The sequence below is a fragment of the Halomonas profundus genome (genome assembly GCF_020865425.1).
Taxonomy (GTDB): domain Bacteria; phylum Pseudomonadota; class Gammaproteobacteria; order Pseudomonadales; family Halomonadaceae; genus Vreelandella; species Vreelandella titanicae.
Genome location: NZ_CP086344.1, coordinates 2701979 through 2816175, shown reverse-complemented (window position 1 = coordinate 2816175; position 114197 = coordinate 2701979). Strand labels below are relative to the sequence as shown.

Genomic DNA, 114197 nt, shown 5'->3' with positions numbered 1-114197 from the left:
TTTTTACTGCCAGTGGGTCTGCGAAACCGATGGAAAGTTCGCCATAAGCGTTAGGCTTCACATAGGGGGCTAGTGGTGGGTGGCTCTTTACGAGCACTGGGAAGTCATAGCCTTGGTTGTGTAGATTCTTCGGGTGCAGGCCTTTACGAACAGGCTTGGCTGGGCTTTTTTCACTTCCATGGTGGTTGTTCACAGTAATAGGCCCGAGGCTTGGCGTTCAATTGTTGAGTGGGTTTGGCTTAGTCCGTGATTATAATCTTAATAGCTGTGTTGAGCATACTCGGCAGTTCGAGGGTGGTGCGAGAGCTCCAGCTATCCGTGTTTTGCCTAACAAAATCACGGAAGGCGGACGCGTGAGATGCGCTGCTTTGTTTTAACGTTATGAGAGCTCAAAGAGGTTCGGATTTTGATTCATGATTGCTCTTCATGTTCACTCGCTGAGGTATGGTTTGAAGAAGATGATTCCGATGTTTATTTCAACCTGAGTAGGGGGGCGACAGAGGAAGACCTTGAGGCGAACCATTATCTTGAGTACGAGGGACAGACAATTGAGGCTGTAAGAATCAGCGTGGTTTTCTGTCCATTCTGCGGTCAAAAGCTCGCAAACGGTGAAAAAATAGTCGTGCCTGAGTTTCAGTACCATAATTTTGGTGGCAGGAAATGAGCGCTCATAATCAAGCGTATTACTACGCGGCCGTCGGGTGCTCGCACCGGTGTGCGTGGTGTTAAATTTTTCAATCGGGTTTTAGTGATGAATATTGAAATTGTTGAAAAAGCAGATCACCTTAAGCTGATAGAAATTTGGGAAGCATCGGTCAGAGCAACCCACGATTTTTTGGCTGAAGATGATCTACAGGAGCTAAAGCCGTTAATTCTGGAACAGTACTTTGATGCCGTTAATTTAAGGTGCGCTAAAAACGGTAATGGCGAAATACTGGGCTTCTGCGGCGTACATGACGGCAATATTGAAATGTTGTTCATCTCACCTGCTGCGCGCGGAAAAGGTATTGGTACCATGTTAGCGATCCACGCTATCAAAGAGCAGGGAGCGACAAAAGTCGACGTTAATGAACAGAATGAGCAGGCGCTAGGTTTTTACCAGCATATTGGCCTTAAAGTGACGGGGCGCTCTCCGGTTGATGGGCAGGGTAAAGCCTATCCGCTGCTGCATATGGTGCTATAAAGATTTATTAAGGCCAGGCACGGCGACGGCTTTTCCGTTGCGGCTTCGCCTTTACTACAACGCCACGCGTGTTGGCGGCGTTGGGTGTCATAGGGGAAGAATTTAATGCCAACGATGTATGACAAACCCGTTCGCATGTTGATGCAGGACATGATCCCCGCACTTGGCATATCTCCTGGCGGTACGTTCACACGGGAGCAAGCTGTTCATTGGTTCGCTGAAAACTATCCAAAGATCAAACAAGGTACCGTCGCCGCGCATTTGATCCGCCTCTCTACAAACGTGCCGACGAGGTTGCAGTATAGCGTGCGATCCGATGGATCGGATGATCACTTCTACAAGATCGATAGCAGCACTTTTCGACTGTACGAACCAGGAAGAGATCCCACTCCGATCTCGGAATCCACCCCTGCTCCTGAAGAGCCACCTGAATCACCCTCTGACGGAACTGGCGAGTTTGCCTATGAGCATGACCTTCGAGATTTCCTAGCGAGAAACCTTCAACTTCTTGAGCCGGGTCTTACCTTGTACACCGATGAGGGCATCACTGGTGTAGAGTTTCCCGTCGGCGGTCGATTCATCGATCTATTGGCAGTTGATTCATCTGGAAATTACATCGTAATCGAACTAAAGGTGTCTAAGGGCTATGATCGAGTAGTCGGCCAGCTCCTTCGGTACATGAACTGGATTAAGATAAACCAAGCTGACGAAGACCAGCGTGTTAGAGGTGTAATCGTCGCGAAAAGCATTAGTGAAGATCTTAGTCTGGCTTGTGCTGGGTTGCCAGATGTCGCATTAGCTGAATATGAGCTGGCTGTGTCGATTAGGCCAATTGCTGGGCTGAAGGCATGACGCCCAACAAATCGCTATAGGCGATGTTTGACCCGCCGCCCACTTTGCCAAAGCTAAAAGAATTGCCTTCAGCGTATGTTGATATCTATGAACAATTCTGTTGTGCCAACATATATGGCTACTGGCATAGATAGTGAAACGTCTCTGTACATGATTGCATCGGATGCAGCCTAGTAAAGCACATCTACGAAGAGATATAGCTGAAGGTTAGGTGGTTTCCTAAACTGGACACTGGGATGTAGCTCGGACGAGGGTGACACCGTGGAAATCGATGAAAACAAGGTCGACGATACTGTTTTGGCTCTACTCTACCTGACATTGCATGACGGTGCTCGCGCGTGGAAGACTTTTGATTGGGAGTCGCTAAATAGACTTCACGCAAAGGGGTTCATTGCTGATCCTGTCAATAAAGCGAAGTCAGTCGTTTTGACAGAGGAGGGGCTTCAGGCATCAGAGCGACTGTTCAATCAGCTTTTCTCCAAGAAGCAGTAACATTGGCAGGCGTTCAGGCGGATATCGCTAACGACACACGAGTTAATGCATAACTAGTGGCTGTTATCGGCCCTTCGGGGCTGGCCCATTCTCTCGGGGAGAGAAATGTTAGCCGCGATGCTTCTCGTTATTAATTGCGGCGGTGTTGTCGATTTTGATCAGTGGCGAACGACTACTCTATGCAAAACGCATTATTGCGGTGCTGCAACCCGGAACAATGCTGAATCCACGCGAGGAAGTCCGTCATGAGCCAGATTAAATCACCGAGAGTTGTCTCCAAAGAGGAATGGTTACAGGCACGCAAAGCCCACCTAAAGAACGAGAAGGCGCTCACCCGCATGCGCGATCTGGTCGCCCGTGAACGGCGTGAGCTGCCATGGGTCAAGATGGAGAAGGAATACGTCTTCGACACGCTGGAAGGGAAGAAGACGCTTGCCGAGCTATTCGGCACAAACAGTCAACTGGTCATTCACCATTTCATGTTCGGCCCTGACTGGAAGGCGGGCTGCCCGAGCTGCTCGCTGGAGGCGGATCATGCCGAAGGCGCTATTGTCCACCTCGCCAATCACGATGTCAGTTACGTTCGTGTATCCCGCGCGCCGCTGGAAAAGCTGGAAGCCTACCGGAGGCGCATGGGCTGGACAGCCCAGTGGGTGTCCTCCCAGGGCAGCGATTTCAATTTTGACTTTCAGGTCTCTTTCGCACGGGAGGATCTTGAGGCTGGTCGGCTCTACTACAATTACCAAGCTATCGAGGATCCGAAATACTTCAGCGAAGAATTGCCCGGTCTTAGCGTTTTCTACAGGGATGAAAGTGGCGCTGTGTTCCACACCTACTCCAGCTACGCCCGTGGCAATGAAGAGGTTATTGGCGCCTTCGTTTATCTCGATATCACGCCGAAGGGCCGCAACGAGAAGGAAATCATGGACTGGGTTCGGCGCCGAGATGAGTATGACGCGAGCCCCGCAAACGTGAGTTGTCACTCCTGCTGATGATCTCAGCCTGTCGCATGCCGACCGCCTAGCACTCGATCACAACACTCCGATTTAGCTGACAAAGTTGAGGCTGCAGCCGGTGAAGATCTGCCTATCTCGCTTGGTTATGGCGACTCGCATCTGACAAATCTCAGTACCTGCGGCCCCAGTTTTCGAACCTTTGTTGCCGGGCAAACTGATAGCTTTTGGATGCATGTTGATTTCGATGTGCGATGTGGTTGATTCTAATGAAATGCCCGCGGCAGACTGTCCAGAAAATAAATTAAGACAGTAGGAAATATGAGGTAGATCGAAATTTGGTTTTACTAGAGCCTTGTTACTTATCCTGTACTGGCTTGTGGCCAAGTCTCAGGCTAAGGAACGGATAAAGCTCTAAAATATTAAACTCGGAGATAGAATACGGTGAACAGTGCGTCTCATAATATTAAAGGTCGGTGTCGTTGTGGCCAGGTTGAATTTGAGGTTAGCTCAAAGCCCATGATCACAATGGCTTGTCACTGCACAGGCTGTCAGCAAATGACTTCAAGCGCGTTTAGCCTTAGTTCGCTATTTTCTAGCGCTGCCTTTTTGATTACATCTGGAGAGCCCGTTATCGGAGGGCTGCACGGTCATACACACCACTTTTTCTGTGAGCATTGCATGAGCTGGCTATTCACACGTCCTGAAGGTATGGATGACTTTGTTAATGTGCGCTCAACGTTGCTAGAGAATTCTCGAACCTATAAGCCATTCATTGAAACTTACACGGATGAAAAGCTGGAGTGGGCGATTACTGGTGCAGAGCATAGTTTCGTTAAGTTTCCACCACAGGAGAAATTCCCAGAATTACTCCAGGAGTATGCGCAAAAACAAGGATAAATGCAGTATTGAAGAATGTGGTTCAGCACACATCAATCGGCTGCAGCGGAGCAATTCACGCTGCACTTCAATCACCTATGAGCACAAGCACCTGGAATTGGGTGGCGGAATATACGCAGACCTAACAGGCGAGGAGTATGTCGCGGATTTCTTGCTGCCCAACTTCTACTTTCACCTTGTCACGACTTACTCGATATTGCGCAGTGTCGGAGTGCCGATCGGTAAAAAAGATTATATGCTTCACCTGATGCCAAAAGTGAAACAAAGTGCAATCTAACCAGCGCTTCGAACTGATTACTGCGCGCTTCTGCGCAGCTCAAGCTCCGGTATGTGCTGATGGAGAAGTAATTTGAACATTACAGATTTATCTTTCGGGGTCACGGATTGGTCTGAAGTTGAGAGGACTGAGCACTCCGGAGAATACGGTGTTGCTTATTGGAAGACTCGAAATTTCGGGGATATCCGGGTTCGTATGGTTGAGTACAGTCCTGGCTATCTGGCGGATCATTGGTGTGCTAAAGGGCACATATTGCTCTGCCTCGAAGGTGAGCTTCATACTGAGCTAGACGATGGTCGTTGTTTTGTTCTCACGCCTGGTTCGAGCTATCAAGTTGCCGACAATGCAGAACTTCATCGTTCTTCGACGGAGCAGGGAGCTACGTTGTTCGTCGTCGATTAGCATCGCATAATCACTGTTATGGATAGGGAGTAAACGTATGGTCTTCGACTTACCTGCACCAGAGCAGCAAGACTCCAAGTCATTGGTTGGCAGTATTGCGGCTCGGCGCAGCGTGAGGGAGTACACGAATGCACCACTCCCTATCGGTGTTTTGTCTCAATTGCTTTGGTCGGCCCAGGGCGTAACAGGGCCGGATACAAAAAGAGCAACGCCATCGGCAGGTGGATTATACCCGCTGCACCTAAAAATATTGGTGCAGCGGGTATCGGAACTTGAGCCTGGTATCTATGAGTATCAGGCTGACAACCATTCGTTAAAGTTAACTGGGAACCGTGCCCCGGAAGGGGCAGTGCAAGCGCTAGGGATTGGCGATCAACCATGGTTGAAAGAAGCGGCTCTCGTCATCGGAGTTGCCGCGAAACTGGGAGAGGCAGTTCGGCACTTTGAAACTCAGCCACCCCAGGGAGAGCGCGGCGCTCGCTATGTATATATGGAAACTGGTGCTCTAGCACAAAATGTCCATCTTCAGAGCACTGCTCTCGGAGTTGGTTGTGTTCTAGTGGCAGGTTTCGACGATCCAAGGGTGAAAGAAGTATTGAGATTGCCTGCGGACTTGGACCCTACTGCGCTGCTTTGCATTGGGCAGCGGCGTGCCTGATAGAGGAGCCGTCATTCATGTTCTCTGCTGAATTCTTGCTTACCTCGTTGGTTGTCGTACTTATTCCAGGCACAGGTGTTATCTTTACCGTTTCCATTGGCTTAATGCATGGGCGTCTGGCAAGTCTCTATGCTTCTCTCGGCTGTACACTTGGTATTGTGCCGCATCTGCTGGCTACTGTTCTGGGCCTGGCGGCCATCATGCATACGAGCGCGATAGCATTTCAGGTGCTCAAGTATGCGGGTGTCGCGTATCTTCTTTACCTTGCCGTTGTTACTTGGCGTGATCGAAGCGCTTTCTCTGTTCATGAGGTGAGGCGAAAGGGTGATACCGTTTCGCTTATGAGCAAGGCGTTTCTGCTGAATATCCTCAACCCCAAGCTGACCATTTTCTTCTTGGCCTTCTTGCCGCAGTTCGTTGCAACTGACGCCCTGTCATCATTAGGACAATTGTTCGGACTGAGTGCTATTTTCATGGCGATGACCTTTGTTGTCTTCGTCATCTACGGGCAGCTTGCCCATGTGTTTAGGGCAGCCGTTATTGAGTCACCGAAGATTCAGAGTTGGTTGCGCAGAAGCTTCTCAGCAGCGTTCGCGGGATTAGGCTTACAGCTCGCTCTGACTGAGCGGTAAGGCTTAACAATTCATTTAAACCGACACCGCAAAGCGGTGCGGCTTAATTCAGCGCTAGGTACAAAGAGAGAAGGGATGAGCGCGACACGAATAATGATCTTCGGAGGCCCTGGCGCAGGTAAATCCAGGTTGGCTCTTAGACTGTCGAGAGTTCTTGACATAGCCGTTTATTGTGTTGATGGGGCCGTTCATGATGAGAAGGGGAAGCTTCGGCCAAACTCCGAAATTGATTGCACAGTAAGATCCTGGGCATCAAAACATCAATGGATCATTGAAGGAGGAAACTCCAGAACCTATTCGGATAGAGCATCTAGAGCTACCGTTCTTGTATGTATGAAGCCGCCACGTTGGCTAAGAGTCTATCGAGTAGCTATTCGAGATAAGCTTAATTTTTCATCGCTTTATTGGTCTTTTAAGTATGATGAGGTGTTTGGGTTTAAAGATGATCTAACCTTGAGCTCAGTAGGAAGAGATATTGCCACCTATAAGATTAGAACAAATAAAGATGCAGGTGAATTATTAAAAATACTGGCGCGGAATAATTGTTCTTCATCGCTATGAATGAATAATGCGCTGTGATCATGGGTATAAAATATTCAGTGTGCGAAATTAAGGAGCACCAAATTGGCCAGCATGTTAGAAGAAGGGAAAGAAATTCTATCCCAGCAGCCCTTCAGCTTGCTGTTGGGTGCAAACTTGGAAGTATTTGAAACTGGCTTTGCTGAAATAAGCCTTAAAATGAGAGAAGAGTTTAAGCAAAACAATGGTTTTGCGCATGGTGGTATCGTTAGCTATTTGGCTGATAACTGCATCACCTTTGCTGGCGCGTCAGTACTAGGAAGCTGCGTTACCTCAGAATATAAAGTAAATTATGTTCGGCCTGCTGTTGGAGATCGGTTGGTTGCTAGATCTACAGTTTTATACTCAGGTAAGCACCAGTCTACTTGTGAGTGTAAAGTAGACTCGCAAGGAAATGGCGAGGAGAAGCTGGTTGCGGTTTCTCTTGGAACCATAAGCAAGACCGGCGCGTTGTAATCTAACCATTCATTCCGAAGGCCAGCTTACAACATGCACATTTTTTGTGTGGCCGCTGCACTCCTGGCTGTGCACAAAAAACTGCACATTGCAGGCTGTCCTTACACTCAGCTTTAGCTATTAAAAGGAGGAATTGAGATGTGCGAGACTCTAGAGAAAAGCGTTTCGTTTCGCGTGGCCACCCACCACGATCTGCAAGCTATCGTTCAGATGCTCGCCGATGATAGCCTTGGTCTAAAGCGTGAAGATCCTTCAAGTCCTCTGTCTCGTTCCTATCATATGGCCTTCGAAGCTATCGATGCTGATCCTAACAATGAGTTGGTAGTTGCAGTTACAGGTCATCATATTGTGGGCGTGCTTCAAATCACCTTCATTCCATATCTAACCTACCAGGGGGGATGGCGAGCACTGATAGAGGGCGTTCGCGTATCCAAGGAAATCCGGTCATCTGGAATTGGTCGCGCTATGTTTGAGTGGGCCATAAATCGCGCTAAAGAAAGAGGGTGTGTTCTGGTTCAGCTCACAACTGACAAGCTGAGGCCGGATGCATTACGCTTTTATGAGGGCTTCGGCTTCGTCGCATCTCACGAAGGAATGAAACTCAAGCTGTAATCCTGCAAGCAGGCGAGGATTCTTTAAGGCCTCCCAATGTTTGGCCTCTTTGGCTAATAAAAACGTCAATGCGACCTGGCTGCTTTAAATCCAGCTGTTTACGCTCATCGTTAAGCTTCTCCCTTGACCACCTACAGAAGATATTTGAGTACACATATGGCCTTTATTGAACCCGTCACCCTCTCTGCGCGCGGCGTAAAAATCGTGCCGCTTACACTCAACCACGAAGCCGGTCTGCGCGCTGCCGCAGCGGACGGGGAGCTATGGAACCTGCGCATTACATCGGTACCAGCGCCTGACGAGACGCACCGCTATATTGATACTGCTTTGAAAGCCCGAGAGGAAGGCCACCGCTTTGCCTTTACCGTCATTGAAGAGGCCAGTGGTACGGTGCTTGGCTCTACGAGTTACCATGATATTTTGCCTGACGTAAAAAGAGTGGAAATTGGCTACACGTGGTACGCCAAGCGAGTGCAGCACACGCATGTCAACACCACTTGCAAGCTGCTGCTATTGACACACGCTTTCGAGACGTTGGGCTGTAATGTGGTCGGCTGGCGTACTGACAACTTCAATTTTGCCAGCCAGCGTGCAATTGAGCGCCTAGGCGCGAAAAAGGACGGCGTGATCCGTGGCAACGTGTTGCGCCGAGACGGTACTATTCGCGATACGGTGATGTATAGCCTGCACAAGGGCGAATGGTCAGAGGTGCGTGCGCATCTCGACTATCTGTTGAGCCGACCCCGTGCGTAGTGAGGAAAGCGTCGTGGCTTAGTCGATCAAGGCTTTGTAGTGTCGCTATATGCATGCTTAAACGCCATACAAGCATGACTGGATCCGTTTATTCAGGTGTTATGGTACGTGTTGAGGAGGTGGTATGTCGTTCGAAGAGTTACGGTCTGAAGTGCATAAAACTTACATGGAATACTATGTTGCTGGGTTTAAGAGCAACGACGTAACGCTGATCGATAAAATGGTCAAATATCCAATCGCATATATTAAAAATGGCTCGGTGACAATGTGTGATTCCTATCCGATAGATCCCAAAAGCCTTAAAAAAGAAAAGGGTTGGGATCATTCTGTCGACTGGAAGTTTGAGGTGACAGCTGTCAATGATAGTGAGGCTCATGCAGTTGCCTCTGCTGTCAGATGCAGAAAAGATGGTTCAAAAATTGAGAGTGTTCATGGGTTCTATGCTTTCACCAAGACGGCCGATGGATGGAAAATGTATGCCGTTGCGGATACTACCTTTTGATCATAACAATGCGCAGCAGTGCGCGGCTTGCATCCAATGTGCGTCTTTGACAGAGCATCGCTTTGCTTCAAATTAAGTTTCTAGAGTCACAGTTTTCAGGTAATAAGGATCGTTAATGAAGAAAATGTTTCTAACTTCATCGTTTGCGGATGTGGCGGATCTATTTTTAAAATTTACCGGGGGGAAATGCGCTGGCAAAACGGCTACCTTCATTCCTACTGCGAGCCTCGTGGAAGAGGTGAGGTTTTATGTGTCCGCTGGCAAGGAAGCCCTCGAAAAGCTGGGTGTTATCGTTGATGAGCTTGAAATTTCAACGGCGTCTAAAGATGAAATAGAGAGCAAGCTTCAAAAAAATGATTATATCTATATCACTGGTGGAAATACTTTCTTTTTACTTCAAGAGCTAAAAAGAACAGGTGCAGATAAAGCCATAATAGAACAAATAAATTCAGGGAAGATGTATGTAGGTGAATCAGCCGGTTCTATTGTTGTGTCGCGCGATATTGAGTATGTGAAGGACATGGATGATTTTACGGCAGCACCTAACGTAGGCTCTTTTTCCTCGCTAGGTCTCGTTGATTTTTATCCAGTCCCACACCATACCAACTTTCCATTCAAAGAATCCGTTGAGAGCATCATCTCCAGTTATAAAGAGAAAATAGGCCTTTGTCCAATTAGTAATGCACAAGCAATTATCGTAAATGATAATAAGTTTGAAGTATGGCCTGACGAGGCTTAACAAATCTTAATAAAGCGAAACAGCACGTGGCTTACAGCCTCCGAACGCTTCTAAACTGCGCGCCGCAGTGCTTGGCATTATAAGTATCCATATGGGTAAAAGGAGTCGTAAGTGTTTGAGGTAAAAGCAACCCAACATGTGCTGGCGGTTAACGATCTTGAGAAGACCGAGAGTTACTTGCTCGACAAACGTTCGACGCAGCGGGCCGATATCCCCTCTACCAAGCCCTGGCTCAACATTTAACCATCGGTCCAACAGACTAGCTGCCGCACCCATGCCTTAAATGGAGAGTCTAATTTTGAGCTATCTTGGTGGGTGTTGCTGAGAAACCTCGTAGCTATTTTGGCTTTTGACGGTTAAACACGATCAGAACTGAAGGAGAGACACATGGTAACCAACACAGAGCTTCATGGGGCTTGTCTTTGCGGGATTGTCAGCGTCACCGTTACCACCAAAAGCAACCACGTCGGCGTTTGTCACTGCTCGATGTGCAGAAAGTGGGGGGGGGGGCCGCTGTTTGCGGTGGAGTTTGCCGGTGATGTGGATTTTAACGGCTCGGAGTATATAACTACCTTCAGTTCCTCAGAATGGGCTGAGCGTGGTTTCTGCCAACAGTGTGGCACCCACCTCTTCTATCGCTTAAAGCAGGGTGGGCATTACGCGCTTCCCGTTGGCCTTCTTGATAGCGCGGATGATTGGAAAATAACCGAACAGATATTTATCGACCAAAAGCCCCCTTACTATTCACTAGCAGAAAAAACCAAGCAACTGACGGGGGAAGAAGTGTTTGCTCAATTTGGGGAGCAGTAGAGGCTCAGTTCATGGTGCACCAATTCCACTCTCTTACTAATGCTGGCTTGAACCGGAGCTTGGGTTTGCCAAAATGAGGGTTATAACCGGCATCACTTGACTTGGCAAGGAGAGAGCCTTCATCAGCGGGCGCTACGTAATGTGTGGTAATCGACGGGGGAGCTTATGAGCGACAAGAGCAGAATCAGCTTGCAGTGCGTGGTGGGCGATATCGCTCGACAGTCCGATGTAGATGCCGTGGTTAATGCCGCCAATGCACAATTGAGAACCGGTGGGGGCGTTGCCGGGGCACTTCATCGCGCTGCTGGGTCCGGCTTGGCCGAAGAGGGGCAGTCAATGGCGCCCATCAACCCGGGCCAAGCGGTACTCACCGGCGGTCATAATCTGCCCAACCGCTGGGTGATTCACTGCCTGGGCCCGGTATACGGCGTCGACAAGCCGGAGGATCAACTGCTGGCGGACTGTTACCGCAATGCGCTGAAACTGGCCGACGAGCACGGTATTGAACGGCTTGCTTTCCCGGCACTGTCTACCGGTGCTTTCGGCTACCCGGCGGAAGAAGCCGCTCAGGTGTGTGCGGCTACCCTCGAAGCCATACTGCCCAGCTTGCATAAAGTGCGCCTGATCCGCTTTGTGCTGTTCGACGAAGCAGCCCGGCATACCCTCCACCAAGCTCTGGCTCAACGCTTAACCATTGATCCAGTAGACTAGCTGTAGCGCCAATTGTTTAGCTGACGCATGCATGAGAGCTGAGTGGAGGCTGCTGCTTCTGCTTAGTAGGGGGCAGCTTTAGCACCGCTGCGCTGCCGCGGGTGCACTTGAGCTTATTTTATAGCACTATCACGCCGCGTATTCTCCAGCTCCTCAATCATTCGGCGCGCTGCATTAGAAAGCGTTCGATTGGTATGCACCAAATAGCCCAGCGGTCGGTAAATAGGCGGGGTGTCTACCTTTAGCTCTACCAGTTCGCTGTCGATCATCTTTTCCGGCAGCAGGCTCCAGCCTAATCCTACGCTGCACATCATTTTTAGCGTTTCTAAATAGTTGGTCGCCATGCTTACAGGCAATTGAAGACCAGCTTCGTTAAAACGTTTCGCAATAAGTGACCCTGTAAAGGTCTTCGCCCCCGGCATTACGCAGTTGAATTCACACAGGTCGGCCAATGACCGGAGGCTTTGAGGTGCCGGGTCTTGGTTGGCAAGTGGGTGGTCAATCGCACAGGTAAAACAGAGCCGATCACGCCAGAGCTCTACGACCTGCAGTTGTTCATGAGGGTGGGGGGCGAGAGTCACCACCGCCATTTCCAGAGTGCCATCCAGCACCCCCAGGTAAGCCTGCTCAGAATCCAGAAAGTGCAGGTCGAGTTCGACTTCCGGATGGCGCTGGGTGTACCGCTTTAATAGTGGTGGTAAGCGGTGCAGGCCAATATGGTGGCTGGTGGCCAGGGTAAGCTTGCCACCCACTTGGCCAGACAGGTTGGCTAGTGCCCGGCGGCTGTCCTCAACGGTAAACAGGATGCGCCTCGCTTGGGGCAGTAAGACATTACCGGCTTCGGTTAGCGCAATACGCCGACCAATGCGGTCAAACAGCCGTGCACCTACCTGAGACTCCAAGGTAGCGATGCGTTTGCTAACGGCGGGCTGGGTAAGATAAAGCTGCTCCGCTGCGCGAGAGAAACTTTGCGTATCGGCGACAGCCAGAAAGGCTTGTAGGCTTTGGGTATCCACTTACGAATCCTTGATTAAGCATTCCTGTTTGGAATCTAATCTATGAATAACATGAATTGCTTTTATGCGCGAGTCGCGTAACACTCGTGCTATCGCCATATAAGCAGCACGAAGAGGCTGCCATACCGAACTAGCAGGGCACCGCCCAGGAGAGCCATATGTCAGGTCAAACCCTTTACGACAAACTCTGGAATCAGCACTTGGTAAAGCAGCGCGATGACGGCACTGCGTTGATCTACATCGACCGCCAGCTGCTTCACGAAGTGACCTCGCCTCAAGCGTTTGAAGGCCTGCGTTTAGCTAATCGTAAGCCGTGGCGTTTAGATGCCAACTTGGCCACGCCTGACCATAACGTGCCGACGACCATTAAAGAGCGCGCCGAGGGCAACAGCGGTATTAAAGACCCGGTGTCGCTGATTCAGGTGCAAACCCTGGACGACAACTGCCTTGAGTACGGCATCGAAGAGTTCAAAATCAACGACCCGCGCCAGGGCATCGTGCACGTAGTTGGCCCCGAACAGGGCGCAACGCTGCCAGGAATGACCGTGGTGTGTGGCGACTCCCACACCGCGACCCACGGTGCCTTTGGCGCTTTGGCCCACGGTATTGGTACCTCGGAAGTCGAGCATGTAATGGCGACCCAGTGCTTGCTGGCGCAAAAAATGAAGAATATGCAGGTGCGCGTGGAAGGTGAGCTTGGCCTGGGCGTAACAGCAAAAGATGTGGTGCTGGCGATTATCGGCAAGATTGGCACCGCTGGCGGCACCGGCTATGCCATTGAATTTGCCGGTAGCGCGATCGCTTCGCTTTCTATGGAAGGGCGCATGACCGTATGTAACATGGCTATTGAGGCGGGCGCACGAGTAGGTTTGATCGCCGTGGACGACACCACGATTGATTACCTTGCCAAGCGTCCTTTCGCGCCCACGGCAGAGCAGTGGGAAGCCGCCGTGGCGGACTGGCGCAATCTGGTGTCTGACGACGATGCGCAGTTCGATAAAGTGGTTACTTTGCAGGCTAAAGAGATCGAGCCACAGGTGAGCTGGGGCACCAGCCCGGAAATGGTCACCGGTATTTCCGGCCAAGTGCCCGATCCCAGCGCTGCGCTGGATGAAACCGTTCAGCGCAGCCACACTCGTGCCTTAGAGTACATGGGCCTTCACGCCAATCAGAAAATCACTGATATCAAGCTGGATAAAATCTTTATCGGCTCCTGCACCAACTCGCGTATTGAAGATTTACGTGAAGCCGCCAAAGTCGCCAAGGGCAAAAAGGTAGCTGATTCCATCAAGCTGGCCATGGTGGTGCCGGGTTCTGGCTTGGTGAAGCGCCAAGCTGAAGCGGAAGGTTTGGATAAGATCTTTATTGAAGCAGGCTTTGAGTGGCGCGAGCCGGGCTGCTCCATGTGTTTGGCCATGAACGCGGATAAGCTGGGTGCCGGTGAACACTGCGCCTCTACTTCTAACCGAAACTTTGAAGGGCGCCAGGGTTACGGTGGCCGCACGCACTTGGTCAGTCCAGCCATGGCAGCGGCAGCGGCGATTGCCGGTCACTTTGTTGATGTTCGCAGCTTGCCCGCTAACGACGCCACTCACGCTCAGGAGGCCTAAACCATGAAAAAATTTGAACGTTTTGAAGGCGTGGTAGCACCCCTTGACCGCGCCAACGTCGACACCGACTTGATTATCCCGAAGCAGTTTTTGAAGTCGATCAAGCGCACCGGCTTTGGCGTTAACCTGTTTGACGAACTGCGTTACTTGGATGAAGGCCAGCCGGGGCAGGACTGCTCACAGCGCCCGCTGAACCCTGATTTCGTCTTGAACCAGCCGCGTTTCAAAGGCGCGGAAGTGCTACTTGCTCGGCGCAATTTTGGCTGCGGCAGCTCTCGTGAACACGCGCCTTGGGCGCTGGAAGATTTCGGTTTCAAGGTAGTGATTGCGCCTAGCTTTGCCGATATCTTCTACAACAACTCGTTCAAGAACGGCATTTTGCTGATTACCTTCCCAGAAGACGTAATAGATCGCCTGTTTGCCGAGGTGGATGCCAATGAAGGCTACCAGTTGGATGTGGACTTGGAGAACCAGCGGGTCATTACCCCGAGCGGTGAGATTTTAGAGTTTGAAGTGGATGAGTTCCGCAAACACTGCCTGCTGGAAGGGCTGGACGATATTGGTCTGACGCTAAAAGACGAAGACGCCATTCGTGCTTTTGAGCAGAAGCATAAAGCTGCGCGCCCCTGGTTGTTCCGGCAGTCTGCCTAAACGCTTTCCAGTTTTCACAGTAAGTTTGATAGCGCGTTGCAACCCCATTGCAATGCGCAAAGCGGCCAAAGTCGCTCGATAACATGTTAAGGAATCAGCATGACTCATAAGGTATTACTGCTGCCGGGTGACGGTATTGGCCCCGAGATTGCCGCCCAGGCGGCACGTTTGTTGAAGGCGTGCCAGGAAGCGGGCTTGGATATTGAAGTAGAAGAGGGCTTGGTGGGCGGCTCTGCCTATGATGTCCACGGCGAGCCTCTGCCCGCAGAAACCCTGGAAAAAGCTAAAGCAGCCAGTGCGATTTTGTTGGGCGCAGTAGGTGGCCCCAAGTGGGACAAAATTGAAGATCTCTCCAAGCGTCCGGAAAAAGGCCTGCTGGGGCTGCGTAAAAACCTTGGATTGTTCGGCAATCTGCGCCCGGCAATGCTCTACCCGCAGTTGGCCAGCGCCTCTAGCCTGAAGCCAGAACTGGTGGCCGGGCTGGATATTATGATCGTTCGCGAACTCACCGGCGGCATTTACTTCGGCCAGCCCCGTGGCATTGAAGTACGAAATGGCGAGCGGGTCGGTTTTAACACCTATATTTATTCTGAAAGCGAAATTGAGCGCATTGGCCGCGTCGCCTTTGAAATGGCCCAGAAGCGTGGCAAGAAACTTTGCTCAGTAGATAAAGCTAACGTGCTGGAAGTGACCATCTTGTGGCGTGAAGTGATGGAGCGTTTAGCGCCGGAATACCCGGACGTTGAGCTTTCCCATATGTACGTCGATAACGCCGCCATGCAGCTGGTGCGCGCACCCAAGCAGTTTGACGTGGTGGTGACTGGCAATATGTTTGGCGACATTCTTTCCGACGCTGCCGCTATGCTGACCGGCTCCATCGGTATGCTGCCTTCTGCTTCGCTAAACGAAAGCGGGCAGGGCATGTACGAGCCATGCCACGGTAGCGCGCCGGATATTGCCGGCCAGAATGTAGCTAACCCACTGGCCATGATGCTTTCGGTAGCCATGATGCTGCGTTATTCGTTGGGTGAAAATGCCATGGCGGAGCGTATTGAAGCCGCCGTCGGCAGCGTGCTGGATGACGGTCTGCGCACTGCGGATATTGCCTCTGAAGGTATGCAGACCATTGGTACCGATGCCATGGGCGATGCGGTGTTAGCGGCGTTTGCTAAGCAGTAAGTTAAGTCGGTGGGTTACCCCGGCGCCCTTATTTACTCAGCCATTATCATTGAGCCGTTGTTCAGCGCGGCTTCAAAATCACCGTAAAGAAGTGTGTATAATGTGAGTACTCATTCTTTGCAGGAGGACTTCATATGTTGAAAGTCGGTTTCGTGGGATGGCGTGGCATGGTGGGCTCAGTGCTGATGCAGCGCATGCAGGAAGATGGTGATTTCAACGGCATCGAGCCGGTGTTCTTCACCACCTCCCAGGTAGGCCAGCCCGGCCCCGACATCGGTGTCGACGTACCTCCGCTGAAAGATGCCTTTGATATTGAAGCGCTCAAAGCGTTGGATGTTGTTGTCACCTGCCAGGGCGGTGACTACACCAAGCCAGTTTATAAAGATCTTCGCAGCGCAGGTTGGAAGGGCTACTGGATTGACGCCGCCAGTACCCTGCGCATGGAAGATGAAGCGACGATCGTGCTGGATCCAGTCAACCGCAAGGTTATCGACGACCAGCTAGCCAAGGGCGCTAAAACCTTTGTGGGCGGCAACTGTACCGTGAGCCTAATGCTGATGGGCTTGGGTGGTCTGTTTGAAGCCGATATGGTCGAGTGGATGACCTCCATGACCTACCAGGCGGCTTCTGGTTCGGGCGCTAAGCACATGCGCGAGCTGCTCAACCAAATGGGTCAACTGCGTGACAGCGTCGGCGAAGAGCTAAAAGATCCGTCAAGCGCGATTCTGGATATCGACCGCAAAGTAACGGCTGCCATGCGCAGCGGTGACTTCCCGACCGATAACTTTGCCGCGCCGCTGGCAGGTAGCTTGCTGCCATGGATCGATACCAAGCTAGACAACGGCCAGAGCCGCGAAGAGTGGAAGGGCAGCGTTGAGACCAATAAGATTCTCGGGCTCGACAACAACCCGATCCCCATCGATGGCCTGTGTGTGCGTATCGGCGCGATGCGCTCGCACAGCCAGGCGTTCACTATCAAGCTGAAGCACGATGTGCCGCTTGATGAGATCGAAGATCGCATCGCCAAGCACAATGAGTGGGTCAAGCTGATTCCTAATGACAAAGACGCCACCATTGCTGGTCTAACGCCTGCGGCTGCCACTGGCACGCTGCAAGTGCCGGTTGGGCGACTGCGTAAACTGCAAATGGGCGGCGAATACCTCTCAGCATTTAGCGTGGGTGACCAGTTGCTGTGGGGCGCCGCAGAGCCGCTGAAGCGTATGTTGAAGATTCTTCGCGAACAGTAATTGTTTATTGTTGTACGCCAGTCGAAAACGGGAAGCTGTTCGCAGCTTCCCGTTTTTTTCGGCTAGTCATCTTGATAGTGGGAATAACACCGTTATTTCGTTAAGTTATGACAAAAAAGACTTAGTAAAATTATTTGGTATCAGTCGTTAAAAGTAAGTAGGTGATCAGGGAACATTCATGAAAAAATCACTGACATGGATTGCATGGCTCTCGTTGAGTGCAGTAAGTCCGATTGCGCTGGCCGTTGGTTTTGGACAGGCGAGTGTCAGCTCATATCTGGATGCGCCTTTAGATGCTTCGATCCCTCTGCTCGAAAGCAGTGATTACGCCCTCGACGAGATTCATATCAGCGTTGCCGAGCCTCCAGCCTTTGCCTCAGCAGGCCTTGAATGGACGCCATTAGCGGCCAGCGTGCGCGTCCAGATTCAAGAGCAGCAGGGGCGCCGACAGGTACGCTTAAGCTCTGATAAAACGATGCAGGAGCCCTGGCTTGATTTGCTGTTAACGGTGGAGTTGCCAGACGGGCAGCAGTTTCGCGACATAACACTACTGTTTGATCCCCAAGGCTATGCTCAGAATCAAGCGCTTGCTCAAAATGCTGCCCCCAGCTCGTCAGCAGTAAGCAGTGCCGTCACGTCTCCGCTTGCTCAGCCCAGTTCGACGCCGCCATCGAGTGCCTATGTGGGGAGCGGCGATACCCTATGGAGCGTTGCCGAGCGTATTAAACCTGACGAGGTGAGCGTACAGCAGATGATGCTGGCGCTGCTGGAGGCCAACTCTGAGGTCTTTCCATCGGGCAATATAAATGACATGCGTGCAGAGCAAACACTTCGGGTGCCTAATTCTGAACGCATTCTGGCGCGCTCTCACGGTGATGCCGATGCTGCTATCAAAGCGATGAATGAAGCCTGGCAGCAACGCCGCCCTGGCTCATTGCAAACAGTGGCGCTACCGAAGGTTGAAGCCGCCACGTCTGTTTCTGCTACCTCCATAGCCGCCGACCAAGCTGGGGTTGAAGAGGAAGTCGACGAGCCTGAAGCAATAACGCGTTCGGAGCTGACCGAGCAACTGCACCTAAGCCAAGCGACATTACAGCAGGTTCGTGAAGAGCGTGAGTTGATGCGCGCTGAGCTTGATGAGCTGCGTGGTGAGGTTGCCTCCCTAACGCAGGCGCTAAGCGATACGTTGGCTGCTCAAGAGCCACCTTCAGCGCCACTCATTGCTAGCATGGATGAGACGAAGAGCCCGGGTGTGGCTGGCTTAATTGAGCGCTACCAGTGGACGTTGGCTTTGGCCGCCATCACACTGCTGCTAGCGCTGTTGGCATGGTTACGTAAGCGCCGAGAGGAGACCTGGGAAGACATTCCGCTGGCTGAACCCGTGGTTAAGCCAGCGGCTTCGCCTCGCGTAGACCCCAAGGCTGAGAACGATGCTCTTGCCACTAACGCCGCGCCGACATTAGATACTGATCAGTGGCTGGTCGACGATCAAGGGCAGACGCCATCGCAAGACGACCCCCTTCGCTATGAAAAAAGTCAGGCATCGGGACTCGCTGAGCAGGGGCGTCAGCGGAGGCTGAAGCTACACGCTGTTTCCGCTGACCGTTCTCAAAATGTCTCTTTAGCACCGCCGCCGAGTCCTATGCCCATGAGCCAACTGCTAGCTTCTATCCGTGCCGGTATACCTGCCTCTGCGGCTGCTAATGCTCATGTGCAGCAAACCGACAAGCCTTCTGAAACAGCTGAGGATCTAGACCATCGCTTTATCGATTACCACCCGCCGATCTTAAACAGCGCTTCACCCACCCATGATGGTCAGCGCACCGAGACCCCAATGCAGCCCACGGTGGAGTTCTTCAGTGAGTCGCATGCCGAACCGGTGCCTCCCGCGAAACAGCCACGTAGGCCAGTTGAAGAGGAATGGGAAATTGAAGAGGTAGCATTCAAGCCTCGAGGCCTGGATAATAGCGATCCTTCAAAATCTTCAAAATGATGTGGCTTGATGACGCTGTTCTATCACTTCGATGAGAAAATTCCGCTTACCGGCCGCTTGGCAATGGGTATCGAGTACGACGGTACCCGCTACTGCGGTTTTCAGCGCTTAAACCATGCTGCATCGGTTCAGGCATCGTTAGAGGATGCGCTGTCCAAGGTGGCCAATGAGCCTGTCCGGGTGAATGCCAGTGGGCGCACCGATTCGGGGGTGCATGCGACCCGTCAGATCGTCCATTTTGACCCGCCGGTAGGGCGCTCCGAAAAAGCCTGGATCTTTGGCGCTAATACCCATTTGCCCCGCGACGTTGCTGTACGCTGGGTGAAACCAGTGGGCGATGACTTTCATTCACGCCTATGCGCCCTGGGGCGCCGCTACCGCTACGTGCTGTTGAACCAGATCAGCCGCCCTGTATTGGAGCGGGCCAATGTGACCTGGTGCCGTGACCCGTTAGACGCCGATGCCATGCACCGGGCCGCCCAGGCGCTGGTAGGCGAGCACGATTTTTCCAGCTTCCGTGCCGCTGGGTGTCAGTCCAAAACCCCCTGGCGACATATGCACTTTGTGGACGTAAAGCGCTACGGCCAGTTGGTGATGATCGATATTCAAGGCAACGCGTTCTTACACCACATGATTCGCAACATTGCCGGGGCGCTGGTAAGCGTCGGACGCGGTGCCCAGGATGAAGCTTATATTGGTGAACTTTTAGCGCTTAAAAACCGTCGCAAAGGGGATGTGACGGCACCCGCCTGTGGGCTGCATTTTGTCGATTCGGTCTACGATGAGCGCTTTGATTTGCCTAAAGAGCCGTTGGGGCCGCATCTGCTCTCATTTACTGGCGAGTGGACGGGAGAGCGCGAGCTTCCTGATACGCCACGGGTGGCCTATCGACGCAATCGCTCGTTGTGTAACCCGGCAGCTACCCCGAAACAGGAGGCGTCGCCATGAGTGCTTCTCCGCAAACCCGCACTCGAATCAAGTTCTGTGGTTTTACGCGTGGTGAGGATATTGGCCTCGCCGTGGCGCTGGGCGTGGATGCCTTGGGTTTTGTGATGTGGCCAAAAAGTGCGCGCAGCGTGAATGTCGAACAACTGGCGGCGCTCTCTGCCCGCGTGCCTGCCTTTGTGACCCGTGTGGGGCTGTTTGTCGACCAGCCTGCTGAGCTCATTGAGCAGTGCTTGCCCTATCTCGATATGCTTCAGTTTCATGGCAATGAAACGCCCGATGAGTGCCAGCGCTTTTCGCTACCCTGGATGAAAGCGCTGCGCATGCGCGATGAGATAGATCTTACCCATGAGGCAGAGCGCTATCATCATGCTCAGGCGCTGCTGCTAGACGCGTATCGACCGGGGACGCCGGGGGGCACGGGGGAGACCTTTGATTGGTCTAGAATTCCCGCAAATCTTGCAAAACCTGTTATCCTCGCCGGTGGGCTGAGTGCTGATAACATTGCTGACGCTGTGCGTCAGGTAGCGCCTTATGCAGTGGATGTGTCCGGTGGTATTGAAGCCTCTCACGGCTGTAAAGATGCTGACAAAATGGCGTCTTTCGTGCGTCATGTGGCGTTAGCCGACACCCACTAGCGTTCCCCGCATAAGTTTATGTAAGCCTAGTTTTTGTGTAATTTATGCGTATTGCTTATGGGTATTTTATCGAGCTACGTGTTTACGTCGATTCATTTATTGTTTGCCTGCTCTGGCGATCTTGTGAGGTATCCCTGTGACTGTTTCTGCGACGCCTACACCAAAAACCAAGTTCAGCGATCTGACCCGAATGCCGGATGCCCGTGGTCATTTTGGCCCTTACGGCGGTCGGTTTGTGTCAGAAACCCTGAGCTTTGCGTTGGAAGAGTTGGAGAAGACGTACTTAAGCCTGCGTGATGACCCTGACTTTCAGGCCGAGTTTGACTACGATCTTGCCCACTATGTGGGACGTCCATCGCCGCTCTACCACGCCAAACGCTGGTCGGCGAGTCTTGGGGGCGCACAGATTTGGTTGAAACGGGAAGATCTGAATCATACCGGCGCTCACAAGGTAAACAACACCATTGGTCAGGCACTGCTGGCCAAAAAAACCGGCAAACCACGCATTATCGCTGAAACCGGGGCGGGCCAGCATGGCGTTGCCTCGGCGACCGTTGCTGCTCGCCTAGGGCTTGAGTGCGACGTGTATATGGGGGCTGAAGACGTACAGCGCCAAAAGCTTAACGTTTACCGTATGCGCCTACTGGGCGCTCGGGTCATTCCGGTAGAGTCCGGTACCCGCACCCTCAAAGACGCCATGAACGAAGCGCTGCGTGACTGGGTCACCAACGTTGACAACACCTTCTATATCATCGGTACCGTGGCGGGCCCGCACCCTTATCCGCTGCTGGTGCGCGATTTCAACGCGGTGGTGGGGCGTGAAGCGCGCCGCCAGTCGCTGGAGCAGATCGGCCGTCTTCCCGATGCGCTGATTGCCTGCGTGGGCGGTGGCTCTAATGCTTTGGGTCTGTTCTACCCCTTTGTGGAAGATGACGACGTGGCCATGTATGGCGTGGAGGCCGGTGGCGATGGCGTCGAAACCGGCCGCCACGCGGCGCCGCTGTCATCCAATGCGCCGCGCGGCGTGCTCCACGGTAATCGCACCTACTTAATGTCAGATGAAGCCGGGCAGGTGTCGGATACGCACTCTATTTCAGCTGGCCTGGATTATCCTGGCGTAGGCCCCGAACACGCGCTTTGGAAAGACGTGGGTCGGGTCTCCTATGTGGCCGCTAACGATAAAGAAGTGCTCGAAGCGTTTCGCGAGCTGACCCACATGGAAGGCATTATGCCGGCCCTTGAGTCGGCCCATGCGCTGGCCCATGCCAAGGTATTGGCGCCTACCATGCGTCCTGACCAGCATATTGTGGTCAACCTCTCCGGGCGTGGCGACAAAGACATCATGACCGTTGCTAAGATTGATGGCATCGAATTTTAAGGTCAGCTTTTTTTAAGGGCGAGCATGAACCGTATTGATCAGCGTTTCAGTGAACTTAAGCAGCAGGGCCGCAAGGCCCTGATTCCTTACATCACCGCAGGTGATCCAGCACCTCAGTACACCGTTGGTTTTATGCATGCTTTGGTGGAAGCAGGCGCCGATGTGATTGAGCTAGGCGTGCCTTTTTCCGACCCCATGGCGGATGGCCCGGTGATTCAAAAAGCCTGTGAGCGTGCGTTAAAGCAGGGCACACGGCTGGTCGACCTTATGCAGATGGTCAAAGAGTTCCGCCAAACCGATACCACCACACCGGTTGTGTTGATGGGCTACTTGAATCCGATTGAGCGAATTGGCTACGAAAACTTTGCCGATCAAGCTGCCAGCGTGGGCGTTGATGGTGTGCTGATAGTGGATATGCCGCCTGAAGAGGCCGAAGAGATTGGGCCACTGCTGAAATCGCGAGATTTAGCGGCGATTTTTTTGGTTGCGCCTACCACTTCTAACCAGCGTGCCGCTACAATATGCGCCCATGGCGAGGGCTACCTCTACTACGTTTCGCTGAAAGGCGTGACCGGTGCCGCCACCCTGAACGCAGACGATGTGGCCGAGCACTTGGCGCCGCTGCGGGGGATGACCGATTTACCGCTATGTGTTGGTTTCGGTATCCGCGATGGCGTGACGGCCGCTGAAGTAGCTAAAGTCGCCGATGGTGTGATTGTAGGTAGCGCTTTGGTTAACCGCATCGCTGAAAGTGTCGATGCGCCGGAAACCATTGCGGGCCAGTTGAAAAGTGTATTAGCAGAGATGCGTACGGCGATGGATGCCTAAAGCGAATTGCTTTATCGCCTATACTGAATAGATTCACGACACTCATCGAGCCTGGTTCTGCCAGGCGTTGACGTATAACGGAAGCCTTTTTGATATGAGCTGGTTAGACAAGATCGTACCCTCCATGGGTCGCATCCAGCGTAAAGACCGTCGCGCTAGCGTGCCCGACGGCCTCTGGCGTAAATGTCCCAAGTGCGAAGCGGTTCTCTACCTCCCTGAGCTAGAGAAACATAACAGCGTCTGTCCCAAGTGCGATCACCATCTGCGCTTGACGGCACGCAAACGCTTGGACTGGTTCTTGGATAAAGCAGAACGCGAAGAGATCGCGGCGGAAATCGAACCCAATGATCGGTTGAAGTTTCGCGACTCTAAAAAATACAAAGACCGCCTGACTGCGGCGCAAAAAGATACTGGCGAGAAAGATGCGCTGGTCGCTATGCGCGGTGAGTTGGATGGTCTTCCGGTCGTTGCCGTTGCCTTTGAGTTCACCTTTATGGGCGGCTCAATGGGGGCAGTGGTCGGCGAGAAATTTGTTCGCGCCGCTACCGTGGCGCTGGAAGAGAACATCCCGCTAGTGTGCTTTGCCGCCTCCGGTGGGGCACGTATGCAGGAAGCGCTCTTCTCGTTGATGCAGATGGCTAAAACATCCGCCGCGCTTGAAAAGCTCAAACAAGCGGGTGTGCCGTATATTTCTGTGCTTACGGATCCGGTCTTTGGCGGTGTTTCAGCCTCACTAGCCATGTTGGGTGACTTGAATATTGCCGAACCCAATGCCTTGATTGGTTTTGCAGGCCCCAGGGTCATCGAGCAAACGGTGCGTGAAACCTTGCCAGAAGGGTTCCAGCGCAGCGAGTTTCTGCTTGAGCACGGTACCGTCGACATGATCGTTCATCGTCATGAAATGCGTGCCCGCGTGGGTAGTGTGCTGCGTAAGTTAACCCACCACGACGCAACGCCGGTGAGTTCGACCAATCCTGATGATGCTGAGGTCGTTGAGCCTATCGTTGAGGAAGATAGCTTGGCGGAAACCGCTGACGTAACGTTCGAGAAAGTTGAGGCGCCTAAGAAGGACACCGCTTTCGTTAAGAGTGATGACCATTCGCGCAATGCCTGACTCTCTGCAGACACCTTCTTTGCCGCTCTACTCTTTGCAACAGTGGCTCCAGCATTTGGAAACGCTGCATCCGGTAGGGATTGATATGGGCCTGGAGCGGGTCTCGCAGGTGGCTAAACGGATGGGGCTGCTTTCAAGCCCCATCGCCCCCCGCGTTATTACGGTAGCAGGCACCAACGGCAAGGGCTCAACCCTTGCCATGATTGATAGCGTTGCCCGTGCCCATGGTTGGCGAGTGGGTACCTACACTTCTCCCCATTTATTGCGCTACAACGAGCGCGTTAAAATCGATGATCAGGAAGCCGACGACCAACTGCTGGTGCAAGGCTTTGAGCGGGTTGAGCAGGCACGATTGCAGGGCAGTGAAATCAGCCTGACCTATTTTGAAGCGGGGACACTGTGCGGACTGTGGTGCTTGGCCAATGCAAAGCTTGATCTTGCGGTGCTAGAAGTGGGGCTGGGTGGTCGCCTTGATGCAGTCAATATTATTGATGCGGATGTGGCCATTGTTACCACTATTGCTCAGGATCACGCTAACTTTTTAGGCACCGATTTAGCCCAGATTGGGCGTGAAAAAGCCGGTATTTTTCGTGCCAATCGTCCCGCCGTGCTAGGTAGCCAAACGTTACCTTCCAGTGTCGCTGAATGTGCTCAGGTGCTGGCGGCGCCTATGTTTTGTTTGGGCCAGCAATTTGCCCATCAGACGATGGCTTCTGAGCCTTCGCAATGGCGCTGGCAGGGGCAGCATCCGGATGGTCAACGCATTGTTATTGACGAGCTTCCCGAGCCGGGGCTGCCTATCGATAACGCCGCCACTGCTTTGCAGGCGCTTGTGCTTGCAGGGCTTGGGTTGGAAGCGGCGCGCGTGCAAGCTGCGTTGAGTTCTGTGCAGTTGCCGGGGCGGCTGCAATGGATTGGGCCTTGGTGCCTGGATGTAGGTCATAATCCTCATGCTGCCGAGTATGTCGTTCGCCATTTGCCGCAACCTCCGGAAGGTGGTCGGCAGTGGGGCCTTATTGGCATGTTGAATGATAAGGATATTGACGGTGTCATACAGACGTTAGCGTCTCGCATTAGTGATTGGGTGTGCGTGTCGTTGAGCGGAGAGCGAGGTTGCCAGGCAAGCGAGTTGTCGCAACGTATTATAGCTCAGGGAGGGCGGGTGCATTTTAGTGCTGATTCGCCGCAAGCAGGCGTCGATTGGCTCGCTAACATGTTAACGCCCAATGATCGTGTCTTGGCCACCGGATCGTTCTTTACAGTAGCGGCACTGTTAGCTCGGCCACTGCCAACAGGCGCTGCGTCGCTTGATGGAGACGGAAATGAAATACGGTAAAACGGAACGCATTAGCGGTATTGTGATTCTGCTCGCGCTACTGGCGATCTTTGTGCCGTGGCTAATGAGCGACCCCGCACCAAGGGAAGAACGTCCCCAGCCGAACTTTGTGATCGAGCAGCCCGTTGAAGTGGAGCGCCGTGACGTTCCTGCACCGGAAAGGCCTTCAACCATCGGCGAGCCGTCTCTATCGTCAGCGGCCCGTAATGAAGAGGGCGATATGCCTATTGACGTCGATCCGAGGTTGCCGGAAACCGATCAAATTACTGCTGCTAATCAGTCGCCCTCGAGTCCCGAGGCGGCGGGATCCAGTGAACCGAATGAAGAGCCGGAGACCTCCGATAGCGACCCTATTGCTGACCTGATTGCCAGCAATAGTGGCAGCGGTCAAAACAGCAGTGAAGGTTCTTCACAGGGCTCTTCACAACGTTCATCGCAAAGCTCCTCATCTAGCTCATCCACCCCCTCAGCAAGTGCTCAGGGAGAGTGGGCGGTGCAAGTCGGCAGCTTTGGTGAGCCCGGTAATGCGCAGCGCCTTAGCGAGCAGCTTTCGGGTGAAGGGTTTACTGTTTATCAGCGTGAGCGCGATAACAATATGACCACCGTCTTTGTGGGCCCTTATGCCACTTCTGAGGAGGGGGAGTCTGCCATGTCCTCGATTAAAGAGCGGGCCAATGTGCAGGGCCTGCTTGTTCGGGTAAGAGACTAAACGATGGCATTAACCTGGATTGATGCGGTGTTCTTGGCCGTGCTGGCGCTATCAATGCTAGCCGGATTCGTCCGGGGATTTGTTCGCGAGGCATTGGGGTTGGCCGCCTGGGTCGTTGCCTTAATGGTTGCCCGAGTCCTCGCCGAACCGGTGGCCGAACTGATGAGCGGGTTTATCGATAGCTTTGATGCCCGCCTAGTGCTCGCTTTTATACTGGTGATCTTTGCCGTTATTTTGCTTTGCGGCATAGTCATTCGCTTGGTGCATGCGGCGATTGAGTGGGTAGGCATGGGGCTTTTGAACCGTGTGGCGGGGGCCGCTTTTGGTGTTGCTCGTGGGGCGGTTATTTTGCTTATTGCTACCGTGCTGATTACCCTCACACCGCTGGCGGAACTGCAGGCGTGGCAACAAGCCGAGCTGCGACCGACCTTTATTCAACTGCGCGATTGGGCGGTGAGCCAGTTAGATCAGTGGGATCGTGAGCTGCCTGAGGCGCCATCGTCGCTGCGCGACATCTCTCTACCTGAACTGCGTCTGCCTAGTGCGACGGAGCGTGAGGTTATCCCGGCAGGTGATTGACCTGCTACTGAAGTCGATTCTACGAACGTTCGGGCTTTCTTAGGTATGTGACTTAGGTAAGCCATGGCATTAAGCGAGGTAACGTGAATGTGCGGTATAGTGGGCCTTCTGGGCAAGCAGGCGGTAAATCAGGGAATCTACGATGCCCTGACCGTACTTCAGCATCGTGGCCAGGACGCTGCCGGCATGATGACATGGAGCGAGGGACGCTTCCTACTGCGCAAGAGTAACGGCTTGGTACGTGATGTATTTCACACCCGTCATATGGCCCGCCTAAAAGGTAACCTAGGCATTGGTCACGTGCGTTACCCGACGGCAGGCTCTTCAAGTGAAGCTGAGTCACAGCCGTTCTATGTTAACTCTCCTTACGGCATTGCGCTGGCGCATAACGGTAACCTGACCAACTCTGAGCAGTTGAAGCAGGAGCTGTTCTCTACCGATCTGCGTCACATCAACACCAGCTCCGATTCTGAAGTGCTGCTTAACGTCTTCGCTCACGAGCTGGGCAAGCAGGGTTTGCACCTGGAAGCGGAAGATATCTTCGACGCCGTGCGTCGTGTTCACCGTCGCTGCAAGGGTGGTTATGCCGCTGTCGCGATTATTAATGGCTTTGGCATGGTGGCATTTCGTGACCCCTTCGGTATTCGCCCCGTGGTGTTTGGTACCCGCGAAGAGGAGAACGGGCAGGCGGTGATGATCGCCTCCGAATCCGTCGCCTTGGATGTGGGCGGTTTTGAACTGGAGCGTGACCTATCGCCTGGTGAAGCCATCTTTGTCGACATCGAAGGCAATATTCACACCCAGGTATGTGCTGACCGCCCCGAGCTACGTTCGTGTATCTTTGAGCACGTTTATCTAGCGCGTCCCGATTCACTGTTGGACGGCGCCTATGTTTACGGCACCCGTATGCAGATGGGTCGCAAGCTGGGGGATCGCATTCTCAACGAGTGGCCGGATCACGATATCGACGTGGTCATCCCGATCCCTGATACGTCGCGTACCTCCGCCCTTGAAATGGCGCAGCACCTCGGGGTGACCTACCGCGAAGGGTTCATGAAGAACCGCTATATTGGCCGTACCTTTATTATGCCGGGGCAAACTCAGCGTAAAAAATCGGTACGCCAAAAGCTCAATGCGATAGACGTTGAGTTTAAAGGCAAAAACGTTTTGTTGGTGGACGACTCCATTGTGCGCGGCACGACCTGTAAGCAGATCATTCAAATGGCCCGCGATGCCGGGGCACGCAAGGTCTATTTTGCCTCGGCGGCGCCCCCGGTACGTTTCCCCAACGTGTATGGCATCGATATGCCTGCAGCGTCTGAGCTGATTGCTCATGGCCGCAGCGAAGAGGAAGTAGGGGATTTGATTGGCGCTGACCGTATCTTCTATCAAAACCTAGAGGATCTAAAAGCGGCCTGCCGCGAAGTGAACCCGGAAATGGAAGAGTTTGATTGCTCGGTGTTTGACGGCAATTACGTGACTGGTGATATCGACGACGCCTACCTGGCCGCCTTGGAAGCTAGCCGTAATGATTCCGCCAAGGATCAAAGTGCCGGTGATCATGCCCTGGTCGATATGCACAATCAGGACGATGACCTGGACGATTAGGAGAGAAGTCTTATGCATGATGATAATCATCAGGAAGACGGTCACCAGGATGAGTGGTCATTAGAGACGCTGGCTATCCGTGCGGGCCATCAGCGCACCTTCGAGCAAGAACACTCGGAGCCTATTTTTCCGACCTCAAGCTTTGTCTACGAAAGCGCTGCAGAAGCGGCGCGTAAATTTGGTGGGCAGGAGCCGGGCAACGTCTACTCGCGCTTTACCAACCCGACAGTGCATACCTTTGAGCGCCGCCTGGCGGCCCTTGAAGGTGGCGAGCGTTGTGTGGCCACCAGCTCGGGTATGTCCGCTATTCTCTCCACTGCGCTGGCACTGCTTTCCGCAGGGGACGAGATTGTGGCCTCCCGGTCGCTATTTGGCTCGACGGTTAGTCTGTTCGATAAGTATCTAGGTAAGCTGGGTATTACCACGCGCTATGTGGAACTTTCCAGCGTTGCTGCCTGGGAAGCGGCGATTACTCCCAAAACGCGGCTACTGTTTGCCGAAACGCCCTCAAATCCACTGTCAGAAATTGCCGATATTTCGGCCCTGTCTGCGTTGGCAAAACGTCACGATGCGCTACTGGCGATAGATAACTGCTTCCTTACCCCGGCACTTCAGCAGCCCTTGGCGTTAGGTGCTGACTTGGTTATTCACTCAGCGACCAAGTATTTGGACGGCCAAGGCCGTGCAGTTGGTGGTGCCGTGGTAGGTAGTCATGCGCTGCTTGAGGAAGTGTTCGGCGTGGTGCGCACCTGCGGGCCTTGCTTGAGCCCCTTCAACGCGTGGATTTTTACCAAGGGCCTGGAAACCCTGTCGCTGCGTATGAAAGCTCACTGTGAAAACGCCTTGACCCTGGCGCGTTGGCTGGATGCCCACTCGGCGGTTAAGCATGTGTTTTATAGCGGCCTGGAGAATCATCCTCAGCACGATTTGGCTAAACAGCAGCAGAAAGGGTTTGGCGCGGTGCTGGGTTTTGAAGTGAAAGGAGGACAAGAGGGTGCGTGGCAGGTGATCGATGCAACCCGAATGCTTTCGATAACAGGGAATTTGGGTGACGTTAAATCCACTATTACTCATCCGGCCACCACTACCCATGGGCGTTTGTCTGATGCTCAGAAAGAAGCGGCGGGTATTGCGCCAGGGCTGATCCGCGTGGCGGTAGGGCTTGAGAGTCAGCAGGATATCCAGCGCGATCTTGCTCGTGGCTTGGATGTTCTGGCTGGCTAATTGATGTTAAGCAATCCTACACAGTCACGAAAACCCACCTTTGAAGGTGGGTTTTTCGTACTTTTGAAACCTAATGGGTCATATGCTGTGCAAACAAAGCCCCCTTATTTGTTTCAAGAAGCGTTGCGGTGAGGCAGGTCTGACAGCGCAACCTGATCTTCATTGCTGGAAGAGTGATTGATGTGAGAGCTCGGAGCAACAACGGTGTTGTTCTTTGCATCGCCGTTGACCAAAGGCAAATCAGCTGGTGTCAGGTGCACGCTGTCAGTGCTGTAATTCGCTGAAGAGCTAGGCTGAATAATCTGGTTAAGCTCGCCAGATCCCTGTTCAGCTAGAACGGCAGTAGAAGTCAACGTCATGGCAATAGCGGTGATAAGGGTCATTTTTTTCATGATTGGCGCTCTCTAATAGAAAGTTTATGTACCGTTTTTCGGTCATTGCTGGATGTCCTTTAGGACATGCATTAATAGTAAGCGTGCAAACAAAATTATAAAATTGGTTATATTTGCTTTTTTTGTTCGATTTTATAGAATGGATTGGCTTTGTCTTTTTAGAAAGACGAACTGCGTAAAAATTGTTACCTGGTTATTCAATGGTTTTTACGAATGAAATATCCTGCTTTTTTCAGCGGTTTTTATTAGCTTCTAGCGGTAAGGTTCTGGGCGTGGACGAATAGCGTAATCCAAGATCTGATAAGCGCGTTGGCTAAGTTGAAGCAGCCATAGATAAAATGAGGAATAGCACAATGTGGCGTAACAGTCGCAACGGTTGGGGATTGATTAGTATTCTGTTTCATTGGCTAAGCGCGCTGGCCATTATTGGTCTGTTTGCACTGGGCTGGTGGATGACTGACCTGGGCTATTATGACCCTTGGTATAATCAGGGGCCGTGGGTACACCGCTCGATTGGCATCTTGCTATTGTTTGCTACCTTTGCGCGTTTGGTATGGCGCTTCGTACAGCCGACGCCCTACGCCGAGGGGAGTCGATTAGAAACTATTGCTGCCCATCTCGGTCATATTGCGCTCTATGTGCTTCTAATAGTCGTTATGGTGAGCGGTTATTTAATTTCTACTGCTGATGGACGTGGTATTAGTGTGTTTGGTTGGTTTGAGGTGCCGGCGTTGCTATATGACTTGCCCAATCAGGCAAGCCAGGCGGGCACCGTACACTGGTACAGCGCCCTGGCGTTGATGATCCTGGCAGCGGGCCACGCCCTTGCTGCTGTTAAGCACCATTGGTTAGGTCGGCATAAAACCTTGGTACGCATGTTAAACCCAGCGCATAGCCAAGCTGGCAATTAAAACGCACCAAGTTAATGACGTTGTCTGTATACACGTTTTTCTAAACACTGCGGGTAAGATAATTGACTGCCCGCGGTGCCTATTAAGTAAAGCAAGGAGCAATTCAATATGTTCAAGAAGACAGCATTTGCATCCGCGATCGCCGCTGTAGCGCTGGTACCTTTGAGCCAAGCGCAGGCAGCTGATTATCAGATTGATACCGAAGGTCAGCACGCTTTTGTCCAGTTTAAAATTTCACATCTGGGCTTCTCCTACATTCTCGGCAGCTTTGAAGAGTTCGATGGTCAGTTTGCCTATGATCCTGAAGATCTCGACGCGTCTTCTGCTGAAATCGAAGTGCAGGTTGATAGCCTGACCAGCAATCACGCCGAGCGTGATCGCCATATCTTGAGCGAAGATTTCCTTAATGCCGGTGAGTTCCCTACCGCCACATTTAGCTCCACAGGCTTTGAATCAACGGGTGAAAATGAAGGCGTCTTGACTGGTGATCTGACCCTGCATGGCGAAACCCAAGAGATTGAAATGCCGGTTACACTGATGGGTGAGGGTGATGACCCTTGGGGTAACTACCGCGCTGGTTTCGAAGGCAGCACTACGCTGACGTTGAGTGATTACGGAATCGACATGAGCGATTTTCCAGAATCCATGCATGAGCTTGAGCTGTACGTCACGTTTGAAGGTATTCGTCAGTAAAGAGTACTTTTAGTTAAGCGCCATCACTCCGCTAGGGGTGGTGGCGTTTTTGCGTTTAAGGCGAATAAAAGGAGAGTTGGCTTGGCAATTGTGATGCAGCAACGCGAGTTGGCGATAACCCTATGGCGGCAAACCTGGCCAATGGCCATCGGGGTGTTGGCGCTATTGGGTTTTCAACTTGTTGATAGCGCCTTTATTGCCCGTTTGGGTACCGCACAGCTAGCGGCGCAGTCGTTCACCTTTCCGCTGTCATTTCTGATTATCGGCATTCAAGTGGGTATGGGTATCGCCATTGCGGCACTTATTTCCCGGGCGCTCGGCGCAGGGGAAGGGGAGCGAGCGAGGCGCTTGAGCAGCCTGGTATTAATGGCAGGTGGCGGAGTGATTGGTCTGTTGGCGTTTGCCTTGTGGGTGTTCCATGTGCCCGTTTTTCAGCTCCTTGGCGCCGATGAAGCGACGCTTTCCTATATCCATATTTACTGGGGGCCGCAACTGTTGTCCGCCTGGCTGGGAGCACTGCTCTATTTCAGCTACAGCATTTTCCGTGCCCATGGCGATACCCGTTTACCAGGTAAAATGATGGTTCTCAGTAGTGTTGTGAACCTGGTGCTCGATCCACTACTGATTTTTGGTGTCGGCGATTGGGAGGGTTGGGGATTGCCCGGTGCTGCCTGGGCAACTGCAATTGCTTTCTCAGTGGGTCTGTTGGTCACTACACGTAAACTGCTCAAACGCCAGTGGGCATCGCAGCAAGGCCTATGGCTAGAGGCGAGGCAGTCGTGGCGACCGTTTACTGGCATTGCCGCCCCTGCGATGGTCAGCCAACTGATGCCGCCCTTGGCTGCGATGCTGGCAATCTCAGTGGTGGCGGGTCTGGGTGAAAGTGAAGTAGCGGCCTGGGGGTTGGCGAGCCGTTTGGAAACGCTTTCCCTGATGGTTATTCTGGCTATGACCATGTCGCTACCGCCGTGGTTAGGACGCTGCTATGGTGCCGGAGATTGGGGGCAAATTCAGCAGCTTATGCGTTTGGCGGTAAAGGTCGCGCTGGTTTGGCAGCTTAGTCTGGGCGTGCTACTGGCTCTGGGGGCTCCCTGGCTAGCCATGGCCTTAGCAGGCAATCCAGAGGTACAAAACGAGCTGACCCTGCTGATTCGCTTTCTGCTGCCAAGCTACGCAGCGCTGGGCGTTTGTATGTTAGTGGTTTCGGCGGGCAATGCTCTAGGTTGGCCGCTGCGAGCGATGCTGCTATCCAGCGCACGGCTGTTTATCTGCTATTTACCCTGCCTGTGGTTAGGTTCACAGCTCTTCGGTTGGTGGGGGCTGGCGGCGGGCGCCGCCGTAGGCAACCTGCTGGCAGGCTTGATGGCGTGGCAAGTCATGCGGCGCATTCTTTCCCGCCCGCATCGGCAGGCGGGATTCGTTAATTAACGCAGGCGCCCAGCTTCCTGAAAGGAGAAGTAGATAAACAGCAGCGCCATCCCTAAGTAGCCCATCACGAACTCTGGGGCAGCATTGAATGACAGTTCGGGGGCGTGCATCAGCCCAACGAAGGAAAAGCCCGCGGCAATGGCAGCGAAGGCGGCCGCGCGTCGGAACTGGTGATCAATCACCGATACCGTCATAGCGCCCAACAGAATGGCCATAAACATAGCCCCTTGGCCCATCACCACAATGGCACTGGATATATCGGTGACGACCTCACCAGCCCCGCGGTTAAAGCGCGTCATCACGTAGTTGGCGAAGTAGGGTAGCATGGCCAACGCTACGGCAGGATAGTAGCGTGTGTCGTTGGACTGAAACGCGGTGGCAATCATCGACATACCGACAAAGACCAAAATCGGTGCGACCACTGAAACGGGAATGATTGCGGCTAGGGCAGCGATTAAGCCGAACATGGTAGCCAGCGCATATACCGCGCCGTTGAGAAGGCTGTAGCCCCGGCCTGCGCCCATCCACTTGGCCCCTACGGTGGCAATATAGACCGTGGTAGGAAAGACGCCGCCAAACAGCGCGCCAATCATGGTGCCTGCGCCATCAACCGCCTGACACTCCCGCACATCGTACTTATCGCCTGCGGCCTCCATCGCCTCGACGTTGTTCATCGTCTCAATGGCGTTATAGAGCGTAATCGGCAGCACCACGGTGAGTACCGCCAGCATACTGGTCAGCAGTAATCCCAGCCCTTCAAACCAGGCTAGGTTGGGAAGTAATGGATAAAAGCCCAAGTGCGTGAACGCATCGCTAAAGCGCTCGGTGCCGGCGTCGCCAATCAAATAGGCCATGGTGGTGCCGACGATAATGGCGAATAGTGAGGTGGGGAGTTTAAACGGCATACTCACTCGTGCGACCAGCCCAACAATAATGATCGCTAGCACCAGTAGACCAATAATCGGCATTTCCAGCGTTTTGAACAGCATTTCACCGGCGATAAACGTCAGTGCGACACCCGCAACGGCGCCCAGCATGGCAGCGCGCGGTAGGTGGTACTGCACCCAGCGGCCAATTATGCTGATTGCGGCTTCGATGGCGCCGCTGATAAAGCAGGCGGCGACGGCTACTTTCCAGGCCATTTCTGCATCACCGGTGAGCTGTTTGGCGGGTAGCAGTACGCCGAATAGAAACACAAACATAACCGGCGTTGAGATACCGTAAGAGAGCGCCGTTACATCGGCACGGTTCTCCTTGCGGGCCAGTCTTGCCGCGCTCCAGGCATAGTAGAAATTACCGACCATTACCGCTACTGCCGCGCCTGGCAGCACCTGCCCATAGACAATGGAAGAGGGGAATCCCATGCCCAGCATGGTGATGGCAATAATGACAAAGTTGGCAATATTGTTTTGGAACAGGGCGAAGAACGCGTCGGTGTCTTCTTTTTTGTACCAGGGGTAGTGGGTGCTGGCAGCCGCCATGTTAGGCCTCTTGATTATGGTGTGTTGTATACAAGGCAACGCTGAGTGTGCCGAAGTGTTGACTAATCGGTCAAGTGTTCAGCACACAAAAACGCCCAGGTAGGCCTGGGCGTTTGTAGTGCGGCAATGCTTGCTAGCTAGTCGTTGACAGCGGCAATCGCTTTGGCCAGGTAGGGCAGGTTCTCATGGGAGAAGCCCGCTACGTTAGCGCGACCCGAGCGTACCATGTAGATGCCAAACTCATCGCGCAACCGATCTACCTGTTCCGGCGTTAAGCCTGTGTAGGAGAACATACCGCGCTGTTCAGCTACGCAGGCGTACTTCTCGTCCAGGCCATAGGGTTTCAGTGCTTCAACGAAATCGCGACGCAGAGTATTGATACGGTCACGCATTTCGGTGAGCTCTTCACGCCATAGCGCAGTCAGCTCTGGATCGTGGAGGATCTCACTGACGATAGCGCCGCCGTGTGCAGGCGGGTTTGAGTAGTTTTCCCGTGCCACGATCGCGACCTGTGAGCGAATGTTGCCCATCTGCTCGCTGTCTTTTGCCACCATGATCAAGCAGCCGGTACGCTCACAATAAATACCGAAGTTCTTGGAGCAGGAGCTGGTGATGATCGCTTCGTCGAGGTTTTCCGCCAGTAAGCGAACGCCGTAAGCATCCTCGTCCAGCCCTTCGCCAAAGCCCTGATAGGCAAAGTCGATCAGCGGCAGCAGCTTGCGCTCACGGACGATCTCTAATACTTCCTGCCACTGGTCGTGGGAAAGGTCAAACCCGGTCGGGTTATGGCAGCAGGCGTGGAGTACGACTACATCGCCTTCTGGAATGCTTTTTAGCGCTGCACGCATACCGTCGAAGTCGAGACGGTTGTCGGGGTCAACGTAGGGGTACTTGTGCAGCTCAATACCCGCGGCGGTAAAAATACCGTGGTGGTTGGGCCATGTTGGGTCGCTTACCCAGATACCTTTGCCCGGCAACTGAGTGGAAATGAAGTCGGCTGCCAGGCGCAGGGCGCCGGTGCCGCCAGGCGACTGGGTAGCGCTGGCACGGTTGGCTTTGAGTACCGGTGACTCAGCACCGAAAACCATGGGAAGTACTACTTCACCATAGCTGGGCGCGCCGTGAGAACCGATATAGGTTTTCGTCGTTTCATTCTTGAGCAGGCGAGCTTCTGCTTCCTTAACGGCGCGCATTACCGGCGTATTGCCTTGGGTATCGCGGTAAACACCAACACCTAAATCCACCTTTTGCGGATTGGTATCTTTCTTGAAAGCTTCGATCAGCCCGAGAATGGCATCTCCTGGGACTCGCTCAATATGCTCAAACATTTATTCGGCTACCTCGTCGGTTCTGGCGGCAAGAATGAAGTCATTAAGATGCAGGCCTTTAATAGCGTGAGACCACCACGTGACGGTGGCTTTGCCCCACTCGGTCACGATAACGGGGTGATGGCCAGCCTGCTCTGCAATATCGCCAACGCCTTGGGTAAATGCCAATGCGCTGGCAAAGTCACGGAATTTAAAACTTCGCGACAGCTTCATGATGCCATCGTGCTCGACAATCTGCCACTGGCTGAGGCTTTTTAGCCGCTCTTGGGCTTCATCTTTACTTAAAGGTTGAGCATCTTTGCTGCACGGTTCACAAATGGCGTCGGCTAGCCTTGTCATTGTTTGGCTCCTGCAATTGAGTATGCCTTATCAGCGTAGATGGCAAACGCAGTCACGACCAACGTCTTTGGCGCTATACAGCGCCTGGTCGGCCCGCTCGATCAGACTCGTGAGGGGTTCGCCACAGCGATATTCGGCAACCCCAATACTCAGCGTCACTTGGCCTGGCCCCATACCGAAGTCGCGTACACTGATAGCCTGGCGTAAGCGGTCGGCAAGTGCATGGCATTGCTGCAGCGGAGTAAGCGGCAGCACGACCATAAACTCTTCTCCTCCCAACCGAGCCACCATGTCTTCGCAACGCAGCAGCGACTGGGCGTAGGTTGCCAACTGTTTAAGCACATCATCCCCGTGCAGATGTCCCCAACGATCATTAAGCCGCTTAAAGTGATCAATATCGATCATCATGATGGAGAGCGGTGTGCCGTGGCGGGCGCTAAGCGATGCAACATGGGTTAAGTGCATCATGAGCTTGCGCCGATTGGGGAGTTGAGTCAGGGGGTCTGTATCGCATAGTTTGCGCAGCCGCTGCTCTTCGCTGACTTGATCGCTAATATCCATCATTATGCCGTTCCACTGCACGCCATCGACGACGGGCTTTGGTTTGGCGCTAACCGCAATCCAGTGTGGTTTGTCTTGTGGAAACGGTAGCCTAAAGCGTGTGGTTAGAGGCAACATCCAGCGGGCTGAGCGTTCGATAGCGGACATTATCTTGGGGTGGTCGTTGCCGGTCAGTTGCTCAACTAGCTGCCCTGCATTTTCGGCGAGCAGTTCCCGGTCAATATGTTTGAGAGCCACGCCGCCGCCCTCCAAGTAGGGGAACCGCATATGGCCATTGCGCGCGCGATGAAACTGAAAGATAACGCCGGGTATGTGGGGTACGAGGTGGTCTGCACTGACTCGCTCTGGTGCGTCTATATCATTCACGGGCATGCGTGAATCTCCAAACATATGCCAATTTAAATTCGATCGTGAAGATTAGCCCTAAATACGTAATCAGGATGTAAGCCATTGCAGACAAAATGGCTATTATCTATATTTTTTTAGAATATATATGTTCTATTTATATATATTCGATTGCATTATAAGCAATAGACAAGGTGTTATTGGCATTTAGTGGTAAAATTAATTACTTTTTTGCATATTAAAAAAATTTTTTATTCCTGGGGTGGATTCTTGGAAGCAGGACGAGAGCAAACGGCTCAGCCATACGGCCTGGTAAGTCTAGTGGGCGCGGGCCCTGGCGACCCGGAGTTATTGACGCTAAAAGCGTATAAGCGACTGCAGTCCGCTGAAGTGGTGCTGTACGACCGCTTGGTTAGCGGTGAAATAGTCGCCTTTATACCGCCACAGGCGCAGCGATTTTATGTGGGTAAAGCACGCTCTCTGCACAGCGTCCCTCAAGAGGGGATTAATCAAGCGCTTGTAAAGTGGGCTCAGCAGGGTAAGCGTGTCGTGCGCCTTAAAGGTGGTGATCCGTTTATTTTTGGCCGGGGCGGAGAGGAGCTTGAGGCGCTGGTGGCAGCACAAGTGAGCGTGGAAGTCATCCCAGGGGTGACGGCGGCATCAGGCTGCGCGGCGTATGCGGGCATTCCTTTGACCCATCGCGACCATGCCCAGTCGGTGCGTTTCATCACCGGGCATTTACAGCAGGGGGAGTGTGAGCTTGATTGGGATGCGTTAGCGCGGCCTGGGCAAACCTTGGTGTTTTATATGGGGCTGGGCACCGTAAAGGTGATCAGCCAGGCGCTGGTTAAGCATGGTTTAGCGCCAGACACACCGCTGGCGCTGATTGAACAGGGCACGACCCGCCGACAGCGTACCCACGTGGGTACGTTATCTGGATTACCAGATACTTTCTTGGCGGGCCACATTAAACCGCCTACGCTGCTAATAGTGGGCAGCGTAGTGTCACTGCATACCACACTGGATTGGTTTGATGCGCTGAGCGGAGAGGCCTCTGGTTTTCATGAGGGAAAGCATCCTCCTTCTGGCTAAAATAATAATCGTTCCTGCTTGTCTTGTAACGCAGTAGCAACATTTGTACACGATTTTGCAAACAGACTGGCTAGATACAGTGAGCTGTGTATGCTGAAGGGGGAGAGCATTCACGGTTAGCGCATTACCTATGTACTTGATCATCGCGCAACTGATTGTTGTTAGCTTGGACAAACGTTAGCTAAGACCATAGAGGAACGCATAATGTCGGAAGCAAACCACTCGGATCACCAGTCGCCTGCCAACAAGCCAGAACCGGCTAAAAAGTCGGACATGAAAACCCTCTTTCAAGATAACCGGGTAAAAGCGATTGCTGGTATCGCCGCCATTGCCGTTATCTGGGCCATTATGGCGCAGTCTAATGCAGGTTCTCGCCAGGATCGTGTCAATAGCTTAGAAGAGCAGCTCGCCAGCGCTGAGCAGGAAAATAGCCAAATGAGCCAGCGCATTAGCGAAATTGAGGAAGCTGAAACCAATTTAGCCGCGCTGCAAGAGGAGATGGCGTCCCTTGAGGCTCAACAGCAAGAGGCCAGCTCGTCGCTTGAGAGTGCCCAAGGCAATGTCAGCGATGTGCAGTCGCGTTTAGAAGAGCTTGAGTCCGAGCGCGATGCGCTGGAAGAAGAAATTGCCTCTCTTAATGAGCAGGTAGAGAGCGCTGAAAGCGAGATGACTGCGTTGCGCGAAGAGCGTGATCAAATCACCAGCACTCGGGATGAGGCGGAAAGTGCCCTCCAGCAAGTAGAAGAAGCGCGTTCTAGTGCTGAAGAAGCCCGCCAGGAGGCTGAGGCTGCCCGTCAGGAAGCGGAGCAGCAGCGTCAGCAAGCGATCGAAGAGCTGGGCAATACCGAAGATGAGTTGTCCTCGCTGGAAGATCAGATTAGCCAGTCAAATGAACAGCTAAGTGGCTTAGAAGAGGAAATTTCGAGTGTCCAGAGCGAGCTTGGTGAGCTAAAAAATGAGCGTGACTCACTCACCAGCGAACGCGATGAGCTGCAAAGTGATGTTGATTCGCTAACGGCGCTGCGCGAAGAAGAAGAGCAGAGCTTGAGTCAGGTGCGCAGTGAGCTGGATGACGTCATGGTTGCCCTGGATATTGGGCGTGAAGAAGTGGCCAGCGTTGAGAGTGATATCGAAAAGCGTGAAAGCCAGCTAGAGCGTTTAGAGAGCCAGTTAAGTGAATGGCGCGATGAGCTGTCGACGTTAGACAGCCGTTTGGCCGATGCAGAAGAGTCAGCGGGTGAGGCTGCATCATCTTCCCCGAGCAGCTCTTCTGATAGCTCGTCGAATGGGGGCTCGTCAGATGGGAACTCTTCAAGTGAGAGTGCCAATGACAGTGATGGTGGCAGTGAAGAGTCGCAGCAAAACGCTGGCTAATAAGTGGCGGGATAGTAATGCTGTAACGCACCTTTCGCGTTAGAAAAGTAAGGGCGGATGTCGGGGAACCGGCATCCGCCCACTTGTTGTTGGTTTATGATTTTGGCTGTGAGGCGTATCATTCACTCAACGTTAATTCAGTTATTAAGAGCTTAAAACGAGGAGTGCCATTGAATGGATGGGGTTAAACATATTATTGCAGTGGCATCGGGCAAGGGAGGCGTGGGAAAATCCACCGTCACCGTGAATTTGGCATTAGCGCTGGCAGCACAGGGCTATCGCGTGGGTGTCCTGGATGCGGATATCTATGGACCCAGCCAGGCACAAATGCTCGGTGTTAAAGAGGGTACGCGCCCCCAGGCGGCAAGTAATGACAAATTCCTTCCGCTCCAGGCCCATGGCATTCAGGCCATGTCGATGGCATTTATGGTCAATACCCGTGAGCCAATGGTGTGGCGCGGGCCGATGGTAGTGGGCGCGTTTCAGCAGATGCTGACGCAAACCCAATGGGATAATCTCGATTTTCTATTGATCGACATGCCCCCAGGTACTGGCGATATCCAACTGACCCTGGCCCAGAAAGTGCCGGTGGCAGGGGCGGTGATTGTGACCACCCCACAGGATATTGCGCTGTTAGATGCCCGTAAAGGGATCGAAATGTTCCGCAAGGTCAACGTGCCGGTGCTTGGCGTGGTGGAAAATATGAGCCTCTACCACTGCGAAAAGTGCGGCCATGAAGCGGCTATTTTCGGCACAGGTGGTGGCGATAATATCGCCCAGGAGTACGATACCCAAGTACTTGGACGCCTGCCGCTGACGCTCTCCATCCGAGAGCTGACAGATTCGGGACGCCCGAGTGTGGTATCCGAACCTGACGGGGCGGTGAGTCAAACCTTTGCGACTATTGCCCAAAAAGTCGCTGAAGCGGTTAGCGCGAATCAAGGCGACGGCCCAACTATTTCCTTTAGTGAGTGATAACGACATAAATGAGTATCAAATCTGATAATTGGATTCGTCGCATGGCCAAAAGCGACGCGATGATTGAGCCGTTTGAAGCCGAGCAAGTGCGCTACGTGAACGAACAGCGCGTGATTTCCTACGGCACCTCAAGCTACGGTTACGATGTGCGCTGCTCAGACGAATTCAAAGTCTTCACCAATATTCACTCAGCGATTGTTGATCCCAAAGCGTTTGACGCGAACAGCTTCGTCGATATTAAAGGCGATGTCTGTATTATTCCGCCGAACTCTTTTGCGCTGGCGCGCACGGTGGAGTATTTCCGTATTCCCCGTAACGTGCTGACTATTTGCCTGGGGAAATCCACCTACGCGCGCTGCGGCATTATTGTCAACGTGACGCCGCTGGAGCCCGAGTGGGAGGGCCACGTTACGCTGGAATTCTCTAACACCACCAACCTGCCGGCAAAAATCTACGCTCATGAGGGCGTCGCCCAGATGTTGTTCTTAGAGTCCGACGAAGTATGCGAAACCTCGTATAAAGACCGGGGCGGAAAGTATATGGGGCAGCGTGGGGTAACCTTGCCGCGTACCTAGTTATACGAAGTACATTGCTACAAAAAAGCGCCTTACGGCAAAAACGTAAGGCGCTTTTCAATGCTTATGATGACGTTTTCATGCTAATCCTGCGACTCTTCGTCGAGCTCCTCATCAAGCTCTTCTGCAGCATCAGCGTGGGAAAGCCGCATACCGTGTTCCGGTAGCAGATGACCGTCCATTTTGGCGCCTTCGGCACTGAACTGCAGCCTGCCTTCCAAAAACCACTGCACTGCAATCGGGTAGATTAGGTGTTCTCGGGAGCGAACCTTCTCTTGCAGTGTTTCAGCCGTGTCGTCCGCGTTGACCAGCAGCTCCGCTTGCAGTACCACTGGGCCACCGTCTAGCTCTTCGGTGACGAAGTGAACGCTACAGCCGTGGCTGGCAACACCGTCTGCCAGGGCGCGGGCGTGAGTGTTGAGCCCTTGGTAGTCTGGCAGCAATGAAGGATGGATATTCAGCATACGGCCCAGGAAGCGCTGCACAAAGCGAGGCGTCAAAATGCGCATAAAGCCCGCCAGTACAATCAGATCCGGCTCGTGACGCTCAATGACTTTGATCAAGGCGCCGTCGTAGGCTTCGCGACTATCATACTCCCTGTGGGGGAGGGCAACCGCTTCAATGCCCGCTTCGTGTGCGCGTTTCAAACCATAGGCGTCAGCAATATTGGAAATCACTGCGACAATCTCACCGCCGCCTAAGCGGTCGTGGGACTGAGCATCAATCAGCGCCTGAAGATTGCTACCGCTGCCAGAGATAAGCACGACAATGCGGCGTGCACCGAGAGGCTCTGGTGTTACGTCTTTAATGGTATCGCTCTGGTAGTCCGTATTGGTCATGCCGAGAGGTTCTCCAAAATAACGGCGTCCCCTTGGCGTTCAACGATCTGCCCTAGACGATAAACGGATTCGCCTTCGGCTTCCAGGTGAGCCATTGCCTGTTTTGCTTGATGCTGCGGCACCACAACGACCATCCCAATACCGCAATTGAGCACGCGGTGCATTTCAGTTTCATTCACGTTTCCATTGGCCTGTAGCCAATCAAACACGGCTGGTCGCTGCCAACTGGCAATATCAATATGCGCAGCGAGGTTGTCCGGCAGTACGCGAGGAATGTTTTCAAGCAAACCGCCACCGGTGATGTGTGATAACGCATGCACGGCAATCTCGCTACCGCGCATCAAGGAGAGCAGTGATTTGACATAGATACGGGTGGGGGCCATCAGCGCATCGCCAAGGGTTTTACCGTCGATGTCGGTCTCTAGCGAAGCGTCGCTAACCTCAAGGATTTTACGAATCAATGAGTAGCCGTTGGAGTGTGGCCCGGATGAGGCAAGTCCCAATATGACATCGCCTTCGGCCACTTTGCTGCCATCTAAAATATTTGCTTTTTCAACCACGCCCACGCAAAAGCCCGCTAAATCGTAGTCGCTGCCTTCGTACATGCCCGGCATTTCGGCGGTTTCGCCGCCTACCAGGGCGCAGCCAGCCAATTCGCAACCAGCGCCAATGCCGGTGACAACGTCAGCAGCAATATCCACATCGAGCTTACCCGTGGCATAGTAGTCAAGAAATAGCAGCGGTTCGGCGCCAGCCACGATAAGGTCGTTGACACACATGGCGACCAAATCAATACCAATGGTGTCGTGCTTGCCAAGATCCATTGCCAGGCGCAGCTTGGTGCCGACGCCATCGGTACCTGAGACGAGCACGGGCTGCCGATAGCCCGCGGGGATCTCGCATAGCGCGCCAAAGCCGCCAAGCCCGCCCATGACTTCGGGGCGAGTCGTGCGTTTGGCAACGTGTTTAATGCGGTCAACAAGGGCGTTACCGGCATCGATATCGACGCCTGCATCCTTATAGCTGAGGGAAGGAGTAGCCGAAGAAGAAGAGGTCTCGGTCATGACAGATCCTGTGAAGCAAATAGCGGTGCTGGTAGTGCTGGCGAATTGGCCAGTGCTGGGCTTAACTTTGGCGGATTGTAACACTCAGCGACGCTGGCCGCACCGCTGTCGCGCAGGATGAAAAGCAGACGCGCGACTTTCGTTCATTTGCGGCATAGTAGTGGCGAGTGAAAGTTAGTAGTGATAAGTAAAGTGTGTCGTGATCAGTGCCATAGTAACGATAAGTGATATTTAGCGGATTAAATCCACGTTTGAGAGGGAACTATGCGGAATTCTTGGTGGGGCGTCCTATTTTTGGTGGTAATAGGCGGTTTAATTTATTTGTTAGACGCGGCGCTGATGCCTTTTATTGCTGGGATGATTCTCGCTTACTTAGCTGACCCGCTGGCTAACCGTTTCCAGCGCTGGGGCATGAATCGGCCGTTCGCGGTGAGTAGTGTGTTTTTAGTACTGTTGGTCGTCCTCGTGGCGAGCCTGTTGATATTGATCCCGCTGCTTGTTCAGCAGCTTAAACAGCTGGGCGAAGCTATTCCGGGTATCTTCAATTGGGTAGAAAATACGCTTGCTCCTCAGGTACAAGAGTGGACAGGTTATGACTTGACCGCGGAGTTAACCAACGCGCGCGAGACGCTGGTCGAAAACTGGCGCGATGCTGGTGGCTACCTAGCCCAGGCGCTAGGCCAAATTGGCCGCTCCGGTATGGCGTTTGCCTCTTGGATCACCTATGTGGCACTTATTCCTGTGGTGACCTTCTATTTGCTTTTGGACTGGAACCGCCTGCTGACCAATATTGCCAATCTCGTGCCACGCCAGTGGGCGGATGATACCTTCCGGTTGGCGCGTCGCTGTGATGAAGTGTTGTCATCGTTTCTACGCGGCCAGCTGCTGGTAATGCTCTGTTTAGGGATTATTTATGCGGTGGGCTTAACGTTGATGGGGCTCAACTTTGGCCTATTGATCGGCTTTGTGTCCGGACTGGTGAGCATTGTCCCGTTCCTGGGTTTTATTGTCGGCTTGGTGATTGCCCTTGTTGTGGCGCTGTTCCAGTACGCCACCTGGTGGGCGGTGTTAGGCGTTATCCTGGTGTTTAGTATTGGCCAAATGGCCGAGAGTGTGATTCTCCAGCCTAAATTGTTGGGCGATAAGATTGGCCTGCATCCGGTCGCGGTTATCTTCGCCGTGCTGGCGGGGGGGAATCTGTTTGGCCTAACAGGGGTGTTGTTGGCTCTACCTGTTGCCGCGGTGATTCTAGTGCTGCTAAAAGAAGTAAAAGTTCGCTATCAGCATAGCGAGTTATACGACGAACAAAATACTGATAAACATACGCCAATCATTGAGGTCAGCTCTTCACATAACGATGAGCTGGGCCATCATGATGGACGGGAGTCACCATGAGCCGAGCACCGGCACAGCTTCCCTTGGGAATTGGTCTGCGTGATGACGCGACCTTTGATAATTATTATGTGGCGCGTGCAAATACGCCGCTGGTAGAACACCTTACCCAGCAGCTTACCCCGGAGGGGGAGCAGTTCCTCTATCTGTGGGGCGCGCCAGGGGTAGGGCGTAGCCATCTTTTACAGGCGGCGTGTCATGCGGCGTCCGATGCAGATAAACGAGCACTGTATCTCCCCCTGGATGACTTGGGCCACTTTCCGCCATTAATGCTGGAAGACATCGAGCGCCTGGATCTGGTCGCCATTGATGACCTGGAGTGTGTGATTGGTCGCAAGCGCTGGGAGGAAGCGCTGTTCCATGCTTTTAACCGGCTAAGAGATGCTGGCAAGAAATTAGTGATTGCCGCCAGTGCTTCACCGCGTCAATTAAACGTGGTGCTACCGGATTTGGCTTCGCGCCTGACCTGGGGGGTAACGTTTCATGTTCACCCTTTGGAGGATGACGAAGAGCGTTTGGCAGCGCTAAAGCTGCGCGCCAGTGTGAGAGGGATGCAGCTCCCCGATGATGTTGGGCGCTATATCTTGCATCGTGGCCCCCGCGAGTTAGGTGAGCTGTGTCGCGCGGTGGAGACTCTGGATAAAGCATCGCTCTCAGCCAAGCGCAAGCTTACTATTCCCTTTGTGAAATCCGCCCTCGGTTGGTGAAACGGCTGGTACAGAAATGCTAAAGGCAACGACTAAAACGCCCCTGTCAGCAAGAGCCGACAGGGGCGTTTTATAAAACATGCTTGCTAGCTTACTGTTTCAATAAGCGATTAAGCGGTTTTGTTCAACTTGCTAGCAGCGGTTTGCGCCTGCTTAACGTTGTCTTCGGTAATTTTCTGGCTTTTCTGGATAAAGTCCTGCTGCAGAGATACGACTTTATCGGTATCGCCTTTAACACGCTCAGCCAACTCTTTAGCTACCTTTTGCTGGCCTTCCATGTAACTACGCAGGCCCTCTGCGTCTTTTACTTCCATCATTTGGCGCATTTGCGCAATGCCGGTGTCGGCATAAGCTTTGCTGGCGTCCATCTGAGCGTTAATCATTTTTTCGCTGTAATCGATGCTCAGCGCCATGTAAGCGCGTACTGGCGCCATGAACATGTTGTCAAACTGCTGAGTCATTTCGTTAGTATTTAATGTACGCATCGTCATACCCTCCTGGGGTTAGTCTTACCAAAAGCAGCTATCCAGAGGTTGGCGCTGCTTATTTAATTGGGTAGCTTTATTTATAAGCTATCTTGCAGTGCAGCATAGCAACTGTTTTTGTGCAGTGCAACATTTGGTTTTTGGCATTTTAAAGTGCACGGGGCAAGAGCCTGTTTACCCCTATGGTCTAACCAGCTAGCTTGAAGGCAGTGGATGTGGCTTTAGCGAGTGAACGATAGGTCGGCTATGCGCTCAGATAAGCATCACCATTAATCTTACTGATGGGAGAAAGAGCAATGGCAACACGGATGGAACGCGATAGCATGGGCGAGTTGGAAGTGCCTTCTGAGGCTCTTTATGGGGCACAAACCCAGCGGGCAATCAATAACTTCCCTGTCTCTCATTCGCCCATGCCCCCGGCCTTTATTCACGCTGTCACGCGTATCAAGCTAGCGGCAGCCCGGGCTAATCAATCGCTAGGAGGGCTTGATAGTGCGCGGGGGGAAGCGATTCAAAAAGCGGCGCGGGAAGTGTTAACGGGCAAGCATGACCAGCACTTTCCTATCGATGTGTTTCAAACTGGCTCAGGTACCTCCACCAATATGAATGTCAACGAGGTGTTGGCTACATTGGCAAGCCGTGAAGGCGTTGAGGTAACCCCGAACGATCACGTCAATATGGGGCAGTCCAGCAATGATGTGATTCCCACGGCCATTCACCTGTCGGCTGCCATCGCGGTGCACGAATCGTTGCGCCCAGCCCTTGTCCACCTGCGTGACACTATCGACAAGCGGGCCAGTGAGCTGAGCCATGTGGTAAAAACCGGTCGTACTCACCTCATGGACGCCATGCCGCTGCGTATGGATCAAGAGCTGGGTGCTTGGTCTAGCCAACTAGGTCAGGCCATTGAGCGCTTTGATAGTGCCATGAAACGGCTGTGCCGATTAGCTCAAGGTGGCACGGCCGTGGGGACCGGCATTAACGCTCCTATCGGTTTTGCTGAGCAGGTCGCCCAAGAGCTGAGCGAACAGACCGGGTTGATGTTTACCCCTAATGACAGCTTCTTTGCCAGCCTCTCGTCTCAGGATGCGGCGGTAGAGCTCTCGGGGCAGTTGAAAGGCTTAGCCTGCGTGATTATGAAAATAGCCAACGACCTGCGCTGGATGAATTCGGGGCCGCTGGCGGGGCTGGGCGAGATTGAGCTCGAGGCGTTACAGCCCGGTAGCTCAATTATGCCTGGGAAGGTTAATCCTGTTATTCCTGAGTCAGCCGCCCAGGCCGCTGCACAGGTTATTGGCCTGGATGCCGCGATTACCGTGGCCGGGCAGAGTGGTAACTTTCAACTGAACGTGATGTTGCCGTTGGTGGCTTCCAACTTATTAACGTCTATAAGCTTGATGAGTAATACCGCTCGATTGCTGGCTGATCGTGCGATTGCCACCTTTAAGGTTCGTGAAGATAACCTGGAAGGCCCGCTGGCCAGAAATCCCATTTTGGTAACGGCGCTAAATGGCGTGATTGGCTATAACGCCGCCGCCGCTGTCGCCAAAGAGGCTTACCAGGCGGGGAGGCCAATTATTGATGTGGCGGAGGAGAAAACTGACCTTGACCGGGAGACGCTAGAGCGGCTGCTGGATCCGGTCGCGTTAACGCACGGAGGCATTCCTGAGTAACACGTTTAAGGTCAGCTATCTTTAGGCCAACCGCGTTCAGGTTTCCTGCTTTTCGGTTTTACCTTCCTGAATCGTTTCGCTGGCCTCACTGCGCTCCTCAGCATCGGCTTCGGGCGTTTCATGCTCGTCTTGACGCGAAGGGCGGTAGCAAAAGGTGGCCAGTATCGGGAAGTGGTCGGAGCCGAAGTAACTCAGGCGCTGCATGCCGACTAAGGTGAAGTGTTCGGTCACAAAAATGTGGTCAAGGGGCCAGCGCAACACGGGATATTTGGCGTGGAAGGTGCTGAATAAACCACGTCCCCGGCGTGGGTCGAGCATGCCGCCAACGCGGCAGAAAAGTCGCGTAGTGCGCGACCACGCTACATCGTTCAGATCCCCGGCGACCAACGTTGCTTGGGGATCTTCATGAATTTTCTTGCCGACCAATAGCAGTTCAGCATCCCGCCAAAGGGATTTTTCACTCTCACTGGGGGCCGGTGGACGGGGATGTAACGCGTAAAAGCGAATGCTATCGCCGTTAGCAAGCGTCACTCGGGTGTGAATAGACGGGATGTCGTCCTGAATTAGCCACTCCACCGAGGTGTTAGAGAGCTCCAGGTGCGAGTAAAGGTGCATGCCGTAAAGGTTGTCGAGCGGGATTTTAACGCTGTGCGGCCACTGCTCTGCGAGAGCCGGATCTAACTGATCTTGCCACCACTGGTCTGACTCCAGGGTCAGTACTATGTCGGGCTGATGCTGTTTAATCATATCGATCAGCGCTTGGGCCTGCCGGTTAGGGGTCAGTACGTTAGCGATCAGTAGCGTGATCGTTTTATCTGAATCGTTACTCTTCGCCGCCTTGACCTGCACCGGCCACAGCGGTGTCCAGGGCAGAATATAGTAGACTTGAAACAGTAAAGTGATGCCTGAGGCGAGCAGGGCTACCCATAGCCAAGGGCCAGGCTCAACGAAGATAGCGGCTAATAGCCAAGTGATTAAAGCTAGGCAAGCGATCTGCAGGCGTGGAAATTCAAAACTGCGGATCCACCACCAGTGTAAATGTATTCTTGCAATCAGCGTCGCCAATAACAGTACGATCGCTATGCTTCCTAGCAAAATACCCAGCATGGTTTATCTCCCTATAGAACACCCAGCACCTTGAAGCGCTAAGCCTAGCGCTAGAAGGTCACAGGTGTCGAATTGAGCCTCTATTCGTAATGGGTTTAAGGCTGGCGGGAGAGGGCGCGCAATGGAAAAGAACTTGCAATTCAGTGATAAGAGCGTAAGATATGCATCCGTTGCAAGGCGCGCGGCTATCCAATAGCCTATCTCAGAAAGTGCAATAGAACAGATAGCGCAATAGAACCATAGCTCAGTTGGTTAGAGCGCCACGTTGACATCGTGGAGGTCGGCGGTTCAAATCCGCCTGGTTCTACCAGCCTTATGCCACACCTCTTTTCAGGACCATAGCTCAGTTGGTTAGAGCGCCACGTTGACATCGTGGAGGTCGGCGGTTCAAATCCGCCTGGTCCTACCAGCTTTTATCAGAAACGCCCCAGGCAGTGATGCTTGGGGCGTTTTTGTGTGGGTGTTATATGGCGTTTTTTATTTTGTAGACTATAGCTTTTAACTAGCTCTTTGAATTAGGTCGGGCAGGTCAGTTTGGCGCATAAACGTTGCTACCAGGGCCTCAATGCCTGCTTGGTCTTGTTGTGTGAAGCGCGCCTCCAGCGGGCTATCCAAATCCAGTACGCCCCATAGGTTGCCATCGACTACGATGGGAATCACCAGTTCAGAGCGAGAGTTGGCGTCGCAGGCAATATGGTCGGCAACCGCGTGTACGTCGTCCACTCGCTGGGTAGTTTGTTGGCGAGCAGCCGCGCCGCATACGCCTTTGCTAAAGGGAATCGGGTGGCAGGCGGGCTGCCCCTGAAAAGGGCCTAGACCTAACACATCAGGCTGGCGTTGAAGGTAAAAGCCTACCCAGTTTAAGTCGCTAAGCTGTTGGTGAATAAACGCACAGGTTTGCGCGCTGTTGGTGAGCCAATCACGTGTATCGAGCAGCGCTTCAAGCTGTCGATTGAGAAGAGGGTAGTCAACACTGTTTTGCATGAGGGATCCTTTGCTACAAACGCAACAGGCCGACACTTTTGCATTTGGGGTTACCTATGCGTGTCGGCCTGACGTCATCTATTGATGGCTTGCGGTATTACTCGATCCAGCCAGGAACTGCTGCGCCTTTGAATAGTTCTTCGGCTTTCTCGATCACTTCATCACGCTGATAGGCGTCGACCAGTTGACGAATCTCTTCACGCTCTTCGTCACCGCCGCGAACCGCGATCAGGTTGACGTAAGGAGACTCGGGGCCCTCTTTGATCAAGGCGTCATCCAGGCTTAGGCCAGCAGGCTGAGCGAAGGTGTTGTTGATGAACGCCATGTCGACATCGGGCAGCACGCGGGGGAGCTGGGCGGCTTCAATTTCGCGGAAACGGAAGTCGCGGGGGTTTTCAGCGATATCGATCGGTGTTGATTCGAGAAATTCTGGATCGTTAAGGGTGATCAGGCCTTCGTTGTGCATCAGGATCAGCGCGCGACCTTCATTTGAAGGGTCATTGGGCAGTGCAATTTGTGCGCCGTCAGGCAGGTCGTCGATACTGTCGTATTTTTCTGAGTAAGCACCAATCGGGTATACGAAGGTGTAACCAGCGATTGCCAGGTCATAGCCACGATCGTCGACCATCGACTGCAAATAGGGTTCATGCTGGTAGGCATTGGCATCTAGGCTGCCGTCTGCAAGGGCTGCGTTCGGGGTAACGTAGTCAGTGAACTCGATGATTTCTACATTAAGGTCGTACTCTTCTTTGGCAATGCGCGCCGCAACTTCCATCACTTCTGTTTCAGGGCCCGCAACGGTGCCCATTTTGATGCTGCGCGTTTCAGCATTGGCGACGTTGACGGCAAGCGCCAGGGCGGTAAGGCTGCCAATAATCAGTTTTTGCATGAATCTCTCCAGTGGCATTTTGATAGATGGTGCAATGATGCGGCAATAAAAAACCTTTGTCTAATGCATTTTGGTTATAATGGATGACAAATAAACGAGTGGCTATTTGCGATCGCTTTTGCGTACCAAGTAGTCGCCCAGACTCTGAAAACCCTGCACCATGACGACCAAAATCACCACGGTAATCAGCATGATGGTTGGGTTGAAGCGGTTATAGCCGTAGCGGATACCTAAGTCGCCGAGACCGCCGCCGCCCACTGCGCCGGCCATGGCTGAGTAACTTACCAGTGTGACAACGGTAATGGTTAAGCCCGTCATGATCCCGCCGCGAGCTTCCGGAATCAGTACCTTGCGAATAATTTGCCAAGGCGTTGCGCCCATAGCTTGGGCGGCTTCAATTAATCCTGGCGAGATTTCATTAAGTGCAGCCTCGACAAGCCGAGCGACAAACGGAATAGCGGCAATCGTGAGCGGTACCGACGCGGCATTAATGCCAATCGAGGTGCCCACCAACATGCGCGTAAAAGGAATGATCGCTACCATCAAAATAATAAACGGGATGGAGCGACCAACGTTGGTAATAATGCTCAGTACTTGATTAAGTACGGGCTTCGCCAATATTTGCCGTGGGCGTGTAACGTACAGCATTACCCCAAGGGGCAAGCCGACGAGGGTAGAAATAAGCCCTGAAACGGCCACCATATAAAGGGTATCCAGCGTGGCCTGTAAAATGAGATCAATCATTGCGCTGGACATGGCCGAGTACCTCCACTTGCAGTTGATGAGATTCGAGATAGTGCATGGCTTGCTGGGTTTGCGTCGGAGAGCCGAGTAGTTCCGCAATCATCAGGCCCAGGGTGCGCTCCTGAATCGACTCTACTTTTGCTTGTAAAATGCTGACATCGACCCCGCACTCTCGAGCAAGGCGGGAAATCAGCGGCGTCGAGACTGCATCGCCAGAGAAGGTTAGGCGTACCACGGGGTGGGTGTTTTCGCCTGGGGCATCAAGGAGTCTCTCAATCAGCTCTTTGGGCGGTGTTAGCTGGAGGAAGTCGTTAAGAAACTCACGACCAAGCTGGGTACGCGGAGCGGTAAAGAAGTCGCCGACTTCAGCGTCTTCCACCAGTTCGCCGTCCGAGATCAAACTCACCCGGTGGCAAATCGATTTGACCACTTCCATCTCGTGGGTGATCAGCAGGATGGTAATGCCCAGTTGGTGGTTAATATCGCGCAGCAGTTCCAGTATTGAACTGGTGGTTTGTGGGTCTAGCGCAGAGGTTGCCTCATCACAGAGCAACACCTGCGGCTTGCTGGCTAGCGCCCGGGCGATCGCCACACGCTGTTTTTGACCGCCGGAAAGCTGAGCAGGGTACTGGTTGGCCTTATCTGCCAGGCCTACCATCTCCAGGAGCGGAATAACGCGATCGCGGACGGTGTGGCGTTTTTGCCCCATTAGTTCTAGAGGCAGGGCAACGTTGTCGAACACCGTGCGTGTGGTCAATAGATTAAAGTGTTGAAAAATCATGCCAATACGGTGACGCGCACGATTAAGCGCGGCGTTACTCAGCTGGGTCATTTCCTGACCATCGACCGTGACGCTGCCGCTCGTGGGGCGCTCTAAGAGATTAACGCAGCGAATTAGCGTTGATTTACCTGCGCCGGAGAGGCCGATGACGCCGTGAATAGTGCCTTTGGGCACACTGAGAGTGGCATTTTTGAGTGCATGAACGGCATTTGCGCCGCTGCCCTTGTTGTTACTGAAATAGGTTTTACTGACGTTGCTAAGTTCAATCATAGCGTCTGCCTTAACGGTAGGCCGAAGACGGAGTGCGGGATGCGAGCTGGGGGAGGGCCAGTATCGAATAGAAAATAAAAAAGGCCACCCCAATGGGTGGCCATCAACGCTGGACACACCCGTTTAGCTGCACTTCACTCAATCAGTAGGCTAAATACTAAGCCATAGACTAGGTGGACGCCCGCAATCTGGGTACAAATCGGCGTCATTACATTTGCGGCAAAATTTTAGAGATAGGTCGCTGCCTTGTCAATTTTATCCATTTGATTTTATGTTGTAAGTCGCCAAGTCAGCATTATTTTCTGATTTTTATAAATATTTAAGTTTTTAGTTCTGTGCGTGCGTTTTTAAAGATGTGCAGCTGGATGAAGTTACCTTGAGTTGAAAGCAGCCATAGAAAAGTCAATGGCGTAGAATGGCGAGATCAAGAAACCCTCAAGGCAGAATGCACGGCGGTGAGGGAGCAGTAGGAAGCTTGCGCCATTCATTGAGCGCTTTTGCTACTTGCTCTTTACGACTTATTTGAATTACACGGCTTTTTTATTAGATGAGGAGAAAGCGCCTTATGTTTACTGGCATTGTGCAAGGGGTAGCCAGGGTTGTGGCGGTACGCGAGCTGGATGATTTTCGCGTGCATGTGTTGGAAATGCCCCCCGCGATGCGCGAAGGGCTTGAGGTCGGAGCGTCTGTTGCTCATAACGGTGTTTGCTTGACGGTAACGGCCATAGAGGGGGATAGCGTTAGTTTTGATTTGATGCGTGAAACGCTGCGATTGACTAATCTTGGTGCAATCACCCCTGGGCAATGCGTCAATATAGAGCGCGCGGCGCGCTTTGGTGATGAGATAGGCGGACACTCCATGTCAGGCCACATCATTTCCATGGCAGAAGTGGTGGCCATCGAAGAGGCGCCCAACAACCGTCGGCTATGGTTTTCGCTGCCGGAACGACTAGGCCGATTCGTGTTTGAAAAGGGCTATATCGGGGTGGACGGTATTAGTTTGACCATTGGGGATGTACGCCCCACTGAAAGTGGGGATGTGGAGTTCAGCGTCAATTTAATTCCTGAGACACTGTCGCGTACCACGCTTCAGGATCGAGCCCCCGGGGATCAGGTCAATATTGAAATTGACCCGCAAACCCAGGTGATCGTTGAAACCGTTGAGCGAGTGCTTTCTCAAAAAAGCGGCGTTTAGTAAGTGACGCGGCAATGGCAATAATCAGCTTTTTTGGTTAATGGGTTGACCGATCGGTTAGTTCATGGCCTAAAGATTGCTAGACATTAGGCGGCGGGCGATTTCCGCCAACATTGGTCGCTACGCTGAGGCGCTCGCATCACAGCGAGCGTTTCGGTAGTATGTGCGGCTTTTCTCAGCACCAGAACGCATACTCATGCGGTGTTAGCGCTAAGGATAAAAAGATTCATGAAACTTCTGGATAACTATTTCAAGCTCTCCGAGCACAAAACCAACGTGAAGACAGAAGTTATCGCCGGGATCACCACCTTCCTGACGATGGCCTATATCATCTTTGTCAACCCGAGCATTTTGTCTGAAGCGGGGATGGACTACGGCGCAGTGTTCGTCGCCACTTGCCTAGCGGCAGCGATTGGCTGTTTCGTCATGGGGATGTGGGCTAACTACCCGATAGCTCAGGCGCCAGGCATGGGTTTGAATGCCTTTTTCACCTACGGCGTGGTGCTGGGGATGGGCTATACCTGGGAAGCTGCGCTGGGGGCGGTGTTCTTCTCAGGTCTAACGTTCTTCTTGTTGAGTATTTTTAAAATTCGCGAGTGGATCATTAACTCCATTCCTATGACGTTACGGTTGGGGATCGCCGCTGGTATTGGCCTTTTCCTGGCAATGATAGCGCTTAAGAACGCCGGTATCGTGGTTGCCAACCCCGCGACCTTTGTTTCCTTAGGTGATCTTTCCCAACCCGCGGCTATTTATGCGCTGCTGGGCTTCTTTGTGATTACCGCGCTCTCTTACTTGCGAGTGACTGGTGCCGTCATGATCGGGATTTTGGGGATTACTATTGTTGCAATGGTGCTCGGCCATAATGAGTATGGGGGCCTGATGTCGATGCCACCCTCTATTGCACCTACCTTTATGGCGATGGATTTGATGGGCGCGCTGGATGTGGCGATGCTTAGCGTGATCTTTGCCTTCCTGTTTGTGGATCTATTTGATACCTCCGGCACCCTGGTAGGCGTTGCTCACCGCGGCAAGCTGTTGGACAAGGATGGCAAGTTACCGCGCATTGGTCGCGCCATGATGGCCGACAGCACCGCGTCAATGGCGGGTGCCGCCTTGGGTACTTCCACCACCACAAGCTACATTGAATCGACGGCGGGTATCGCTTCGGGTGGCCGTACTGGGTTAACGGCGGTAGTGGTTGGTGTTCTGTTCCTGATCAGCCTGTTCTTCGCTCCGCTGGCGGGTTCTATTCCGGCCTACGCTACCGCAGGTGCGCTTCTGTATGTGGCGGTATTGATGGCAGGAAGTTTGGCTCACGCGAACTGGGAAGACCCCACCGACGCCGCGCCGGTACTGATTGCCGCCCTGGCGATGCCGCTGACGTTCTCGATTGCCGAAGGTATTGCGCTTGGCTTTATTAGCTATGTAGCGATCAAGGCGTTGTCGGGCCGTTTTGCCGACCTGAATCCGGCGGTGATTATTTTGGCGTTGCTGTTTGCGACAAGATACCTTTTCTTGGTTTGATTGATCATTACCACTTTTTATTACTCAATGAGAGACGCGATGAGCATCTACGGCGACTACATTAAGTCCGTCATTCGCACGGTTCCCGATTGGCCTGAACAGGGCGTGAACTTTCGCGACATCACCCCGTTGCTGCAAAATAGCGCGGCCTTTCGCAAGCTGATCGATAGCTTCGTTCACCGCTATCAGGAAATGAACCTGGATGCCATCGCGGCCATTGATGCGCGTGGCTTTATTATTGGTGCGCCGCTCGCTTATGAGTTGGGTTGCAGCTTTGTACCGGTGCGTAAGAAGGGCAAGCTGCCTTTCAAGACCATCAGCGAGACTTATAAGCTGGAGTACGGACATTCAGAAGTGGAGCTGCACTCCGATGCGTTCCAGAAAGATGACCGTATCCTGCTGATGGATGACCTCATCGCCACCGGCGGCACCATGCTGGCCGCGGCCAACCTCATTCAGCGCAGCGGTGGTCAGGTGGTTGAGACCGCCACCATTATTGATCTGCCTGAGTTGGGCGGATCGCAGAAAATTCGCGATGCTGGTTTCAGTGTATTCGCAGTTTGTTCTTTCAACGAAGACGAGTAATGCCCCATGAGCAGCGATCGCTACCACCAACACTTCACTGTCTCCTGGGATCAGTTGCACCGTGATGTGCGCACCCTATGCCATCAAATGATCGAGCGTGATTTTAAAGGCATCGTAGCGATTACCCGCGGCGGTTTAATTCCCGCCGCGCTGATTGCTCGGGAGCTTAATATCCGGCTGATCGATACCGTGTGTATTAAAAGCTATGACCATATGGATCAGGGCGGTCTGGATATCATGAAGGGCGTCGATCATGACGGTGAAGGTTGGTTGCTGGTCGATGACTTGGTGGATACTGGCAAAACAGCGCGGGCAGTACGTAAAATGCTGCCTAAAGCTCACTTTGTGACTATCTATGCCAAGCCGGATGGTCGTCCCTTGGTGGATCAATACCTGACCGAAGTTGCCCAGCAGTGCTGGATTCAGTTCCCCTGGGATATGGGTGTTGCATACGTTGAGCCGCTTGTTGATCAAATGAAGAGGTAATAATGGCCAATCCACTTCCCGACGATTGGAGTCAGTGGCTGGGTAATGAGTTTCAGGCTGACTATATGCTGGCGCTAAAAGATTTTTTGGCGCAGCAAAAAGCTGCGAAGAAGATCATATATCCCCACTCAACGCAGTGGTTTCGTGCCTTTGAACTGACCCCGTTGAACGAAGTGAAGGTGGTTATTTTAGGCCAGGATCCCTATCACGGGCCCAATCAGGCTCACGGTTTATGCTTTTCCGTGCAGCCCGGCGTACCCGTGCCACCGTCGCTGGTCAATATCTACAAGGAGTTGGCCACTGATGTTGGTTTTACCCCCGTGCGCCACGGCCATCTGGAAGCATGGGCCAAGCAGGGCGTGTTGTTGTTAAACACTTCGCTGACTGTGGAGCAGGGCAATGCGGCATCTCATCGCGGTAAGGGATGGGAGCCCTTCACTGACCGCGCGATTGAAACCGTCAGCCAGCACGCGCCGCCGTGTGTGTTTCTGCTGTGGGGTAGTCATGCGCGCCAGAAGAAGGCGTTAATCGACCAAAGGCGCCATTTAATACTGGAAGCCCCGCACCCATCACCGCTCTCTGCGCATCGGGGCTTTTTTGGTACCCGGCATTTTTCCCAAGCCAATCAATTTCTTCAGGCGCAAGGGCGAGCACCTATCGAATGGCAATTGCCTGAAACCCCTTAACCTCGTAAGTGGTTGCGGGTAGAATACGCGCAATTTTGTGCCTAGCTGATGCAACCTTGGTTGCCATTCTGAATCCCCTGCAGTGAGGAAGTCCCATGAGTGTTTACGCCATTAACCATCCGCTTGTACAACATAAGCTGGGTCTGATGCGCGAAGTTGACCTGAGCACTAAGAGCTTTCGTGAACTGGCAGGTGAAGTCGCCAAGCTGCTGACCTATGAAGCAACTAAAGGTCTTGAGCTGGAAGATCATGAAATCCAGGGATGGAACGGTGAGCCGATTGCAACGCGCCGATTAAAAGGTAAAAAAGTCACCGTCGTACCGATTCTGCGTGCCGGGCTCGGCATGCTGGAAGGCGTAACGGATCTAATCCCGAGTGCGCGGGTAAGCGTTGTAGGTCTTTATCGCGATGAAGAGACGCTACAGCCGGTGCCTTACTTTGCCAAGTTTGCCAACGATATCGAAGAGCGCATGGCGATCGTGATAGATCCCATGCTGGCCACCGGTGGTTCGATGGTCGCAACACTGGATATGCTGCGTGAGCGTGGCTGTGAGCATATGAAGGTGATCGTGCTCGTCGCGGCCCCTGAAGGTATCAAGCGGGTGCAGGACGCTTACCCCGATATTGAAATTTACACCGCCTCAATCGATGACCGCCTCGACGAAAATGGCTACATTGTCCCCGGATTAGGTGACGCTGGCGATAAGATTTTCGGAACGCGCTAAGCATCGTTATTGACATTGCCCCTTACGCTTAGGGCCTGTTGACGTTTCATCGCGAACCGCGTTGCCCCACAAAGCGCACCAGACAAGGCGCAAAACGCAGGGAAGGGTGGTTCCCTTTTCAAGTTTTGCAACGCCGTATGGCGCGCTTTGTGGGGCAACCCGAAGGGCTGGGCCCGTTTTTATCCGCGGCGGCGTTAGTCGTCGTTCATTTGGAACCACCAAACCTCTCTCCTCCTGCCTTGCCGCGAATAAAAACGGGCTCCAGCGCGGCCGCGAGTGAAACGTCAACAGGCCCTGGCGTCAGGGGCATTTTTTTGTATACCTGCTATCAAATCAATAATCACTAGGAATTCACTTATGCGTGAAGCTGCCAGTCAGGCTGAGTCGTGGCCAAAAGTCATTTTAACCGGCGCACAAATGCTATTTGTGGCGTTTGGCGCCTTGGTGTTAGTACCGCTTTTGACAGGACTCGACCCAAGCGTTGCGCTGTTCACGGCTGGGGTGGGAACCTTGGTATTTCATGGGGTCACCAAGCAGAGCGTGCCGGTGTTTTTAGCCTCATCGTTTGCCTTTATAGCGCCTATTCAAGGCTCTGTGGCGAGCTTTGGCGTTTCGGCAACCATGGGCGGGCTAATGGCAGCGGGGCTGGTCTATGTGGCGATCTCTCAGGTTGTGCGCTTAAAAGGCACCGCTTGGCTGCATCGCTTGCTGCCCGCTGTGGTGGTGGGGCCGGTGATTATGGTGATTGGCCTGGCGCTGGCGCCGGTGGCCGTAAGTATGGCGACCGGTGAAACCAGCGACAATATCGGCTATGGCGCGGCGATTTTCTTATCAATGACCAGCTTGCTAGTCACGCTTGTGTTGGCCGTTTTTGGTCGCGGGCTACTTCGCCTAGTGCCGATTATGGGGGGCATTATCACCGGCTATTTTTTAGCGTTGCTGATGGGGGTAGTCGACTTTACGCCAGTGCATGAGGCGGCGTGGTTATCGATACCCAGCTTTACCGCACCCAGTTTTCACTGGGCTGCCATTCTGTTTATGATTCCGGTCGCGATTGCCCCAGCGGTAGAACACATTGGTGATATGGTGGCCATTGGTTCGGTGACCCGCAAAAACTACCTGGAAAAGCCTGGCCTGCATCGAACTCTGTTAGGCGATGGGCTGGCGACCAGCGTAGCAGCGCTGTTCGGCGGGCCGCCGAATACTACTTACTCGGAAGTCACCGGGGCGGTAACGCTTACTCGGGCATTTAATCCCAAGTACATGATTGTTGCCGCGATTATTGCCATTGTGCTGGCGTTTGTGTCCAAGCTTGGCGCGTTGCTGCAGACCATTCCTGGCCCGGTAATGGGCGGTATAATGACGCTGTTGTTTGGCTCCATTGCGGTGGTCGGTATGAACACACTGGTACGTGCAGGACAGTCGCTGACGGCGCCGCGCAACTTGGTCGTGGTTTCGCTGATACTGGTGTTCGGGATTGGCGGCATGCAGTTTGGTGGAGGCCAGTTTACGCTGCAGGGCGTTAGCCTGGCCGCTTTGGTGGGTATTGCGTTGAACTGGCTATTACCCCGTGAGCAAGAGGGCGAGTAGAGTCATCCTCTATAACGCTGTGTGAATCGTTAGAATGGTAGCGTGAGTGATCATCAGGAGTTTCGGCAGCATGGAAAACGAACTAACCGCACCTTTTCCCATACTGGGGATTGCTGCCTGGAGCGGTACCGGAAAAACGACGCTGCTAGAGAAGCTGTTGCCACGATTAGGGGAGTATGGCTTGAGCGTCGCTGTCATCAAGCATGCGCACCACTCGTTTGATGTCGACCAGCCCGGCAAGGATAGCTATAAGCTGCGTAGCGCAGGTGCCGCACCGATACTGGTGGCTTCCCGTCAGCGCATTGCGCTGATGCAGGAAACCCCTGACCAGGGAGAGCCTGATTTAGCCCAGCTAATTGCCATGATGGCGCCGCACGATCCCGATTTGGTGATTGTCGAAGGCTTCAAGGCTTGGCCGATTCCCAAGCTGGTGCTATACCGCGATGGGATTGGCGATGCGGCTATTTTAACCGGCCGATGGGTTGAGGCAGTCGCGCTCAGTGCGCCACCGCCTATCGACCTGGCGGCTTCGGTGGCTCAGTTAGATCTAGACGATAGCGAAGCGGTTGCACAATGGGTAGTAACCTGGTTAAGCGCTAAAAACGATACGATGTCTTCAAAAAATACGTCTTCAAAACATATGTCTTCAAAACAGCAATGGTGACAACATGCATCTGACCCACCTTAATACCCGTGGCGAAGCCAATATGGTGGACGTCGGCGATAAGCTGGAAACCCGCCGCGAAGCAGTCGCCTCCGGGCGCATTATAATGCAGCCTGAAACGCTGAAATTACTTAGCGATGGTGAACTGCCCAAGGGCGATGTGTTGGCCACCGCGCGTATCGCTGGTATCCAGGCGGCCAAACGTACTCATGAGCTGATTCCTCTCTGTCACTCACTGGCGCTCTCCAAGGTTTCTGTTGAGTTCGATATTGATGTGGCCGAATCCTGCGTTCATGTGACCTCGCTGTGTCGCTTGAATGGACGCACCGGGGTCGAAATGGAAGCCCTTACCGCTGTCTCGGTAGCCTGTTTGACGCTTTACGATATGTGCAAAGCGGTCGATAAAGGTATGCGTATCGAGGCTATACAACTCGAGAGCAAGCAAGGTGGTCAGCGTGGCGACTACCAACGTATGAGCACCCAGGCGCCGATTGTTACCGGTGACGGCGTAGCCGGAGAAGTCAGCTTGGGGGAGCGCTGCCCTTCACCCTGTGTGCGGGTTAAGTTTTTAGCCGAACTGCGCGAGCGGGTAGGCGAAAGTGAGACCGTCGTGAGCCTCGATCAACTGGCTAGCCGCGACATTAGTGGATTAAAAGCCGCGCTGGCCGAGCAGGATAGTCGCTTTAAACAACTCACCGACCGGCGTACGCTGTGTGCGATTAATCAGGTCATGGCCAATGACGAGGCGTTAGTGACCGATGATGACGAAGTGGCGTTTTTCCCGCCAGTAACAGGGGGGTGAGGGTGGATAATAAGCTGGATATTAAAGTAACGATTCAAGCAGCCCCGTTTCCAATGGACTACGGCTATGACGATGCCTTGGCGGGGCGTAGTGATATTGGCGCGGTGGTGTGTTTTACCGGCTTAGTGCGTGATTTTAATGAAACGCCGGACGTCACAGGGTTAACGCTGGAACACTACCCGGGCATGACCGAGCGTACGCTGACGGAGATTGGTGAACAGGCTTGGCAGCGCTGGTCGCTCCAAGCGGTGCGGATTATTCATCGTGTCGGTTACCTGGGACCAGGCGATCCGATTGTGCGCGTACTCGTAGCCAGCGCACACCGGCGTGAGGCGTTCGAAGCCTGCGATTTTATTATGGATTACCTGAAAACCCAGGCGCCTTTCTGGAAGAAAGAGCACTCTGCCCAGGGCGAGTATTGGGTCAAAGAGCGTCACTCTGATCAACAGGACGCAGCGCGGTGGGAGTGAAGTGCCGCGTCACTGTGCTCGTTGCACTGACACGAAACTGTCATTGCGAACGCAGTGAAGCAATCTCGGGGGTAGGCGCCACCGCTGGTTGAGATTGCCGCGTCGCTGCGCTCCTCGCAATGACATAATAAGAAGGCTCCTCGCGGTGACACGAAACTGTCATTGCGAACGCAGTGAAGCAATCTGGGTTTTATAGCCGTCGTTGAATGATGCCGCTCTAACGGTTAGCGGCACTTTCATACGCAGCAGGTTCGGGCATTTCGGCGGCCATAATCTGTAGATGTACATCGGGCAGGTGCTGCATATGCTCCGCCAGCCACTGCACCATGCGAGGCTGTAATGCTTGGCGCAAGTCGGCAAGCGTCTCTGCTGCAATCTCCTCAAGCTGATCATCCAGCCAATCATTAAAGCTATCTTCATCCAGCGGGCTGGCCCCCGAGGCATCCAGCATCAAACGGCCAATACGCGCCCATCCAGTGTCAGTAGCCGTCACCGGCAGCGCTAAGTATAAGCTGCCGCGACGGGCCTTGTTGGCGTCGTGCACCTCAAGGCCAGGGTGGGGCACCACGCTGTTTTGACTGACTATGCAGGGCGGCTGCGGATAGCGCGACTCACAGCGCAGCCCGTGACTGTCAAAGCAAATTAGATCGCCGTTCACCGGCGTCAATGGAGCGCTAATGCCTAGCTGTTTGGCAATAGTCTGATGAGCCTGTTGGTGGCGGGCTTCGCCATGCACCGGTATGAGATGTTTTGGCCTGACCCACTGATACAGCTTGATCAGTTCATCCTGAGCGGGGTGCCCGGTAGCGTGCAGTTCAGGGTGGTTGAACTCGTCGTAGAGGTTGACACCTAAGTGCGCCAAACGCTTTTTAAGCTGTTCAATGGGGCGTTCATTGCCAGGAATGGCTTTAGCCGAAAAAATAACGTTATCGCCCGGCTGAAGATCCACAAAAGGGTGGCGACCCTGGGCGAGGCGCTGTAGCGCAGCTCGGGGCTCACCCTGGCTACCGGTGGCGATAATCACCACTTCATCCGGGGGAAGATAGCCTAAGTCATGATTGGGCACCAAAGGCGGTAAATCATCCATATAGCCGAGCCCCCGGGCAACGCTGACCATGCGCTCCATTGAACGGCCCATCAAGCTAATGCGTCGGCCACACTTCTGAGCGGCGCGCCCTATCGCTAACACCCGGGCAAGGTTACTGGCAAAGCAGGAGACCACCACCCGGCCCTGGCAGTTGCTGAGGGTTTTTGTCAGGGCGCGGGCGACGTCCCCCTCGCTGCCGGAGTGCCCGGGCATGGGGGCGTTAGTGGAATCGCCCACTACCAAGTCAACCGGGGCAAGGGACTTGAAGAGGGCTGCACTGATCGGCGTGCCGATAATCGGTTCAGGATCGAGTTTCCAGTCGCCGGTATGTAAAACGCGATAGCCACCGGCCATCATTATTAGCGCACAGCTTTCGGGAATGGAGTGGGTTAAAAGTAAATAGCGCAGCGTGAATGGCCCGCTCTCTAGGGCCTCGCCAGGTTCAATGACATGGATAGCCGCACTGCTAAGCTGATGCTCGGCAAATTTTAGCCGCAACAGGCCTGCCGCCAGCGGGGTGGCGTAAATGGGGCAGTTCCACATCGGCCATAGCCAGGCTGCGGCACCAATGTGGTCTTCGTGACCATGGGTGATAAATAGCGCTTTGGGCATGATCCCTAGTGCTTTCGGCGTATCAAGATTGGGTACCTGCAGTGGCGAGTTGGGAAGATCCTGGCGGATCATCATGCCGCAGTCCACGGCTATCCAGTGATCGTCATAGCCGTATAGCGTTAGATTCATTCCAATCTCACCGCATCCCCCCAGCGGCAACATGCGCAGCGGTGGACGACGACGGGGACGAATTTGAACGCGTGGTGAATGCATCTGTTATGAAAAACCTAAAAAGTAGTGACTTAACTATACGGGAAGGCAGGGGCAGCTAACAATCATCCATGGCCTTCCGATACACTATGCGACCTAAGCCGCTGGTTTGTCATAATTAACTTAGCAATAGGTCAAGAGTAGCTCACATGTCTCATTATTATCGTTTAGTAGTTTCCTGTCCTGACCGGGTGGGTATTGTTGCACGGGTATCGAGCTTTATTGCCCAGCAGGGTGGCTCCATTACCGAAGCCAGCCAGCACTCCGATTTAGAAACCGGCTGCTTTTTTATGCGCTACGAAATTCTGGCGGATTCGGTAGGTATGTCGGCGGAAGCGCTGAGCGCGGCATTTGAACCGATAGCCAGCGAATTCAATATGCAGTGGTCGCTGGTGGATACCCAGCAGCGTAGGCGCGTAGTGCTGATGGTGTCGCGGGAGTCACATTGCTTGGTAGATCTACTTTACCGCTGGCAGGCGGGGGAACTGGATTGCGACATTGTCGGGGTTATCTCCAACCATGATGATATGCGTTCGCTGACGGAGTGGTACGGTATTCCTTATCACCATGTACCGGTCGACCCCGACAATAAGCAAGCATCGTTTGCCAAGGTTCAGGCCGAAATCGACAGTGCCCGCGCCGACTGCGTGGTGCTGGCGCGCTATATGCAAATACTGCCCCCTGAGCTGTGCGCGCGCTATGCGGGGCGAGTGATCAATATTCACCACAGCTTTTTGCCCTCTTTTGCCGGGGCTAAGCCCTACCACCAGGCCTACCAGCGGGGGGTTAAGCTGATTGGCGCTACCTGCCACTATGTGACCGAGGAACTCGACGCAGGCCCCATCATCGAACAGGATATCCATCGCGTTAGCCACTGTCATACGCCTACTGATCTAGTCCGCTTTGGTCGTGATGTGGAGAAAGCCGTGCTCGCTCGAGGTTTGCGTTGGCACTTAGAGGATCGTGTGTTGGTGCATGGCAACAAGACAGTGGTATTTAGCTAAGTACTCTATAATGCCCGCCCATCAACCTGAGAGGCCGCCATGTCATTTGCGCAAAGTGTATTAGCGCCCTGGGCGCTGCTGCTCACCTGGCTACTCTCGTTAGCAGTGATCGCATGGGCGCTTTGGGGGCGGCCCTGGCAGGTGTTGATAGCGGATTCAGCGCTTCAGCACCGCTGGCTGGGTGCTACGCTGGCGGTGATGCTGATGTGGCAGCTTCGTGCCCAGGCTGTTGATTGGCTAACGCTACACCTTGTTTTTACAGTATTGATGACACTCGTTTTTAAAGCGCCATTAGCGCTGATTAGCAACGTGCTGATCAACATTGCCATGGTGGTGATTGGCCGCAATGAGTGGATGTTGCTGGGGGCAAATGTGCTGGTTACCGGGATCGTCCCGGCGGCCGTTATTGGCACGGTATGGCGGCTGGTAGATCGCCGCCTGCCGGATAACTTGATGGTATTTCTGTTTGCCTGCGGCTTTTTTGGCGCGGCGCTGGCAACGCTGGGAGGAGGCTTGGCGGCGGTAGTGCTGATTATCGTCGCGGGTACAGACCCTGAGGCGATCTATCTCGCCCAGGAGTATGCGCGTTTTTTACCACTGCTAATGCCTTCAGAGGCATTTATTACTGGCATGCTGCTGAGCATCCTGCTGGTCTATCACCCAAACTGGGTGGCCACCTTCAATGACCACCGCTATATCGACCTGCAGTAGCGGATTTATTAGCCGAGTGCCTGGCCGTTGCCACCACGAATTACGCCGACTCCAACGCCTTCAATATCGAGCGCTTGAGAGCGCAGGTCGATTTCAATGGGCGCAAAATCAGGGTTCTCTGCAAACAGCGTCACTTGGTGCCCCTGGCGTTTGAAGCGTTTAACCGTTACTTCATCGTCCAGGCGGGCAACCACGATCTGGCCATCGCGAACCCGGTCAGTGCGATGGACCGCCAGTAAATCACCTTCCAAAATGCCAATATCCTTCATGGAAAGGCCGCGTACGCGCAGCAGGTAGTCAGCTTTGGGAGTGAAGTACTCGGCCGGTAGCGGGCAGTAGCGATCAATATGTTCGGCGGCCAAAATGGGGCTGCCGGCAGCTACTTCCCCGATCACAGGCAGGCCAGTGGGTGGGGCTTCCACGTTGGTTGTGGGTAAGGCGGTGACTGCGCTATCCAGGACTTCTTGAGGTTCCTGGTTGGGCAGGCGGATGCCGCGAGAGGTGTTGCGGATAATGCGAATAACGCCTTTGCGTTCCAGCGCGCGCAGGTGCTCTTCAGCCGCATTGGGTGAGCGGAAGCCAAGTGCTTTGGCAATCTCGGCGCGGGTAGGAGGGTAGCCAAATTCGCCCATGGTCTTAACGATAAAATCAAACACGTGCTGTTGGCGAGCGGTTAGCGGACGCGACATACCAGACTCCATAAATAGTGAATAGACAGTAACAAGTTAAATGTCGACTTAATCAATAAGTGTTTAAGTATACAGTATGTTCCTCTGTCCAGTATATGGCTTGTCAGTGCCTATTGCCGATGTCTATGCAATTTTTCTAATCGTTTGAAACTAAGTTTCTGCTTATTTAATACGTCACATTTTGTCAATAAATCAAGCGTTGAGCCCGCCTACGTTATGGCATAGTATTTTGCTATGTTTTAAACACCTGTTTCCCTGGAGAGCGACATGGCTCAATCTGATACGGTGACCCGTATACTCGACACCGCCGAGGTGCTGTTTGCAGAGCGGGGTTTTGCTGAAACTTCGCTGCGCAACATCACTAGCAAAGCGCGGGTTAACTTAGCCGCTGTTAATTACCATTTTGGTTCCAAAAAAGCCTTGATTCAGGCCGTTTTTGCCCGCTACCTGGATCCGTTTAGTCAGCGCTTTCATACTGCGCTAGATGAGCTCGAGGGCCAACACGCCGGGCGCGTTATCCCGCTGGAAACACTGCTCGAGACCATGGCAACTACCGTTCTCGCGGTGCCCGCCGAGCGCAATAGTTTGAAAGTGTTTATGCGCCTGCTGGGTCTTGCCTACAGTCAAGCACAGGGACATCTAAGACGTTATATCCAGGAAGAGTATGGCGATGTGTTTACACGCTTCACCGAGCTTGTGCGCAAAGCAACGCCGGATCTGCCTGACGCCGAGCGTTTTTGGCGGCTACACTTTGTGCTCGGCACGGTAATCTTTACCCTGTCTGGCCTCGATGCGCTACGCGATATCGCGGAGAAGGATTACCACGAGCAGGTCTCTGTGCGTGATTTGGTCAGGCGATTGCTCCCGGTAGTGGTGGCTGCTATGAATGCGCCGTTACCCATAGCCCTTGACGGTGCCAAGCCAGAAGAAGGAAAACATGCGAACTCCTACGCTAGCTGAGCTACCTCCAACGGAACATATCTGGCTGGAGATTGATACTACCGAACAGTTGCTGCGCTGTTGGCGAGGGCCAAAAGTGCTCCATGAGTGTTCTATTTCATCCGGTGCTGCCGGAAGCGGGGAGCGCAATGGCAGTGGTAAAACCCCCCGCGGGTGGCACTATGTGCGCGCGGCCATTGGCGGAGATATGCCCGAAAATGCGGTGTTTCGAGGTCGCCGCTGGACGGGCGAGACATTTTCGCCCGAACTCGCCGAAGAGCATCCAGAGCGTGACTGGATTCTGACCCGCATACTGTGGCTGTGTGGCTTGGAAAAGGGCGTGAACCGCGGTGGTCAGGTGGACTCGCAACGGCGCTATATTTACCTGCACGGGACGCCGCCTGACGAGCCCATGGGCGTTGCTGCGTCCCACGGCTGTATTCGTTTACGCAATAGTGATTTGCTCTATATCTTTTCGTTAGCGTTGCCGGGTACCCCTGTTTGGTTGCACGGTGGCCGCCAGTCCTTTGATTGATCAGATTTTGACACCGCTAGACGATCGTCTAGAATCATCGCCCCTTTTCATGGACCTATCACGATGACTCAACCGTTAGGCCCGGTCATGCTTGACCTTGAAGGCCCAAAATTGACGGCTGCAGAAAAACGCTTGCTGCTAGAACCGACGGTAGGGGGCGTAATTTTGTTTGCCCGCAACGTTGAAAATGGCTATCAGGTTCGCAAGCTCTGCAGCGATATTCGCCGTGTGCGTGCTGATTTACTGCTTGCCGTGGATCAAGAAGGCGGTCGCGTTCAGCGCATAAAAGAGGGGTTAACACGCCTGCCTGCCATGGCGCGTATCGGCGAGTGTTACCGCGCTGCCCAGGGAGAGGGGCTGGCGTTAGCTAAAGATGCCGGCTGGTTGTTAGGGATGGAGATGGCTGCCTGCGGTCTGGATCTGAGCTTCGCCCCGGTACTTGATGTGGAGAGCGGTCTATCCAGCGTTATTGGTGATCGTAGTTTCAGCAGTGACCCACAGCACGTAGCCCAGCTGGGCAATGCATTTATTCAGGGGCTTCACGATGCCGGTATGGCCGCTGTGGGTAAGCACTTTCCCGGCCACGGTGGTGTCGCGGCGGACTCACACGTTGCATTGCCGATAGACGATCGCCCGCTAGAAGTGATGAAACAGCACGATCTTGTGCCCTTTACCCAGTTAGCTTCACAGTTAGATGGGATTATGCCCGCACACGTTATTTATAGTGCTTTTGATACGCGCCCAGCAGGCTTTTCACCCAACTGGTTGGGCATGCTGCGGGAATCGCTAGGCTTCAAAGGCTGCATTTTTTCAGATGACCTGAGTATGGCCGGCGCCCACGAGGCGGGAGACCCCAAAGCGCGTGCCCAGGCAGCGCTGGCAGCAGGCTGCGATATGCTGCTGGTATGTAATGACCGAGCCTCCGCGCTTGAAGTGATGGAGGCATGCCACGGAATCAATTCTAAGCGCCCCGCTAAGTTGCGCTATAGCCGTGCGCGCCCAGACCTAGATGCGCTGAGTGCATTGGGCCGTTGGCGTCGTACTCACGCTAAGCTGGAAGCGCTAGCGGATAAGCCCCAGTTCAGCGCGGAAGCCGAGTAAGCCCAGTGCGGAAGCAGAGTAAGCCCAGCGCTGAATAAATCTCTTACTTAAATAAATGAAGTTTTAACCCGCCGTGGAGTTGGTAGATGTCAAAGTTGGATAAAGAAGCATTAGAGTCGCTGGACTCGATGCGTGAGCTGATGGATAACGCCGACTGCCTAATTTCTCAGCAAGAGGTAGAGCGGGCGCTGGATCGTATGGCGGAAGAGATTACTCGGGATTTAGGCGATAAACTGCCGGTTTTTTACTGCGTAATGAATGGTGGCTTGATTACCACCGGTCATCTGCTTACCCGCTTGGGCTTTCCGTTGGAAGTAGATTATTTGCATGCCACTCGTTACCGCAACGAGCTGCGCGGCGGTGAGCTTTTTTGGCGCGTTTCCCCTGAAGTGCCCATGGCGGGCCGTCACGTAGTGATTGTTGACGATATCCTGGATGAGGGGGCGACCCTGGCGGCCATTTTGGCTTACTGCGAAGAGGCCCAGGCCGCCAGCGTTACCACCGCGGTGTTGGTCGATAAACAGCACAACCGCAAAGCAGTGCCTGGGTTGAAAGCCGACTACTGCAGCCTGGAAGTTGCCGACCGCTATGTGTTTGGCTTTGGTATGGATTACAAAGGCTACTGGCGCAACGCGCCGGGAATTTTTGCCCCCAAAGGCATGTAATCCACTGGGGGCTTGCGTAGTTTTTGTAGTAGTTTTTACATTAGCGGGGCGAGAAACGCCTCGCTAAGCCGGTTTCAGCAATCATCCGCGTTGAAATCTCCTCCACCGAGAAGCGCGTCGCATCGATGAAGGGAATGTGCATGGTGCGGTAGAGCGACTCGGCCTGTTCCACTTCTTGTAGGCACTGATCCATCGAGCTATAGCGGCTATTGGGGCGTCTCTCGTTGCGAATTGCCGACAAGCGTCGCGCATCGATGGTTAACCCAAACAGCTTTTGCCGATGGGGCACGAGCGCCTTGGGTAGCTTCAGCATGCCATCTTCGTCTAAATCGTCTTCCGTCAGCGGGTAGTTAGCCGCCCGAATGCCAAACTGCAGCGCCAGATAAAGCGAAGTAGGTGTTTTGCCGCAGCGCGAGACGCCAACCAGGATGATATCCGCTTTATCGTATTGGTGGGTGCGTGCACCGTCATCATTATCCAGCGCGAAGTGGACGGAGTGGATACGATCCATGTAGACATCATCGCTGCCTATCGAGTGAGTGCGCCCAACGCTGTAGGAGGAGTGGGTCTCTAGTTCTTGCTCTAAGGGCTCCAGAAAGGTGGAAAAAATATCGACCTTAAAGCCGGACGCCTTACGAATAACGTCGCGTATTTGTTGATCCACAATGGTGTCAATGATAATGGGGCGATGACCATCCCGGTTGGCTGTCGACTCAATAATCGCTGCTAACGCCTGCGCTTTTTCCAACGTATCGATATAGGGCTTGGTCTGCATATCGATCTCAACATCGCTGAACTGGGCCAGCAAGCTACGTCCTAAACTTTCCGCCGTGATGCCGGTACCATCTGAAATAAAAAAAGCCGTACGTTTCATAACTAAGTCCACGGGTGAGTGATACGGCTATTGTGAGCCGAGCTGTTTGTCAGCACAACGTGTCATCATTGGGCGTTTTGGCGGGCTCAAATGTATCTGACTACATAAATAGCCCAAAAAGCCCTGCTGTTGTAAAAATCCTCCACTCTCTTCGCTATTAGACCAATGGCGAATATATTGGCGTGGTGCTAGGGTGTCTCAATCAATTATCCATGATCGTCAAGGTCATGCAGATATCTATGAGCGAGGGGGTTACGTGGAAGAGTACATTCTGTGGTTCGATCAGCTGGGCATGGCGGACGTCGAACGCGTAGGTGGTAAAAACGCCTCGCTGGGTGAAATGATTTCTAACCTGTCCGGTGCTGGCGTGACGGTTCCTGGCGGTTTTGCCACCACCGCCCACGCTTATCGTGAATTTCTCTCCCACGAAGGATTAAACGAGCGCATTAATGCCACCCTGGCCCGTCTGGACGTCGATGACGTTAAAGCGCTGGCTGAGGCGGGCCGCAATATACGCCAATGGATCATCGATACGCCGCTACCTCCTACCTTTGAATCGGCCCTGCGCGATGCCTACGGCCAGCTGCAGCAACAGCACCCGCAACTGAAAGTAGCCGTGCGCAGCTCAGCCACCGCGGAAGATCTACCCGACGCTTCCTTTGCAGGCCAACAGGAAACCTTCCTGAATATCGAAGGCTTCGACAATATCAAGCGTGCAGTGCACGAGGTTTTTGCCTCGCTGTTTAACGATCGTGCGATCTCCTACCGAGTGCACCGTGGCTACGCCCACGAAAATGTTGCCTTGTCGGCGGGCGTTCAGAAAATGGTGCGTTCAGAGACCGGTGCGGCAGGCGTTATGTTTACCCTGGACACCGAATCCGGCTTTAAAGACGCCGTTTTTGTCACTGGCTCCTGGGGCTTGGGCGAAACCGTGGTGCAGGGTGCAGTCAATCCCGACGAGTTCTACGTGCACAAGCCGACCCTGGCGGCGGGCCGCCCGGCGGTGCTGCGCCGTAATTTAGGTTCCAAGCTGATCAAGATGGTTTATGGGCAGGATGCCAGCGCCGGTAAATCGGTTGAGACCGTCGATGTGCCCCATGCCGACCGCGGCCGCTTCTGTATCAACGATCAGCAAGTGATGGATCTGGCCCGACAGGCGATGACTATCGAGCAGCACTACCAGCGGCCCATGGATATTGAGTGGGCGTTGGATGGCGATGATGGTCGGCTTTACATCGTCCAGGCGCGTCCTGAAACGGTGGTCTCTCAGCAGGAGGGCGGTAAACTCGAGCGCTTCCAGCTGCGTGAAAAGGGTCGTACGTTAATAACCGGCCGAGCGATTGGTCAACGTATTGGCCGGGGTACCGTCAAAGTCGTGCTCAGCCCTGATGACATGGATAAGATCCATGATGGCGATATCCTGGTCACCGATATGACCGACCCGGATTGGGAGCCGATCATGAAACGTGCTTCCGCGATCGTCACCAATCGCGGTGGGCGTACCTGTCATGCAGCGATTATCGCCCGTGAGTTGGGTATTCCCGCTGTCGTTGGCTGTGGTGATGCGACTACCCAGTTAAAAGAGGGTATCGATGTCACGGTTTCTTGTGCGGAAGGCGATACCGGCAATGTGTATGAAGGGTTGTTGGAGTTTGATTGCAAAGTCTCCAGCGTCGATGCGATGCCGGAAATCCCCTTTAAAATTATGATGAATGTGGGCAACCCTGACCGCGCCTTTGGGTTTGCCAGTCTGCCTCACGCAGGCGTGGGTTTAGCGCGTTTGGAATTTATCATTAACCGCATGATCGGCGTCCACCCTAAAGCGCTGTTGGAGTACGACACGCTGCCGGTTGATTTACAGCAGGTGATCGATTTACGTACTGCGGGTTACACCGACCCGGTCAGCTTCTATGTCGATAAACTGGTTGAAGGTATCTCCACGCTAGCGGCAGCGTTTCATCCCCAGCGCGTCATCGTGCGGCTGTCCGACTTTAAGTCCAACGAATACGAAAACCTGATTGGCGGCAAACTCTATGAGCCGGGGGAAGAGAACCCCATGCTCGGTTTCCGGGGGGCATCGCGCTACATTTCAGAGGCGTTCAGGCCCTGCTTTGAACTCGAGTGCCGAGCGCTCAAGCGGGTGCGTGAAGAGATGGGCTTCGAGAATATCGAAATCATGGTGCCCTTTGTGCGTACCACCGACGAAGCACGTGAGGTGGTAGAGCTGTTGGCGGCTAATGGCCTCGAACGTGGCGGCCCCACAGGGCTTAAAGTGATTATGATGTGCGAGCTGCCCGCCAACGCACTGCTGGCCGATGAGTTCCTTGAGTATTTTGATGGTTTCTCCATTGGTTCAAACGACCTGACCCAGCTAACGTTAGGTTTGGATCGTGATTCCGGCATCGTGGCGCATCTGTTTGACGAGCGTAATGGGGCGGTTAAAAAGCTCCTGGCCATGGCCATTCAAGCCTGTAAGGCGAAGGGCAAATATGTTGGTATCTGCGGACAGGGGCCGTCAGACCATCCTGACTTGGCTAAATGGTTGATGGAGCAGGGTATCGATTCTGTATCACTCAACCCCGATGCGGTGCTGGAAACCTGGTTTATGCTGGCAGGGCAAAAAATCGACTAATCGAGCCTACCCTAGTTTTTACTTTACGCCCGGCCATTGTGCCGGGCGTTGATGTTTTAATAGGCTACTCTTTTGGAGTGGTTTTTTAACTTGTCATGGAGAGCGCTGAGATGTCACCAAAATCGGTTAAGTATGCGCTACCTGTTCTGCTGGTAGCGCCATTGTATAGTTGGGGGTTTAGCTATGAGACACCCTCCATTTCCCCTGAAAGCGAATCGGGCTATGAAGAGAAGCCCGGCTGGGAAGCCGAGTCATTTGCGGTGGCAGCAGCTAACCCGCTCGCCACCGATGCCGGTTACCAAGTACTTAAAGCCGGTGGTAACGCCATTGATGCGGCCATTGCGGTGCAGATGGTGTTGAACCTGGTTGAGCCTCAGTCCAGTGGTATTGGTGGTGGTGCTTTTTTGATGTACTTCGATGGTGATGAAGTGCGTGCCTACGATGGTCGTGAAACCGCGCCCCAAGGCGTTAACGGTGAGCTGTTTATGCAGGATGGCGAGCCGCTGGCGTTTAATGAAGCAGTGGTTAGCGGCCTCTCAGTGGGAGTGCCAGGCACGCTGCGTATGCTTGAGAAAGCCCACGCTGAGCACGGTGAGCTGGCCTGGGAAGAGCTGTTTATCCCGGCAATCACCCTGGCCGAGGAGGGCTTTGAGGTTAGCAATCGGTTGCATACCAGCTTGGCTGGTGATGAGTTTCTGCGCCAAGACCTGGTAGCGAGCCAGTTTTATTATGATTCAGACGGTGAGCCTATCGCCGTTGGTGAAACGCTCAAAAACCCAGCGTTGGCAGCCGTTCTTCGCCGCGTCGCTGAGCAAGGCAGCGTCGCCTTGTACGAAGGAGCCGTGGCACAAGACATCGTTGAGCGCGTTCAGAACCACCCTGAGCGTCCAGGCAGTTTGACGCTTGAGGATATGAGTGGCTACCAGGCGCTTAACCGAGAACCGCTGTGTACGCCTTGGCAACAGTGGGAAGTATGTGGTTTCCCGCCACCCTCATCGGGTCATCTGACCGTGATGCAGATTTTAGGCATGCTTGATCAGCAGCCACTGCTTGAAGCCCCGTTAGACAGTGGTGCTGCAAGCAGTGGGTGGCTGCATCAATTCTTGGAAGCCTCACGCCTGGCCTTTGCGGATCGTGGCCGTTACATCGCCGATCCTGACTTTGTCGAGGCGCCGGGAGGCGATTGGTCATTGATGCTAGCCCCGGAATACTTGGAGCAGCGCAGTGCACTTATCGAAGAGATGAGCATGGGCGACAGCGCTGAACCGGGTAACCCTGGGGAGCTTGACGTGAGCTGGGCTAGCCAGCCCGAACAGCCCGAGTACGGTACTAGCCATATCAGTATTGTCGATGAGGAGGGCACCGCGGTGGCTATGACCACCACCATCGAGCAGGCGTTTGGCTCGCGAGTTATGTCCGACGGTGGCACGGGGCTAGCGGGTGGTTTCCTGCTCAATAACGAGCTCACCGATTTTTCATTTACCCCTGAAGTGGATGGCGAGCCCGTAGCGAACCGGGTAGAGCCCGGCAAGCGTCCCCGCTCCAGCATGAGCCCGACCCTGGTATTTGATCAAGAAACCGGCGAGCTAGTAGCCAGTTTGGGCTCACCAGGTGGCGCCGCCATTATTCATTACACCGCCCGTACATTAGTCGCACTGCGCGACTGGGGGTTAAGCGCTCAAGAGGCGCTCAACCTTCCCCATGCTATTACTTTGGGTGGGGATGTCTATGTGGAAGAGGGGCGTTTTCCTGAGGCAACCATCGAATCCCTGCGTGAGCGTGGTCATACGGTCAGCGAGCGGGAGCTAACCAGCGGCCTTCAGGCCATTATGCGCCTTGAAGATGGCACTCTGTTTGGTGGTGCTGACCCTCGGCGTGAAGGGGTGGTAATGGGCGATTAGACCAACCTCTATTGGCGAAGCCAGTTGCGCAGCTTCACTAGCATTAGCGCACCGTCGCTTAATTCGCGGCGGACTTGAATAAGTTCGTTTAAACGATCTGGGTAGTCGGTGATAATTGCATCGACCCCCAGATCAATCAGCGTTGACATGCGAGCTCGGTCATTGACGGTCCAGGCGTGTATTTCGTAACCGTATAGTCGCGCTAAGCGAACTTCCCCTTCCGTGATGCGGTTATGGCGTAGCCCAAGGGCATCAAAGTCACGCCGGTTTAGCGTGCCGGGCAGTATAAGCTGGGCCAGTAAGGTAACGCGCAATTCAGGTGCTTGGGCTTTGATATGTTTAAGTAATGATGGGGACATGGTAGCCATGCGCATATCCATTAGCGCATTGGGAAAACCGCACGCTGTATAGCCGTCGAAGGCGCTTTGTTGGGTCGCCCAGCAGCGATAGCGCACGTCACTCTCTGCATTCAAAGTCTCGATAACAGCATCGGCTAGCGCCTGTTCTTGCCCCGGCAGAGGCTTGATGTCGATCATTAGTCCGGCTTTTCCGCGCACTCTTTGCAGCGCTTCATCCAAGCCTGGAATGTTCTCACCTTGATAAGCATCACCAAACCAGCTTCCTACATCGAATTGGCTGAGTTGTTCTCTGGTTAGCTCGCCAAACTCACGGGGGTCGCCGGTTAGCCGCGCCATGCTGCGATCGTGGTAAAGCATAACCTGTTGGTCACGGCTCAAACGTACGTCTATTTCGATATAGTCGGCGCCATCAAGTAGTGACTGCTCCAGCGCGGCAAGGGTATTTTCGGGGGCCACCATGGAGCTTCCACGGTGGGCAATCACCGCGACGTTGTCACGTATCTCAAAGCTATTGAGTATCCACCATGCTTGAAGGCCGGCAAAAATGAGTACGCTAAGCTCTACCGCCCAGGCCAGTTTGCCTGCATTAAAATCCTCAGGTGGCGGTGCGGGTCGAGCTTCTCTGTGGGCCAGCTGCATATAGAGGCAGGCGGAAAGCAGCGCATTGGTGGCAATACCGATGAAGGTAATGGCCAGGGTGATCAGCACATAGCCGAGTAAGTAGGCCAGCATGGCTGGGATGAGCACGGCATTATGCTCAGGCAGCCACCACAGAAGTGGCGTGAATAGGCGGTCAAAGAGCAGTGTCACCAGTAGCGGCAGGCTAACGATCACGACCAATAGCAGAAGTACCGCAGCGCCAATGGAGCGGCGCCAGCCGCGGGTTAAGCTAACGCTTCGTTTAAGTGCCTGCCAGGGGTTACAGCTTTCCAACGCAACGAGGGGGAGCGCCAATAGCCAGCGCAGGTAGAGCCATGACGCTACCCATACCCAGGCAATAATCAGTGGCAGCGCGCACGCCATGAAATACCACAGTGCAGGGGGACGCACGCGCTGAAGATAGTAGGGGTCTATACCACTCAGCCAGAAATCGTAAAGCCACGCGAGCCCAGCCATAAAGGGCACGAGCAGTACTAAGTGGGTGCCTACCTGGAGTATGACAAGACCCGCGAGGGCAGGTAGCCGACGGGTGCTTAGCCAGAGCGCTTCAAGGGCCAGCCGATAGTGATTGTCACGGGGCCTGACGGCGACCTGCAGCATGCCTGCCTGCTGCCAGTAAATAATCAAAAAAGCGAACCCAAGCCCTACCAGCATGCCTACCAAACCCAGCGGGCTAAACAGTAGTGCGATCAATTCATCGTTGGTGACCACTGTACGGTTGAGTTGGGCAAGCAGCCAGCGTGTCATCCAGGTGATCGCTGGCAGCAGCAAGGCTGAGGCAAGCAGGGTAAAAAACAGGTGGTAGGCGATCAGTGGGCGAAGATGATCGCGCAGCGTGCGTAGTAAGGCAGAGCCAAGGTAGGTCAAAGGCTGCATCGTTATTAAACGGTAAGAATGAGCCACCAGGGTGGCAGTAACCGCCACACCTGGCAAGAGGCTCTTTTAAGACAAATTTAATGACTACGGAGGTCTTTGTTAGGAAAGTGGCAGCTCTTGCTCGGCAACAATAATGCCGTTGTTATCTGCATACAGCCACTGTCCAGGCTGAAGAGTAACACCAGCAAAGGTGACGTCAATATCGCGTTGTCCTTCGCCGCGTTTTTCGCTTTTGCGCGGATGGCTGCCTAGCGCCTGAACGCCAATCGGCAGGGCGGCGAGTATATCCACATCGCGCACGCAGCCGTACATAACGATCCCTGCCCAGCCGTTGGCGACGGCCTGCTCGGCGAGCATATCCCCCAGCATGGCGCAGCGGTGCGAACCACCCGCATCCACCACCAGCACCACGCCGTTACCCGGCTCGGCAACGGCCTGTTTCACCATGGAGTTATCTTCAAAGCATTTGATTGTACGAATAGGGCCATAGAAAGCTTCAAGCCCGCCAAAATTGGCAAATAACGGGTCAAGCACCGCAACCTCTGGATGCGCATCGCAGAGATCGGGCGTCACTATATCAATCGACTTCGTCATCACAAGCTCCTAAGGGTAAACACTGTTGGATTACCGGACAGTTTAGAAAGGTAGAGCATAAAAAACGCCCCGCCCTGTAAAACAGTGGCGGGGCGTTCGGTCATCGACTCAGAAAATGCAACGTGTCACATCTTCTGCGATGGTGCGAGCATCGGCGATGGGGCGGTCTATCTCAAGTGCTTAACAAGCGTTAGGCTTCTTGAGCGACCGGAATCACGTTTGAGGCTATCTTTTGATACTCCTCAATCTCGTGAAAGTTCATATAACGATAAATCTCGCCCGCCATAGCGTCAAACTCACCCATATAGCGTTGATACTCTTCAACGCTGGGTAGGCGTCCTTCTACTGCGGCAACGGCCGCCAGTTCCGCAGAGGCGAGGTACACATTGGCACCGTCACCCAAACGGTTCGGGAAGTTACGTGTAGACGTAGACACCACGGTGCTCTTAGCGGCAACGCGGGCCTGGTTACCCATACACAATGAACAACCCGGCATCTCCATACGGGCACCGGCACGGCCATAAATACCGTAGTAGCCCTCTTCGGTCAGCTGATGCTGATCCATTTTCGTCGGTGGTGCCAGCCACAGCCGGGTTTTTAAGCTACCGGCAGGCTGCTTCTCAAGCAGTTTGCCAGCAGCCCGGAAGTGGCCGATGTTGGTCATGCATGAACCGATAAAGACTTCGTCGATTTTCTGGCCAGCGACTTCAGACAGCAGGCGCGCATCGTCCGGGTCATTCGGTGCACAAAGAACCGGCTCTTTAATTTCAGCCAGATCAATTTCGATAACTTCGGTGTACTCGGCATCCTGGTCGGCACGCATCAAGCTGGGGTTGGCCAGCCACGCTTCCATGCCTTCAATACGACGGCTAATGGTGCGTTCATCGCCATAACCGTTGCCCATCATCCACTTCAACAGGGTGATGTTGGACTTCAAGTACTCGGCAACGCTCTCTTCAGACAGCGTAATGGTACAGCCAGCGGCGGAGCGCTCGGCGGATGCATCAGAAAGCTCGAAGGCTTGCTCAACGGTTAAATCTTCAAGTCCTTCGATTTCCAACACACGCCCGGAGAAGGCATTTTTCTTGTTGGATTTATCAACGGTCAGCAAGCCTTGCTTGATGGCGTAGAGCGGAATAGCGTGAACCAAATCGCGTAGCGTAACACCAGGCTGGCGCTTGCCCTTGAAGCGAACCAGTACCGACTCCGGCATATCCAGCGGCATAACGCCGGTGGCCGCGGCAAACGCTACCAGGCCTGAACCCGCCGGGAATGAGATGCCGAGCGGGAAACGGGTGTGCGAGTCACCGCCGGTGCCCACCGTATCAGGCAGCAGCATGCGGTTGAGCCAGCTGTGGATGATACCGTCACCGGGGCGCAGCGAAACGCCGCCACGGTTCATGATGAAGTCGGGCAGGGTGTGGTGAGTATCCACATCTACGGGCTTCGGATAAGCCGCGGTGTGGCAGAACGACTGCATGACTAGGTCGGCTTGGAAGCCCAGGCAGGCAAGGTCTTTCAGCTCATCACGGGTCATCGGGCCGGTGGTGTCTTGCGAGCCAACGGTAGTCATCTTGGGCTCGCAGTACATGCCGGGACGAACGCCCTCTAAACCGCACGCTTTACCGACCATTTTCTGCGCTAAGGTGAAGCCTTTGCTGGTATCTTTAGGCTGGTCAGGTAGGCGGAAAACGTCAGAGGTGGGCAGGCCCAGTGACTCACGCGCCTTGCCAGTCAAACCACGGCCGATGATCAGGGGAATACGGCCGCCAGCGCGTACTTCATCCAGAATCAGCTGCGTTTTAAGCTCGAAGGTGGTGATTACCTCGTCGCTATCGTGCTTGCACACTTTACCTGCGTAGGGGTAAACATCGATGACATCGCCCATATTCAGGTTGGTGACGTCCATCTCAATCGGCAAGGCGCCCGAATCTTCCATGGTGTTAAAGAAAATAGGCGCAATTTTACTACCAAAGCAGAAACCGCCAGCGCGCTTGTTAGGAGCGTAGGGGATATCGTCGCCGAAGAACCACAGTACCGAGTTAGTGGCTGACTTACGCGATGAGCCGGTGCCGACCACGTCGCCTACATAAACGACGGGAAAGCCTTTGGCTTTAACGTCTTCGATCTGCTTGAGCGGGCCAGTGGTACCTGGAACCACTGGCTCAATGCCGTCGCGCTCGTTTTTGAGCATGGCGTTGGCATGGAGCGGAATATCCGGACGTGACCAGGCATCCGGCGCGGGAGACAGGTCGTCGGTATTGGTTTCGCCCGGGACTTTAAACACGCTCAAGGTGATTTTTTCAGCCAGTGCCGGCTTAGACAGGAACCACTCGGCGTCTGCCCAGGACTGAATAACCTCTTTAGCGACGCTGTTGCCGTTCTTGGCGCGGCTTTCCACATCATGGAAGGCGTCGAACATCAGCAGTGTGTGCTTGAGCTGCTCGCCTGCTTCTCGGGCAAGCTCCTCGTTATCGAGTAGCTCCACCATTGAAACGATGTTGTAGCCACCCTGCATGGTACCCAGTAGCTTGACGGCGTGAATCTTGTCGATCAGCGGAGAGCTCGCTTCACCTTTCGCAATGGCGGTAAGAAAGCCTGCTTTTACATAAGCTGCCTCGTCAACGCCCGGCGGAACGCGGTTGGTGATTAAGTCGAGGATAAACTCCTCTTCACCGGCCGGTGGCGTCTTCAGCAGCTCAACCAGTAAGGCTACTTGTTCGGCGTTTAGGGGTTTGGGCGGGACGCCCTCAGCTGCACGTTCCTCGACATGTTGGCGGTAAGCTTCAAGCACGTTGGGGCCCTCTCATTCACGTTTCATTTACTTTATGGTGATGGCCTGCACGGTGCACGGTGGTGGCCGCGCAGTGGGTGTAGAGTGGAGCCGATCACATATGACATACGCTTGACAAACAGCGTGTGGTTGGATGGCTGCGATTCTACGGCAAACTGTCGACAATGTTAAGCTGGCAAGCAAAGACGACTCTTGTACTTTATGTTGATACCTTGATTTAAACGGATCAAAAAAACGCTTTTTATTAGCCTATTGGCGTAAAAACAGGAAAGTTTTTTCCCCATTTACGGGCTAACCACAGGTTGTGCAGGTGTGATTGTCGTTACAGCGCGTTACCATAGTCCTCACTTTATGACCTTAGCGCTATCTAACTGCTGTGGTACTTACGTAAGCGAGCTGATTAAAAGTGTGTGGAGCATTTTTAAGCGCGCAACTACATTAGTAATAAGCGATTCAGGGTATGAAGAACGCAATTCAACAGGGAACTGTAAGCGCCTTGCGCGCTTATATGTTGTACAATAGTGAGATATAAGCTCGGTAATGGTGTTATGTTGATACAACCCGGTACACTTCCGCCCTCTAAACAAAAGAATGCCTTACAAACGGCTGATCATGCGGTGAAAGCGGATGATCTGCTGCCGGAAAGTTTGCACCAGTTTTTGGCCTGTGCAACACCTGAGGCGTGGCTGCAATGGGCGTTAGAGAATCCTGAAACGCTGCTGGTCGACCACGCTCAGTGTGAAAAAAAAGCCGCTTCCACCGCCATGAGTTTGCTCTATCGCTACGTTGATCAGCCACTTCTGCTAAGCAAAATGTCGCAATTGGCGCGCGAAGAGTTGCTCCATTTCGAGCAAGTGGTTGCGCTCATGGAGACGCGTGGGGTGACCTACCAACACTTGACCGCTTCACGCTACGCGGAAGGCCTTAGGCGACACCTGCGCAGCAATGATCCCGAACGGTTAATCGATGTGCTCATCATTGGCGCCCTTATCGAAGCGCGTAGTTGCGAACGATTCGCTTGCTTGATTCCGTATTTAGATGAAGAGCTCGCCAAGTTTTATCGCACCCTGGTGAAGTCAGAAGGCCGTCACTTTGAGGACTACCTATTACTGGCTCGCCAGCAGACATCGGGCTCTATTGATGAGCGGATCGCTTTTTTTGTAGCGCGTGAAGCGGAGCTGATTACTACGCCCGATACGGCTTTTCGTTTCCATAGCGGTGTGCCAGCTTAACCCGCTTAGCCCGGCAGGATGTTTATCATGCGCGATGCTCGTGAGACAGACCAGTTAACTCTCTTTGGTCACTTTTCGCTTACCCAGGGCGAAGACGTATTAACCCACTTTAGCTATGACAAAGTGAAGGCGCTGCTCGTTTATCTGCTGCTGCATCGTCAGCCGGTTAACCGCGCCGCGCTGGCGGAACTGCTGTGGCCTGACCAAGGGTTATCCTCAGGCAGAACTAACCTGCGTCACGCGCTGCACTGTTTACGCCAGTCGTTGGGGGAGAGCGCCGACCAAGTATTAAGCGTCTCACGGCAAACGATTGCCTTCCAGCTTCCGGCCAATTGGAAAGTCGACCTGCATACACTGCAACAACTGCTTGAAGGGCCGCGCGACTTGGATACCCTGGAAGCACTGATGACCTGTTACCAAGGTGACCTGATTGAAGAACTTCAATTGGCCACCTGTAGTGAGTTTCAGCGCTGGTTAGTCCAGGTGCGGAATGAGTGGCGCCAGCGCGTCATTCGTTTTGCTGAACAAGTACTTGAAGCACATACCGATGTGCCTGACCTGATCCTGGAAACACTGGTCAGTCGCTTTTCCGGCTATGGCCCGTTTCATGAGCGCTTGGTTCGCCAACTGGCTGAACAGAATCAAATGGCCGCCGCGCACGAGCAGTATAATAGCTACTTGCAGCTACTGGCGTTGTCAGGCCAGCAGCCTGAACCTAGCTTCTTACAGTTGGCAAGCTACTGGTCTGACGGCCACCATGACCCCCGGATGATGAGTCCCCAGGGCGCGTTTTCCCGCGCGCTGGCGGCAGACAGTAAACCGCTGCGTGAAGATGAGATTGAGCTGCGCCAACTTTCCGTGATGGCTATCCGGCTGCGCCTGAAAGGGGAGTGGCAAGACCGAGCCGCGACCCGACATTGCCTCACTCTGCAGTTAGAGCTGTTGCGATGGCTAGAGCAGCAGTGCCATCACTTGGGCGGCTTCTGGCTGCCTGGCGCCACTGGTGGCTTGGGGCTGGCGTGTTTCGGTACCCATGGGCCTGCTCACCAACTGGCTGAGTTAGTGGCGCTCTATGAGCACTGCCGTCAGGCGCTTCCCCAGGAGAGTGCTCGCCACTGGTCTGGCGAAGGCGAAGTGCCGCAATTTGAGTTAGCTGCTGGTTTGCACAGTGGGCAAGTCGTCTACTTGCCCGAGCGGCAATTGGCGGACCCGCTGGGGCAAGTCACCCAAACCTCGCTGGAGCTAATGAGCGCAGCTGAAGGCAGTGAGCTAGTGATCTCACAAGAAGCCAGTCAGCACATGCCGCCCGCGCTTGATCTACAGCCACGCTTGGTATCGCGTTTGGTGGCTAGCGATGGTCGCGTTCGACTGCGCGCTTTAGTGCTGGGCCTAAACGAAGGCGGTCGCGATGCACTGCCGCCTAGCCTGGTCGGGCGTGAAACCTCGCTGCGTACGCTGCGCGACGCGTTGGCGCGGGCAGGTATAGGTTTGCGTCAAAGCGTGTTAGTTCGCGGGGCATCTGGCATGGGCAAATCGGCGCTGATGGTCGGTTTCCGCCAGTTAGAACTTAGTCGCGATGCGGCAATTTGCTGGCAGCCCACCACGAGGCTGTCGGTGCTAGATCCCTACGGCGTTGCCCGGACTCTGGTGGGCTGGTATCTCAAGCAACCGCTGACTATCGAGGCGATTCACGAGCTACAGGCAACGCTTGAGTTTGACCAGCTTACGCCCGAGCGTCAGCACCTGTTGGAAGAGGCGCTTGGGGTGCACGAAGTTCAGGAGATCACCCAGCTTGCCCAAAGCGGTGAAGCCGTTGAATTGGTGGTGATGTTGCTGCACCGCTTAATCGAGCGCCAGGCGACCACTCATACCCTGGTGCTGATGGTTGATGATTTACAGTGGCTTGATGAGCCGTCGCTTAAAGTGCTCGCGGGGCTTCAGGCACGTTTACCTATCAATACCGCCTTCATGTTGGTGGCTAGCCACCACGGCCGAGAACTGCTGCCGGTGAAGCTGCATTGGGATCAACAGATTAGTTTGGGGAATCTGGATCCGCAGCAGTCTTCACGGCTATTGTCACAGCTGTCACGGCGCTACCGCATTCATTTGAGCCCACGGTTACGTAACCAGATTATTGAGCGCTGCGATGGCGTGCCGCTCTATATGCAGGAAATTTGTCGGCGTCTGGATATGGATCGTCGCGAAGGGCGTAGTGTCCAGTTCGATGAACTGCCCAAAGGATTGTTAGGGCTGCTGGCAAGCCGTATTGATCAGCTTGAGGGTGACCGCGAAATTGCCCACGTAGCGGCAGTGCTGGGTAAGCGTTTCCGGTTGGATTTCCTACTGGAGTGTAGCGGCTGGGAAAAAGGGCGACTTAACCAGGCGCTCGAACATATGCGGGCGCTGGAGATTGTCGAGCCGGTCGATAAAGAGAGCGGCGAGCACGAATATCAGTTTAGCCACCAGTTGCTGCAAGAAGCTGCCTACCTTTCTTGCCCGCGGGATGTGCGGGTCAAGCTGCACCAACAAGTAGTGACCCTAATAGAGGAGCGCTTCCCTGTCTGGATTAGTCGCCACCCCGGCGATTTTGCCACTCACCTGCGCCGGAGCGGTCATTATGCCCGTGGTGCACGCTATTTCGAATTGGCCGCCCGTGAAGCGCTCAAGGTGAGTGCCAACCGAACCGCGCTACGCATGGCCGATTTCGGTTTGGCGAGCTTGCGCCACGTCGAGCATGAGATTGAGCGTGAAGTAAGTCTGCTCACCGTGCGCGGTCAGGCGGCGTTCTCGCTTGAGGGCCACGGCTCGCCTACCGCTCACGAAAGCTTTGTGCGTGCGAGGGAACTGCTGCGCGAATCGGGTACCGATAGATTGGAGGATCCAGAAGATCTTGAGCAGATATTCCTAGTCAAATGGGGGCTTTGGGTGGGGCGTAGTCAGCGCTATGCTCATGCCGATGCCTTTGCACTGGCGTCGACGCTCGCTGATCTCGCTTCACGCCTTGAAGACCCTCGCTATCGTCGTTTGGCCGACTATGCCCGCGCTAACTGCGAGTACTGGGCGGGTCGCATTCAGCAGGCTCACGACCATTTAGATGAAATCGATCCGCTCAATGCGCAAATGATGATCGAGTGGCTACCGTTCTCCGATCATCCGCAAGTTTCGGCCGCCTGCTTTCAGGGCTGGGCGCTCTGCCTGCGTGGTGATTATCAGCGTGCCGAGCGGCAAGTGTCGGCGGCTATTCGGCTGGCGGAGAAGATTGCCCACCCCGGTACCTTGGCGCTGGCGCTGCTATTTGCCGCTGCGCTCTATCGTCAGCTGGGCCACGTCCATTTGGCCGCGCGGCATGCGGAGCGGGCGGCGGCAATGACCGGAACGCCCGATTTACAGCTGTGGCAAATCTCCAGCCAGTGCATTCTTGGTTGGCAACGAGCTCTGGCAGGTGATACTACCGGGTTGACTCAGTTACGCGATAGCCTGGATCAGATGGCGGAGCTGAACGGTCGTGACCGCTACCAGCGGCCGGTGCTGTGGTACTCGGATGCCTGCATTGAACTAGGCGAGTTAAATGCCGCAGAGGAGTACCTCGACCAGTGCTTGGTGATTGCCCGTGAGCGTACCACGCTATTTTTGCCCGAATTAGCCACCCAACTGGCCAAAGTGCGTGATCTGCTTGGACACCCCGCCAATGAAGTCAAGGCATTGGCTGAGATGGCGATAAACCAGTCCCGCGAGCACGGCAATCGCCACCAGGAGCTAGCGGCCCTTGAGCTATGGCTGACGCGTATTGAGCCCAACGACCAGCAGGCGAAAGAGAGTTTTAGGCAGCTATTGAGCGAAGTCAGCCACAGCGATGCGCCGGTGCTAACCCGTTGGATCAGCTTGTTGGATCGCCGTTTGCCTCGGCCGGTAGGCGCTGAAGGTTGATAAGCTAAAGCAGGGCGCTCTCTTTAACGGGTGTCCTGCTCCAGCCACGCCAAAGTGGCGAGCGCCTCTTCCCGGTTCTCGCCGCACACACTAGCGTCAAAGTTAAACCGCTCGCAGACCCTGGGGCGGCTCGGATCCCCGAACAAACGGCACAGGTTGTCCTCGTCTAACTGCACGCAGCGAACGCCCGCCGGCTTGCCCTCAGGCATGCCGGGGATAGCTGAGCTAATTGAAGGTGCGATGCAGCAGGCGCCACACCCCGCACGACACCCTTCACTCATAGCCTAGCACTTGGACTAGGTGAACATACGGCAATCGCGCCCTTGTTGATGCCCTCGAAGGCCTGGACGCGCGTGGTTACGCCGCTTTGCGTGGCAACCTCTTTTGCCAGCCAGGCGGCGATATTTTCTACCGTGGTGGGGCCGGGGAGGACTGCGCATAGCGACTGTGGCAGCGTAATGGAGAAATCACCTTGGGCGGCGCGATAGCCGCAGGTAAGGAAATCGTTATCCCGTGAGGTGATATCCGCCTCTTCAAGCAGGTAGCGATTTTCCAGCCATGCGGCCCACTGTTGTTCGAGCTTAGGTTGACGCAGCTCTTGCTGAAAGATATGTAGCCGCGAACGGTGGCCGTGAGCGATACGCTGGCAGTTGCCTAAATGGCGCTTCAGGCCGTGCGAGTAGCCATAGGCAGCGCCAGCGATGGCCTCGTCGCTAAGCGTAAGGGTAACCTGATGGACATTCTCAGGCCGTTCTTCAGTGAGCTGCTGACTTAAGTGCTCAGCGACCGTGTCAAGCTCAATGGCTTGCCATGGCAGCAGGCTAAACGCCTCTTTGGGGCCGCGCACTTCCATCGGATAGGGCGTGGTGGTTCGCACGCACACACCTTCGGGGCACTCCGTCACCGTGACCCCAGGCGCCTGAGTAGGTACCAGCAGAGTATGATCGAGGCCGCTGTCTAGCGTGCGTTTGATCCACGGTTTGACTTCCCCAAAATCGAACAGCATGCCATCTTCACCCAGCTCGCCATCCAGCACTGCGTCCACCTGCCAGCTACAGCCCACTAAGCCGCGTTCGGAACACCAAAGGGAAACGTCAATATGGGTCAGTTGGTTTACGAATAGGGACATTAATCAAAACCTGCTAATTTGTGCATTTGTAGCGATAAGCGCCACTGGGGGTTAGCCATGCAGTAGGCGGTCGCTTCAGCAACGGTGGTCTTATCCTGATTGAGAGGGGCAAGATCCATCGGCTGTAGAAAGAAGTGGCGAAACCCTAGGCCTGAAAACTGCTCCGGGGGAGCGTCCACCTGAGGGTAGACAAGCTTTAACTCGTCGCCTTGGGTAATGGCTAGCGGATTGCTACCCTTAGGGCTGACACATAGCCAGTCAATACCTGGTGGCGGAGCCAGCGTACCGTTGGTCTCGACGGCCACCTCAAACCCATGGCTATGCAGTGTGGCAATCAGCGCTGCGTCAAGCTGCAGCAGTGGCTCGCCGCCGGTAAACACCACATAGGGCGTCGCATGCGACTTGGCGTCACCGAGTTGGCTGGGCCAGAGTCCGGCAATGTGTTCAGCGAGGGCGGTGGCAGTGGCAAACTTGCCGCCATTGATGCCGTTAGTGCCAATAAAGTCAGTATCGCAAAAGGTGCATTTAGCCGTCGCCCGATCAATTTCACGGCCCGACCACAGATTGCAGCCACTGAAACGACAGAAAACGCTCGCTCTGCCCGCTTGGGCACCTTCCCCCTGGAGGGTGTAAAAGGCTTCTTTGACCTGATACATCAGCGCTGACCTACTGCGCTGTCTACGCTGTAAGCCAATGGATCGGTAACACCGTTGGCGGCAAAGGCGTCCAGCCGCTCGCGGCAGCTGCCGCATACGCCGCAGGCAAGTTCACGGCCTTCGTAGCAGGTCCAGGTATGGCGGTAATCCAATCCCATTGCCAGGCCTTCACGCAGTATGTCGGCCTTGCTTACTTTGAGATAAGGGGCGTGTAGCTTCACTGGCTCGAAGTTGGCGATGCCCGCGACATGGTTCATTGCCTCGACGAATTCGGGGCGGCAGTCGGGGTAGAGAATGTGGTCGCCGCCATGGGCGCCGTAGTCGACTCGTTCTGCGCCAATGTTCACAGCCTTGGCAATCGCCAGGGAGAGCAAGATCATATTGCGATTGGGTACGACGGTAGCGCGCAGGTTGTCCGCATCATAGTCGCCCTTGGGCATTGCTTGGTCTGGATTGGTGAGCGCCGAATTATCAATCAGGCCGTGTATGGCGCGAATATCGACTACTTGATGGGGTAGCCCCAGCGAGGCGCACACTTGGCGTGCAGTGTCGAGTTCGCGAGCATGCCGCTGACCATAGTCAAACGAAAGCGCGTGTACGCTAAGCCCTTCTCGCAGCGCGCGATGAAGCACGGTAAAAGAGTCCATTCCACCGGAATAGATAACGACGGTTGTGGTGGCTGTATCAGCCGCCACTGGGGGTATTGATGACATGAGAAAACACTCTTTGTCGGAGAATTTATTAATCGCGAGCAGCGTTTAGCTGACGCGGCGTTCCGGGGTCCGGTCCGGAAGGGCGGCAGTTTACGCAATAGACGTTAGTCTGACCAGTTCTAGTGCTGACCATGTACCTGATTGAAGTAAAAAAAGTGCGTAGGCGGGGCAGCATGAATATCAACATGCTACGCTATCCATCCATGTCGTTAGAGGCGAACCAATGGCAACTATTGAACATAGTGAAATCATTAACGCTCCGCCCGAACGAGTGTTTGAACTATTGCGTCGTGTCGAGGATTTTGCCGATTACTCGGATCTGATTCGCTCAATAGAAACGCTGGGCGAAAACCGTTACCGCTGGCACGTACGTGCCGTGGGCATGGACTGGGCGTTTGATGTCATGGTTACCGAGGTTCAGCCGCCTTATGTGCTTGCCTGGGAGTCCTTGGATGGTGTGAAGAACCAGGGACGTTATCGCCTTCGCGAGGTGCCAGAAGGTACCGAAGTGGCATTAACGTTGAGCTATGAAATTCGCAACCGCTTAATGGAGAAAGCCGTCAACAAAGCGGCCAAGCCACTAGTCGGCAAAGTCAGCCGACAAATTCTTGAGCGCGTTGAGGCACGTTTAAATCAGTAGCGCCGCTTAGCAGCGCATTGGTGATCAGGCCACCGACTTATTGTGGTTTATGCATTGAGGCGTCAAGGTGGTCAACGACCTCTGCCCAGTCGGCATCTTCATCTACGGCTTCTTTCAGAAATTCTGCCTGGCCCTCGTTCCAGCAGGGAGCTTCAGACAATGGCATCGTTTCCGGAAGTGGGGCGTTGCGCTGGATAAAGCGCTCGATTGAAGCTGCATCAGATGCCAATCCCAACTGCTCGAATAGTTCGCTGAAATGGTGTACCGGCTTTTCCATAATCTGTTGCTCCTTCAAACGGTTAGAATGCTCCCTATAACATAGCTTGATTCTCAGTCTGCGCCAGCACACAAAAGCCTTTGTTTGATCAACGTTCGCCAACCAGTGGTGTTAAAAAGCGCTGTCGTTGATCTTCTAACGCGAGTGGCTGGGCCAGTAAATGGGCTAGCTTGGTGAACGCCGCCTCCGGCGTCATATCATCGCCTGCCACAACGCCTGCATCGCTCAGGCCGTGACCTGCCGCATAAGCCCCCAGGTGGACACTGCCCTGCGGGCACTGGCTAATGGCGGCAAGCAGTTTGCCTTCGCCGGTGGCTCTGGCAAGTACGTTAAGCAAGTGGGGATCGTCGGGGAGGTTGCCCGCGCCCCAGAGCTGAAGTAACGCCCCTTTTACCCGTGAATCACTCAACCAAGCATCCAGCTGCCAGGCTGCTACGCCCGGCCAAAGAGCGATGCGCACGATCTCTCCCTGATTGACCAGGCGGTAGTCGGGGAGCTCGAAACGTGGCGCGCCACGCTGCTGCAGGCCAAGCCCACGGCTGGGGTAATAAACGAAATCGTCGCCTACCCGCTCGCCGAGCAGTGGGTAGTTAGGGCTTGCGAAGGCGTTGGCTGCTTCGCTGTGCTGCTTAATGGCGCGGGCACCCCGCAGCAATTGCCCTGCAAAGTAAATCGCCACTTCTTGGAGCTCAGGCTTGTCAGCGAACTGCAGCGCGCCGTGCAAATTGTGCAAGGCATCGCTGTCGGGCGATTCTAGTGGCAACATCGAGCCCGTGACGACTACTGGCCGATCTAGCCCCTGGAGTTGATAGGCAAGGCTGGCAGCGGTCCAACTGAGTGTGTCAGTGCCATGAATAATCACGAAACCGGCGAAGGCCGTTAGCTGGTCGTTAATGTCGTGGGCGAGCTGTTGCCAAGTGAGAGGAGTGGCCGCACTTGAGTCAATCAACGTGGTGTAGCTGACGACCTTATAAGGTGGAAGGGATTGCTGTTGGGCAAGCGGTAGCTGGCTCAGGGCCTTTGCCATGCGAGTGGCAAAGTCACCGCTAGGCGCAAGCCCTTCAGCATGCTGTTGCATACCGATGGTGCCGCCGGTGTAAATGACTAATATTCGCTCTTGGGCGGGAACGCTGCTGGCAAGAGGGGAGTGAGGGATCATCGCCATCTCCTGGGGCTTTGTGCGAAACCTGCTAAGTGTGTATCAAAAGTTCGCCGCTCTGGTCATCTAGACGCTGATTACGGCCCGCCAGTAGCGCAAAGCCACAACAAACCGTGATCAGAATAATCAATAACCAAGCGATTTGTGATGTGTTGGCGCCTGTTTGCAGCATAACTCCCACACCAAAAGGCCCAAGTGCTGCCAGTGTATAACCACCGCCCTGAACCAGCCCAGAAAGCTGACCGGCAAGGCGGGAGTTGGCCGTGCGTAAGACGAGTAGGCTCAGTGCCAGGCTAAAGCTGCCACCTTGACCGATACCCAGTAAAGCGGCGCCTGGCCATTGCCACACTAATGGCGCAATAAGTAGCATCCATAGGCCAATGGCGGTGCTAAGCAGCACAGCCAATAGCGCGGGACGCTGGTCACGCCCCATTCGTGCAAGCCAGGGCGCGCCAAGCGCGGAGGCTAGCTGGCACATAATCGACACCGCCATTGTCCAGCCCGCATCGGCCTCGTTATAACCGCGATCAACCAGCAGAGTAGGCAGCCAGCCAAATACGATGTACGCCATGGACGATTGAATGCCCATGAACAGCATGACGTGCCAGGTAAGCGGTTGCTTAAGAAGCCGTAAAATACCGCTTTTGGGCGCTGTCGGCGTGTTGGTCATTGTGGTTCGGGGCATTTGGAAGTGCCAAAGCACCAGTGCGAACAGCGCCAGCAGTGACCAGCTCATCAAACTCGCCTGCCAACTGCCGAGCAGTTGCGTTAATGGGACGCTAAACCCAGCCCCTAAGGCGCCACCTAAGCAGAGCGCCATGGTGTATAAACCGGTAAGCAGGTCGGCACTATCGGGAAGTTCACGCTTAACCAGGGCCGGTAGCAGGGTGCCGCCAATGCCGATCGCACAGCCTGCCATCGCCGAGCCAATAAAGAGCCCACCGGGGAAAGGTAAACCACGTAAAACCAACCCCGCAGCCAGTAGTGCCAATGCCGAACTTAGCGCCCGTTCACTGCCTATACGTCTAGCCAGGGCAGGGGCAAGCGGGGCGGAGAGGCCTAAAAACAGCACGGGTAGCGTGGTGAGTAACCCCGCAGCGGTAGCGGAAAGCCCCGCGCTTTCTTGCAGGCGAGTAAGCAGTGGGGCAACCGAAGACATGGCGGGGCGTAAATTAAGCCCCACCACGACCATCAGCAAAATAAACGTAATCGAGCGACGCGTTGCCATACGAGTACTTACTTAAGGTGGGGACGCAAGTCTCCGCGAACGGCATCGAGTAGCGTAATAAAGTGGTAATCCTGGGGAGTGTCCAGACAGTCGACCCTGACGTTTGTGCGCATGCCTTTATCCATATTCAACTGGTCAAATATTTCTAATGTAAGCTTGCGAGCAGGTTTATCGCCCGGCGCCATGATGCCATCTTCAAGGGTAAAAGTTTCAAGCAGGGTGACACGTACGCGGGTGCTATTGCCTTCGCTCAGTACTCGGCGTACAAAAAGCCAGCCTTCGCAGGGGAGGGCGTGGTTGTCATCCCGTTGACGCAAGAAAATCGTGCGGTAGCAGGCCCCTTCGGTCGAGGCCTTTTCAGCCATACTGCGGTAGGCTTGAAGCACCTGATTAGCTGACGCACGGGCGTCCTCTAAACGCTGCACGATCCCTTGATGTTCGCGGCTGAGTTGCTCTTGACGTTGGAACGTCAGCCATTGGCGATACTCGGCCATCAGTTGAGAAGACGCCATAATCACTCCGTGAAAAGTATTGGCTAAAATAGCTGCTGGAAACAGCGGCTTGGAATATGCAAAGGCGACACCTTCGCATATTCCTGCGCTCTGAGCTAGCGCCGCGCGCGGCGTTTACGCTCGCCGCCGGTATTGGCACTCTGGCCTTCGGGCTTGCGTTTGGCGCGAGGCTGACGTTGGTTGCGTCGACCATTCTCGATGGGCTCAGGTTTGATACTGGGGTCGGGCTCAAAGCCAGGTTCAATGTGCTTTGTTAGCTTCTGCTTGATTAGCCGCTCAATATTGCCCAGCAGGGCATCTTCATCGACACACACCAACGAAACGGCTTCGCCATTGCTGCCCGCACGGCCTGTGCGGCCAATGCGGTGGACATAATCTTCCGCCACGTTGGGTAGGTCAAAATTGACGACGTGGGGCAACTCATTGATATCCAGGCCGCGAGCAGCGATATCGGTGGCCACGAGTACCTGCAGGTCGCCGCTCTTAAATGCCGTTAGCGCGCGAGTGCGAGCTCCCTGGCTTTTATTGCCATGGATCGCCATGGAAGGGATGTCCTGCTTGGAGAGCTGCTCTGCAAGGCGGTTAGCGCCATGTTTGGTGCGCGTAAATACCAGAACCTGGAACCAGCCGTTCTGTTGAATTAAGTGAGCCAGCAGTTCGCGCTTCTTCTCGCGGTCGACACGGTAAATGGCCTGCTCAATTTTGTCGGCTGTGGCATTCCGTGGCGCTACCTCAATCATCGCCGGGTTATCCAGCAACTGTTGTGCCAGGGTTTGGATCTCGTTAGAGAATGTCGCCGAGAACAGCAGGTTTTGGCGCTTTTTAGGCACCAGGCGCAGCAGGCGCTTAATGTCGTGAATGAAGCCCATATCCAGCATACGGTCAGCTTCATCAAGCACTAAAATCTCAACGCAGGAGAGATCCACATGCCCCTGCTGGTGAAGATCCAGCAGGCGGCCAGGGGTAGCTACAAGTACATCCAAACCGGCTTTTAGGGCATCGATTTGAGGCTGCTGGCCAACGCCACCAAAAATAATGTGGGAGCGCAGTGCCAGATGTTGACCGTAGGTCGACACGCTTTCGCCTACTTGAGCGGCAAGCTCACGGGTAGGGGTTAGCACCAGTGCACGTACCTGACGCTTTGTAGGTCGTTTGCCGGTATTTAGACGTTGCAGCATTGGCAGCGTAAAACCAGCGGTTTTACCCGTGCCGGTTTGGGCGCTGGCCAGCATGTCACGACCTTCTAGTACGACGGGGATAGCCTGTCGTTGTATCGGGGTAGGCTCGGTGTAACCTTGCGCTGTAACAGCGCGTAATAAATCGGCGTGCAGGCCAAGTTCAGAAAAGCTCATGCGTTCTCCGCAGTCACCTAGTGAGTTAATACCGGTAAGTGGCTGTTATCACTAGATGTAATGTTCAAAAAGCGAGGTTGATTCACCTTCGCGGCAGCGAAGTGTGCCAGATAATTCAGTGTGCCGCGATGGTCGTTGGGTAGCCGTGGATGACCGTGACAGGAGACGTGAAGGTTATAGCGCCAAGCAGCACTATCATCCTGGTGTGCACGGACACACCAGAAAACTACGTGTCAGTAATAAGCCGAGTAGTGTAACACGGTTATAGGGCCTCAGCTTGTTTCGCTGAATCGTTCCAGCGATGGGGCCTGGGCATGCAGTGGGATTAACCGCGCTAAAGTAGCCGCAGGCAAATCAAGCTGGGCCACTTCCTTGGGGGCTAATGTAAAAAAGTGCTCAGGGGTGAAAACACCAAGTTGAAACAGTTGGCGGGCCGTGGCTGGTCCTATGCCGTCGAGCCCCAGTAGTTGCCGCGCAAAGAGGGTGAGAAAACGACTGTTTTGCTGTTCATCAAAATCGACGCTAGCCATTTGATAATAGTGCCCAGCTTGAATAGTAATAAACTGCTCAATGCGCTGAAGCGCGGCTAGCGTTGTGGCATCGTGAGCCTGGGCTGCTAACTGATCGCGCAGAGCATCGTGGCTATTTAAAGCCGTTTCGAGGACTCCTTGAGTCGGTTCGCCCTCAAGCAGTGCCGTTACGGTATGCATTAGGGCGTTAATGGCATCGCGTAGTTGTTCAGCGGGCAGACCCGTGGTCTGGCTTGGTTCAGCTGGCATATTGACATCCCTGAGAGGGTTAGCATTAAGCGTAGTGCAGCAAACTCAGTTTAGAAAAGCACTGATTAATCAAAATAATCGCCCTGACGTATTTTAGTGGCGATAAGTTCGGCAGCTTGATCCCAGCTATCACTTAATGCACGCACCAGGGCGGGATAGCCATCTTCTGCAAGAGGCGTTTCGGCATAGAAAGTTTCCATCTCTAACAGCTCGCCGGCATCGTTTAGCAATTGCCATTGGCCGCTAGCCACGGCGATACCATCAAAGCGGCCCTGGAATTGATCTACGTTCAGGCGCAGGGTGAGGGCGTTGGATTGATCACCTTCACCACGCATAACCCTAAGTGTTGGCAACGCTTTGGATAGATTGGCGCGCACTCTCCGCTCTAATTGCCTGCCTAAGCCTTCTGCCCACTGGTGTTCCCGAGCGGCATTCAGTGTAATGTCGTCTAGCTGCATCACAATGCCGTCGACATCCAGGTAGTGGGCTAGCCGTGGTGCGCTCACTATAAGCGTACCCTCGGGCTGGCGGGGTGTGCTAGCCAATGGGTCGCTTGGCAGCATATAGCGAGCGGGGGGCGTGACACTGCTGGCGCAGGCGGATAGCAACAAGCAGATCAGCAGCAGTGAATATCTCATCCATGTAAACATCGTTCGCTCCTTAATCACGTGGCGCACGCGGTATGGGGTCTTGAGCATCCAGATTATCAAACAACAGTGCTCTGGGATTGTCGTTGAGCGTGCGAGTCAAAGGCTGCAGGTCACGCATCAAGCGATCCAGTCGCTCAATGGCGGTTGTCAGCTCTTGATAGGCCGGCGATGACGGCGATAGCCCCTGTAGCGTGCTGCGCAATTCCTCCAGGGTTGCGTTGAGGTTGCCGCCCACAGCCTGGGTTTCAGGATCATTGAGCAATTGATTAAGAGAGGCGCTCACGTCGCGAACCTCATTCAGCATGCTCTCAGAAGCTTGAAGGTTACTATCCAAACCGGTTAACAGCGGTTCAACCTCAAGGGCGTTTAGTTTCTCAAGTAGATCGGTTACCTGGGCCTGTATCTGAGCAAAGCCGCCGGCTACGGTGGGGAAGACATCTCGATCTGAGAAGCGCTCGGCGACATACTCATCGGCAAGGTCGCGGTGGAAGTTCAAGTCTACAAACAGAGCGCCCGTTAACAGGCTGCCACTTTTTAGCGAGGCGCGTAGTCCGAGGCCGAACATGCGTTGGAATCTCGCCTTCCACTCTTCCAGGTCAATATCGCTATTTTCGATCCCTAGGCGCTGAGGTTCGACTCTGATCAGTACGGGGATGGCAAAGCGTGCCCGTGAGTCGGGCTGCGGAGCGGTAAAGTTCCAGGGTACGGCGGCAACGGTGCCCATGCGTACCCCGCGAAACTCTACCGGTGCGCCTTTAGAGAGTCCGCGTACCGTTTCATCGACCAGCAGTACATACTCCAAATAACGATTAAAGGTTCCTTCCCGAGCGGCATCCTCATCAGCGTAGAGAGTGAACCGTGTGTTGGCTTCAACCGGCTGACCCATGGGCAGATCTTCGGGCACGCCGAAAGTAACGCCGCCACCCAGCAGCGCTTCCAATGACTCAACGTTAACCCGAACGCCGTCGGCGTCTAAGCGGAAATCGACACCGCTAGAGGTCCAGAAGCGAGTGCTGTCGGTGACTAAGTCTGTATATGGCTCCTCAATAAATAGCTGGTGCTGCATGGTGCGTGACTCAGGCTCGAAACTATTTTCTTCGATGCGTCCCACGGTGTAGCCCTGATAGGAGACCGGGTCACCGACGCGTAGTGAGTTACCTAACTGGCTCGTCAAGCTAAGACGCAGTCCCGCTTGGCCAGCGGGTGCAACAGGGGGGATATCGCTAACGGGGAATTCTCGCCGTGGTGCTTCCTCTGTGCCTGGCTCAAGCTGTATATAAGCGCCAGAGAGCACGGTACCCAACCCACTAATACCTTCACGGCCAATGCGCGGTTTAACCACCCAAAAGCGGGTATCTTCGCGCAGAAGGTCCTCCACTTCCGGCTGAATACGAGCGGTCAGCACTGCATGGGAAAGGTCGTCAGACAGGCGCACGCTTTGTACGCGGCCTACTTCAACATTACGGCTGCGAATCAGCGTATTGCCCGCCTCAATGCCTTCAGCACTCTCCATGGTCAGCGTCACCTGAGTTCCACGACTAGCGTAATTGTCGTAAACCAGCCATAACCCAATAGCAATCGCGACGATCGGTACCACCCAAATGGGCGATAATCTGGTCTGGCGCGATGTTTTAGCCTTATTTAGCTCCTGATCGTTAATCGGGTCAGTGTTTGACGATTCTGTTTCGTTAGCCATCAACAGGTTCCTTGGTGGCCGCTTTACGGCGAAGAAGAGGGTGACGATGTGGAAGAGGGGTATCCCAAATTAAGCGCGGGTCAAAGGTCATTGCTGCAAGCATGGTTAACACAACCACGGCGCCGAAGGCGAGCGACGCAGGGCCTGGCGTAATCGACATCAGGGAGCCTGCGCGAATCAGTGCCACTAAGATAGCCACCACGAAGACATCGACCATTGACCAGCGACCAATAAACTCTGTTAGACGATACAGCCGCGTGCGACTTTGAGCATTGAACGCACTGCTACGTTTAACCACCAAACAAAGCCAAGTTAGTGCAACGAGTTTACCTACAGGTACGATAACACTGGCGATAAAGATAACCGCTGCGATCGGCCAGGAGCCCATCTGGATCAGTTGAACAACGCCACCAATAATCGTAGAAGGCGAGGAGTTGCCTAGGCTAGTAGTGGTCATAATGGGGTAGATATTGGCTGGAATATACATAATGGCAGAGGCGCCCAGCAGTGCCCAAGTACGTTGCAAGCTGTTAGGAAGACGCTGATGAAGCTTTTCATGGCAGCGAATGCAATGCCCACGGCCCTGGGGCGATAGGCGGTTAATCAGTCCGCAGGTTGGGCAGCCGGTCAGCCCTTGTTCACCAGCGGGTAGGCCTGTCCGGGTACCTTCGGGAGCCAGTGGTTCTCCCTCAAGCGAGAACCACATCCAATCGGCATCCAGGGACTGGCTTGTCATCAGCAACAGCAGCGCAAATGCACAAAACGCCCAGAAGGAGATGCCTATTTCCACATCGGCCAGGCCCGCTATTTTTATCAGGCTCACCAAGGCGCCAATAATAAAGACATCGGCCATCATCCACGGCGTTAAATGCGCCAGTGAGCGTGCAATATCGCGACTAAAGGGCAGGGGGCGATCGCGAAGTAGTCCAAATTGAAGCCAAAGAACGCCAAGCAAATACACGGCTGGCAGCACCACTATGGTCATAATAACGGCGATAGCCACCACGGGTTGGTGAAAGCCAATCAGTGTGGTGGCGGTCTGGGTCAGCTCGATGCGGTTGCTTACTCCGCTGACCGTAAAGCTAATAAACGGAAACGACACTGCCAGCATTAGTGCGACAAGCGAGGCGATGGCCAGGGCCATACTGCGCTGAGCGGGGTAGCGATGGCGCTTAACCAACACGTGTGAGCAGCGTGGGCAGCTTGCTTTCTCGCCAGAATTTAACGGCGGTAGCGCGGATACCCAGTCGCATTCGTGGCAGGCACGCAAACGCCGTCGCTGAGTTCTAACCTCAGGCGGCAAGCTGTCAACAAGGGGGGCGTTGACGGGCAGTGGACGGCGCTTAATCAATTTTTGTGGGCGCAAAAACCAAAACTCTCAGTGCGAACCCCTAGCAAAACTACTAGGATGTGGCGGATTAAGCATGTCAAACACGCATTTTAGCAAGTCTATGTCACTGAAATAATGTTTAAAAACATAGTCTGGCCGCTTGACCAATGGGTTAGTTTAGACAACGATGCTGCGGCGCAATGGCGAACAGTTAGATTCGACCTGATTGGCCGCGTACTTCCGCGTCAGGTTTACGTGCTAGTGTCGCCATATAGTGGCAGGCATTGCTAGTAATAGCATCTTACTGCCGTTGCAATGAAGTGTTGCTCAGAAGCACAACCTATAAAACAGTACCGATCATTATGTCATGAAGGAAATGAAATGTTGCTTCCCACATTAGCAGTTGTAGTTGGATTGATCTTACTGGTTTGGAGCGCCGAGAAATTTATCGACGGTGCGGCGGCAACCTCTCGTTGGCTTGGTTTGTCACCCCTATTGATCGGTATGCTGGTGATTGGATTTGGTACTTCGGCGCCGGAAATGATGGTGTCCGTGCTGGCGGCGATGGACGGAAATCCAGGTTTGGCTGTGGGGAATGCCTACGGCTCGAATATTGCCAATATCGGTTTAATTCTCGGCTTGGTAGCCCTTGTTGCACCACTGTCGGTGCACTCTAGCGTTATCCGTAAAGAGATGCCGATATTGATGCTGGTCATGTTAGCAACGGGCCTAATGCTGCTGGATGGATTCGTCGCGCGTTGGGAGGCCGTTGGCCTGTTGCTGGCATTGGTTGTCTTTATCGTTGTGAGCATTCTGCGTTCTCGCAATCAATCCGACGATGCGCTGGTGTCTGAGGTCGCTGAAACCCTGGATAGCAAGCCGATGTCCCGCGGTAAAGCCATCATGTGGACGCTGGTGGGGTTGGTGCTGCTCATCGCTAGTTCGCGGCTTCTGGTGTGGGGAGCCGTTGAAATTGCATTGCGCTTTGGTGTGAGCGATTTGATTATTGGTTTGACCGTAGTCGCCATCGGGACGTCGCTCCCTGAGCTTGCTTCCTCGATTACTGCCCTGCGTCGAAAAGAGCACGATATGGTGCTAGGCAACGTGGTTGGGTCTAACCTGTTTAATAGCTTGGCGGTGGTCGGCCTCGCCGGTGTCATTGCGCCGATTGAGGCGGGGCGAGAGGTGCTCGTGCGCGACTGGAGCGTGATGACCGGTATGACGCTGCTGATGATCCTGTTTGCGTTTTCTTGGCGTGGTCGTCCGCGGCGCATTAATCGCTTGGAGGGGGGGATTCTGCTGGCGCTGTTTGTCGCGTACACCAGCTATATGGTCAGCGTCGTTATCATGTCGCGATAGCGCCTACTTTGCCATACCGCATCGCAAGGGTAATTGGTGCGTCAATGCGACTCATCTTGGACATCCGGCGGCTATAATACAATGGTTGTCCAAGAGGGCGCTAGTGACGGGAAGCTAAGCTGTGTGAAGCAAAGTAACGCAGGAAAAGTAACGCAAGCAAAGTAGTGTAAAAAACTAGCGTAAAGAAATAAGCTTAGTGCTTATAACTAAAAGTGTCGTGCCATGAAGGCTCAACTAAGCTTGTGTTAACCCATCCATGGGATACCGATTCAGGTCTTAGGAGAGTGAAATGGAACTTGATCCGCTGGTGTTATCGCGACTGCAATTTGCATTCGTCGTGTCGTTTCACGCTATCTTCCCAGTATTTACGATTGGTCTAGCGTCCTATATTGCGCTGCTCCATGGTCTGTTCTTCACAACGAAGAACCCTGCATGGGATCGTCTCTCACTATTCTGGACAAAGGTGTTTGCCGTTGTCTTTGGGATGGGGGTGGTGTCGGGCATCGTTATGTCGTTCCAGTTTGGCACTAACTGGAGCAATTTTTCCCAGGCCTCTTCGAATTTCCTCGGCCCCATGCTCAGCTATGAAGTTGTCACCGCGTTCTTCTTAGAGGCAGCCTTCCTGGGCGTCCTGCTATTCGGCCGCGGTAAGGTGCCTCAAGGGGTTCATTTATTTGCTGCCATTATGGTGGCGGTGGGCACCTTTATTTCTTCTTTCTGGATTCTATCCGCTAACAGCTGGTTGCATACCCCTGCGGGCGTAGAGTTAGTTGACTTCCGCTTCCACGTGACCTCCTGGAGCGAGGCGATCTTTAATCCGTCGTTTCCTTACCGCTTTATGCATATGGCCGTTGCCTCATTCTTGACCGGTGGCTTCGTTGTCGCTGGGGTGAGTGCTTGGTTTCTGTTGCGCGATCGAGACCCGGAAGCGAATCGCCGAGCTCTCTCTATGTGCCTCTGGCTGCTGCTTTTTTTGGCACCGACTCAGGCCGTCATCGGCGATTTTCATGGCATAAACACCCTGGAGCACCAGCCGACTAAAGTGGCTGCCATGGAAGGGCACTGGGAAACCTCTGGCAATGTGCCGCTGCTGCTGTTTGCCATTCCTGACCAGGAAGCACAAACCAACCACTTTGAGCTGGCTATTCCGAACTTGGCCAGCATTATCTTGACTCACTCTGTTGATGGGGAGGTGCCGGGGATTAGTGAAGCGGCGCCTGAAGAGCAGCCGCCAGTGCTAATCGTCTTCTGGGGCTTCCGAGTTATGGTGGGCATTGGTCTGTTAATGATTGCGGTGGCGCTGACGGGGCTGGTGTTGCGCCGCAAAGGGCGTATCTATGACAAACGTCTATTCTTAAAAGGCCTGACGGCAATGATTCCCATGCCGTTTATTGCTGTTTTGGCGGGCTGGATCGTCACTGAGTCAGGTCGTTCTCCTTGGTTGGTTTACGGCATGATGACCCATGCCGAGGGGTTAACACCCTCGCTCACTGGCCCTATGGCACTGTTTACGCTAATTGGCTATGCCTTGGTCTACGGTGTGGTGTTTTATGCGGGCATTTATTATCTCACGCGCGTGGTGCGCAACGGTATGCTGCCGGAAGAAGAGCGTGAAACGACCGACGAGAACTTCAAGCGCCCCATGCGGCCTATGTCGGCGGCGCATACACCTTTTGACGATGACGTTGACCCGGTGAGGAGCTAGACATGGAAATGTTTGATCTAACGTTAGTTTGGGCCTTCATTATCGGTTTCGGCATCATGATGTATGTGCTGATGGACGGATTTGATTTAGGGTTGGGTATTCTCTACCCCTTTGCTCCCGATGAAGATGCCCGGGATGTGATGATGAATTCGGTGGCGCCAATTTGGGACGGCAATGAAACATGGCTAGTGCTCGGCGGGGCTGGGCTATTAGGCGCTTTCCCACTGGTCTATTCGGTGTTCTTGCCTGCGCTTTACATCGGCGTTTTCTTAATGTTGGCAGGCTTGATCTTCCGTGGCGTGGCTTTTGAATTTCGCTTTAAATCCCGCCGTAACCGCCGCTGGTGGAACCGCGCTTTTTGCTGGGGGTCGGCGGTTGCCGCCTTTGCGCAAGGTGCCGTGGTAGGGGCCTATATCCAGGGCTTTCCGGTTGAAGATTTTGCCTATGTGGGCGGTGCCTTTGACTGGCTAACGCCTTTCTCGGTGCTAACGGGGCTTGGCTTGATGGCAGGCTACGCGCTGTTAGGGGCAACTTGGCTAATACTGAAATCAGAGGGGCATGTGCAGGATTGGGCCTATAAAATCACTCCGCTGCTGCTGGCACTGGTGCTGTTTGTTTTTGCGGTGATTAGCCTCTGGACGCCGTTTGTGAATCCTTTGGTCTGGGAGCGCTGGTTCGGCAATATTCAACTGATTTGGGTTTTCCCATTTGCTGCCTTGGCTTGCGCTTTTGTGGTTTTCCGTTCGGTGCAAAAACGGCGTGAAGGGGTGCCTTTCCTGGCCACTATCGGCATTTATGTCTTCACCTATTTAGGCCTGATCGTCAGTAAATGGCCGGTGATCGTGCCGCCGGATTATACGCTGTGGGATGCGGCTTCTTCGCCGGAGTCACAGCTGTTCCTGCTGGTAGGTATGGTATTCGTTATCCCGATTATATTGACCTATACCGCTTGGACCTATTGGGTGTTCCGCGGCAAGGTACGTGTAGGCGAGGGATACCACTGATTCATGGTAACTGAAGACACGCTTTCTCTTACGCCGCGCAGTTGGCTGCATGCGTTGGCTAAGGGAGAGCGTAAACGCCTGCTTGGTTCAGCGCTTTGTGGCGTGTTGGCAGGTAGTCAAACGATAGTCGTGGTGGTTGGGCTTGCGTGGCTTATTGATCAGCTAGTGGTGCATCATCGATCACCCATTTCTCTATTACCGATATTTTCCCTTCTGGTGGGCAGTGTGCTGTTACGCGCTGCCTTTCAGTGGGGGCATGAAACATTAAGCCTGGAGGCGAGCCTGCGAATTCGACAGCGTGCCAGAGCTCAGCTGTTGGATAAACTGTCTGCCTTGGGCCCGGTGTGGCTTACCAATCAGCATAGCGGCTCGCTGGCAAATCAGGCGGTTGAGCATATAGATGCGCTGGAAGGTTATTTTGCGCGTTTTTACCCTCAGCTGCGCATTACGTTCTGTTTGCCGCTATTGATTCTGGCGGTGGCGGGTTGGCTGGATTATCTGGTGGCGCTGTTCCTGCTGCTTTCTGCACCGCTTATTCCACTTTTTATGGCATTGGTTGGCATGGGCGCTGAGCGCCTTAATCGCGACCAGTTCGTTGCGGTATCGCGATTGTCAGCGCATTTTATTGACCGTGTGCGCGGTATGACCACACTGCAGCTTTTTGGCCGTACGTCAGCCGCACAGCAGGATGTTTGGTATGCCACGGATGGTTATCGGCGTCTTAGCATGCGTACCCTTCGGTTGGCTTTTCTCTCATCGGCAGTGCTGGAGTTTTTTTCCTCGGTCGCGATTGCGGTTGTGGCTATGTATGTCGGTTTCGGCCTGCTGGGCTACATCGAGTACGGGCCGGCAGCATCGTTGACGCTTTTTTCGGGCTTAGCGGTGTTACTGCTCGCGCCTGAATTTTTCCAACCGCTGCGCACGCTTTCTCAGCATTACCATGATCGCGCGGCGGCACTCGGTGCCGCCGAGAGCGTGGTGAATATCCTCAATCAGCCAAGTTTGGTGAGTGGGCATCACTATATGGCTCCGCGGTCAGATAGGTCGGCCATTGAGTTAAAGGCTGCTTGCGTTGCTTATCCTAGCCGTGGGCAAGTGATAGGCCCTATCGATCTCACCATTCAGCAGGGTGAGGTAGTGGTGCTTAGCGGTGTCTCCGGTAGCGGCAAGTCAACGCTGTTAGCGCTGCTCGCGGGCTTTATCGCCCCAAGCGCTGGCAAGTACCTTCGACAAGAAAGTAGCCGCTATGCCTGGCTGGATCAGCAGCCCTGTCTCTTGCACGGCAGTTTGATCGATAATCTACGGTTGGCGGCCCCCGAAGCTTCCCGTGGAGAAATGCTTGCCGCACTCCATCGCGCTGGTTTTGGGCCTCTGTTAACTCAGCTACCCGAGGGTCTGGATACGTTAATCGGCGAGCGTGGGGTAGGGTTATCGGGTGGCCAAGCTCAACGCCTTGCCCTCGCGCGAGTGTATCTTAGCAATGCGCCGTTGGTGCTGTTAGATGAGCCGACGGCGAGTTTAGATCAAGAGACAGAGCAGTTCGTGATGGCTGCTTTGCTTGAGCTTGCCCAAGAAGAGGGGCGCACCCTGGTCATAGCGACCCACCATCCGGCCGTGATCGCCGCCGCTCAACGCCATCTGGCTTTTGAACAGGGTGAACTGGTAGAGGTGGACTCATGATGGCTATTTACCGTGACTTCCGCCCTTGGCTGCTGCTCTTAGTGCGCCGCCGCAGGCGCTTTTTGGTGGGCGCCTTGCTGGTTTGGGTCACCCTGATGGCCGGGCTTGCGCTGCTGGGGTTGTCGGGTTGGTTTATTACCGCTAGTGCTTTGACCGGTATCGCTTTAGCGCTGGGTATTCCTGCGCGGCTCGATGTTTATGTTCCCGGTGGTGGCATTCGTTTCTTCGCCTTGGCGCGCACTATCGCGCGCTATGTTGAGCGTCTGTATAACCATAATACGGTGTTAACGCTGCTTGCCGACTTGCGTTATCGGGTATTCGGCCATTTAACACGCTTCGACGACGCTCGCTTGCAGGGTGAGCGTGCCAGCGACTGGCTGAGCCGTTTAACGGCTGATATCGACACCCTGGATAATTTTTATCTGCGACTCTTGGTGCCACCATTGGTGGCGCTGCTTGGTGTATTGGCTGTGTCGCTTTTTGTGGCTATTTGGTTACCCAGCATTGCCGTGCTGATGGCGGTGACGCTGGGCTTGCTCTGGCTGGTAGCGACCTTGTTAGCGGCTGCCTGGGGATTTTCGCAAAGCTATCAGCAGGTGGTTGACCAGCAGTCGTTGCGCCGCCTAGTGGTCGACCAAGTACAGGCCTCGGCTGAGTTGATGAGCTATCAAACGACCCAGTGGCACCGGACGATGATCGCGACTCAAGAGCAGCAAGCGTTCGGCAATCAGCGCCGCTTGGGGCGTAAAGCGGCGCTAATAAACTGCCTGGTGAGTGTCATAAGCGGATTAATGGTAGTGGCAGTTATGTGGTTCGCTAGCCTGGTATTTAGCCAGCAGCTGGTCACGGGCCCTGTTTTGGTGATGGTTGCATTGATAGTGCTGGGGGTGAATGAGGCGTTTATCGCACTACCTGCTAGCTTTATCAAGCTGGGCGCTAGCTATGCAGCGGTGCGTCGGTTAAATGCGCTAACCAGCGATTCATCGTCGGCTGCCCCTGTTGTTACGCTACCTGAAGATGTTGATCTCAGCGTTCAGGTTAATCAGCTCTCTCTGCGCTATGCGCAAACATTAGAGCCCGCGCTAAGGTGTATTAATTTTCAACTACCCGCTGGAAAGCGAGCGGTGATTACCGGCAATTCTGGTGCCGGAAAATCGTCTTTAGCCAGTGTGTTGATGGGACGCTTACAAGCAACTCAGGGTGAGGCGATGGTGGGTGGCGTGCCAGTGTGGCAGCTCTCGGTCGAAAGCCGTGCTAATCACTTTGCTATGCTCACTCAGCAGGTGGATCTGTTTGATGCCTCTATTGCTGAGAACCTGCGTATTGCCAACCCCACCGCAAGCGATGAAAACCTCTGGGAGGTATTGAAGGCCGTTGCCTTGGATGGTTGGGTTGAGCAACTGCCGAAAGGCTTAGCCACGTCGGTGGGCGAAAAAGGCCAGCAGCTATCGGGTGGTCAAGGTCGGCGTTTGGCATTAGCACGGCTAATGCTTTGCAGTCCTCAAGTGGTGATTCTTGACGAGCCATTTGCAGGCGTTGATGCGGTGACGGCAAACCACCTTGCGGCTTCCCTGGATCAATGGCTGCTTAATCGAACGGTTATATTCTTTGTCCATCAAGTTGGTTCACTGAACCCATTGCCTGGGGTCGAGTACCACTGGCATTTAGATGCCGGTAGACTTAGCCAGTTCGCACTTAAAGAATCGGTAATGAGCGATATTGATTAATTGATAAGAGATAGCCAGGAGCCCTCCATGCACGAATTTTTACGCAATCTTCCTAAAGTAGAGCTCCATTTGCATATCGAAGGCTCGCTGGAACCAGAGCTAATGTTTGCACTAGCACAGCGTAATGGGATTGAGCTGCCCTATACGACAGTTCAAGAAGCCAAAGATGCTTACCACTTCAATGATCTGCAGGGGTTCCTGAATCTCTATTTTCAGGGCATGAGCGTGCTGCGTAACGAGGAAGATTTTTACGACCTGGCGATGGATTATTTCAAGCGCGCGCGGGAGGAGGGTGTTGTGCATATCGACATGCACTTTGACCCCCAGGCGCACCTACAGCGTGGTGTGCCGCTTGAAGTGGTAATGGCTGGGCTATTAAAAGCTAAGCAGGAGGCAGAGGATAACCTCGACCTCTCTATCGGCATGATTATGGCTTTTCTCCGCGACCGTCCCGCAGAGGAGGCGTTGCATGTACTTGAGCAAGCCGCTCCCTATTGGAAAATGCTAGATGCCATCGGTCTGGATAGCGCTGAACAAAACAACCCACCGGTAAAATTTGTTGAGGTGTTTAAGCGCGCTAAGCAGCTTGGGCTTGTGCGCGTGGCCCATGCCGGGGAGGAAGGCCCCGCAGACTATATTAAAGAAGCCCTGGATATCCTTGATGTTCAGCGCATTGATCACGGGGTGCGCTGTTTAGAAAGTGATGTGCTAGTTGAGCGTTTGCGCAGTGAACAGATTGTTCTAACGGTTTGCCCACTTTCAAACGTCAGCTTAAAGGTAGTAGAGGATTTGCGTGATCATCCGCTGCCCAAGCTTTTGGCTGAAGGGCTCAAAGTAACCATTAGTTCGGATGACCCCGCCTATTTTGGTGGCGGTATGTTGACCAATCACATTGCTTGCGCCGATGCGTTTGACTGGGATGAGGCGGTTTTTCGTCAGATAACCCGCAACGCCATTGAGGAAGCCTTTACTAGCCCAGGCCGACGCGAAGAACTTCTCGCTCGTTTAGCTGGGGTATAGCATTACAGCGCCTAGTCACACAGACTAGGCGCTGTTTTAATCAGATGCAGTGCTAGGTTTTTACTCATAAATATTCAAATCGCTGTTGACCCTGGCGGTGAATCGGGTAGTATACGCACACGTCAACGGGGCACGGCCTCATCGACTAGCTCTTTAACAATTTGATCAGGTAATTCATGTGGGCGCTTGCTGACGTTGGTGACAAATCACCAAATATCAAGGCAAGCGACTCAAGCAATTAAGGTTTTAAAGGATTCGTCCTTTGATATCTGTTTTGAATGAATTCGTTTGAACCTTGAGCCAAGTTTGGTTCGCTTCTGTCACTTTCGAGTGGCGGGTAAGAACCGCATAGATCTTAAACTGAAGAGTTTGATCATGGCTCAGATTGAACGCTGGCGGCAGGCCTAACACATGCAAGTCGAGCGGTAACAGGTCTAGCTTGCTAGATGCTGACGAGCGGCGGACGGGTGAGTAATGCATAGGAATCTGCCCGATAGTGGGGGATAACCTGGGGAAACCCAGGCTAATACCGCATACGTCCTACGGGAGAAAGGGGGCTTCGGCTCCCGCTATTGGATGAGCCTATGTCGGATTAGCTAGTTGGTGAGGTAATGGCTCACCAAGGCAACGATCCGTAGCTGGTCTGAGAGGATGATCAGCCACATCGGGACTGAGACACGGCCCGAACTCCTACGGGAGGCAGCAGTGGGGAATATTGGACAATGGGGGCAACCCTGATCCAGCCATGCCGCGTGTGTGAAGAAGGCCCTCGGGTTGTAAAGCACTTTCAGCGAGGAAGAACGCCTATCGGTTAATACCCGGTAGGAAAGACATCACTCGCAGAAGAAGCACCGGCTAACTCCGTGCCAGCAGCCGCGGTAATACGGAGGGTGCAAGCGTTAATCGGAATTACTGGGCGTAAAGCGCGCGTAGGTGGCTTGATAAGCCGGTTGTGAAAGCCCCGGGCTCAACCTGGGAACGGCATCCGGAACTGTCAGGCTAGAGTGCAGGAGAGGAAGGTAGAATTCCCGGTGTAGCGGTGAAATGCGTAGAGATCGGGAGGAATACCAGTGGCGAAGGCGGCCTTCTGGACTGACACTGACACTGAGGTGCGAAAGCGTGGGTAGCAAACAGGATTAGATACCCTGGTAGTCCACGCCGTAAACGATGTCGACCAGCCGTTGGGTGCCTAGAGCACTTTGTGGCGAAGTTAACGCGATAAGTCGACCGCCTGGGGAGTACGGCCGCAAGGTTAAAACTCAAATGAATTGACGGGGGCCCGCACAAGCGGTGGAGCATGTGGTTTAATTCGATGCAACGCGAAGAACCTTACCTACCCTTGACATCTACAGAAGCCGGAAGAGATTCTGGTGTGCCTTCGGGAACTGTAAGACAGGTGCTGCATGGCTGTCGTCAGCTCGTGTTGTGAAATGTTGGGTTAAGTCCCGTAACGAGCGCAACCCTTGTCCTTATTTGCCAGCGAGTAATGTCGGGAACTCTAAGGAGACTGCCGGTGACAAACCGGAGGAAGGTGGGGACGACGTCAAGTCATCATGGCCCTTACGGGTAGGGCTACACACGTGCTACAATGGCCGGTACAAAGGGCTGCGAGCTCGCGAGAGTCAGCGAATCCCTTAAAGCCGGTCTCAGTCCGGATCGGAGTCTGCAACTCGACTCCGTGAAGTCGGAATCGCTAGTAATCGTGAATCAGAATGTCACGGTGAATACGTTCCCGGGCCTTGTACACACCGCCCGTCACACCATGGGAGTGGACTGCACCAGAAGTGGTTAGCCTAACGCAAGAGGGCGATCACCACGGTGTGGTTCATGACTGGGGTGAAGTCGTAACAAGGTAGCCGTAGGGGAACCTGCGGCTGGATCACCTCCTTAAACGATGCGTCACAGTCGGTAAGCGTCCACAATGAATTACCTGATCAAGCAATAGAGCAAACGGTAGTTAGTTTAGTTGTTACAAAGGCATCAAAACTTGTAACGACTGAATAGCCGGGTCTGTAGCTCAGTTGGTTAGAGCGCACCCCTGATAAGGGTGAGGTCGGCAGTTCAAGTCTGCCCAGACCCACCAAATTTTATCCAGCACTGCGTTATTTTATGACTCGCATAGCAGGCTATGCTTCGCCATAAAATGCCTTGTTCTGAATAAAATTACCCGGAAAAGTTATGTATTAATGGGGCCATAGCTCAGCTGGGAGAGCGCCTGCCTTGCACGCAGGAGGTCAGCGGTTCGATCCCGCTTGGCTCCACCATTACGTTACTACCCTGTTTAATCTTCAATACCGTTTGTGAATGTTTCGTGACCATTGATAAGTCGCTGTGTTGTCGCTGTTGTTTTAGTTATCGCACGCCGCCTTATCACTGTTCATTGAACAGCTGCTCTTTAACAATGTATATCATGCTGACAAGAACACTTCGCAAGAAGTGCTTCTTAAATTGTGATACGTCTCAAGCGTATCCGGCAAAATGAAACGTGATCATTGCGAGATACCAGACTCCTTCGGGTTATAGGGTCAAGCAATGAAGCGCACACGGTGGATGCCTAGGCAGCCAGAGGCGATGAAAGACGTGGTAGCCTGCGATAAGGCTCGGTGAGGTGGCAACAACCTGTGACCCGGGCATTTCTGAATGGGGAAACCCACTCATCACAAGATGAGTATCGTGCACTGAATACATAGGTGTACGAGGCGAACCAGGGGAACTGAAACATCTAAGTACCCTGAGGAAAAGAAATCAACCGAGATTCCCCTAGTAGCGGCGAGCGAACGGGGACCAGCCCTTAAGCATGAGACTGATTAGGCGAACACGCTGGGAAGCGTGGCCGTAGCGGGTGATAGCCCCGTAGTCGAAAATCTGATCATGTGAAATCGAGTAGGTCGGGGCACGAGAAACCTTGACTGAAGACGGGGGGACCATCCTCCAAGGCTAAATACTCCTGGCTGACCGATAGTGAACCAGTACCGTGAGGGAAAGGCGAAAAGAACCCCGGAGAGGGGAGTGAAATAGATCCTGAAACCGTGTGCGTACAAGCAGTCGGAGCCCACTTGTTGGGTGACGGCGTACCTTTTGTATAATGGGTCAGCGACTTATATTCAGTGGCGAGGTTAACCGTATAGGGGAGCCGTAGGGAAACCGAGTCTTAACTGGGCGACACAGTCGCTGGATATAGACCCGAAACCGAGCGATCTATCCATGAGCAGGGTGAAGATTGAGTAACATCAATTGGAGGCCCGAACCAGGATCTGTTGAAAAAGATTTGGATGACTTGTGGATCGGAGTGAAAGGCTAATCAAGCTCGGAGATAGCTGGTTCTCCTCGAAAGCTATTTAGGTAGCGCCTCACGTAGTACCGCCGGGGGTAGAGCACTGTTTCGGCTAGGGGGTCATCCCGACTTACCAACCCGAGGCAAACTCCGAATACCGGTGAGTAGCGCGTGGGAGACACACGGCGGGTGCTAACGTCCGTCGTGAAAAGGGAAACAACCCAGACCGTCAGCTAAGGTCCCGAAATCCTGGTTAAGTGGGAAACGATGTGGGAAGGCTCAGACAGCTAGGAGGTTGGCTTAGAAGCAGCCATCCTTTAAAGAAAGCGTAATAGCTCACTAGTCGAGTCGGCCTGCGCGGAAGATGTAACGGGGCTAAACCAGGTACCGAAGCTACGGGTTCATCCATTAGGATGAGCGGTAGAGGAGCGTCGTGTAAGCCAATGAAGGTGAATTGAGAAGTTCGCTGGAGGTATCACGAGTGCGAATGCTGACATGAGTAACGATAAAGGGCGTGAAAAACGCCCTCGCCGGAAGACCAAGGGTTTCTGTTCGACGCTAATCGGAGCAGAGTGAGTCGGCCCCTAAGGCGAGGCCGAAAGGCGTAGTCGATGGGAAACGGGTCAATATTCCCGTACCGGACATGGTTGCGATGGGGGGACGAAGAAGGCTAGGTGAGCCAGGCGTTGGTAGTCCTGGTGAAAGTGAGTAGGCCGAGACCTTAGGTAAATCCGGGGTCTTAAAGCCGAGACACGAGACGAACTGACCACGGTCAGGAAGTCACTGATGCCACGCTTCCAGGAAAAGCCTCTAAGCTTCAGATCATGTGCGACCGTACCCCAAACCGACACAGGTGGTCAGGGTGAGAATCCCAAGGCGCTTGAGAGAACTCGGGTGAAGGAACTAGGCAAAATGGTGCCGTAACTTCGGGAGAAGGCACGCCGGCATAGGGTGAAGAGACTTGCTCTCCTAGCCCGAACCGGTCGAAGATACCAGGTGGCTGCAACTGTTTATTAAAAACACAGCACTCTGCTAACGCGCAAGCGGACGTATAGGGTGTGACGCCTGCCCGGTGCCGGAAGGTTAAATGATGGTGTTAGCCGCAAGGCGAAGCTCTTGATTGAAGCCCCGGTAAACGGCGGCCGTAACTATAACGGTCCTAAGGTAGCGAAATTCCTTGTCGGGTAAGTTCCGACCTGCACGAATGGCGTAATGATGGCCACGCTGTCTCCACCCGAGACTCAGTGAAATTGAAATCGCCGTGAAGATGCGGTGTACCCGCGGCTAGACGGAAAGACCCCGTGAACCTTTACTATAGCTTCACACTGGACGCTGATGTTGCCTGTGTAGGATAGCTGGGAGGCTTTGAACTTTGGACGCCAGTTCGAAGGGAGCCAACCTTGAAATACCAGCCTGGCATCATTGGCGTTCTCACTCAGGTCCGTTATCCGGATCGAGGACAGTGTGTGGTGGGTAGTTTGACTGGGGCGGTCTCCTCCTAAAGAGTAACGGAGGAGCACGAAGGTACCCTCAGCACGGTCGGACATCGTGCATTGAGTGCAAGAGCATAAGGGTGCTTGACTGCGAGACAGACACGTCGAGCAGGTGCGAAAGCAGGTTCTAGTGATCCGGTGGTTCTGTATGGAAGGGCCATCGCTCAACGGATAAAAGGTACTCCGGGGATAACAGGCTGATACCGCCCAAGAGTTCACATCGACGGCGGTGTTTGGCACCTCGATGTCGGCTCATCACATCCTGGGGCTGAAGTCGGTCCCAAGGGTATGGCTGTTCGCCATTTAAAGTGGTACGCGAGCTGGGTTTAGAACGTCGTGAGACAGTTCGGTCCCTATCTGCCGTGGGCGTTGGATGTTTGAGAAGGGCTGCTCCTAGTACGAGAGGACCGGAGTGGACGACCCTCTGGTGTTCCGGTTGTCACGCCAGTGGCATTGCCGGGTAGCTATGGTCGGACGGGATAACCGCTGAAAGCATCTAAGCGGGAAGCCCCCTTCAAGATGAGACATCCCTGAGGCCTAGAGCCTCCTGAAGGGCCCAGCGAGACCAGCTGGTTGATAGGCACGGTGTGGAAGCGCTGCAAGGCGTTGAGCTAACGTGTACTAATGGCCCGTGAGGCTTGACCCTATAACACCCAAGGGGTCTGGTCGTAATGATGACGTCAATGAAAACCGGATACGCAGCGTGTGGCCCCAGCGACATAACGCCAGGGCGACAGGCGATGAGACGCACACAATTGAGCAAGCAACGCTAGAAAGCCTGCTCGTCAGCATGATGTACATTAACAGTTACGCCTGACGACCATAGCACGCGTGAACCACCTGATCCCTTGCCGAACTCAGAAGTGAAACCGCTTAGCGCCGATGGTAGTGTGGGGTCTCCCCATGCGAGAGTAGGTCATCGTCAGGCACTTATTATGAAAAATCCCCCAGGGCTGATGCCTTGGGGGATTTTTTTTGCATGGTCGTGAGGGGTAAATAGTGAGGAGTGAGGGGAATAGTGAGTAGAAAACGTTGGTGTAGGGGTATCTAACGAATATCCTGTTCCACCTCACGCCTCACGCCTCACGCCTCACGCCTCACGCCTCACGCCTCACTTTTATACATCCCTTCGATGCTGGCACTGCCCGCCTGCCCAGGTTTCATAAATAGCGCGGTCGTCCGCCAGCATCATGAGTGCAAACAGCCGCTCACCAAGCGTGGTGCAGTGATTGATTCGTCGAGAGAGTAGCGATGTTGCCTGGGTGTCAATCACCACAAAGTCAGCCTCAAGGGTAGGCGCCAACTGACCGATGTGGCTATCCAACGAGAGAGCCTTGGCATTACCCATGGTTAAGCCATAAAAGCCCTGCCATGCGGTAAGGGGCTGTCCGCCTAGTTGACCCACTTGATAGGCCGCTTTAAGCGTTCCAAATCCTGATAAATCAGTGCCTGCGCCGATATCGCTGGCAAACGTATATGCCATGCCCGTCTGTTTGGCTGCTTCGCGGTCGAATAACCCGCTACCCAGAAAAAGATTGGAGCTGGGGCAAAAGGCAATATTGGCTCCTCGATCCGCCAAGCGTTTGCGCATGCCGTTATCGAGGTGAATACCATGAGCGAAGGTGCTGCGGGGCCCGACTAAGCCTGCCTCCTCATACACAGCCAAGTAGTCGCGGCTACCAGGAAAAAGTTCGGCTACCCAGTCTAACTCGCCACTGTTTTCAGCCAAGTGGGTCTGTAACCAAAGGCTAGGATCATTACGTAAGAGAGCGCCGGCAGCGTCCATTTGCGTCTTAGTTGAAGTCGGCGCAAAACGCGGTGTGACGCTATAGCCCAGGCGGTCATTGCCGTGCCAGTCTTCAATCAGTCGCTCGCTGTCAGCAATGCCAGATGCACCGTCCATCAGCGCCTCTGGCGCATTACGATCCATCAATACCTTACCCACCAGCATGCGCAGCTGGCGTTTTTGGCAGGCGGTGAAAAATGCATCTACGGAGCCGGGGTGGCTAGAGCCGAATACCTGGGCAGTAGTAGTGCCCGCACGTAGCATTTCATCCAAAAAAGCATTAGACAGCGCTTCAGCATGGACATGATTAGCAAAGCGACACTCTTCAGGAAAGGTGTAGTCGTTTAGCCAGTCAAGCAGTTGGCGGCCATAAGAAGCCATGATATCCAGCTGCACATAGTGCACATGGGTATCGATAAACCCTGGCATAATCAGCTTGTCACGATAATCAAGAACGTCAGCCCCTTTGGGTAGCAAAGGTGAGAGTTCGGTGAAATGGCCGACGGCATGAATATGCTGGCCTTTCAACCAGAGCAGTCCGTCGCCGTAATGCTCTAAGCTGCCCGGTTCAGGTGTATTGCCATCGCCAGGGTCACGGGCAAAACTAATCAATTCAGCACGAATGAACGTATCGGTAGAAGAAGTCATATCAACTCGGGGTCGTCGGAGAATCGGTCATTAGCGTTCGCACTGCCTGGGGGTCAAGGCCACGGTTTTCTTGCGAAGAGGGCGTGTCCGTTAGCCAAAGCAGTTCAGCCACCACCGTTAAAGCAATCGCATAGGGCGTTTTATTACTCAGCTTAGTGGCGTGGATGTGGCCGATAGGGCATCGCACCTGCGCAATTTGATCGGCGGAGTAACCATCGCGCTTAAGGCGTCCTTCAAAGCTTGCCCATTTGCTGTCAGAACCAATTAGCCCAATCGACGCGATGTCATCGCGCGCGATCAGCGCTTTGATCAGCGCATAGTCTTCGTCATGGTTGTGCGTCAATACCAGTGCGTGGCTATCAGCAGGTAAGGCGGCAACACTTTGCTGTGCATCTTGGAGTGAATAACAGCTAAGTCGCGGCTGCTGCTGATGGTACTGCTCGGCAAACGCATCGCTTCGGCTATCGTACCAGTGTAATTGCCAGGGAAGCGGCGCACTTAGCTTTACCAGTTGCTGCCCTACGTGCCCTGCACCAAAGATCGCTATGTGCGTTGTAGTGCCTGGAAAGGCTTCCAATAGGATATTAACGAACCCACCACAGCACTGGCCGCTTCGTCCGCCCAAAGAGAAGGCTTCCAAACTGAGGCCATAGCGTTTTTCTGTCAAACAAGCACGTGCAGCGGTAATGGTTTGCCACTCAAAGGTACCGCCACCTAGTGTATCGAAGATCGCATCGTTGGTGATCACCATGCGTGCGCCAGGCTCCCGGGGAGTGGAGCCTGCGCTGGTTACCTGAGTGGCTAATACATGCGGTATGCCGTCGCGCTGTAGGCGGTGTAACGCCGCATGCCAGCTTTCTGGGTTTTGACTAGAACTCACAGCACTTTCTTCCTGATAGCGTTGGCTGCCAGCATGACCCGCTCTGGTGTGGCCGGTGTATCTAAGTGAGGAGAGATGGCGTAACCAGTAAGGCTGGATAGCGCATCACGCAGCGCTGACCACACACTGATGCCGAGCATTAAAGGGGGCTCACCGACTGCTTTTGAACGGTAGAGACTGGCCATCGAATTGGGATGGCCTTCCATTAGCGCGACATTGAAGACGGGCGGTAGGTCGCCAAAGGTAGGGATTTTATAGGTCGCCGGGCCATCGCTGACAAGCACGCCTTTGTCGTTCCACTTAAGCTCTTCACTGGTCAACCAGCCCATTCCTTGAATGAAACCGCCCTCCACCTGACCAATATCAATGGCTGGGTTTAGTGAGTCTCCCACGTCGTGCAAGATATCGACACGATCGACCTGATACTCCCCACTCAAGGTATCCACGCTTACTTCTGCCACTGCCGCGCCAAATGCGTAGTAGTAGAAGGGCCGACCTTGACCAACTGAACGATCATAGTGAATAAGCGGTGTGGCGTAGAAGCCTTTTTCAGATAGTGATATGCGATTGAGGTAGGCTGTTTGCACCAACTCACCCCAAGGTATGCGGCGCTCGCTTTCGCCGAACCCGGCCACTAGCATGCCATCTTCCAGGCGCATCCCTTCGCGATCCAAGCCCTCTGAATAGTGCTCGGCGGCAAAATCAAACAGGCGTTCTCGCAGTTTACTGGCGGCATCCCGCGCGGCCATACCGTTTAAGTCAGCACCGCTAGAGGCAGCGGTAGGGGAGGTATTGGGGACTTTATCGGTTCGCGTAGCGGTAATGCGTACCTTCTCCAGATCCAGGCCCAGCTCCCGAGCCACTACCTGACAAATTTTAGTATGTAGCCCTTGGCCCATCTCGGTACCGCCGTGATTGATCATCACGCTGCCGTCAGTGTAAACATGCAGAAGAGCACCCGCCTGATTAAGGTGCTGGGCGGTAAACGAAATGCCAAATTTAACCGGGGTAAGTGCCAGTCCTTTTTTAATGATAGGGCTGGTGGCGTTGAAGTCACTGACCGCTTTGCGCCGTGTCCAGTAATCGCTGTCGCTTTCGAGGGTTTCAACGAGCGTATGTAGGAGTTGTCGCTGGTCGACCTGCTGGCCGTAATGGGTCACCTCGCGGCCATCGCGGTAGAAGTTGCGCTTACGTACGGTCAGTGGATCTTCGCCAATCTGGCGGGCAATATCATCCATGGCCGCTTCGATAATCATCATCCCTTGGGGGCCACCGAAGCCCCGGAATGCGGTATTAGAGGCGGTATGGGTTTTTGCTCGATGACCGACTACCTGGGCGTCCCCCAGCGAGTAGGCGTTGTCGGCGTGGAA

General features: G+C 53.9%; 107 protein-coding genes, 4 tRNA genes and 3 rRNA genes (2 of these 114 running past the window's edge). 77 read left to right on the top strand and 37 right to left on the bottom strand.

The features are described from left to right. On the bottom strand, positions 1 to 193 hold the 5' portion of the coding sequence (rlmF, locus tag LMS44_RS12795) for a 23S rRNA (adenine(1618)-N(6))-methyltransferase RlmF (protein WP_430468921.1). It extends 746 nt beyond the left edge of the window; only the first 193 of its 939 coding nucleotides appear in the window; it begins with the start codon at positions 191 to 193; its stop codon lies beyond the left edge, outside the window. Positions 194 to 751: 558 nt separating this feature from the next. Here rlmF and LMS44_RS12790 point away from each other — a divergent pair. From LMS44_RS12790 to LMS44_RS12705, 18 genes are all read left to right on the top strand, one after another. Continuing rightward, a complete protein-coding gene (locus LMS44_RS12790) occupies positions 752 to 1183 on the top strand; it encodes an acetyltransferase (protein WP_430468920.1) in 432 nt (143 codons plus the stop codon). 105 nt (positions 1184 to 1288) lie between these two features. Then, on the top strand, positions 1289 to 2035 hold the full coding sequence (locus LMS44_RS12785) for an endonuclease NucS domain-containing protein (protein ID WP_430468919.1): 747 nt from the start codon (positions 1289 to 1291) through the stop codon (positions 2033 to 2035). 261 nt (positions 2036 to 2296) lie between these two features. After that, positions 2297 to 2527: a DUF6429 family protein gene (locus tag LMS44_RS12780; protein WP_430468918.1), complete on the top strand. Its 231-nt coding sequence runs from the start codon at positions 2297 to 2299 to the stop codon at positions 2525 to 2527. A gap of 245 nt (positions 2528 to 2772) precedes the next feature. Continuing rightward, on the top strand, positions 2773 to 3519 hold the full coding sequence (locus tag LMS44_RS12775; protein ID WP_430468917.1) for a DUF899 domain-containing protein: 747 nt from the start codon (positions 2773 to 2775) through the stop codon (positions 3517 to 3519). A 405-nt stretch (positions 3520 to 3924) separates the two neighbouring features. Next, complete coding sequence (locus tag LMS44_RS12770; RefSeq protein ID WP_445533565.1) at positions 3925 to 4380, top strand: GFA family protein; 456 nt, start codon at positions 3925 to 3927, stop codon at positions 4378 to 4380. Then, complete coding sequence (locus LMS44_RS12765; RefSeq protein WP_425336963.1) at positions 4271 to 4657, top strand: DUF1993 family protein; 387 nt, start codon at positions 4271 to 4273, stop codon at positions 4655 to 4657. The genes LMS44_RS12770 and LMS44_RS12765 overlap by 110 nt, the downstream gene beginning before the upstream one ends. 72 nt (positions 4658 to 4729) lie before the next feature. Next, positions 4730 to 5059 (top strand): DHCW motif cupin fold protein, encoded by a 330-nt coding sequence (locus LMS44_RS12760; RefSeq protein ID WP_027957495.1) that lies wholly within the window; start codon positions 4730 to 4732, stop codon positions 5057 to 5059. 37 nt (positions 5060 to 5096) lie between these two features. Then, positions 5097 to 5717, top strand: a complete 621-nt coding sequence (locus LMS44_RS12755; protein ID WP_414122805.1) for a SagB/ThcOx family dehydrogenase — start codon at positions 5097 to 5099, stop codon at positions 5715 to 5717. Positions 5718 to 5734: 17 nt separating this feature from the next. Further along, a complete protein-coding gene (locus LMS44_RS12750) occupies positions 5735 to 6349 on the top strand; it encodes a LysE family translocator (protein WP_498945299.1) in 615 nt (204 codons plus the stop codon). Between the two features lie 75 nt (positions 6350 to 6424). After that, a complete protein-coding gene (locus LMS44_RS12745) occupies positions 6425 to 6910 on the top strand; it encodes a P-loop NTPase family protein (RefSeq protein WP_422154540.1) in 486 nt (161 codons plus the stop codon). Positions 6911 to 6982: 72 nt separating this feature from the next. Next, positions 6983 to 7384 (top strand): PaaI family thioesterase, encoded by a 402-nt coding sequence (locus tag LMS44_RS12740; protein ID WP_498947297.1) that lies wholly within the window; start codon positions 6983 to 6985, stop codon positions 7382 to 7384. A 138-nt stretch (positions 7385 to 7522) separates the two neighbouring features. Then, on the top strand, positions 7523 to 7996 hold the full coding sequence (locus LMS44_RS12735) for a GNAT family N-acetyltransferase (RefSeq protein WP_141441003.1): 474 nt from the start codon (positions 7523 to 7525) through the stop codon (positions 7994 to 7996). A 156-nt stretch (positions 7997 to 8152) separates the two neighbouring features. Beyond that, the gene (locus LMS44_RS12730) at positions 8153 to 8749 is read left to right on the top strand and encodes a GNAT family N-acetyltransferase (RefSeq protein WP_022523207.1); all 597 of its coding nucleotides are present in this window, start codon (positions 8153 to 8155) and stop codon (positions 8747 to 8749) included. A 124-nt stretch (positions 8750 to 8873) separates the two neighbouring features. Continuing rightward, on the top strand, positions 8874 to 9251 hold the full coding sequence (locus LMS44_RS12725; protein WP_027957489.1) for a DUF6841 family protein: 378 nt from the start codon (positions 8874 to 8876) through the stop codon (positions 9249 to 9251). A 115-nt stretch (positions 9252 to 9366) separates the two neighbouring features. Continuing rightward, the gene (locus tag LMS44_RS12720; protein WP_027957488.1) at positions 9367 to 9990 is read left to right on the top strand and encodes a peptidase E; all 624 of its coding nucleotides are present in this window, start codon (positions 9367 to 9369) and stop codon (positions 9988 to 9990) included. A 111-nt stretch (positions 9991 to 10101) separates the two neighbouring features. Continuing rightward, on the top strand, positions 10102 to 10233 hold the full coding sequence (locus LMS44_RS12715) for a hypothetical protein (protein WP_269318443.1): 132 nt from the start codon (positions 10102 to 10104) through the stop codon (positions 10231 to 10233). Positions 10234 to 10377: 144 nt separating this feature from the next. After that, the gene (locus tag LMS44_RS12710) at positions 10378 to 10800 is read left to right on the top strand and encodes a GFA family protein (RefSeq protein ID WP_422154535.1); all 423 of its coding nucleotides are present in this window, start codon (positions 10378 to 10380) and stop codon (positions 10798 to 10800) included. Positions 10801 to 10965: 165 nt separating this feature from the next. Further along, complete coding sequence (locus tag LMS44_RS12705; RefSeq protein ID WP_022523211.1) at positions 10966 to 11511, top strand: macro domain-containing protein; 546 nt, start codon at positions 10966 to 10968, stop codon at positions 11509 to 11511. A gap of 113 nt (positions 11512 to 11624) precedes the next feature. Here LMS44_RS12705 and LMS44_RS12700 read toward each other — a convergent pair whose 3' ends face one another. Further along, the gene (locus tag LMS44_RS12700) at positions 11625 to 12527 is read right to left on the bottom strand and encodes a LysR family transcriptional regulator (protein WP_022523212.1); all 903 of its coding nucleotides are present in this window, start codon (positions 12525 to 12527) and stop codon (positions 11625 to 11627) included. A 158-nt stretch (positions 12528 to 12685) separates the two neighbouring features. Between LMS44_RS12700 and leuC the strand changes: the two genes are divergently transcribed. From leuC to LMS44_RS12625, 15 genes are all read left to right on the top strand, one after another. Further along, positions 12686 to 14137 carry a 3-isopropylmalate dehydratase large subunit gene (gene leuC / locus LMS44_RS12695; protein WP_022523213.1) on the top strand — a complete coding sequence of 484 codons (1452 nt, stop codon included), beginning with the start codon at positions 12686 to 12688 and terminating at the stop codon, positions 14135 to 14137. Positions 14138 to 14140: 3 nt separating this feature from the next. After that, positions 14141 to 14788, top strand: a complete 648-nt coding sequence (gene leuD, locus LMS44_RS12690) for a 3-isopropylmalate dehydratase small subunit (RefSeq protein WP_009286958.1) — start codon at positions 14141 to 14143, stop codon at positions 14786 to 14788. A gap of 99 nt (positions 14789 to 14887) precedes the next feature. Continuing rightward, positions 14888 to 15967: a 3-isopropylmalate dehydrogenase gene (gene leuB, locus LMS44_RS12685; RefSeq protein WP_039859060.1), complete on the top strand. Its 1080-nt coding sequence runs from the start codon at positions 14888 to 14890 to the stop codon at positions 15965 to 15967. Positions 15968 to 16101: 134 nt separating this feature from the next. Then, positions 16102 to 17214, top strand: coding sequence for an aspartate-semialdehyde dehydrogenase (gene asd / locus LMS44_RS12680; RefSeq protein ID WP_022523215.1), 1113 nt, complete (start codon positions 16102 to 16104; stop codon positions 17212 to 17214). A gap of 178 nt (positions 17215 to 17392) precedes the next feature. Beyond that, positions 17393 to 19207, top strand: a complete 1815-nt coding sequence (locus LMS44_RS12675; protein ID WP_422154529.1) for a type IV pilus assembly protein FimV — start codon at positions 17393 to 17395, stop codon at positions 19205 to 19207. Positions 19208 to 19216: 9 nt separating this feature from the next. Next, positions 19217 to 20155, top strand: coding sequence for a tRNA pseudouridine(38-40) synthase TruA (gene truA, locus LMS44_RS12670; protein WP_039859055.1), 939 nt, complete (start codon positions 19217 to 19219; stop codon positions 20153 to 20155). Next, complete coding sequence (locus LMS44_RS12665; RefSeq protein ID WP_009286956.1) at positions 20152 to 20790, top strand: phosphoribosylanthranilate isomerase; 639 nt, start codon at positions 20152 to 20154, stop codon at positions 20788 to 20790. The genes truA and LMS44_RS12665 overlap by 4 nt, the downstream gene beginning before the upstream one ends. Before the next feature lie 190 nt (positions 20791 to 20980). Beyond that, a complete protein-coding gene (gene trpB, locus LMS44_RS12660) occupies positions 20981 to 22168 on the top strand; it encodes a tryptophan synthase subunit beta (RefSeq protein WP_170834129.1) in 1188 nt (395 codons plus the stop codon). Positions 22169 to 22192: 24 nt separating this feature from the next. Next, positions 22193 to 22996 (top strand): tryptophan synthase subunit alpha, encoded by an 804-nt coding sequence (trpA, locus tag LMS44_RS12655; protein ID WP_009286954.1) that lies wholly within the window; start codon positions 22193 to 22195, stop codon positions 22994 to 22996. A gap of 94 nt (positions 22997 to 23090) precedes the next feature. Further along, a complete protein-coding gene (accD, locus tag LMS44_RS12650; protein ID WP_022523221.1) occupies positions 23091 to 24110 on the top strand; it encodes an acetyl-CoA carboxylase, carboxyltransferase subunit beta in 1020 nt (339 codons plus the stop codon). Further along, positions 24088 to 25446, top strand: a complete 1359-nt coding sequence (gene folC, locus LMS44_RS12645; RefSeq protein WP_022523222.1) for a bifunctional tetrahydrofolate synthase/dihydrofolate synthase — start codon at positions 24088 to 24090, stop codon at positions 25444 to 25446. Before accD ends, folC begins: the two co-directional genes overlap by 23 nt. Continuing rightward, on the top strand, positions 25433 to 26155 hold the full coding sequence (locus LMS44_RS12640; protein WP_422154525.1) for an SPOR domain-containing protein: 723 nt from the start codon (positions 25433 to 25435) through the stop codon (positions 26153 to 26155). Before folC ends, LMS44_RS12640 begins: the two co-directional genes overlap by 14 nt. A gap of 3 nt (positions 26156 to 26158) precedes the next feature. Further along, complete coding sequence (locus LMS44_RS12635; protein ID WP_009286953.1) at positions 26159 to 26734, top strand: CvpA family protein; 576 nt, start codon at positions 26159 to 26161, stop codon at positions 26732 to 26734. Between the two features lie 87 nt (positions 26735 to 26821). Continuing rightward, entirely contained in the window at positions 26822 to 28342 is a 1521-nt protein-coding gene (purF, locus tag LMS44_RS12630; protein WP_009286952.1) for an amidophosphoribosyltransferase, read from the top strand. 12 nt (positions 28343 to 28354) lie between these two features. After that, on the top strand, positions 28355 to 29566 hold the full coding sequence (locus LMS44_RS12625; protein ID WP_041158508.1) for an O-succinylhomoserine sulfhydrylase: 1212 nt from the start codon (positions 28355 to 28357) through the stop codon (positions 29564 to 29566). 113 nt (positions 29567 to 29679) lie between these two features. Here LMS44_RS12625 and LMS44_RS12620 read toward each other — a convergent pair whose 3' ends face one another. Beyond that, complete coding sequence (locus LMS44_RS12620; RefSeq protein ID WP_022523225.1) at positions 29680 to 29958, bottom strand: hypothetical protein; 279 nt, start codon at positions 29956 to 29958, stop codon at positions 29680 to 29682. Between the two features lie 353 nt (positions 29959 to 30311). Here LMS44_RS12620 and LMS44_RS12615 point away from each other — a divergent pair, with 353 nt between their 5' ends. The 3 genes from LMS44_RS12615 to LMS44_RS12605 all read left to right on the top strand — a co-directional run bounded on the left by LMS44_RS12615 (position 30312) and on the right by LMS44_RS12605 (position 32990). Beyond that, positions 30312 to 30869, top strand: coding sequence for a cytochrome b (locus LMS44_RS12615; protein WP_022523226.1), 558 nt, complete (start codon positions 30312 to 30314; stop codon positions 30867 to 30869). Positions 30870 to 30977: 108 nt separating this feature from the next. After that, the gene (locus LMS44_RS12610; RefSeq protein ID WP_022523227.1) at positions 30978 to 31562 is read left to right on the top strand and encodes a YceI family protein; all 585 of its coding nucleotides are present in this window, start codon (positions 30978 to 30980) and stop codon (positions 31560 to 31562) included. Positions 31563 to 31655: 93 nt separating this feature from the next. Continuing rightward, a complete protein-coding gene (locus LMS44_RS12605; RefSeq protein WP_035537694.1) occupies positions 31656 to 32990 on the top strand; it encodes an MATE family efflux transporter in 1335 nt (444 codons plus the stop codon). Here the strand turns inward: LMS44_RS12605 and LMS44_RS12600 are convergent. From LMS44_RS12600 to LMS44_RS12585, 4 genes are all read right to left on the bottom strand, one after another. After that, positions 32987 to 34471 (bottom strand): uracil permease, encoded by a 1485-nt coding sequence (locus LMS44_RS12600; RefSeq protein WP_027957474.1) that lies wholly within the window; start codon positions 34469 to 34471, stop codon positions 32987 to 32989. The two genes, LMS44_RS12605 and LMS44_RS12600, sit on opposite strands and share 4 nt — an antisense overlap. Positions 34472 to 34608: 137 nt before the next feature. Continuing rightward, on the bottom strand, positions 34609 to 35799 hold the full coding sequence (locus LMS44_RS12595) for an amino acid aminotransferase (protein WP_155705907.1): 1191 nt from the start codon (positions 35797 to 35799) through the stop codon (positions 34609 to 34611). Then, positions 35800 to 36138, bottom strand: a complete 339-nt coding sequence (locus LMS44_RS12590; protein WP_022523230.1) for a 4a-hydroxytetrahydrobiopterin dehydratase — start codon at positions 36136 to 36138, stop codon at positions 35800 to 35802. Between the two features lie 30 nt (positions 36139 to 36168). Further along, the gene (locus tag LMS44_RS12585; protein ID WP_022523231.1) at positions 36169 to 37071 is read right to left on the bottom strand and encodes a GGDEF domain-containing protein; all 903 of its coding nucleotides are present in this window, start codon (positions 37069 to 37071) and stop codon (positions 36169 to 36171) included. Positions 37072 to 37314: 243 nt separating this feature from the next. On the opposite strand from LMS44_RS12585, the gene cobA reads away from it, so the two are divergent. The 4 genes from cobA to dcd all read left to right on the top strand — a co-directional run bounded on the left by cobA (position 37315) and on the right by dcd (position 41063). Further along, on the top strand, positions 37315 to 38136 hold the full coding sequence (cobA, locus tag LMS44_RS12580; protein WP_051430467.1) for a uroporphyrinogen-III C-methyltransferase: 822 nt from the start codon (positions 37315 to 37317) through the stop codon (positions 38134 to 38136). 204 nt (positions 38137 to 38340) lie between these two features. Then, positions 38341 to 39510, top strand: coding sequence for a coiled-coil domain-containing protein (locus LMS44_RS12575; RefSeq protein WP_027957472.1), 1170 nt, complete (start codon positions 38341 to 38343; stop codon positions 39508 to 39510). 174 nt (positions 39511 to 39684) lie between these two features. Continuing rightward, the gene (gene apbC, locus LMS44_RS12570) at positions 39685 to 40485 is read left to right on the top strand and encodes an iron-sulfur cluster carrier protein ApbC (RefSeq protein ID WP_009286945.1); all 801 of its coding nucleotides are present in this window, start codon (positions 39685 to 39687) and stop codon (positions 40483 to 40485) included. An 11-nt stretch (positions 40486 to 40496) separates the two neighbouring features. Next, positions 40497 to 41063, top strand: coding sequence for a dCTP deaminase (gene dcd / locus LMS44_RS12565; protein WP_009286944.1), 567 nt, complete (start codon positions 40497 to 40499; stop codon positions 41061 to 41063). An 83-nt stretch (positions 41064 to 41146) separates the two neighbouring features. On the opposite strand, the gene purN is transcribed toward dcd, so the two are convergent. Further along, entirely contained in the window at positions 41147 to 41902 is a 756-nt protein-coding gene (gene purN, locus LMS44_RS12560; RefSeq protein ID WP_009286943.1) for a phosphoribosylglycinamide formyltransferase, read from the bottom strand. Then, positions 41899 to 42966 carry a phosphoribosylformylglycinamidine cyclo-ligase gene (gene purM / locus LMS44_RS12555; RefSeq protein ID WP_022523235.1) on the bottom strand — a complete coding sequence of 356 codons (1068 nt, stop codon included), beginning with the start codon at positions 42964 to 42966 and terminating at the stop codon, positions 41899 to 41901. The genes purN and purM overlap by 4 nt, the downstream gene beginning before the upstream one ends. 264 nt (positions 42967 to 43230) lie before the next feature. Here purM and LMS44_RS12550 point away from each other — a divergent pair, with 264 nt between their 5' ends. After that, positions 43231 to 44361, top strand: coding sequence for an AI-2E family transporter (locus LMS44_RS12550; RefSeq protein ID WP_009286941.1), 1131 nt, complete (start codon positions 43231 to 43233; stop codon positions 44359 to 44361). After that, on the top strand, positions 44358 to 45065 hold the full coding sequence (gene hda / locus LMS44_RS12545) for a DnaA regulatory inactivator Hda (RefSeq protein ID WP_009286940.1): 708 nt from the start codon (positions 44358 to 44360) through the stop codon (positions 45063 to 45065). Before LMS44_RS12550 ends, hda begins: the two co-directional genes overlap by 4 nt. Before the next feature lie 110 nt (positions 45066 to 45175). Here the strand turns inward: hda and LMS44_RS12540 are convergent, their stop codons facing one another. Then, positions 45176 to 45550 (bottom strand): phasin family protein, encoded by a 375-nt coding sequence (locus tag LMS44_RS12540; RefSeq protein WP_039859040.1) that lies wholly within the window; start codon positions 45548 to 45550, stop codon positions 45176 to 45178. Positions 45551 to 45846: 296 nt separating this feature from the next. Between LMS44_RS12540 and LMS44_RS12535 the strand changes: the two genes are divergently transcribed. Continuing rightward, on the top strand, positions 45847 to 47223 hold the full coding sequence (locus LMS44_RS12535; protein WP_422154516.1) for a class II fumarate hydratase: 1377 nt from the start codon (positions 45847 to 45849) through the stop codon (positions 47221 to 47223). A gap of 36 nt (positions 47224 to 47259) precedes the next feature. Here LMS44_RS12535 and LMS44_RS12530 read toward each other — a convergent pair whose 3' ends face one another. After that, complete coding sequence (locus tag LMS44_RS12530) at positions 47260 to 48330, bottom strand: endonuclease/exonuclease/phosphatase family protein (RefSeq protein ID WP_009286938.1); 1071 nt, start codon at positions 48328 to 48330, stop codon at positions 47260 to 47262. A gap of 233 nt (positions 48331 to 48563) precedes the next feature. On the opposite strand from LMS44_RS12530, the gene LMS44_RS12525 reads away from it, so the two are divergent. Further along, positions 48564 to 48640 (top strand) — tRNA-Val (locus LMS44_RS12525). A 22-nt stretch (positions 48641 to 48662) separates the two neighbouring features. Then, positions 48663 to 48739: transfer RNA gene (locus LMS44_RS12520), tRNA-Val, on the top strand. Positions 48740 to 48828: 89 nt separating this feature from the next. Here the strand turns inward: LMS44_RS12520 and LMS44_RS12515 are convergent. From LMS44_RS12515 to LMS44_RS12500, 4 genes are all read right to left on the bottom strand, one after another. After that, a complete protein-coding gene (locus LMS44_RS12515) occupies positions 48829 to 49314 on the bottom strand; it encodes a free L-methionine (R)-S-oxide reductase MsrC (RefSeq protein ID WP_138801492.1) in 486 nt (161 codons plus the stop codon). A gap of 97 nt (positions 49315 to 49411) precedes the next feature. Next, positions 49412 to 50203, bottom strand: a complete 792-nt coding sequence (locus LMS44_RS12510; RefSeq protein ID WP_138801491.1) for a MetQ/NlpA family ABC transporter substrate-binding protein — start codon at positions 50201 to 50203, stop codon at positions 49412 to 49414. Between the two features lie 102 nt (positions 50204 to 50305). Then, positions 50306 to 50959, bottom strand: a complete 654-nt coding sequence (locus LMS44_RS12505; RefSeq protein WP_022523240.1) for a methionine ABC transporter permease — start codon at positions 50957 to 50959, stop codon at positions 50306 to 50308. Next, entirely contained in the window at positions 50940 to 51998 is a 1059-nt protein-coding gene (locus tag LMS44_RS12500) for a methionine ABC transporter ATP-binding protein (protein WP_022523241.1), read from the bottom strand. The genes LMS44_RS12505 and LMS44_RS12500 overlap by 20 nt, the downstream gene beginning before the upstream one ends. A 565-nt stretch (positions 51999 to 52563) precedes the next feature. Here LMS44_RS12500 and LMS44_RS12495 point away from each other — a divergent pair. The 10 genes from LMS44_RS12495 (at position 52564) to moaE (ending at position 60728) form a co-directional block, all read left to right on the top strand. After that, entirely contained in the window at positions 52564 to 53193 is a 630-nt protein-coding gene (locus LMS44_RS12495) for a riboflavin synthase (RefSeq protein WP_022523243.1), read from the top strand. 228 nt (positions 53194 to 53421) lie between these two features. Continuing rightward, positions 53422 to 54720 carry an NCS2 family permease gene (locus LMS44_RS12490; protein WP_009286934.1) on the top strand — a complete coding sequence of 433 codons (1299 nt, stop codon included), beginning with the start codon at positions 53422 to 53424 and terminating at the stop codon, positions 54718 to 54720. Positions 54721 to 54759: 39 nt separating this feature from the next. Continuing rightward, complete coding sequence (locus LMS44_RS12485; protein WP_022523244.1) at positions 54760 to 55305, top strand: adenine phosphoribosyltransferase; 546 nt, start codon at positions 54760 to 54762, stop codon at positions 55303 to 55305. 6 nt (positions 55306 to 55311) lie between these two features. Next, positions 55312 to 55791, top strand: coding sequence for a xanthine phosphoribosyltransferase (gene gpt, locus LMS44_RS12480; protein ID WP_009286932.1), 480 nt, complete (start codon positions 55312 to 55314; stop codon positions 55789 to 55791). A gap of 2 nt (positions 55792 to 55793) precedes the next feature. Then, entirely contained in the window at positions 55794 to 56477 is a 684-nt protein-coding gene (gene ung / locus LMS44_RS12475) for a uracil-DNA glycosylase (protein WP_009286931.1), read from the top strand. A 95-nt stretch (positions 56478 to 56572) separates the two neighbouring features. Next, positions 56573 to 57202 (top strand): uracil phosphoribosyltransferase, encoded by a 630-nt coding sequence (upp, locus tag LMS44_RS12470; protein WP_009286930.1) that lies wholly within the window; start codon positions 56573 to 56575, stop codon positions 57200 to 57202. Between the two features lie 357 nt (positions 57203 to 57559). After that, positions 57560 to 58792 (top strand): uracil-xanthine permease family protein, encoded by a 1233-nt coding sequence (locus LMS44_RS12465; protein ID WP_138801490.1) that lies wholly within the window; start codon positions 57560 to 57562, stop codon positions 58790 to 58792. Between the two features lie 70 nt (positions 58793 to 58862). Continuing rightward, a complete protein-coding gene (gene mobB / locus LMS44_RS12460) occupies positions 58863 to 59456 on the top strand; it encodes a molybdopterin-guanine dinucleotide biosynthesis protein B (protein WP_476488228.1) in 594 nt (197 codons plus the stop codon). Between the two features lie 4 nt (positions 59457 to 59460). Then, positions 59461 to 60258: a cyclic pyranopterin monophosphate synthase MoaC gene (gene moaC / locus LMS44_RS12455; RefSeq protein ID WP_476488227.1), complete on the top strand. Its 798-nt coding sequence runs from the start codon at positions 59461 to 59463 to the stop codon at positions 60256 to 60258. A gap of 2 nt (positions 60259 to 60260) precedes the next feature. Next, positions 60261 to 60728 (top strand): molybdopterin synthase catalytic subunit MoaE, encoded by a 468-nt coding sequence (moaE, locus tag LMS44_RS12450; protein ID WP_223827940.1) that lies wholly within the window; start codon positions 60261 to 60263, stop codon positions 60726 to 60728. Between the two features lie 217 nt (positions 60729 to 60945). On the opposite strand, the gene LMS44_RS12445 is transcribed toward moaE, so the two are convergent. Further along, on the bottom strand, positions 60946 to 62556 hold the full coding sequence (locus LMS44_RS12445) for a ribonuclease J (protein WP_190373145.1): 1611 nt from the start codon (positions 62554 to 62556) through the stop codon (positions 60946 to 60948). Positions 62557 to 62786: 230 nt separating this feature from the next. Between LMS44_RS12445 and purU the strand changes: the two genes are divergently transcribed. Both purU and LMS44_RS12435 read left to right on the top strand, forming a co-directional pair. Further along, positions 62787 to 63641 (top strand): formyltetrahydrofolate deformylase, encoded by an 855-nt coding sequence (gene purU / locus LMS44_RS12440; RefSeq protein ID WP_009286925.1) that lies wholly within the window; start codon positions 62787 to 62789, stop codon positions 63639 to 63641. 39 nt (positions 63642 to 63680) lie between these two features. After that, the gene (locus tag LMS44_RS12435) at positions 63681 to 64352 is read left to right on the top strand and encodes an energy-coupling factor ABC transporter permease (protein ID WP_009286924.1); all 672 of its coding nucleotides are present in this window, start codon (positions 63681 to 63683) and stop codon (positions 64350 to 64352) included. 8 nt (positions 64353 to 64360) lie between these two features. On the opposite strand, the gene lexA is transcribed toward LMS44_RS12435, so the two are convergent. Beyond that, the gene (gene lexA / locus LMS44_RS12430) at positions 64361 to 65041 is read right to left on the bottom strand and encodes a transcriptional repressor LexA (RefSeq protein ID WP_022523251.1); all 681 of its coding nucleotides are present in this window, start codon (positions 65039 to 65041) and stop codon (positions 64361 to 64363) included. Between the two features lie 267 nt (positions 65042 to 65308). Here lexA and LMS44_RS12425 point away from each other — a divergent pair, with 267 nt between their 5' ends. The 4 genes from LMS44_RS12425 to LMS44_RS12410 all read left to right on the top strand — a co-directional run bounded on the left by LMS44_RS12425 (position 65309) and on the right by LMS44_RS12410 (position 68281). After that, positions 65309 to 66001 (top strand): TetR/AcrR family transcriptional regulator, encoded by a 693-nt coding sequence (locus LMS44_RS12425; RefSeq protein ID WP_022523252.1) that lies wholly within the window; start codon positions 65309 to 65311, stop codon positions 65999 to 66001. Further along, the gene (locus LMS44_RS12420; RefSeq protein WP_022523253.1) at positions 65979 to 66515 is read left to right on the top strand and encodes a L,D-transpeptidase; all 537 of its coding nucleotides are present in this window, start codon (positions 65979 to 65981) and stop codon (positions 66513 to 66515) included. The genes LMS44_RS12425 and LMS44_RS12420 overlap by 23 nt, the downstream gene beginning before the upstream one ends. Before the next feature lie 63 nt (positions 66516 to 66578). Further along, complete coding sequence (gene nagZ, locus LMS44_RS12415) at positions 66579 to 67616, top strand: beta-N-acetylhexosaminidase (protein WP_022523254.1); 1038 nt, start codon at positions 66579 to 66581, stop codon at positions 67614 to 67616. An 86-nt stretch (positions 67617 to 67702) separates the two neighbouring features. Then, positions 67703 to 68281, top strand: a complete 579-nt coding sequence (locus LMS44_RS12410) for a hypoxanthine-guanine phosphoribosyltransferase (RefSeq protein ID WP_009286922.1) — start codon at positions 67703 to 67705, stop codon at positions 68279 to 68281. A 40-nt stretch (positions 68282 to 68321) separates the two neighbouring features. Here the strand turns inward: LMS44_RS12410 and ppsR are convergent, their stop codons facing one another. Further along, positions 68322 to 69155, bottom strand: coding sequence for a posphoenolpyruvate synthetase regulatory kinase/phosphorylase PpsR (ppsR, locus tag LMS44_RS12405; RefSeq protein WP_022523255.1), 834 nt, complete (start codon positions 69153 to 69155; stop codon positions 68322 to 68324). Between the two features lie 256 nt (positions 69156 to 69411). Between ppsR and ppsA the strand changes: the two genes are divergently transcribed. Both ppsA and ggt read left to right on the top strand, forming a co-directional pair. Next, positions 69412 to 71787, top strand: a complete 2376-nt coding sequence (gene ppsA, locus LMS44_RS12400) for a phosphoenolpyruvate synthase (protein WP_027957454.1) — start codon at positions 69412 to 69414, stop codon at positions 71785 to 71787. A 110-nt stretch (positions 71788 to 71897) separates the two neighbouring features. After that, positions 71898 to 73688, top strand: a complete 1791-nt coding sequence (gene ggt, locus LMS44_RS12395) for a gamma-glutamyltransferase (RefSeq protein ID WP_414122762.1) — start codon at positions 71898 to 71900, stop codon at positions 73686 to 73688. An 8-nt stretch (positions 73689 to 73696) separates the two neighbouring features. Here ggt and LMS44_RS12390 read toward each other — a convergent pair whose 3' ends face one another. From LMS44_RS12390 to acnB, 3 genes are all read right to left on the bottom strand, one after another. Continuing rightward, positions 73697 to 75640, bottom strand: a complete 1944-nt coding sequence (locus LMS44_RS12390; protein ID WP_498945273.1) for a glycerophosphodiester phosphodiesterase family protein — start codon at positions 75638 to 75640, stop codon at positions 73697 to 73699. Between the two features lie 42 nt (positions 75641 to 75682). After that, positions 75683 to 76177 (bottom strand): ribonuclease E activity regulator RraA, encoded by a 495-nt coding sequence (rraA, locus tag LMS44_RS12385; RefSeq protein ID WP_414122760.1) that lies wholly within the window; start codon positions 76175 to 76177, stop codon positions 75683 to 75685. A 190-nt stretch (positions 76178 to 76367) separates the two neighbouring features. Then, positions 76368 to 78971, bottom strand: a complete 2604-nt coding sequence (gene acnB / locus LMS44_RS12380; protein WP_009286917.1) for a bifunctional aconitate hydratase 2/2-methylisocitrate dehydratase — start codon at positions 78969 to 78971, stop codon at positions 76368 to 76370. Positions 78972 to 79519: 548 nt separating this feature from the next. On the opposite strand from acnB, the gene LMS44_RS12375 reads away from it, so the two are divergent. Together LMS44_RS12375 and LMS44_RS12370 are read left to right on the top strand one after the other, a co-directional pair. Further along, entirely contained in the window at positions 79520 to 80203 is a 684-nt protein-coding gene (locus tag LMS44_RS12375; protein WP_041158499.1) for a MiaE family protein, read from the top strand. Between the two features lie 27 nt (positions 80204 to 80230). After that, positions 80231 to 84130: an ATP-binding protein gene (locus LMS44_RS12370; RefSeq protein ID WP_476488226.1), complete on the top strand. Its 3900-nt coding sequence runs from the start codon at positions 80231 to 80233 to the stop codon at positions 84128 to 84130. A 23-nt stretch (positions 84131 to 84153) separates the two neighbouring features. Here LMS44_RS12370 and LMS44_RS12365 read toward each other — a convergent pair whose 3' ends face one another. The 4 genes from LMS44_RS12365 to queC are packed head-to-tail and all read right to left on the bottom strand — an operon-like array spanning position 84154 to position 86628. After that, positions 84154 to 84411, bottom strand: a complete 258-nt coding sequence (locus LMS44_RS12365; protein ID WP_476488225.1) for a YkgJ family cysteine cluster protein — start codon at positions 84409 to 84411, stop codon at positions 84154 to 84156. After that, positions 84408 to 85259 (bottom strand): 6-carboxytetrahydropterin synthase, encoded by an 852-nt coding sequence (locus LMS44_RS12360; RefSeq protein ID WP_498945270.1) that lies wholly within the window; start codon positions 85257 to 85259, stop codon positions 84408 to 84410. Before LMS44_RS12360 ends, LMS44_RS12365 begins: the two co-directional genes overlap by 4 nt. Then, a complete protein-coding gene (gene queE, locus LMS44_RS12355) occupies positions 85259 to 85915 on the bottom strand; it encodes a 7-carboxy-7-deazaguanine synthase (RefSeq protein WP_022523265.1) in 657 nt (218 codons plus the stop codon). The genes LMS44_RS12360 and queE overlap by 1 nt, the downstream gene beginning before the upstream one ends. Next, complete coding sequence (gene queC, locus LMS44_RS12350) at positions 85915 to 86628, bottom strand: 7-cyano-7-deazaguanine synthase QueC (RefSeq protein WP_190373150.1); 714 nt, start codon at positions 86626 to 86628, stop codon at positions 85915 to 85917. The genes queE and queC overlap by 1 nt, the downstream gene beginning before the upstream one ends. A 223-nt stretch (positions 86629 to 86851) precedes the next feature. On the opposite strand from queC, the gene LMS44_RS12345 reads away from it, so the two are divergent. After that, entirely contained in the window at positions 86852 to 87268 is a 417-nt protein-coding gene (locus LMS44_RS12345; RefSeq protein ID WP_022523267.1) for an SRPBCC family protein, read from the top strand. Between the two features lie 37 nt (positions 87269 to 87305). Here the strand turns inward: LMS44_RS12345 and LMS44_RS12340 are convergent, their stop codons facing one another. The 9 genes from LMS44_RS12340 to LMS44_RS12300 all read right to left on the bottom strand — a co-directional run bounded on the left by LMS44_RS12340 (position 87306) and on the right by LMS44_RS12300 (position 96287). Further along, positions 87306 to 87545 carry a DUF2789 domain-containing protein gene (locus LMS44_RS12340; protein ID WP_022523268.1) on the bottom strand — a complete coding sequence of 80 codons (240 nt, stop codon included), beginning with the start codon at positions 87543 to 87545 and terminating at the stop codon, positions 87306 to 87308. Positions 87546 to 87633: 88 nt separating this feature from the next. Then, a complete protein-coding gene (locus LMS44_RS12335; protein WP_190373151.1) occupies positions 87634 to 88710 on the bottom strand; it encodes an asparaginase in 1077 nt (358 codons plus the stop codon). A gap of 25 nt (positions 88711 to 88735) precedes the next feature. Next, positions 88736 to 89932, bottom strand: a complete 1197-nt coding sequence (locus tag LMS44_RS12330; protein ID WP_476488223.1) for a CynX/NimT family MFS transporter — start codon at positions 89930 to 89932, stop codon at positions 88736 to 88738. Positions 89933 to 89940: 8 nt separating this feature from the next. After that, on the bottom strand, positions 89941 to 90444 hold the full coding sequence (locus LMS44_RS12325) for a hypothetical protein (RefSeq protein ID WP_138801483.1): 504 nt from the start codon (positions 90442 to 90444) through the stop codon (positions 89941 to 89943). 95 nt (positions 90445 to 90539) lie between these two features. Continuing rightward, the gene (locus LMS44_RS12320; RefSeq protein WP_009286911.1) at positions 90540 to 91796 is read right to left on the bottom strand and encodes a DEAD/DEAH box helicase; all 1257 of its coding nucleotides are present in this window, start codon (positions 91794 to 91796) and stop codon (positions 90540 to 90542) included. A gap of 272 nt (positions 91797 to 92068) precedes the next feature. Beyond that, positions 92069 to 92575, bottom strand: a complete 507-nt coding sequence (locus LMS44_RS12315; RefSeq protein WP_022523272.1) for a helix-hairpin-helix domain-containing protein — start codon at positions 92573 to 92575, stop codon at positions 92069 to 92071. A gap of 65 nt (positions 92576 to 92640) precedes the next feature. Beyond that, complete coding sequence (locus LMS44_RS12310) at positions 92641 to 93225, bottom strand: PqiC family protein (protein ID WP_022523273.1); 585 nt, start codon at positions 93223 to 93225, stop codon at positions 92641 to 92643. Positions 93226 to 93235: 10 nt separating this feature from the next. After that, positions 93236 to 94921: an intermembrane transport protein PqiB gene (gene pqiB / locus LMS44_RS12305; protein ID WP_022523274.1), complete on the bottom strand. Its 1686-nt coding sequence runs from the start codon at positions 94919 to 94921 to the stop codon at positions 93236 to 93238. Beyond that, the gene (locus LMS44_RS12300) at positions 94914 to 96287 is read right to left on the bottom strand and encodes a paraquat-inducible protein A (protein ID WP_022523275.1); all 1374 of its coding nucleotides are present in this window, start codon (positions 96285 to 96287) and stop codon (positions 94914 to 94916) included. The genes pqiB and LMS44_RS12300 overlap by 8 nt, the downstream gene beginning before the upstream one ends. 345 nt (positions 96288 to 96632) lie before the next feature. Between LMS44_RS12300 and LMS44_RS12295 the strand changes: the two genes are divergently transcribed. From LMS44_RS12295 to rrf, 11 genes are all read left to right on the top strand, one after another. Then, complete coding sequence (locus LMS44_RS12295) at positions 96633 to 97610, top strand: calcium/sodium antiporter (protein ID WP_138801482.1); 978 nt, start codon at positions 96633 to 96635, stop codon at positions 97608 to 97610. Between the two features lie 289 nt (positions 97611 to 97899). Continuing rightward, positions 97900 to 99315, top strand: a complete 1416-nt coding sequence (locus tag LMS44_RS12290) for a cytochrome ubiquinol oxidase subunit I (RefSeq protein ID WP_414122742.1) — start codon at positions 97900 to 97902, stop codon at positions 99313 to 99315. A gap of 2 nt (positions 99316 to 99317) precedes the next feature. After that, positions 99318 to 100319 (top strand): cytochrome d ubiquinol oxidase subunit II, encoded by a 1002-nt coding sequence (gene cydB / locus LMS44_RS12285; protein ID WP_009286907.1) that lies wholly within the window; start codon positions 99318 to 99320, stop codon positions 100317 to 100319. A 3-nt stretch (positions 100320 to 100322) separates the two neighbouring features. Next, a complete protein-coding gene (gene cydD, locus LMS44_RS12280; protein ID WP_414122739.1) occupies positions 100323 to 101999 on the top strand; it encodes a thiol reductant ABC exporter subunit CydD in 1677 nt (558 codons plus the stop codon). Continuing rightward, positions 101996 to 103726 (top strand): thiol reductant ABC exporter subunit CydC, encoded by a 1731-nt coding sequence (cydC, locus tag LMS44_RS12275; RefSeq protein WP_009286905.1) that lies wholly within the window; start codon positions 101996 to 101998, stop codon positions 103724 to 103726. The genes cydD and cydC overlap by 4 nt, the downstream gene beginning before the upstream one ends. Positions 103727 to 103753: 27 nt before the next feature. Continuing rightward, entirely contained in the window at positions 103754 to 104746 is a 993-nt protein-coding gene (locus LMS44_RS12270) for an adenosine deaminase (RefSeq protein WP_027957439.1), read from the top strand. A 357-nt stretch (positions 104747 to 105103) separates the two neighbouring features. Further along, a 16S ribosomal RNA gene (locus LMS44_RS12265) occupies positions 105104 to 106636 on the top strand. A 116-nt stretch (positions 106637 to 106752) separates the two neighbouring features. Further along, a tRNA-Ile gene (locus tag LMS44_RS12260) sits at positions 106753 to 106829 on the top strand. 105 nt (positions 106830 to 106934) lie between these two features. After that, positions 106935 to 107010: transfer RNA gene (locus LMS44_RS12255), tRNA-Ala, on the top strand. 259 nt (positions 107011 to 107269) lie between these two features. Next, positions 107270 to 110159, top strand: a 23S ribosomal RNA gene (locus LMS44_RS12250). 166 nt (positions 110160 to 110325) lie between these two features. After that, a 5S ribosomal RNA gene (gene rrf, locus LMS44_RS12245) occupies positions 110326 to 110441 on the top strand. Together the 16S, 23S and 5S rRNA genes with 2 tRNA genes alongside form the textbook arrangement of a ribosomal RNA operon. 189 nt (positions 110442 to 110630) lie before the next feature. Here the strand turns inward: rrf and guaD are convergent. The 3 genes in view from guaD to xdhB are tightly spaced (at most 1 nt apart) and all read right to left on the bottom strand, a layout consistent with a single transcriptional unit that may run on beyond the window. Continuing rightward, positions 110631 to 111947 carry a guanine deaminase gene (gene guaD, locus LMS44_RS12240; protein ID WP_027959593.1) on the bottom strand — a complete coding sequence of 439 codons (1317 nt, stop codon included), beginning with the start codon at positions 111945 to 111947 and terminating at the stop codon, positions 110631 to 110633. A gap of 1 nt (position 111948) precedes the next feature. Continuing rightward, on the bottom strand, positions 111949 to 112827 hold the full coding sequence (gene xdhC, locus LMS44_RS12235) for a xanthine dehydrogenase accessory protein XdhC (RefSeq protein WP_027959592.1): 879 nt from the start codon (positions 112825 to 112827) through the stop codon (positions 111949 to 111951). Continuing rightward, a protein-coding gene (gene xdhB, locus LMS44_RS12230; RefSeq protein ID WP_414123373.1) for a xanthine dehydrogenase molybdopterin binding subunit crosses the window boundary here: on the bottom strand, positions 112824 to 114197 show its 3' portion. 1050 nt of this gene lie beyond the right edge of the window; the window shows 1374 of its 2424 coding nt (coding positions 1051-2424); its start codon lies beyond the right edge, outside the window — the gene reads right to left on this strand; it ends in the stop codon at positions 112824 to 112826. Before xdhB ends, xdhC begins: the two co-directional genes overlap by 4 nt.

What these genes read in the sequence shown, in the direction of transcription:
- LMS44_RS12575 (WP_027957472.1), top strand. Translation starts at nt 38,341, where the DNA reads ATGTCGGAAGCAAACCACTCGGATCACCAGTCGCCTGCCAACAAGCCA.
- guaD (WP_027959593.1), bottom strand. Translation starts at nt 111,947, where the DNA reads ATGACTTCTTCTACCGATACGTTCATTCGTGCTGAATTGATTAGTTTT.
- gpt (WP_009286932.1), top strand. Translation starts at nt 55,312, where the DNA reads ATGAGCAGCGATCGCTACCACCAACACTTCACTGTCTCCTGGGATCAG.
- LMS44_RS12500 (WP_022523241.1), bottom strand. Translation starts at nt 51,998, where the DNA reads ATGATTGAACTTAGCAACGTCAGTAAAACCTATTTCAGTAACAACAAG.
- LMS44_RS12270 (WP_027957439.1), top strand. Translation starts at nt 103,754, where the DNA reads ATGCACGAATTTTTACGCAATCTTCCTAAAGTAGAGCTCCATTTGCAT.
- leuC (WP_022523213.1), top strand. Translation starts at nt 12,686, where the DNA reads ATGTCAGGTCAAACCCTTTACGACAAACTCTGGAATCAGCACTTGGTA.
- LMS44_RS12320 (WP_009286911.1), bottom strand. Translation starts at nt 91,796, where the DNA reads ATGAGCTTTTCTGAACTTGGCCTGCACGCCGATTTATTACGCGCTGTT.
- LMS44_RS12705 (WP_022523211.1), top strand. Translation starts at nt 10,966, where the DNA reads ATGAGCGACAAGAGCAGAATCAGCTTGCAGTGCGTGGTGGGCGATATC.
- LMS44_RS12790 (WP_430468920.1), top strand. Translation starts at nt 752, where the DNA reads ATGAATATTGAAATTGTTGAAAAAGCAGATCACCTTAAGCTGATAGAA.
- asd (WP_022523215.1), top strand. Translation starts at nt 16,102, where the DNA reads ATGTTGAAAGTCGGTTTCGTGGGATGGCGTGGCATGGTGGGCTCAGTG.
- LMS44_RS12335 (WP_190373151.1), bottom strand. Translation starts at nt 88,710, where the DNA reads ATGGCGATGATCCCTCACTCCCCTCTTGCCAGCAGCGTTCCCGCCCAA.
- LMS44_RS12785 (WP_430468919.1), top strand. Translation starts at nt 1,289, where the DNA reads ATGCCAACGATGTATGACAAACCCGTTCGCATGTTGATGCAGGACATG.
- truA (WP_039859055.1), top strand. Translation starts at nt 19,217, where the DNA reads ATGACGCTGTTCTATCACTTCGATGAGAAAATTCCGCTTACCGGCCGC.
- LMS44_RS12515 (WP_138801492.1), bottom strand. Translation starts at nt 49,314, where the DNA reads ATGCAAAACAGTGTTGACTACCCTCTTCTCAATCGACAGCTTGAAGCG.
- nagZ (WP_022523254.1), top strand. Translation starts at nt 66,579, where the DNA reads ATGACTCAACCGTTAGGCCCGGTCATGCTTGACCTTGAAGGCCCAAAA.
- cydB (WP_009286907.1), top strand. Translation starts at nt 99,318, where the DNA reads ATGGAAATGTTTGATCTAACGTTAGTTTGGGCCTTCATTATCGGTTTC.
- LMS44_RS12530 (WP_009286938.1), bottom strand. Translation starts at nt 48,330, where the DNA reads ATGCTGGGTATTTTGCTAGGAAGCATAGCGATCGTACTGTTATTGGCG.
- upp (WP_009286930.1), top strand. Translation starts at nt 56,573, where the DNA reads ATGAGTGTTTACGCCATTAACCATCCGCTTGTACAACATAAGCTGGGT.
- LMS44_RS12755 (WP_414122805.1), top strand. Translation starts at nt 5,097, where the DNA reads ATGGTCTTCGACTTACCTGCACCAGAGCAGCAAGACTCCAAGTCATTG.
- leuD (WP_009286958.1), top strand. Translation starts at nt 14,141, where the DNA reads ATGAAAAAATTTGAACGTTTTGAAGGCGTGGTAGCACCCCTTGACCGC.
- LMS44_RS12490 (WP_009286934.1), top strand. Translation starts at nt 53,422, where the DNA reads ATGAAACTTCTGGATAACTATTTCAAGCTCTCCGAGCACAAAACCAAC.
- cydC (WP_009286905.1), top strand. Translation starts at nt 101,996, where the DNA reads ATGATGGCTATTTACCGTGACTTCCGCCCTTGGCTGCTGCTCTTAGTG.
- LMS44_RS12590 (WP_022523230.1), bottom strand. Translation starts at nt 36,138, where the DNA reads ATGACAAGGCTAGCCGACGCCATTTGTGAACCGTGCAGCAAAGATGCT.
- purF (WP_009286952.1), top strand. Translation starts at nt 26,822, where the DNA reads ATGTGCGGTATAGTGGGCCTTCTGGGCAAGCAGGCGGTAAATCAGGGA.
- trpB (WP_170834129.1), top strand. Translation starts at nt 20,981, where the DNA reads ATGCCGGATGCCCGTGGTCATTTTGGCCCTTACGGCGGTCGGTTTGTG.
- LMS44_RS12290 (WP_414122742.1), top strand. Translation starts at nt 97,900, where the DNA reads ATGGAACTTGATCCGCTGGTGTTATCGCGACTGCAATTTGCATTCGTC.
- pqiB (WP_022523274.1), bottom strand. Translation starts at nt 94,921, where the DNA reads ATGGCTAACGAAACAGAATCGTCAAACACTGACCCGATTAACGATCAG.
- LMS44_RS12665 (WP_009286956.1), top strand. Translation starts at nt 20,152, where the DNA reads ATGAGTGCTTCTCCGCAAACCCGCACTCGAATCAAGTTCTGTGGTTTT.
- dcd (WP_009286944.1), top strand. Translation starts at nt 40,497, where the DNA reads ATGAGTATCAAATCTGATAATTGGATTCGTCGCATGGCCAAAAGCGAC.
- LMS44_RS12615 (WP_022523226.1), top strand. Translation starts at nt 30,312, where the DNA reads ATGTGGCGTAACAGTCGCAACGGTTGGGGATTGATTAGTATTCTGTTT.
- LMS44_RS12435 (WP_009286924.1), top strand. Translation starts at nt 63,681, where the DNA reads ATGTCATTTGCGCAAAGTGTATTAGCGCCCTGGGCGCTGCTGCTCACC.
- LMS44_RS12325 (WP_138801483.1), bottom strand. Translation starts at nt 90,444, where the DNA reads ATGGCGTCTTCTCAACTGATGGCCGAGTATCGCCAATGGCTGACGTTC.
- mobB (WP_476488228.1), top strand. Translation starts at nt 58,863, where the DNA reads ATGGAAAACGAACTAACCGCACCTTTTCCCATACTGGGGATTGCTGCC.
- ppsR (WP_022523255.1), bottom strand. Translation starts at nt 69,155, where the DNA reads ATGAAACGTACGGCTTTTTTTATTTCAGATGGTACCGGCATCACGGCG.
- rraA (WP_414122760.1), bottom strand. Translation starts at nt 76,177, where the DNA reads ATGACGAAGTCGATTGATATAGTGACGCCCGATCTCTGCGATGCGCAT.
- LMS44_RS12375 (WP_041158499.1), top strand. Translation starts at nt 79,520, where the DNA reads ATGTTGATACAACCCGGTACACTTCCGCCCTCTAAACAAAAGAATGCC.
- leuB (WP_039859060.1), top strand. Translation starts at nt 14,888, where the DNA reads ATGACTCATAAGGTATTACTGCTGCCGGGTGACGGTATTGGCCCCGAG.
- ggt (WP_414122762.1), top strand. Translation starts at nt 71,898, where the DNA reads ATGTCACCAAAATCGGTTAAGTATGCGCTACCTGTTCTGCTGGTAGCG.
- LMS44_RS12765 (WP_425336963.1), top strand. Translation starts at nt 4,271, where the DNA reads ATGAAAAGCTGGAGTGGGCGATTACTGGTGCAGAGCATAGTTTCGTTA.
- purM (WP_022523235.1), bottom strand. Translation starts at nt 42,966, where the DNA reads ATGACCGAGACCTCTTCTTCTTCGGCTACTCCTTCCCTCAGCTATAAG.
- trpA (WP_009286954.1), top strand. Translation starts at nt 22,193, where the DNA reads ATGAACCGTATTGATCAGCGTTTCAGTGAACTTAAGCAGCAGGGCCGC.
- LMS44_RS12610 (WP_022523227.1), top strand. Translation starts at nt 30,978, where the DNA reads ATGTTCAAGAAGACAGCATTTGCATCCGCGATCGCCGCTGTAGCGCTG.
- LMS44_RS12370 (WP_476488226.1), top strand. Translation starts at nt 80,231, where the DNA reads ATGCGCGATGCTCGTGAGACAGACCAGTTAACTCTCTTTGGTCACTTT.
- LMS44_RS12635 (WP_009286953.1), top strand. Translation starts at nt 26,159, where the DNA reads ATGGCATTAACCTGGATTGATGCGGTGTTCTTGGCCGTGCTGGCGCTA.
- LMS44_RS12365 (WP_476488225.1), bottom strand. Translation starts at nt 84,411, where the DNA reads ATGAGTGAAGGGTGTCGTGCGGGGTGTGGCGCCTGCTGCATCGCACCT.
- LMS44_RS12735 (WP_141441003.1), top strand. Translation starts at nt 7,523, where the DNA reads ATGTGCGAGACTCTAGAGAAAAGCGTTTCGTTTCGCGTGGCCACCCAC.
- LMS44_RS12410 (WP_009286922.1), top strand. Translation starts at nt 67,703, where the DNA reads ATGTCAAAGTTGGATAAAGAAGCATTAGAGTCGCTGGACTCGATGCGT.
- LMS44_RS12310 (WP_022523273.1), bottom strand. Translation starts at nt 93,225, where the DNA reads ATGTTTACATGGATGAGATATTCACTGCTGCTGATCTGCTTGTTGCTA.
- LMS44_RS12425 (WP_022523252.1), top strand. Translation starts at nt 65,309, where the DNA reads ATGGCTCAATCTGATACGGTGACCCGTATACTCGACACCGCCGAGGTG.
- LMS44_RS12330 (WP_476488223.1), bottom strand. Translation starts at nt 89,932, where the DNA reads ATGGCAACGCGTCGCTCGATTACGTTTATTTTGCTGATGGTCGTGGTG.
- LMS44_RS12625 (WP_041158508.1), top strand. Translation starts at nt 28,355, where the DNA reads ATGCATGATGATAATCATCAGGAAGACGGTCACCAGGATGAGTGGTCA.
- LMS44_RS12505 (WP_022523240.1), bottom strand. Translation starts at nt 50,959, where the DNA reads ATGTCCAGCGCAATGATTGATCTCATTTTACAGGCCACGCTGGATACC.
- LMS44_RS12315 (WP_022523272.1), bottom strand. Translation starts at nt 92,575, where the DNA reads ATGCCAGCTGAACCAAGCCAGACCACGGGTCTGCCCGCTGAACAACTA.
- LMS44_RS12550 (WP_009286941.1), top strand. Translation starts at nt 43,231, where the DNA reads ATGCGGAATTCTTGGTGGGGCGTCCTATTTTTGGTGGTAATAGGCGGT.
- LMS44_RS12740 (WP_498947297.1), top strand. Translation starts at nt 6,983, where the DNA reads ATGTTAGAAGAAGGGAAAGAAATTCTATCCCAGCAGCCCTTCAGCTTG.
- apbC (WP_009286945.1), top strand. Translation starts at nt 39,685, where the DNA reads ATGGATGGGGTTAAACATATTATTGCAGTGGCATCGGGCAAGGGAGGC.
- ung (WP_009286931.1), top strand. Translation starts at nt 55,794, where the DNA reads ATGGCCAATCCACTTCCCGACGATTGGAGTCAGTGGCTGGGTAATGAG.
- queE (WP_022523265.1), bottom strand. Translation starts at nt 85,915, where the DNA reads ATGTATCAGGTCAAAGAAGCCTTTTACACCCTCCAGGGGGAAGGTGCC.
- LMS44_RS12585 (WP_022523231.1), bottom strand. Translation starts at nt 37,071, where the DNA reads ATGCCCGTGAATGATATAGACGCACCAGAGCGAGTCAGTGCAGACCAC.
- LMS44_RS12465 (WP_138801490.1), top strand. Translation starts at nt 57,560, where the DNA reads ATGCGTGAAGCTGCCAGTCAGGCTGAGTCGTGGCCAAAAGTCATTTTA.
- purN (WP_009286943.1), bottom strand. Translation starts at nt 41,902, where the DNA reads ATGACCAATACGGACTACCAGAGCGATACCATTAAAGACGTAACACCA.
- purU (WP_009286925.1), top strand. Translation starts at nt 62,787, where the DNA reads ATGTCTCATTATTATCGTTTAGTAGTTTCCTGTCCTGACCGGGTGGGT.
- moaC (WP_476488227.1), top strand. Translation starts at nt 59,461, where the DNA reads ATGCATCTGACCCACCTTAATACCCGTGGCGAAGCCAATATGGTGGAC.
- hda (WP_009286940.1), top strand. Translation starts at nt 44,358, where the DNA reads ATGAGCCGAGCACCGGCACAGCTTCCCTTGGGAATTGGTCTGCGTGAT.
- LMS44_RS12725 (WP_027957489.1), top strand. Translation starts at nt 8,874, where the DNA reads ATGTCGTTCGAAGAGTTACGGTCTGAAGTGCATAAAACTTACATGGAA.
- lexA (WP_022523251.1), bottom strand. Translation starts at nt 65,041, where the DNA reads ATGTCGCGTCCGCTAACCGCTCGCCAACAGCACGTGTTTGATTTTATC.
- LMS44_RS12745 (WP_422154540.1), top strand. Translation starts at nt 6,425, where the DNA reads ATGAGCGCGACACGAATAATGATCTTCGGAGGCCCTGGCGCAGGTAAA.
- LMS44_RS12710 (WP_422154535.1), top strand. Translation starts at nt 10,378, where the DNA reads ATGGTAACCAACACAGAGCTTCATGGGGCTTGTCTTTGCGGGATTGTC.
- LMS44_RS12750 (WP_498945299.1), top strand. Translation starts at nt 5,735, where the DNA reads ATGTTCTCTGCTGAATTCTTGCTTACCTCGTTGGTTGTCGTACTTATT.
- LMS44_RS12620 (WP_022523225.1), bottom strand. Translation starts at nt 29,958, where the DNA reads ATGAAAAAAATGACCCTTATCACCGCTATTGCCATGACGTTGACTTCT.
- LMS44_RS12420 (WP_022523253.1), top strand. Translation starts at nt 65,979, where the DNA reads ATGCGAACTCCTACGCTAGCTGAGCTACCTCCAACGGAACATATCTGG.
- accD (WP_022523221.1), top strand. Translation starts at nt 23,091, where the DNA reads ATGAGCTGGTTAGACAAGATCGTACCCTCCATGGGTCGCATCCAGCGT.
- LMS44_RS12675 (WP_422154529.1), top strand. Translation starts at nt 17,393, where the DNA reads ATGAAAAAATCACTGACATGGATTGCATGGCTCTCGTTGAGTGCAGTA.
- LMS44_RS12510 (WP_138801491.1), bottom strand. Translation starts at nt 50,203, where the DNA reads ATGCAAAAACTGATTATTGGCAGCCTTACCGCCCTGGCGCTTGCCGTC.
- LMS44_RS12730 (WP_022523207.1), top strand. Translation starts at nt 8,153, where the DNA reads ATGGCCTTTATTGAACCCGTCACCCTCTCTGCGCGCGGCGTAAAAATC.
- LMS44_RS12775 (WP_430468917.1), top strand. Translation starts at nt 2,773, where the DNA reads ATGAGCCAGATTAAATCACCGAGAGTTGTCTCCAAAGAGGAATGGTTA.
- LMS44_RS12445 (WP_190373145.1), bottom strand. Translation starts at nt 62,556, where the DNA reads ATGAATCTAACGCTATACGGCTATGACGATCACTGGATAGCCGTGGAC.
- LMS44_RS12720 (WP_027957488.1), top strand. Translation starts at nt 9,367, where the DNA reads ATGAAGAAAATGTTTCTAACTTCATCGTTTGCGGATGTGGCGGATCTA.
- LMS44_RS12535 (WP_422154516.1), top strand. Translation starts at nt 45,847, where the DNA reads ATGGCAACACGGATGGAACGCGATAGCATGGGCGAGTTGGAAGTGCCT.
- LMS44_RS12640 (WP_422154525.1), top strand. Translation starts at nt 25,433, where the DNA reads ATGAAATACGGTAAAACGGAACGCATTAGCGGTATTGTGATTCTGCTC.
- LMS44_RS12295 (WP_138801482.1), top strand. Translation starts at nt 96,633, where the DNA reads ATGTTGCTTCCCACATTAGCAGTTGTAGTTGGATTGATCTTACTGGTT.
- LMS44_RS12605 (WP_035537694.1), top strand. Translation starts at nt 31,656, where the DNA reads ATGCAGCAACGCGAGTTGGCGATAACCCTATGGCGGCAAACCTGGCCA.
- LMS44_RS12595 (WP_155705907.1), bottom strand. Translation starts at nt 35,799, where the DNA reads ATGTTTGAGCATATTGAGCGAGTCCCAGGAGATGCCATTCTCGGGCTG.
- LMS44_RS12340 (WP_022523268.1), bottom strand. Translation starts at nt 87,545, where the DNA reads ATGGAAAAGCCGGTACACCATTTCAGCGAACTATTCGAGCAGTTGGGA.
- LMS44_RS12360 (WP_498945270.1), bottom strand. Translation starts at nt 85,259, where the DNA reads ATGTCCCTATTCGTAAACCAACTGACCCATATTGACGTTTCCCTTTGG.
- LMS44_RS12485 (WP_022523244.1), top strand. Translation starts at nt 54,760, where the DNA reads ATGAGCATCTACGGCGACTACATTAAGTCCGTCATTCGCACGGTTCCC.
- folC (WP_022523222.1), top strand. Translation starts at nt 24,088, where the DNA reads ATGACCATTCGCGCAATGCCTGACTCTCTGCAGACACCTTCTTTGCCG.
- queC (WP_190373150.1), bottom strand. Translation starts at nt 86,628, where the DNA reads ATGTCATCAATACCCCCAGTGGCGGCTGATACAGCCACCACAACCGTC.
- LMS44_RS12600 (WP_027957474.1), bottom strand. Translation starts at nt 34,471, where the DNA reads ATGGCGGCTGCCAGCACCCACTACCCCTGGTACAAAAAAGAAGACACC.
- LMS44_RS12540 (WP_039859040.1), bottom strand. Translation starts at nt 45,550, where the DNA reads ATGCGTACATTAAATACTAACGAAATGACTCAGCAGTTTGACAACATG.
- LMS44_RS12495 (WP_022523243.1), top strand. Translation starts at nt 52,564, where the DNA reads ATGTTTACTGGCATTGTGCAAGGGGTAGCCAGGGTTGTGGCGGTACGC.
- cydD (WP_414122739.1), top strand. Translation starts at nt 100,323, where the DNA reads ATGGTAACTGAAGACACGCTTTCTCTTACGCCGCGCAGTTGGCTGCAT.
- LMS44_RS12345 (WP_022523267.1), top strand. Translation starts at nt 86,852, where the DNA reads ATGGCAACTATTGAACATAGTGAAATCATTAACGCTCCGCCCGAACGA.